The sequence below is a fragment of the Oceanimonas pelagia genome, assembly GCF_030849025.1.
Classification (GTDB): Bacteria; Pseudomonadota; Gammaproteobacteria; order Enterobacterales; family Aeromonadaceae; genus Oceanimonas; species Oceanimonas pelagia.
Genome location: NZ_CP118224.1, coordinates 798,377 through 913,719, shown reverse-complemented (window position 1 = coordinate 913,719; position 115,343 = coordinate 798,377). Strand labels below are relative to the sequence as shown.

Annotated in this window: 103 protein-coding genes, 2 tRNA genes, 1 other RNA gene and 1 pseudogene (2 of these 107 running past the window's edge); 58 read left to right on the top strand and 49 right to left on the bottom strand. The window is 58.2% G+C overall.

From position 1 onward, the window contains the following. The 4 genes from PU634_RS04260 to PU634_RS04245 form a co-directional block, all read right to left on the bottom strand. Positions 1 to 1,694, bottom strand: the 5' portion of a protein-coding gene (locus tag PU634_RS04260; RefSeq protein WP_306762821.1) for an LTA synthase family protein. 280 nt of this gene lie to the left of the window's left edge; only the first 1,694 of its 1,974 coding nucleotides appear in the window; it begins with the start codon at positions 1,692 to 1,694; the stop codon falls past the left edge of the window. Positions 1,695 to 1,773: 79 nt separating this feature from the next. Beyond that, the gene (locus PU634_RS04255; RefSeq protein WP_306762820.1) at positions 1,774 to 3,405 is read right to left on the bottom strand and encodes a phosphoethanolamine transferase; all 1,632 of its coding nucleotides are present in this window, start codon (positions 3,403 to 3,405) and stop codon (positions 1,774 to 1,776) included. Between the two features lie 94 nt (positions 3,406 to 3,499). Continuing rightward, on the bottom strand, positions 3,500 to 4,750 hold the full coding sequence (locus tag PU634_RS04250; protein ID WP_306762819.1) for a sensor histidine kinase: 1,251 nt from the start codon (positions 4,748 to 4,750) through the stop codon (positions 3,500 to 3,502). After that, a complete protein-coding gene (locus PU634_RS04245; protein ID WP_306762818.1) occupies positions 4,741 to 5,421 on the bottom strand; it encodes a response regulator transcription factor in 681 nt (226 codons plus the stop codon). Before PU634_RS04245 ends, PU634_RS04250 begins: the two co-directional genes overlap by 10 nt. A gap of 148 nt (positions 5,422 to 5,569) precedes the next feature. Between PU634_RS04245 and cysS the strand changes: the two genes are divergently transcribed. The 3 genes from cysS to PU634_RS04230 all read left to right on the top strand — a co-directional run bounded on the left by cysS (position 5,570) and on the right by PU634_RS04230 (position 7,969). Then, entirely contained in the window at positions 5,570 to 6,949 is a 1,380-nt protein-coding gene (gene cysS / locus PU634_RS04240) for a cysteine--tRNA ligase (protein WP_306762817.1), read from the top strand. A 110-nt stretch (positions 6,950 to 7,059) separates the two neighbouring features. Further along, positions 7,060 to 7,335: a hypothetical protein gene (locus PU634_RS04235; RefSeq protein WP_306762816.1), complete on the top strand. Its 276-nt coding sequence runs from the start codon at positions 7,060 to 7,062 to the stop codon at positions 7,333 to 7,335. A 235-nt stretch (positions 7,336 to 7,570) separates the two neighbouring features. Further along, a complete protein-coding gene (locus PU634_RS04230) occupies positions 7,571 to 7,969 on the top strand; it encodes a hypothetical protein (RefSeq protein WP_306762815.1) in 399 nt (132 codons plus the stop codon). A gap of 103 nt (positions 7,970 to 8,072) precedes the next feature. Here the strand turns inward: PU634_RS04230 and PU634_RS04225 are convergent, their stop codons facing one another. Both PU634_RS04225 and folD read right to left on the bottom strand, forming a co-directional pair. After that, entirely contained in the window at positions 8,073 to 8,897 is an 825-nt protein-coding gene (locus tag PU634_RS04225) for an ion transporter (protein WP_306762814.1), read from the bottom strand. A gap of 19 nt (positions 8,898 to 8,916) precedes the next feature. Further along, positions 8,917 to 9,774 carry a bifunctional methylenetetrahydrofolate dehydrogenase/methenyltetrahydrofolate cyclohydrolase FolD gene (gene folD / locus PU634_RS04220; RefSeq protein WP_306762813.1) on the bottom strand — a complete coding sequence of 286 codons (858 nt, stop codon included), beginning with the start codon at positions 9,772 to 9,774 and terminating at the stop codon, positions 8,917 to 8,919. Between the two features lie 149 nt (positions 9,775 to 9,923). Here folD and PU634_RS04215 point away from each other — a divergent pair. The 7 genes from PU634_RS04215 (at position 9,924) to PU634_RS04185 (ending at position 16,943) form a co-directional block, all read left to right on the top strand. Continuing rightward, positions 9,924 to 10,000: transfer RNA gene (locus PU634_RS04215), tRNA-Arg, on the top strand. A gap of 149 nt (positions 10,001 to 10,149) precedes the next feature. Further along, positions 10,150 to 11,370: a DUF6538 domain-containing protein gene (locus PU634_RS04210; protein ID WP_306762812.1), complete on the top strand. Its 1,221-nt coding sequence runs from the start codon at positions 10,150 to 10,152 to the stop codon at positions 11,368 to 11,370. Positions 11,371 to 11,513: 143 nt separating this feature from the next. Then, positions 11,514 to 12,137 (top strand): OB-fold protein, encoded by a 624-nt coding sequence (locus PU634_RS04205; RefSeq protein ID WP_306762811.1) that lies wholly within the window; start codon positions 11,514 to 11,516, stop codon positions 12,135 to 12,137. Between the two features lie 19 nt (positions 12,138 to 12,156). Then, positions 12,157 to 13,155, top strand: coding sequence for a restriction endonuclease (locus PU634_RS04200; RefSeq protein ID WP_306762810.1), 999 nt, complete (start codon positions 12,157 to 12,159; stop codon positions 13,153 to 13,155). A 200-nt stretch (positions 13,156 to 13,355) separates the two neighbouring features. Further along, positions 13,356 to 14,852: a hypothetical protein gene (locus tag PU634_RS04195; protein WP_306762809.1), complete on the top strand. Its 1,497-nt coding sequence runs from the start codon at positions 13,356 to 13,358 to the stop codon at positions 14,850 to 14,852. Between the two features lie 661 nt (positions 14,853 to 15,513). Further along, positions 15,514 to 16,287: a recombinase family protein gene (locus tag PU634_RS04190; protein ID WP_371319621.1), complete on the top strand. Its 774-nt coding sequence runs from the start codon at positions 15,514 to 15,516 to the stop codon at positions 16,285 to 16,287. Between the two features lie 580 nt (positions 16,288 to 16,867). Further along, positions 16,868 to 16,943 (top strand) — tRNA-His (locus PU634_RS04185). On the opposite strand, the gene PU634_RS04180 is transcribed toward PU634_RS04185, so the two are convergent. The 5 genes from PU634_RS04180 to pspA are packed head-to-tail and all read right to left on the bottom strand — an operon-like array spanning position 16,936 to position 20,636. Continuing rightward, positions 16,936 to 17,961 (bottom strand): YcjF family protein, encoded by a 1,026-nt coding sequence (locus tag PU634_RS04180; protein WP_306762808.1) that lies wholly within the window; start codon positions 17,959 to 17,961, stop codon positions 16,936 to 16,938. The genes PU634_RS04185 and PU634_RS04180 overlap by 8 nt on opposite strands. After that, on the bottom strand, positions 17,958 to 19,361 hold the full coding sequence (locus PU634_RS04175; RefSeq protein WP_306762807.1) for a YcjX family GTP-binding protein: 1,404 nt from the start codon (positions 19,359 to 19,361) through the stop codon (positions 17,958 to 17,960). The genes PU634_RS04180 and PU634_RS04175 overlap by 4 nt, the downstream gene beginning before the upstream one ends. Next, a complete protein-coding gene (gene pspC, locus PU634_RS04170; protein ID WP_306762806.1) occupies positions 19,358 to 19,753 on the bottom strand; it encodes an envelope stress response membrane protein PspC in 396 nt (131 codons plus the stop codon). The genes PU634_RS04175 and pspC overlap by 4 nt, the downstream gene beginning before the upstream one ends. Continuing rightward, complete coding sequence (pspB, locus tag PU634_RS04165) at positions 19,738 to 19,971, bottom strand: envelope stress response membrane protein PspB (RefSeq protein WP_306762805.1); 234 nt, start codon at positions 19,969 to 19,971, stop codon at positions 19,738 to 19,740. The genes pspC and pspB overlap by 16 nt, the downstream gene beginning before the upstream one ends. Continuing rightward, positions 19,968 to 20,636, bottom strand: coding sequence for a phage shock protein PspA (gene pspA / locus PU634_RS04160; RefSeq protein ID WP_306762804.1), 669 nt, complete (start codon positions 20,634 to 20,636; stop codon positions 19,968 to 19,970). Before pspA ends, pspB begins: the two co-directional genes overlap by 4 nt. Positions 20,637 to 20,821: 185 nt before the next feature. On the opposite strand from pspA, the gene pspF reads away from it, so the two are divergent. From pspF to PU634_RS04130, 6 genes are read left to right on the top strand one after another with little or no spacing between them, the layout of a single operon-like run. Next, positions 20,822 to 21,820 (top strand): phage shock protein operon transcriptional activator, encoded by a 999-nt coding sequence (gene pspF / locus PU634_RS04155; protein ID WP_306762803.1) that lies wholly within the window; start codon positions 20,822 to 20,824, stop codon positions 21,818 to 21,820. Positions 21,821 to 21,822: 2 nt separating this feature from the next. Then, complete coding sequence (locus PU634_RS04150) at positions 21,823 to 23,421, top strand: ABC transporter substrate-binding protein (RefSeq protein WP_306762802.1); 1,599 nt, start codon at positions 21,823 to 21,825, stop codon at positions 23,419 to 23,421. Between the two features lie 2 nt (positions 23,422 to 23,423). Then, positions 23,424 to 24,386 (top strand): ABC transporter permease, encoded by a 963-nt coding sequence (locus PU634_RS04145; protein ID WP_306762801.1) that lies wholly within the window; start codon positions 23,424 to 23,426, stop codon positions 24,384 to 24,386. Further along, entirely contained in the window at positions 24,370 to 25,263 is an 894-nt protein-coding gene (locus PU634_RS04140) for an ABC transporter permease subunit (RefSeq protein ID WP_306762800.1), read from the top strand. The genes PU634_RS04145 and PU634_RS04140 overlap by 17 nt, the downstream gene beginning before the upstream one ends. After that, positions 25,263 to 26,264, top strand: coding sequence for a peptide ABC transporter ATP-binding protein (locus PU634_RS04135; RefSeq protein WP_306762799.1), 1,002 nt, complete (start codon positions 25,263 to 25,265; stop codon positions 26,262 to 26,264). Before PU634_RS04140 ends, PU634_RS04135 begins: the two co-directional genes overlap by 1 nt. After that, positions 26,261 to 27,061, top strand: coding sequence for a peptide ABC transporter ATP-binding protein (locus tag PU634_RS04130; RefSeq protein ID WP_306762798.1), 801 nt, complete (start codon positions 26,261 to 26,263; stop codon positions 27,059 to 27,061). The genes PU634_RS04135 and PU634_RS04130 overlap by 4 nt, the downstream gene beginning before the upstream one ends. 147 nt (positions 27,062 to 27,208) lie before the next feature. On the opposite strand, the gene miaE is transcribed toward PU634_RS04130, so the two are convergent. Next, positions 27,209 to 27,979, bottom strand: a complete 771-nt coding sequence (gene miaE / locus PU634_RS04125) for a tRNA isopentenyl-2-thiomethyl-A-37 hydroxylase MiaE (protein WP_306762797.1) — start codon at positions 27,977 to 27,979, stop codon at positions 27,209 to 27,211. Positions 27,980 to 28,294: 315 nt separating this feature from the next. Between miaE and rbsD the strand changes: the two genes are divergently transcribed. From rbsD to PU634_RS04035, 18 genes are all read left to right on the top strand, one after another. Further along, complete coding sequence (gene rbsD, locus PU634_RS04120; RefSeq protein ID WP_306762796.1) at positions 28,295 to 28,714, top strand: D-ribose pyranase; 420 nt, start codon at positions 28,295 to 28,297, stop codon at positions 28,712 to 28,714. 8 nt (positions 28,715 to 28,722) lie between these two features. Further along, entirely contained in the window at positions 28,723 to 30,225 is a 1,503-nt protein-coding gene (gene rbsA, locus PU634_RS04115; RefSeq protein WP_306762795.1) for a ribose ABC transporter ATP-binding protein RbsA, read from the top strand. Continuing rightward, positions 30,222 to 31,187, top strand: coding sequence for a ribose ABC transporter permease (rbsC, locus tag PU634_RS04110; protein WP_306762794.1), 966 nt, complete (start codon positions 30,222 to 30,224; stop codon positions 31,185 to 31,187). Before rbsA ends, rbsC begins: the two co-directional genes overlap by 4 nt. 25 nt (positions 31,188 to 31,212) lie before the next feature. Then, positions 31,213 to 32,094: a ribose ABC transporter substrate-binding protein RbsB gene (gene rbsB, locus PU634_RS04105; protein ID WP_306762793.1), complete on the top strand. Its 882-nt coding sequence runs from the start codon at positions 31,213 to 31,215 to the stop codon at positions 32,092 to 32,094. Between the two features lie 131 nt (positions 32,095 to 32,225). Further along, positions 32,226 to 33,137 carry a ribokinase gene (gene rbsK / locus PU634_RS04100; RefSeq protein WP_306762792.1) on the top strand — a complete coding sequence of 304 codons (912 nt, stop codon included), beginning with the start codon at positions 32,226 to 32,228 and terminating at the stop codon, positions 33,135 to 33,137. Then, complete coding sequence (locus tag PU634_RS04095; RefSeq protein WP_306762791.1) at positions 33,137 to 34,141, top strand: substrate-binding domain-containing protein; 1,005 nt, start codon at positions 33,137 to 33,139, stop codon at positions 34,139 to 34,141. The genes rbsK and PU634_RS04095 overlap by 1 nt, the downstream gene beginning before the upstream one ends. A 48-nt stretch (positions 34,142 to 34,189) precedes the next feature. Beyond that, positions 34,190 to 35,065 (top strand): DMT family transporter, encoded by an 876-nt coding sequence (locus tag PU634_RS04090; protein ID WP_306762790.1) that lies wholly within the window; start codon positions 34,190 to 34,192, stop codon positions 35,063 to 35,065. A 16-nt stretch (positions 35,066 to 35,081) separates the two neighbouring features. After that, positions 35,082 to 35,996, top strand: coding sequence for a LysR family transcriptional regulator (locus PU634_RS04085; protein WP_306762789.1), 915 nt, complete (start codon positions 35,082 to 35,084; stop codon positions 35,994 to 35,996). Positions 35,997 to 36,110: 114 nt separating this feature from the next. Beyond that, a complete protein-coding gene (locus PU634_RS04080; protein ID WP_306762788.1) occupies positions 36,111 to 37,142 on the top strand; it encodes a TRAP transporter substrate-binding protein in 1,032 nt (343 codons plus the stop codon). Positions 37,143 to 37,221: 79 nt separating this feature from the next. Next, positions 37,222 to 37,671 (top strand): TRAP transporter small permease, encoded by a 450-nt coding sequence (locus PU634_RS04075; RefSeq protein ID WP_165661590.1) that lies wholly within the window; start codon positions 37,222 to 37,224, stop codon positions 37,669 to 37,671. Beyond that, positions 37,668 to 38,954, top strand: a complete 1,287-nt coding sequence (locus tag PU634_RS04070; RefSeq protein WP_306762787.1) for a TRAP transporter large permease — start codon at positions 37,668 to 37,670, stop codon at positions 38,952 to 38,954. The genes PU634_RS04075 and PU634_RS04070 overlap by 4 nt, the downstream gene beginning before the upstream one ends. Next, positions 38,951 to 39,700 (top strand): M15 family metallopeptidase, encoded by a 750-nt coding sequence (locus tag PU634_RS04065; protein ID WP_306762786.1) that lies wholly within the window; start codon positions 38,951 to 38,953, stop codon positions 39,698 to 39,700. The genes PU634_RS04070 and PU634_RS04065 overlap by 4 nt, the downstream gene beginning before the upstream one ends. Positions 39,701 to 39,788: 88 nt before the next feature. After that, a complete protein-coding gene (locus PU634_RS04060; protein WP_306762785.1) occupies positions 39,789 to 40,340 on the top strand; it encodes a septation protein A in 552 nt (183 codons plus the stop codon). Between the two features lie 11 nt (positions 40,341 to 40,351). Further along, positions 40,352 to 40,651: a YciI family protein gene (locus tag PU634_RS04055; protein ID WP_306762784.1), complete on the top strand. Its 300-nt coding sequence runs from the start codon at positions 40,352 to 40,354 to the stop codon at positions 40,649 to 40,651. 50 nt (positions 40,652 to 40,701) lie between these two features. Next, a complete protein-coding gene (locus PU634_RS04050; protein ID WP_306762783.1) occupies positions 40,702 to 41,589 on the top strand; it encodes a LysR family transcriptional regulator in 888 nt (295 codons plus the stop codon). A 189-nt stretch (positions 41,590 to 41,778) separates the two neighbouring features. After that, on the top strand, positions 41,779 to 43,200 hold the full coding sequence (nirK, locus tag PU634_RS04045; protein ID WP_306762782.1) for a copper-containing nitrite reductase: 1,422 nt from the start codon (positions 41,779 to 41,781) through the stop codon (positions 43,198 to 43,200). Then, complete coding sequence (locus PU634_RS04040) at positions 43,200 to 43,976, top strand: formylglycine-generating enzyme family protein (RefSeq protein ID WP_306762781.1); 777 nt, start codon at positions 43,200 to 43,202, stop codon at positions 43,974 to 43,976. Before nirK ends, PU634_RS04040 begins: the two co-directional genes overlap by 1 nt. After that, entirely contained in the window at positions 43,936 to 44,469 is a 534-nt protein-coding gene (locus PU634_RS04035) for an SCO family protein (protein ID WP_306762780.1), read from the top strand. Before PU634_RS04040 ends, PU634_RS04035 begins: the two co-directional genes overlap by 41 nt. Positions 44,470 to 44,521: 52 nt before the next feature. Here the strand turns inward: PU634_RS04035 and PU634_RS04030 are convergent, their stop codons facing one another. Together PU634_RS04030 and PU634_RS04025 are read right to left on the bottom strand one after the other, a co-directional pair. Then, the gene (locus PU634_RS04030; protein ID WP_306762779.1) at positions 44,522 to 45,145 is read right to left on the bottom strand and encodes a YceH family protein; all 624 of its coding nucleotides are present in this window, start codon (positions 45,143 to 45,145) and stop codon (positions 44,522 to 44,524) included. An 86-nt stretch (positions 45,146 to 45,231) separates the two neighbouring features. Continuing rightward, a complete protein-coding gene (locus PU634_RS04025) occupies positions 45,232 to 45,567 on the bottom strand; it encodes a YkgJ family cysteine cluster protein (RefSeq protein WP_306762778.1) in 336 nt (111 codons plus the stop codon). Between the two features lie 372 nt (positions 45,568 to 45,939). On the opposite strand from PU634_RS04025, the gene PU634_RS04020 reads away from it, so the two are divergent. Together PU634_RS04020 and PU634_RS04015 are read left to right on the top strand one after the other, a co-directional pair. Further along, on the top strand, positions 45,940 to 47,823 hold the full coding sequence (locus PU634_RS04020; RefSeq protein WP_306762777.1) for a methyl-accepting chemotaxis protein: 1,884 nt from the start codon (positions 45,940 to 45,942) through the stop codon (positions 47,821 to 47,823). An 83-nt stretch (positions 47,824 to 47,906) separates the two neighbouring features. After that, positions 47,907 to 48,458 (top strand): hydrolase, encoded by a 552-nt coding sequence (locus PU634_RS04015; protein ID WP_306762776.1) that lies wholly within the window; start codon positions 47,907 to 47,909, stop codon positions 48,456 to 48,458. A gap of 229 nt (positions 48,459 to 48,687) precedes the next feature. On the opposite strand, the gene PU634_RS04010 is transcribed toward PU634_RS04015, so the two are convergent. After that, positions 48,688 to 50,109, bottom strand: coding sequence for an alanine/glycine:cation symporter family protein (locus PU634_RS04010; protein WP_306762775.1), 1,422 nt, complete (start codon positions 50,107 to 50,109; stop codon positions 48,688 to 48,690). A 222-nt stretch (positions 50,110 to 50,331) separates the two neighbouring features. Here PU634_RS04010 and tal point away from each other — a divergent pair, with 222 nt between their 5' ends. After that, complete coding sequence (gene tal, locus PU634_RS04005; RefSeq protein ID WP_306762774.1) at positions 50,332 to 51,285, top strand: transaldolase; 954 nt, start codon at positions 50,332 to 50,334, stop codon at positions 51,283 to 51,285. A gap of 198 nt (positions 51,286 to 51,483) precedes the next feature. Then, positions 51,484 to 51,672, top strand: a complete 189-nt coding sequence (locus PU634_RS04000) for a DUF3545 family protein (protein ID WP_306762773.1) — start codon at positions 51,484 to 51,486, stop codon at positions 51,670 to 51,672. 42 nt (positions 51,673 to 51,714) lie between these two features. On the opposite strand, the gene ung is transcribed toward PU634_RS04000, so the two are convergent. Further along, a complete protein-coding gene (gene ung, locus PU634_RS03995; RefSeq protein WP_306762772.1) occupies positions 51,715 to 52,389 on the bottom strand; it encodes a uracil-DNA glycosylase in 675 nt (224 codons plus the stop codon). A 72-nt stretch (positions 52,390 to 52,461) separates the two neighbouring features. Then, positions 52,462 to 53,337, bottom strand: coding sequence for an acyl-CoA thioesterase II (tesB, locus tag PU634_RS03990; RefSeq protein WP_306762771.1), 876 nt, complete (start codon positions 53,335 to 53,337; stop codon positions 52,462 to 52,464). A gap of 211 nt (positions 53,338 to 53,548) precedes the next feature. Between tesB and serA the strand changes: the two genes are divergently transcribed. Next, complete coding sequence (serA, locus tag PU634_RS03985; protein ID WP_306762770.1) at positions 53,549 to 54,778, top strand: phosphoglycerate dehydrogenase; 1,230 nt, start codon at positions 53,549 to 53,551, stop codon at positions 54,776 to 54,778. A gap of 75 nt (positions 54,779 to 54,853) precedes the next feature. Here the strand turns inward: serA and PU634_RS03980 are convergent, their stop codons facing one another. The 21 genes from PU634_RS03980 to PU634_RS03880 form a co-directional block, all read right to left on the bottom strand. Then, entirely contained in the window at positions 54,854 to 55,558 is a 705-nt protein-coding gene (locus tag PU634_RS03980; RefSeq protein WP_306762769.1) for an SIMPL domain-containing protein, read from the bottom strand. A 104-nt stretch (positions 55,559 to 55,662) separates the two neighbouring features. After that, entirely contained in the window at positions 55,663 to 56,148 is a 486-nt protein-coding gene (locus PU634_RS03975; RefSeq protein WP_306762768.1) for a hypothetical protein, read from the bottom strand. Positions 56,149 to 56,165: 17 nt separating this feature from the next. Then, a complete protein-coding gene (locus PU634_RS03970) occupies positions 56,166 to 59,723 on the bottom strand; it encodes a retention module-containing protein (RefSeq protein ID WP_306762767.1) in 3,558 nt (1,185 codons plus the stop codon). Positions 59,724 to 60,037: 314 nt separating this feature from the next. Next, a complete protein-coding gene (locus PU634_RS03965) occupies positions 60,038 to 61,945 on the bottom strand; it encodes a bifunctional diguanylate cyclase/phosphodiesterase (RefSeq protein ID WP_306762766.1) in 1,908 nt (635 codons plus the stop codon). A gap of 97 nt (positions 61,946 to 62,042) precedes the next feature. Then, a complete protein-coding gene (locus tag PU634_RS03960) occupies positions 62,043 to 62,726 on the bottom strand; it encodes a transglutaminase-like cysteine peptidase (protein ID WP_306762765.1) in 684 nt (227 codons plus the stop codon). Next, a complete protein-coding gene (locus PU634_RS03955; RefSeq protein ID WP_306762764.1) occupies positions 62,723 to 63,322 on the bottom strand; it encodes an OmpA family protein in 600 nt (199 codons plus the stop codon). Before PU634_RS03955 ends, PU634_RS03960 begins: the two co-directional genes overlap by 4 nt. Before the next feature lie 19 nt (positions 63,323 to 63,341). Further along, on the bottom strand, positions 63,342 to 64,646 hold the full coding sequence (locus PU634_RS03950) for a TolC family outer membrane protein (RefSeq protein WP_306762763.1): 1,305 nt from the start codon (positions 64,644 to 64,646) through the stop codon (positions 63,342 to 63,344). Positions 64,647 to 64,668: 22 nt separating this feature from the next. Beyond that, positions 64,669 to 66,051 (bottom strand): HlyD family type I secretion periplasmic adaptor subunit, encoded by a 1,383-nt coding sequence (locus tag PU634_RS03945; RefSeq protein WP_306762762.1) that lies wholly within the window; start codon positions 66,049 to 66,051, stop codon positions 64,669 to 64,671. Further along, positions 66,044 to 68,185 carry a type I secretion system permease/ATPase gene (locus PU634_RS03940; protein WP_306762761.1) on the bottom strand — a complete coding sequence of 714 codons (2,142 nt, stop codon included), beginning with the start codon at positions 68,183 to 68,185 and terminating at the stop codon, positions 66,044 to 66,046. The genes PU634_RS03945 and PU634_RS03940 overlap by 8 nt, the downstream gene beginning before the upstream one ends. A 204-nt stretch (positions 68,186 to 68,389) precedes the next feature. Further along, positions 68,390 to 69,697, bottom strand: a complete 1,308-nt coding sequence (locus PU634_RS03935; protein ID WP_306762760.1) for an O-antigen ligase family protein — start codon at positions 69,695 to 69,697, stop codon at positions 68,390 to 68,392. A gap of 79 nt (positions 69,698 to 69,776) precedes the next feature. Beyond that, positions 69,777 to 71,417, bottom strand: a complete 1,641-nt coding sequence (gene pgi, locus PU634_RS03930; protein ID WP_306762759.1) for a glucose-6-phosphate isomerase — start codon at positions 71,415 to 71,417, stop codon at positions 69,777 to 69,779. Positions 71,418 to 71,528: 111 nt separating this feature from the next. Continuing rightward, entirely contained in the window at positions 71,529 to 72,554 is a 1,026-nt protein-coding gene (gene galE / locus PU634_RS03925; RefSeq protein ID WP_306762758.1) for a UDP-glucose 4-epimerase GalE, read from the bottom strand. Positions 72,555 to 72,755: 201 nt separating this feature from the next. Further along, complete coding sequence (locus PU634_RS03920; RefSeq protein ID WP_306762757.1) at positions 72,756 to 74,105, bottom strand: MBL fold metallo-hydrolase; 1,350 nt, start codon at positions 74,103 to 74,105, stop codon at positions 72,756 to 72,758. Between the two features lie 317 nt (positions 74,106 to 74,422). After that, positions 74,423 to 76,366: a polysaccharide biosynthesis protein gene (locus PU634_RS03915; protein ID WP_306762756.1), complete on the bottom strand. Its 1,944-nt coding sequence runs from the start codon at positions 76,364 to 76,366 to the stop codon at positions 74,423 to 74,425. Between the two features lie 27 nt (positions 76,367 to 76,393). Then, positions 76,394 to 76,945: a sugar transferase gene (locus PU634_RS03910; RefSeq protein ID WP_306762755.1), complete on the bottom strand. Its 552-nt coding sequence runs from the start codon at positions 76,943 to 76,945 to the stop codon at positions 76,394 to 76,396. Next, positions 76,929 to 77,879: a UDP-glucose 4-epimerase family protein gene (locus PU634_RS03905; protein ID WP_306762754.1), complete on the bottom strand. Its 951-nt coding sequence runs from the start codon at positions 77,877 to 77,879 to the stop codon at positions 76,929 to 76,931. The genes PU634_RS03910 and PU634_RS03905 overlap by 17 nt, the downstream gene beginning before the upstream one ends. 51 nt (positions 77,880 to 77,930) lie before the next feature. Continuing rightward, a complete protein-coding gene (locus PU634_RS03900) occupies positions 77,931 to 79,082 on the bottom strand; it encodes a glycosyltransferase family 4 protein (protein ID WP_306762753.1) in 1,152 nt (383 codons plus the stop codon). Positions 79,083 to 79,098: 16 nt separating this feature from the next. Next, a complete protein-coding gene (locus tag PU634_RS03895) occupies positions 79,099 to 80,196 on the bottom strand; it encodes a glycosyltransferase (protein ID WP_306762752.1) in 1,098 nt (365 codons plus the stop codon). Between the two features lie 10 nt (positions 80,197 to 80,206). After that, entirely contained in the window at positions 80,207 to 81,088 is an 882-nt protein-coding gene (locus tag PU634_RS03890; RefSeq protein WP_306762751.1) for a glycosyltransferase family 2 protein, read from the bottom strand. Continuing rightward, a complete protein-coding gene (locus PU634_RS03885; RefSeq protein ID WP_306762750.1) occupies positions 81,085 to 82,308 on the bottom strand; it encodes an oligosaccharide flippase family protein in 1,224 nt (407 codons plus the stop codon). Before PU634_RS03885 ends, PU634_RS03890 begins: the two co-directional genes overlap by 4 nt. Then, entirely contained in the window at positions 82,289 to 83,569 is a 1,281-nt protein-coding gene (locus tag PU634_RS03880; RefSeq protein WP_306762749.1) for an O-antigen ligase family protein, read from the bottom strand. Before PU634_RS03880 ends, PU634_RS03885 begins: the two co-directional genes overlap by 20 nt. Positions 83,570 to 83,825: 256 nt before the next feature. Here PU634_RS03880 and PU634_RS03875 point away from each other — a divergent pair. Continuing rightward, positions 83,826 to 83,978 (top strand): annotated as a pseudogene (locus PU634_RS03875) (IS110 family transposase); the annotation flags it as partial. A gap of 11 nt (positions 83,979 to 83,989) precedes the next feature. On the opposite strand, the gene PU634_RS03870 reads toward PU634_RS03875, so the two are convergent. Then, the gene (locus PU634_RS03870) at positions 83,990 to 85,126 is read right to left on the bottom strand and encodes an ISAs1 family transposase (protein WP_306763657.1); all 1,137 of its coding nucleotides are present in this window, start codon (positions 85,124 to 85,126) and stop codon (positions 83,990 to 83,992) included. Between the two features lie 550 nt (positions 85,127 to 85,676). On the opposite strand from PU634_RS03870, the gene rcsF reads away from it, so the two are divergent. The 3 genes from rcsF to recN all read left to right on the top strand — a co-directional run bounded on the left by rcsF (position 85,677) and on the right by recN (position 88,522). Then, complete coding sequence (gene rcsF, locus PU634_RS03865; RefSeq protein WP_306762748.1) at positions 85,677 to 86,045, top strand: Rcs stress response system protein RcsF; 369 nt, start codon at positions 85,677 to 85,679, stop codon at positions 86,043 to 86,045. After that, positions 86,042 to 86,746 carry a tRNA (N6-threonylcarbamoyladenosine(37)-N6)-methyltransferase TrmO gene (gene tsaA, locus PU634_RS03860; RefSeq protein WP_306762747.1) on the top strand — a complete coding sequence of 235 codons (705 nt, stop codon included), beginning with the start codon at positions 86,042 to 86,044 and terminating at the stop codon, positions 86,744 to 86,746. Before rcsF ends, tsaA begins: the two co-directional genes overlap by 4 nt. Positions 86,747 to 86,854: 108 nt before the next feature. Further along, positions 86,855 to 88,522, top strand: a complete 1,668-nt coding sequence (gene recN / locus PU634_RS03855; RefSeq protein ID WP_306762746.1) for a DNA repair protein RecN — start codon at positions 86,855 to 86,857, stop codon at positions 88,520 to 88,522. Between the two features lie 54 nt (positions 88,523 to 88,576). Here the strand turns inward: recN and udp are convergent, their stop codons facing one another. Beyond that, complete coding sequence (gene udp / locus PU634_RS03850) at positions 88,577 to 89,335, bottom strand: uridine phosphorylase (protein WP_306762745.1); 759 nt, start codon at positions 89,333 to 89,335, stop codon at positions 88,577 to 88,579. A gap of 162 nt (positions 89,336 to 89,497) precedes the next feature. Here udp and PU634_RS03845 point away from each other — a divergent pair, with 162 nt between their 5' ends. Beyond that, the gene (locus PU634_RS03845; RefSeq protein WP_306762744.1) at positions 89,498 to 89,836 is read left to right on the top strand and encodes an outer membrane protein assembly factor BamE; all 339 of its coding nucleotides are present in this window, start codon (positions 89,498 to 89,500) and stop codon (positions 89,834 to 89,836) included. A 43-nt stretch (positions 89,837 to 89,879) separates the two neighbouring features. Here PU634_RS03845 and PU634_RS03840 read toward each other — a convergent pair whose 3' ends face one another. Next, complete coding sequence (locus PU634_RS03840) at positions 89,880 to 90,257, bottom strand: RnfH family protein (protein WP_306762743.1); 378 nt, start codon at positions 90,255 to 90,257, stop codon at positions 89,880 to 89,882. Next, on the bottom strand, positions 90,202 to 90,651 hold the full coding sequence (locus PU634_RS03835; RefSeq protein ID WP_306762742.1) for an SRPBCC family protein: 450 nt from the start codon (positions 90,649 to 90,651) through the stop codon (positions 90,202 to 90,204). Before PU634_RS03835 ends, PU634_RS03840 begins: the two co-directional genes overlap by 56 nt. A gap of 137 nt (positions 90,652 to 90,788) precedes the next feature. On the opposite strand from PU634_RS03835, the gene smpB reads away from it, so the two are divergent. The 3 genes from smpB (at position 90,789) to PU634_RS03820 (ending at position 93,055) form a co-directional block, all read left to right on the top strand. Then, entirely contained in the window at positions 90,789 to 91,274 is a 486-nt protein-coding gene (gene smpB, locus PU634_RS03830) for an SsrA-binding protein SmpB (RefSeq protein WP_306762741.1), read from the top strand. A 50-nt stretch (positions 91,275 to 91,324) separates the two neighbouring features. Further along, positions 91,325 to 91,685: a transfer-messenger RNA gene (gene ssrA / locus PU634_RS03825) on the top strand. Between the two features lie 176 nt (positions 91,686 to 91,861). Continuing rightward, the gene (locus PU634_RS03820) at positions 91,862 to 93,055 is read left to right on the top strand and encodes an integrase domain-containing protein (protein ID WP_306762740.1); all 1,194 of its coding nucleotides are present in this window, start codon (positions 91,862 to 91,864) and stop codon (positions 93,053 to 93,055) included. Positions 93,056 to 93,214: 159 nt separating this feature from the next. Here PU634_RS03820 and PU634_RS03815 read toward each other — a convergent pair whose 3' ends face one another. Then, positions 93,215 to 94,129, bottom strand: a complete 915-nt coding sequence (locus PU634_RS03815) for a hypothetical protein (protein WP_306762739.1) — start codon at positions 94,127 to 94,129, stop codon at positions 93,215 to 93,217. Between the two features lie 625 nt (positions 94,130 to 94,754). Here PU634_RS03815 and PU634_RS03810 point away from each other — a divergent pair. The 7 genes from PU634_RS03810 to PU634_RS03780 all read left to right on the top strand — a co-directional run bounded on the left by PU634_RS03810 (position 94,755) and on the right by PU634_RS03780 (position 99,798). Further along, complete coding sequence (locus PU634_RS03810; protein WP_306762738.1) at positions 94,755 to 95,423, top strand: inovirus Gp2 family protein; 669 nt, start codon at positions 94,755 to 94,757, stop codon at positions 95,421 to 95,423. Positions 95,424 to 95,517: 94 nt separating this feature from the next. Continuing rightward, positions 95,518 to 95,721 (top strand): AlpA family transcriptional regulator, encoded by a 204-nt coding sequence (locus tag PU634_RS03805; RefSeq protein WP_306762737.1) that lies wholly within the window; start codon positions 95,518 to 95,520, stop codon positions 95,719 to 95,721. Positions 95,722 to 95,849: 128 nt separating this feature from the next. Beyond that, the gene (locus tag PU634_RS03800) at positions 95,850 to 96,803 is read left to right on the top strand and encodes a DUF932 domain-containing protein (protein ID WP_306762736.1); all 954 of its coding nucleotides are present in this window, start codon (positions 95,850 to 95,852) and stop codon (positions 96,801 to 96,803) included. A gap of 77 nt (positions 96,804 to 96,880) precedes the next feature. Further along, complete coding sequence (locus PU634_RS03795; protein ID WP_306762735.1) at positions 96,881 to 97,864, top strand: YqaJ viral recombinase family nuclease; 984 nt, start codon at positions 96,881 to 96,883, stop codon at positions 97,862 to 97,864. Beyond that, the gene (locus PU634_RS03790) at positions 97,861 to 98,763 is read left to right on the top strand and encodes a recombination directionality factor (RefSeq protein ID WP_306762734.1); all 903 of its coding nucleotides are present in this window, start codon (positions 97,861 to 97,863) and stop codon (positions 98,761 to 98,763) included. Before PU634_RS03795 ends, PU634_RS03790 begins: the two co-directional genes overlap by 4 nt. 178 nt (positions 98,764 to 98,941) lie before the next feature. Further along, positions 98,942 to 99,439 carry a RadC family protein gene (gene radC / locus PU634_RS03785; RefSeq protein ID WP_306762733.1) on the top strand — a complete coding sequence of 166 codons (498 nt, stop codon included), beginning with the start codon at positions 98,942 to 98,944 and terminating at the stop codon, positions 99,437 to 99,439. Between the two features lie 14 nt (positions 99,440 to 99,453). After that, positions 99,454 to 99,798, top strand: a complete 345-nt coding sequence (locus tag PU634_RS03780) for a YkvA family protein (protein WP_306762732.1) — start codon at positions 99,454 to 99,456, stop codon at positions 99,796 to 99,798. 607 nt (positions 99,799 to 100,405) lie between these two features. Here PU634_RS03780 and PU634_RS03775 read toward each other — a convergent pair. The 4 genes from PU634_RS03775 to PU634_RS03760 are packed head-to-tail and all read right to left on the bottom strand — an operon-like array spanning position 100,406 to position 109,026. Then, positions 100,406 to 103,504 (bottom strand): type I restriction endonuclease subunit R, encoded by a 3,099-nt coding sequence (locus PU634_RS03775; protein WP_306762731.1) that lies wholly within the window; start codon positions 103,502 to 103,504, stop codon positions 100,406 to 100,408. Continuing rightward, positions 103,491 to 104,897 (bottom strand): restriction endonuclease subunit S, encoded by a 1,407-nt coding sequence (locus PU634_RS03770; protein WP_306762730.1) that lies wholly within the window; start codon positions 104,895 to 104,897, stop codon positions 103,491 to 103,493. The genes PU634_RS03775 and PU634_RS03770 overlap by 14 nt, the downstream gene beginning before the upstream one ends. Further along, on the bottom strand, positions 104,894 to 107,284 hold the full coding sequence (locus PU634_RS03765) for a type I restriction-modification system subunit M (protein ID WP_306762729.1): 2,391 nt from the start codon (positions 107,282 to 107,284) through the stop codon (positions 104,894 to 104,896). The genes PU634_RS03770 and PU634_RS03765 overlap by 4 nt, the downstream gene beginning before the upstream one ends. An 11-nt stretch (positions 107,285 to 107,295) precedes the next feature. Continuing rightward, positions 107,296 to 109,026: a DUF262 domain-containing protein gene (locus PU634_RS03760; RefSeq protein WP_306762728.1), complete on the bottom strand. Its 1,731-nt coding sequence runs from the start codon at positions 109,024 to 109,026 to the stop codon at positions 107,296 to 107,298. Positions 109,027 to 109,873: 847 nt separating this feature from the next. Here PU634_RS03760 and PU634_RS03755 point away from each other — a divergent pair. Further along, on the top strand, positions 109,874 to 111,076 hold the full coding sequence (locus tag PU634_RS03755) for an ATP-binding protein (RefSeq protein WP_306762727.1): 1,203 nt from the start codon (positions 109,874 to 109,876) through the stop codon (positions 111,074 to 111,076). Here PU634_RS03755 and PU634_RS03750 read toward each other — a convergent pair. Then, positions 110,971 to 111,330 carry a hypothetical protein gene (locus PU634_RS03750; RefSeq protein ID WP_306762726.1) on the bottom strand — a complete coding sequence of 120 codons (360 nt, stop codon included), beginning with the start codon at positions 111,328 to 111,330 and terminating at the stop codon, positions 110,971 to 110,973. The two genes, PU634_RS03755 and PU634_RS03750, sit on opposite strands and share 106 nt — an antisense overlap. A 115-nt stretch (positions 111,331 to 111,445) precedes the next feature. Here PU634_RS03750 and PU634_RS03745 point away from each other — a divergent pair, with 115 nt between their 5' ends. From PU634_RS03745 to PU634_RS03735, 3 genes are read left to right on the top strand one after another with little or no spacing between them, the layout of a single operon-like run. After that, complete coding sequence (locus PU634_RS03745) at positions 111,446 to 112,543, top strand: AAA family ATPase (RefSeq protein WP_306762725.1); 1,098 nt, start codon at positions 111,446 to 111,448, stop codon at positions 112,541 to 112,543. 19 nt (positions 112,544 to 112,562) lie between these two features. Next, positions 112,563 to 113,840 (top strand): AAA family ATPase, encoded by a 1,278-nt coding sequence (locus PU634_RS03740; protein ID WP_306762724.1) that lies wholly within the window; start codon positions 112,563 to 112,565, stop codon positions 113,838 to 113,840. A 1-nt stretch (position 113,841) separates the two neighbouring features. After that, positions 113,842 to 114,441, top strand: coding sequence for an HNH endonuclease family protein (locus PU634_RS03735; protein WP_306762723.1), 600 nt, complete (start codon positions 113,842 to 113,844; stop codon positions 114,439 to 114,441). A 132-nt stretch (positions 114,442 to 114,573) separates the two neighbouring features. Here the strand turns inward: PU634_RS03735 and PU634_RS03730 are convergent, their stop codons facing one another. Next, a protein-coding gene (locus tag PU634_RS03730) for a nickel/cobalt efflux protein RcnA (RefSeq protein ID WP_306762722.1) crosses the window boundary here: on the bottom strand, positions 114,574 to 115,343 show its 3' portion. Its footprint extends 307 nt past the window's final position; only the last 770 of its 1,077 coding nucleotides appear in the window; its start codon lies beyond the right edge, outside the window; it ends in the stop codon at positions 114,574 to 114,576.

Sequence of the window (115,343 nt, the reverse complement as noted above, 5' to 3'; positions counted from 1 at the left end):
TCCTGCCCCAGCATGGGGTTGTCGCTGTCGATGCCGGCCAGCGACAACAGGGTGGGCGGCAGATCTATCTGGCTCACCAGCCGGTGGTCGCGCCGGGGCCTGATGCCCTCACCCAGCAGCAGGGCCGGCACCCGAAAGTGCGGCACCGGCACCAGCTCGGGACCATAAGTGCGCGAGTCGTGATCCGCCACCACCAGGAACAGGGTATCGTGCCAGTAGTCCGACTGCCGCGCCCGCTCAAAGAACCGGCCCAGAGCATAGTCGGCGTATTTGGCGGCGTTGTTGCGGGTGGCCTTGGGCTGCTCATAGAGCTCGATGCGATCGTCGGGAAACTCAAAGGGATCGTGGTTGCTGGAGCTGAACACCAGGCTGAAAAAGGGTTTGCCGTCGTCGTGCAGCCGCTCAAATTCCTGATGCGCCCGGGCAAACAGATCCTCGTCACTCACGCCCCAGGCGCCCTCAAAGGCCGGTGACTCGAAATCCCGCTGATCCACTATGTGCTCAAAGCCGTTGCCGAGGAAGAAGCTGGCCATGTTGTCGAAATGACTCTCACCGCCATAGATGAACCGGGTGTGGTAACCCCGCTCGTGCAGCAATTGCGCCAGGGTAAAAAAGCCGGCCTGGCTCTTGTCGAGCTTGACCACGGCCCGGGACGGCGTGGGGGTAAAACCGCTGATCACCGCTTCTATGCCGCGCACCGAGCGGGTGCCGGTGGCATAGAGCTGCTCAAACAGCCAGCCCTGTTGCGCCAGTTTGTCGAACTCCGGGGTCAGCGGCAGGCCGCCGAGCGAGCCTACAAACTGAGCGCCCAGACTTTCTTCCAGAATGATCACCAGGTTCCTGGGCTTGCCCCGGTAGCTGGCGGTGTTGTGGGTCAGGCTCGGCAGCGCGGCGGAGACATAATCCTGCGCCGGCCGCCCCTGAGCCTGATATAAGGTATCGAGCAACTCCTGTCGGTCCATGCGGCCATAAAGGGAGGCCGCGCTTTCCTCCTTGCCCAGCTGTTTGAGCGCAAAGCCCACCGAATAGGCGGAGTTCAGCACCAGAGCATTGACCAGCGGATCGGTAGAAAACGCCACCAGCGCCGGGTTCAGCCCGCGGTGTCCCAGGGTGGAGCGGCCGCCAAGCAGCCCCAGCGCCAGCACCAGCAGGGCCAGCACCGGCCGCCAGTACCAGGCGGGCAGGCTTAGGTGGCGGCACAGCCGGCCCGACCAGCGCCACAGCGCCCATGCCGCCGCCGGCACCAGCACGCCCGCCAGCACCAGCGCCGCCAGGTGGCCCTGCCACAGCATGCCGAACACCTCCTTCGGGTAGATGAGGTATTCAATAAACAGCCGGTTGGGGCGCAGATCATAGGTGTTGATAAAGGCCGGCGTGGCCAGCTCCAGCAACAGCAGCAGGCCGGTGCCTGCGGTCAGCCACACCCGCATCAGCCACTGCCAGGCGCGGCCGGGGCCATGTTTGCCGGCCAGCAGCAGGGTGAACACCGCCGGCACGCCAAACAGCCAGCACAGAGTGGACACATCCACCCGCAGCCCCTGCAGCAGCACCGGGCCCCAGCCCTCGGCGCCGGTCACTCTGCCCGCTTGCCACAGCGCCAGCCCCAGCCGGCTGGCGCCGAGCAGCCCCAGGTCGAGTACAAAAAAGCAGAAAAAGGGCCACAGCGGGCCCAGCCGTTGTTTGAATATGCTCATCGTTACCTTCAGAACGCCGATCCATTCGGCCCAGACTAATGCGCGGGAGGTCGAAAAAAGGTCAAAAACCGGTTTCACCTCAGCCAAGCCGGCAGGGGGCCAGCATGTCCAGTTCAGCCCGGTACACCCGGGTGCTTACCCCCATCAGCCCCAGCACAGAGTCAAACAGGTTGTCATGGGAGAAGCGGCCTTCCCGGGCCTGTTGTTGCAGGCACCGGCGGTTCAGCCCGATTTCCCGCTCAAACTCACCGGACAACCACAGCAGCAGCGGCACCCGTGTCTGCTGCTCCGGCGCCAGTGCATAGGGCATGCCGTGCAGGTAGAGACCGCTCTCGCCCAGGGACTCGCCGTGATCGGAGAGATACAGCAGGCCGGTGTTCCACTCATTGCTATGCTGTTTCAGCGCCGTCAGTACCCGGCTGATGATGTAGTCGCTGTAGTAAAGGGTGTTGTCATAGGTGTTCACCAGCTCCCGGGCGCTGCAGTTCTGAATGTCGCTGCGCCGGCAGTCGGGGGTAAAGTGGGCAAACTCCGCCGGATAACGCTGGTAGTAGGTGGGGCCGTGGCTGCCCACCATGTGCAGCACCAGCACCCTGTCCTGCGAGCCGGGCCGTTCCAGAGCCTGGTGCAGGGGCTCAAGCAGAACACCATCCTGGCAATAATCGCCGTCGCACAGGGGGCCGCCGTCTTCGGGACGAAACGTCCGGGTGGCCACCCGCTCGCATACCCCCTTGCAGCCACCGTCGTTGTCCAGCCAGGTGATGTCGAGCCCGGCGTGGCTGAGCACATCCAGCAGATTGTCCTGCCGTCCGGCCTGGCCGGCATCGTAGTCGTCATGGGACTGGCGCGAGAACATGCAGGGCACCGACACCGCGGTGGCGGTGCCGCAGGAGCTCACCGACTGAAACGACACCACCCCCTGCTCCCGCGTAAAGGCATTGGTGTCGCGGGGGTAACCGTTCAGCTCAAAGTTCATGCCCCTGGCGGTTTCCCCCACCATCAGCACCAGCAGGTTGGGTTTGCCGTTTCGATGAGGCCGCGCGACGCTTGCATCCTCTCCCAGCGGGCGCCAGGGCAGCGTTTCTGTCAGGTAGGTCTGATCAATATAACCACCGGCACTGGAGAGGTAATAGGTAGGAATGATCAGCTGTTTCAGGTAGTTGTGATTACGCCCCACCGAGGCGTAATCCTGGTAGTAACCGGCGGCGACGAGCCCGATGGCGGCCAGCGAGCCCAGCACCGACACCCCCTTCCACCGCAGATCCTTAAGCACACCGCCATGCTCAATACGCACCCGGGCCACCAGCAGCGCCGGCAGCAGGCCGGTCAGTCCGAACCACAGCACCGAGGCCACGTTCAGGTAGGAGCTGGCCTCGCCCCGGTGGGTCTGCATGATGTTGGCCATCATGTCCCGGTCAAACACCACGCCGTATTCAAACATGGCGTAACTGACCGCGGACGACAGCAACAGCAGCGTGATGAAAATGCCCTTTTCCAGGTATTTCACCGCCACCAGGGTAAACAGCAGGTTGAGCGCCGCCACAAAGAACACCGGAATGGACAGCACAAAACCGGCGCTGACGCCGTCCAGCCCTTCCAGTATGCCGGCCAGCCGGGTGGTGAGCGGCAGGTTGAGAACAAAAAAGAAATACAGCGCCAGCAGCAGTACCAGCCGGCGGGAAGAAATGCTTGAACGGGAAGAAGTATCCATTATCGGCCTCAACAACAGAACAGGCCGCGTTCACGGCCGGGGCCGGACGCGGCAAACTGCCATTGAGGTTAATCGGGGCTCAGTGAAAAAAAGGTCAAAACCCGATGCGCACCCGGGTTCCTTTTGGCCGGTTGGGCGCCAGACTCAGGCGCCAGCCCTGGTGTTCGCAAATGCGTTCGACAATGGCCAGCCCCAGGCCAAAGCCGGCGCCGCCGCTGATGCCCCGCTCCCGCACCCGCGCCAGCACTTCCGGATCAATGCCGGCGCCGCTGTCGATCACCGCCAGCCAGTCCGGCCCCAGGCACAGCTCCACCCGCCCCTCGGAGGTGTGCTCCAGGGCGTTGCGCAACAGGTTGTTGATCACCGCCGCGGTCAGGGTGGCGGGCAGCGCGGGTCCGTCGCCGGCGCCACCCTCGGCCTTCAGCTCCAGGGTCAGCCCCCGGGCATGCGCCCGGGCCTGCCAGGCCTCAATGCAGCTGGCCGCCAGCCGGCCCAGGGGCACGGGCGTGTCGTGGCGGGTCGCCGCCTCGGGGGAACGGGACAGTTGCAAAAACAGCTCCACCTGCTGCTGCATGTCGTGCAGCGCGCCTTCAATACGATTAAGCTGGCGGCGTTCCGCCGCCCTGCCGCTGCCGGTTTCCCGCAGCATGTCGAGGGCGCCGCGGATCACCATCATGGGCGTGCGCAGTTCGTGGCTGGCATTGGCGGAAAACTGCTGTTCCCGTTGCAGCAGGGTGTGTAATCGGGCCGCATAATCCTCAAAGGTGCGGGCCAGCACGCCGGTTTCATCGTCTGGGTAATGCCCCTGCAGGCGGGCACCGGGCTGCTGCCGTAACCGGGCCACGTCCCGGGCCAGACGGGACACCGGCTGCAGGATCTGCCGGCTGAGCCGGCGCGACAGCCAGAAGCCCAGAATCCATACTGCCAGCACCGCCAGGGCGGCGCCGCCAAACACCCGCAGTTCGTAACGCTCAAACTCGCTCTGATCCTGCACCAGCACATGCACCCAGCCGGGCTGGTAATGCACAAACAGGTTGTAGGCCCCGTCGTCCAGCAGCACCTCGTGGCCGCCCTCCGGGTAGTCCCGAAAGGCTTTGGGCAACAGCGTCTGCTCTGCGGCGGGCAGCTTGTAGTAGGTGGTGTCGGTCATGGACAACACCAGTGGTTGCCGCTCATCGGCATGGGCATGCACCTGATCGAGCAGGTCGCTGTGCAGGTGGTTGTAAAACAGACTGCGTTCAAACCAGAACACCAGCAGCACCATGGCCACCGCCGCCACCAGACTCAGGCTGACGATCAGCAGGTTGAGCACCCACTGCAGCCGGGCATTAATGCTCAGGCGCATGAGTCGGTGGCTGCCAGCCGGTATCCCTGGCCGTGCACCGTGTGCAGCAGCGGCCGGTCAAAGGGCTTGTCGATGGCGCTGCGCAGCAGGTAGATGTGCGACTTGAGACCGTCGCTGTCGGGGGGCTCGTCGGCCCACAGCTGGCTGGCCAAGGTCGCCCGGCTGACCACCCCGGGAGACTGTTTCATCAGCACTTCCAGCAATTTCAGGCATTTGGGGTTGAGGTTGATGTTGCGTCCCTGACGGCTGACCCGCAAGGTATCCAGATCCAGGGTCAGATCCGCCACCGTCAGCCGGCGCACCAGTTGCCGCTGGCTGCGCTTCAGTACCGCCTGAATGCGCGACCACAGCTCCGGCAGGGCAAAGGGCTTGACCAGGTAATCGTCGGCGCCCACCTCAAATCCGGCCAGCTTGTCGTGCAGGGTATCGCGGGCGGTGAGCATCAGCACCGGCATGGGGTTCAGCTCCCGGCGCAGCCGCCGGCACAGCTCCAGGCCGTCGAGCCCCGGCAGGCCCAGATCCAGCACCAGCAGGTCGAACTCTTGCCGGGCCAGCAGCGCCTCGGCGGCGGCGCCGTTGCCCAGGGCGTCGACGACACAACCCTTGAGGCCGAGGTAATCGACAATGTTCACCAGTATGTCGGGATTGTCTTCCACCACCAGTATGCGCATGCCCTGCTCTCCCTTGAGTCGCTCTGCCGTTGCGGGCCGTTATTAAATCATGTCTGGGCGCCGAATGTCGCCCGGGCTTGCACCGGGTGGCCATTAACGGTTCAATAAGCGCTGTTACCCTTAACCCTCACCACCAAGACACTCGAACATGCTGAAAATATACAATTCCCTGACCCGTCAAAAAGAAGAATTCAAACCCCTGGTGCCCGGCAAGGTCGGCATGTATGTGTGTGGTGTGACCATTTACGATCTCTGTCATATCGGCCACGGCCGCACCTTTGTGGCCTTTGACGTGGTCACCCGTTACCTGCGCTACGCCGGTTACGATCTGACCTTTGTGCGCAACATCACCGACATTGACGACAAGATCATCAAGCGCGCCGCCGAAAACGGCGAAGACTGGCAGGCGCTGACCGAGCGCCTGACCGGCGAAATGTACCGGGACTTCGACGCCCTCAACATTGCCCGTCCCGATATCGAGCCCAGGGCCACCGCCCATATTCCCGAAATCATCGCCATGGTCGAGACCCTGATCAAGGACGGTCACGCCTATGTGGCCGACAACGGCGACGTGCTGTTTGAAGTGAACAGCTTTGCCGACTACGGCAGGCTCTCGGGCCAGAACCTGGAGCAGCTGCAGGCCGGCGCCCGGGTGGAAGTGGAGCAGAGCAAGCGCAACCCCCTCGACTTTGTGCTGTGGAAGCAGTCCAAGCCCGGCGAGCCGAGCTGGGAGTCGCCCTGGGGGCCGGGCCGCCCGGGCTGGCACATCGAGTGCTCGGCCATGAACGGCAAGCACCTGGGCAAGCACTTCGACATTCACGGCGGCGGCTCGGACCTGCAGTTCCCCCACCACGAAAACGAAATCGCCCAGAGCTGCTGCGCCAACCACAGCCCCTATGTGAACACCTGGATGCACTCGGGCATGGTGATGGTGGATGAGGAGAAGATGTCCAAGTCGCTGGGCAACTTCTTTACCATTCGCGACGTACTCGGCCATTACGACGGTGAAACCATTCGCTACTTTTTGCTGTCGGGCCACTACCGCAGCCAGCTCAATTATTCGGACGAAAACCTGAAACAGGCGCGCACCGCCCTGGAGCGGCTGTACACCGCACTGCGGGATCTGCCCGAAGTCCCGGCCGCCGGCGGCGAGGAGTTCGTGGCCCGCTTTACCACCGCCATGGACGACGACTTCAACACGCCTGAGGCCTATTCGGTGCTGTTTGATCTGGCCCGGGAAATCAACCGTCAGAAAGGCAAGGACACCACCGTGGCCGCCGGCCTGGCCGGTCGCCTGCGGGAGCTGGCCGGGGTGCTGGGCCTGCTGGAGCAGGATCCGGAAGCCTTTTTGCGCGGCGACGCCGGTGCCGGTGACGAGGTGGCCGAAATCGAGCGCCTGATCCAGGCCCGCCTGGATGCCCGCAAGGCCAGAGACTGGGCCGCCGCCGACGCCGCCCGGGACCGGCTTACCGCCATGGGCATTGTGCTGGAAGACGGCCCCGAAGGCACCCGCTGGCGCCGCAAGTAACACCGGGGTTGAAAATCACATCAAGGGCACCCACATGGTGCCCTTGATGTTAATGCCCGCATGGTCTCAACAAGTGCCATGGCCGATGTTTGTCTGAACAGGAGCCTGACATGAAACAACACCTCCCCGCTTTGTTCGCCATACTTTCCGTCCTTTCGGCCCTCACCGGCTGTGAACCTCACGGTCCCGCCGCCAAAGTGGAAGATCACATTGATGAGGTAATGGAAACCGGCCTGCACGCCGGTGAGCCCACTGCCCTGCCCGCCCCCCGTCCCGAGCCCGAGGTAATGGCGCAACAGCAAAAGCGCCACCGGCAGGTGCTGGAGCAGGCTTCAAGGGCCGCGGAACAAAAACTGGACGAAATACTGCAAGACACCCGGCCCTGAACCGGCCACCCCGTCAGGGTTCGTCATACCAAGCCGGACTCGCGGCCCTTTCGGTGCGTCAGCCGCTTTCGCGACCTATGATTAGTCATTGATTTATAAAGCTTTAATTGTATAAATGCGGAATAGCATCATATTCTCATGGCTGTTGCTTCCGCCCCATTTGGGCTATTACTGTGTATGTCGTCACCAAAAAGCGGACTATCCCGCAACCCCGTCGATAAAACAGGGAGAACCTATGAACAAGTCACTGCTGAATATTCTGTTGTTTACTTCCATCACCGCCTTTGGCCTGGCGGCCTGCGACAACAAGGGGCCGGCGGAGCAGGCCGGCGAACAGATGGATAACGCCGTGGAGCAGGTGCAGGAACAGACCGAGCAAACCATGGACGAAGCGCAGGAAGCCCTGGGCATGGAAGAAGAAGGCACCATGGAACAACTGGGTGAGTCCATTGACGAAACCGTGAACGAGGCCGCGCAGGCTGCCGGTGAACAGGCCGATGCCGCCGGTGAGGCGTTGAACGAGGCCGCCCAGGCCGCCGGGGAAAAACTCGATGCCGCCACCGAGGCCATGGAAGAAGCCGCCGCCGAAGCCGAGCGCAAGGTCAACGAAGTGGTGGAAGAAAGCCAGCAATAAGCGCCGCAAGGCAAACGCAAAAAGGGGAGCCGCCGCTCCCCTTTTTATTGTCCGTCAGCTCAGGCTCTCCGCCGTCACGGAGAGGACGGACTTCGGCAGCGGCTCATGTCCTGTCATTGGGTGGCTCCAGCTCGGCGCCACAATGATTGCAGAATGTCGCATCCCGCTCATGGCCGCTGCGATCGCACTGAGGGCAATGGCGGCGGGAATACTCCCGGCGCATCTCCCGCCCGAGCTCGGCGGTAATAATGCCGGTGGGCACGGCGATAATGGCGTAGCCCATCAGCATGGTGACGGCGGCAATGCCCCGGCCCAGCCAGGTTTGCGGCGTAATGTCGCCAAAGCCCACCGTGGTGATGGTAACAATGGCCCAGTAGATGCCGGTGGGAATGCTGGTAAAGCCGTTTTCCGGCCCTTCCACCACATAGAGCAGCGAGCCGAACAGGGTCACCAGAATAAACAGGCTGCTGAAGAACACCAGTATCTTGCGCCGGCTCTGGTAGAGCGAACGCATCAGGGTGTTGGCCTCGTCCATGTAGCGGATCAGCTTGAGCACGCGGAACACTCTGAGCACCCGCAGCAGGCGTACCATCAGCAGAAAACTGGCGCCGGGCAGGAAGATGGCCAGGTAGGTGGGCAGTACCGCCAGCAGATCGATCATGCCGTAGAAGCTGCGCAGATAGGCGCTGCGGCTTTGCGCACACCAGATGCGCAAACCGAACTCCACCGTAAACAGCAGGGTAAAGCCCCACTCCAGGCCATACAACCAGGGGCCGTATTGGGCGCGAATGCTGCCGATGGAGTCCAGCAGCAACACCACCATCGACAACAGAATGGCGATGATCAGGGCAATGTCAAAGCGGCGGCCCGCCGGGGTTTCGGTGCCGAAAATGACGGTGTACAGGACGTCCTTGTCGAGCCACTTCATGCCACTCCCCCGTTACTGATTAGTTGTCGTGGTAACGCTCGCAGGCGATCAGGGTGTTTTCAATCAACGAGGCCACCGTCATCGGGCCCACGCCGCCGGGCACCGGGGTGATGTAACCGGCACGCTCGGCGGCCACGGCATATTCCACATCCCCCACCAGGCGACCGTCGTCCAGGCGGTTGATGCCCACGTCGATCACCACGGCGCCGGGCTTGATCCAGTCACCGGGAATGAAGTTGGGCTTGCCCACCGCCACCACCAGCAGATCGGCCCCTTCCACCTTGCCCCGCAAATCCTCGGTAAAGCGATGGCAGGTGGTGGTGGTGCAGCCGGCCAGCAGCAGCTCCAGGGTCATGGGCCGGCCCACGATGTTGGAAGCGCCCACCACTACGGCATTGAGACCATGGGTCTTGATGTGACTGCGCTCAATCAGGGTCATGATGCCCTTGGGAGTGCAGGGGCGCAGGGCCGGAATACGCTGGGCCAGGCGACCCACATTGTAGGGGTGAAAGCCGTCTACGTCCTTGTGGGGATGAATGCGCTCCACTACCAGGGTGGTGTCGATATGAGCCGGCAGCGGCAACTGCACCAGAATGCCGTCTATGGTCGGATCCTGATTCAGCTCGTCAATCAGATCCAGCAACTGCTGCTCCGTGGTGTGCTCGGGCAAGTCGTGGGACTTGGACACAAAGCCCACTTCCTCGCAGGCCCGGCGCTTGCTGCCCACATACACCTGAGAGGCCGGGTTGGCTCCCACCAGTATCACCGCCAGGCCGGGGGCCCGTTTGCCGGCGCTCTTGCGGGCGGCGACCCGCTCGGCCACCTGGTTGCGCACCGCCTGTGCAATCGCTTTTCCATCGATTATTTGAGCTGACATCTGCGTTGTTTCTCACCTTTATAAACCTGCGACAATTGTCGCATTTTTTCGCGCCTTTGATAAGAAACCCCGGGAGGATAAAGCCGTTGACCCTGTGGGCCCAAGCCGGTATTATGCCGCCCCGTTGCCGGCCAAGCCCGTGCAACAAAGCGCCCTTAGCTCAGCTGGATAGAGCATCCGCCTTCTAAGCGGATGGTCGCAGGTTCGAGTCCTGCAGGGCGCGCCATTTTGTGGTGACCGTAGCTCAGTTGGTAGAGTAGTAACAGCTTGAAAACGCTGTTATTTCCCGGATTGTGATTCCCCAACACCAAGAGCTGTGGTTACAAAAAAGGTTACAAGCCCTATGTAACTTGTGGTTGATTCGTGAGGTATACGATGCCACAAGCTACATTCAAAATCGGGGCTTTTACCGTCTCCGTATCCTACCTGCAACAACGCAGCACCACCGGCCTGTTCTACTACCGCCGGGCCGTCCCCGCTCCACTACGCCGCCACTACAACGGCAAGCGTGAACTGGTGTTCTCCCTCAAGACCAAAGACCTGAACCAGGCATCCCAACAAGCCCAAGCACTGGCCTTGCAGCACAACAAGGAATTTGAGCAGTTAAAGCATAACGTCACCCCCTCCCCCGTGCTTATCATTCAACCGGCAAGCCCTCCTCCTGCCGAGCTGGTTCCCACGCCAGCACCAGAGCAGCACACCATTACCCTGAACGACATCAAGCACCATGCCCTGAAGGCCCATCAAGGCAACAAAAAGAAAACGACCGAGATCACCCGCTGCTTTGGATACTTTGCAGATCTCCCCCCTATCCTTGCCCATATCAAAAAGCGTGACGTGCTGATAGTGGTTGAACGCCTCAAGACAGAGCAGCAGCTCAAAACCGCCACCATCAAAAAAGCCGTTGGGTTTATCAGCAGACAAGTCCGGTTAACCCTGCAACTGCACGATCTGAACATTAGCAACCCCTTTGCCGGCGTCCCCTTCGACAACATCAAGAAAGACGCTGAAAAACGTCACACCTTCGAGGCAGACGAGTTGCTGAAGGTACGGGAGACGATCAGAAGAAAGTCGGCACTGGTCACCGCCCAGATTGTGGGCCTGCTCTACGACACCGGTTGCAGAAACGCCGAGATAGGCGGCTTGCTGCTGGACGATATCAAACTGGACGCCCCCATTCCTCACCTTGTAATCAAACCCCATGATCAACGAGGCCTGAAGAACGACAACAGCGAACGGTTAATCCCCCTTACCGGCATCAGCCTGGAATTCGCCAGCATTGTAAAAGCAGCAGCACAACCAGAACAGAAACACGCCTTTCCCCGTTATATCAAGGACGGCAAGTTCAAGGGTGACGGCTGCTCTCAAGCGGTAAACAAGTTCCTGTCTGGCGTGGTTGAACAGGGCACCAGCCACAGCTTTCGCCACAGCCTGAATAGCCGGCTGATAGAGTCGGGAGCAACGGAAATGGAAATCGTCAGCCTGATGGGCTGGAGCCGTGAAGGCATGATCCACCACTACGGCAAAGGCAGAAGCCTGGAATACCTGCACCATGTGCTGGCGCGGATGCACCGGCACGAGCAGAAAAAGACGTGATTGTCGTATAGATTTCAGACTCATGTGGTTTCTTTTTTGTGCATAACCTGCTATCGATCAACATGGTGCCTTACCATATGCTTTCCATATGCAACACCAGAAGACATGGCAAGTTAAAAACTAAAAACACAAAGGGATAAAAAATGGCAATCATCAAATGCTCTGATTGTGGCAATGATATATCTACTTCCGCCGCAACCTGCCCGCACTGTGGCAGACCAAATGACAACCAGGACCCGCCCAAAAGGTCAGTTGGTGTTTTGTTGGGCTTAGGAATATTCCTTTTACCAATCATTTTCTCTTGGTTTACCTTACGAAAAGGGCACACCAAAAAAGCGAAAGTGACAGCCTTTACTTGGCTTGCCCTCACTATGGGAATTGGATTAGCAGAAGATGGTGTTGATTACTATATAGAAACCAGTTCACATCATGAAGATAACTCAAGCCAAGAGATAGCACTCAATGTAAGCATTGAGAAACTGTTATCAGACTACGAAAACAATGAAATAGGTGCTGATGCACGATATAAAGATAGAATAATAATGACAAGAGGCATCATCAGCAGCATAAAGAAAGATATCATGGGCACCTCATATGTCACGCTTGGCACAGGAGCTCAATTTCAGATCCCAGAGCTGCAAGCCATGTTCGACGACAGCACCAACAGTGAATTAAGCAGACTAAACAAAGGTAGCAACCTGACAGTTGCATGCCGTATTGACGGCCTGATGATGAATGTTATTGCTAGAGATTGTTCAATAATGTAATTTTTCAAACCTAACTAACATGAGCACTTTAGAAATGATCGGATCAATTTTAAGAAAAATAAAAGAAAGAAAAGAAGCAAACATTGCGGAAGCACAAGTAGAAGAGCTCTACGAAATGCTTACATTGATAAAAAAGTACAACGCTGAACTCGCATTCCCACTTCAGTTTTTTCACAAACACATGAATGACGTCAAAGAGTTTTTAAAAATAAAGAGCCGAGATGAGCTCTACGAATTCGTGAAAACTGAAAACATAATAAACGATCAAATATTCATTGGATCAAGAATATATAACGCAATCGCGTTCAAAGAGGTCATACAGCCTAAAATTGAAGAGCACCATAACGTATTAGCACAAAAACAAAACAGACTGATATACAAAGATGAATATGGTGATTATAAGTTTGACAAGTGGCAAAAGGAGTTAAATAAATACTTTAAAGAGAAAATAGATATTCCACTATTTTCTTTTTATGAGAAAACCAGTGAACTAAGAGAGTACTTATACTCTATCAATCGGCGTGACGACTTTGAATTTATTAGCCTTAGCTATCATTATCTTGTTCATGATTGTGAAGGCATGTCTGAATATTGCGACATGATAGACAACTATATTGATGCCGTAGCTACTTCAGAAGAGGCCAATAACGAAGTTCCAATGTCAGGACACGATTATGAGTTCCACCTTTCCACAAGAGTTAATGAGGAAACCTCATGGACTGCTGAAGTAACCAGAGGGTCAGGTGATCAAGGGGCAGATCTCATAATCACTTACCAGGATATAACAGCCATTGTTCAAGCCAAATACTACACTTCAAAGGTTGGCAACAAGGCAGTACAGGAAGCCTTATCAGCACAACAGTTTTACAATGCCGGCATGGCCTTTGTAGTTACCAACTCATTTTTTACGGACTCTGCCATTGAGTTAGCCGAGCAAACCGGTGTTTATCTTTTTCAAGAAGATGGCTTTATCGAAGCGTTGCAATCGTTTGATGATGTGGAGCTTGATGAAGATTGAAAATTCATTCAATGAAAACCACAAAAAAATATTGACTCAATAAGGAAACCGGGCAACAATGAAAACAGGGGTATAATTCCGTACCTCTCCACAATGCGCATAATCCTGTTCAGCATTAGAGGCAACCACCTTACGGTGGCGGCCCTCTTTTGCTTTTTTGCGTATGTGGCTTTCAACAACAAAGGAGAAAACATATAACTATGACTGAAATCAAAACCGTAACCGCTATTCCCGCTGGAGGCAAGACCCATGAAGTAATTGAGCTTGTCAACAATAGCCAAGATAAGTTCATAATTGTAAACATAGGACAAAAGCTGGCAGATCAGACTTTCAACAAAATTACACGATCTAAAGCCATTGCTGTATCTAACACTACAGGTAACAGTCGTGTTGGTGCTCAGATTGAGCAAAACCTAAGAAATAAAGTTAGCGTTATTGTCTGTTGCCATCAAGGGTTTATGAAGATTGATCCTACCCTCTTGCACGGGTACACGGTCATCATTGATGAAGTGCCGAGCACAATTAACTTGGGTTCTATCCCCGTGAAGGATACAACCGACATTCTCAATATTTTGGGGAACTGCTGCAACATAGACGGCTGCAAGTACACTCTTCATCCTGACCACGGGAATGACGGTATTGAAGCAATCAAAGCACAAGGTACACGGTCAGAGAAGATGGAAAGCATGTTAACGGCTTTAGAGCTGGGTAGCACTGTAACACGGATGGGTGACAATGAGTTCCGTTGGTCTGTGGTGTTCAATTGGGTGGAGCATCTGCAACATGCAGACAGTATTTACATGCTGGCGGCTCAGGTGGAAGGGCTGGCGACTACAGAGCTAATGAAGGCTCAGGGAGCAGTATTCGTACCAAGCAATGATATAAAACCAAAATACAGTGCTTACAACAACCCTAAACGAACCAAGGTAATTCCCCTACTCACTGGCATCAACTACAGCAGAAACAGATGTGTAGATGGTAATCGAGTGCTGACATTAGACGTTAATGGTAACTACAAGCCCGATGGGTTCACAGTCTATCAACAGATGCGGATTAATGCCGGAGCAGCCCTGAAGCACTACGGAAAGGACAGATTTATCTATACCGTTAACAGTAATCAAGAAAATGAAAAGTGGGATTACGGACAAGCTAACTTTGTACCCTATAACCCACACGGAAGGAATGACCTTGTAAGCTATGAAGCTGTGATTTGTATATATCAGGCTAACCTGGATAACTTACAGAAAGCTGAATGCAATGAGATAGCTGATAAGCATGGAATAAACCTGCAATTATTAGAGCATGGAATGATAAACCAGATATACCACGAGCCAATCTTCCAGGCTGCCACTCGGGGAATAATCCGTAATCATGAAGATTCAGACACCACTTATGTTGTTATCGTGCCGGACGAGCGGGCAGCAAACTACCTGCTTAATGGTCACTTTAAAGGCGCTGAGCTGGTGAAGGATTTTGCTATTGACGGGAATAAGGTGAAGCTGCAACAAGAACAATATGAGCGTCAGCAGCACCTGCAGTCCGGGGAGTTCAAGCTGACTGCCAAATGGCTTGGTATCCCTCCAGAACATCACAATGCCTTTAAATCCTGGAAGAGCAAGAACAACATTGACTCACTTGAGCAGTGTATTAACTGGATGAACAAAAGGAACATCCCAACCAGCCACCTGCAAGCCTGACACCGGCGGCTATGCGCCACTGTTCTTTTATAGAGGGGCTTTAGCCCTACCAACACAACAATAGAAACCATTGCACCAACGAATGATAATGAGGAAGGTGATATGTGTTTCGTTAATTGTTGTTAGGGAGCGGACAACAGCAATGAACGTAGTGAGTTGCTTTGTTTCGCTCTCTTACTCCATATTATTCATACAGCACTCTATCAAGGTTAGCTACAACGTCTGTTTGTTGTAGGTAGTCTGATAGTAGTGATGTTAGAGGGTAGTATTACGAACTGTGTTTTAGTGAGTAATGCTTAGCCTCTATATGAACCATTGAAAAAATGACACTAAATATGTAATAGCTTTATACATAAAAAGTGTCACAACTACACTACGCACAGCCGAAAGTGTCAACAACATAATAAACAAGGTTTAAATATATCAATAATAAACCATATAAATCAATGAGCTACATTAAAAAAACAAACAATACTGACATGCTAATGGAGGGAAATACAGTGATAGTAAAGGATTGAAGGATATGAAAATTTATATACAACACGTTTTGCTTAACAAAGCGCCCTCTTGATATCAATATTTTTTAATATATAAAAATTACTATTAATCAATTCAGTTCGTGTGTGGTATCCCCTCTGCCTCAGGCTTCCCGTGCCTGGCTATGACTATCGCCTGCTGGCGCTGGTTTACATTGGGTATACACAAATCAGACTACACAACACCTCTTGTTTATTGGTTCACTAATACATCTTTACAAACCCAAAGCAGACCACTATTATTAAACCAATTAAAACAGACTATGGTGATTCAGATGAACCGTGTGTATGCCTACCTGAGAGCGTCAACCAATGAGCAGGATGCCAGCCGTGCCAAAGAGCAGTTGATTGATTTCGTACAAGCTCAAAGATTAACCGTGTCAGCATGGTTTATAGAGAATGAATCTGGTGCCAGTCTGAAACGCCCTGAGCTGTTCCGATTGCTGGATGTTGCCCAAGCAGGTGATGTGCTGCTGGTGGAACAGGTAGACCGCCTGAGCCGGTTGAACGCCAATGACTGGAAGGCGTTAAGATCCACGATTGAGAGTAAAGGAATCCGTGTAGTTGCTCTGGACTTACCGACAAGCCACCAGCTTATCAAGTCAGGAGATGAGTTCACCAGCCGAATGCTGGAAGCCCTGAACGGCATGATGTTGGATATGTTGACTGCCATTGCCCGTAAGGACTATGAAGACAGACGCAGAAGACAGGCACAAGGTATTGCCAAAAAGAAGGCTGAAGGTGGATACAAAGGTCGCCCCGTTGATATGGTGCTTCATGGCAAGGTCAAAGAATTACTGTCAGACGGGAAAAGCTACAACAAGGTTATTGCGTTATTGGGTTGCTCAAGAGCCACTGTCGCCAAAGTAGCCAAACAGATGAAGGAGACAGAAGCATGAAATCTGTTTATTTAATGTTGTTGCTATGTGGGGTACTGGCTGCCCCATCAGCCTATGCCACTACGATGTTGTTACGGGGTGAGTATGTGGTCGAGCAGGTGAAGTATTGTGTTTACTCCATGAGCAGCGCCAGCAAACAGCATGTAATCACCATCAAACACTATGAAAGCTGTAAAAAAGTCATAAGCTTATAGGCCTCTAAACGGCTCTCCCTGCCATTCTAAAGCATACCCCTGCCCTACCCATTACCTTGTGGTTAGAATGCCTGTTTCATTGATCTTTGGCAGTATGGAGCGCTCTAAAAGAACCTATTAATCAAAACCTTAAGATATTTCTATGTTATACAAGGGACACTCAGTAACAAAAGTCCGTCCGCCTGACAGGTCTCCCGCCACAGCGTTGATCTTTTAGCCAACAAGCACCACCCAAGATCGTAAGTATCAAAAGTGCTTGCAGAAGGTTACATAGCTGCTTAAAATACGCCCCCGTATCAGCCACACCATTTATCCAAGTGACTGATATTTCTGATGTTTTAACATCAGCCACAGGTTACCCCTTTTGCAGGGCGCGCCATTTAGTGGTGACCGTAGCTCAGTTGGTAGAGTCCCGGATTGTGATTCCGGTTGTCGCGGGTTCGAGCCCCGTCGGTCACCCCACTCCCTGCTCCCGATCTCCCGGTTCCCTGTTTTTACTCAGCAGTTTCACCACTCTGTCAATCAGCGCGCGCCGTATGCCGCCCAGCTGCTTTTTCTCGTCGCCCTGCCAGGGCACCGGCCGGCACAGATCCATGGTCTGCAGGCCGAGACGCGCGGTGAGCAGGCCGGCGCCCACGCCCTGCCCGGCCCGGGCCGACAGCCGCCCGGCCAGCTCCAGCCCCAGCAAGTCCATGCCGGCGTCGATGGCCGCTTCCGACCCCCCCACATAAAGCATGTGGTGCAGCACGCTTTTCAGCAGCCGCAGCCGGCTGAGCGCCCCCAGGCGAATGCCGTAACATTGGCTGATGTCCTCGATCATTTTCAGGTTGCGCCACAGCACCAGCAGCATGTCCACCGCCGCCAGGGGGCTGGCCGCCACCATCACCGCCGCCTCGCCGGACCATTTCAGCACCCTGGCCCGGGCCTGGCGGTCCTGCACGGCCAGCACCTGCCGGCTGTAAAGAGCGAGCACCTCACCATCCTGCTCGTCACCGGTCAGGCCGGCCCGCCAGTGGGCAAAGGCATCGCTGTGCTCCAGCCCGCTCTGGCACGCCAGCCGTTCACAAAACCCCCGCGCCCGGCCATGACCGGCCTCGGCCAGTAACTGCTCGGCCCGGGCCCGCTGGGCACAGACCCGCTCCAGCCGGCGCAGTTGCCTGGCTTCACGCCACAGACTGCTGCCGGCGGCCAGCGCCAGCAACGCCAGCGCCAGGCTCCAGGCCGCCCCCAGCCACTGGCTGTGCTGCCAGGTCTGCCACAACGACAGGCCGGAATGCACCAGCAGCAACCCCAGCATCAGACCGAGCGCCGCTCTCCACAGCCGGTGCCGGCGCCGGGGGCGCAGCGCCGCCATCGGCCCGGTGGCCTTGGCCTCGGCCTGCAGAAAGTCGTTATCGTCAAGGGCCTGCCCGGGGCGCAGGGGCTCATCCTCTGGCGCGTGCAGGGGCCGGTCGAGAATCACTTTGGTTTTCAGGGTCACGCGAGTTTGTCTCCCAGTAAAAAGGCCAACGCCCGATCCAGGCGCAGGTGGGGCAGCGGCTGCTCCGGCTGCCAGCGGGGAGGCGCAAAGTCGGTAAAATCAAAGCCCTGGCGCTGCCAGAAGTCCGCTTCGGGCAACTGCTCCGGCACCTCCCCCGGATACAGGGTCACCGGCTCGCCGTTCTCCAGGCGCCGGCCCTGCAGGGCGGGGATGGCTTCGCCCTGGTGGCTGACCTCACCGCTGGTGGTGGCCTTGATGGCCGCCAGCGCCAGGGTCTCGATGTCGATGCCCGACAGCCGGGCATGACGATGGCCGCCCCGCACCAGGGTAGACAGCAGCCGGGTCAGCCGGCCGTGCTGATCCGGGGTGAGGTGATCGGCCTTGGTGGCGGCGAACAGCAGCTTGTCGATGCGGGGGGCAAACAGCCGCCGCCACCAGCCGGTTTTGCCGTAATCAAAGCTTTGCACAATGGCGTTTACCGCCCGGCCCAGATCCGCAAAGCTGTCGGGGCCGCGATTGAGCGCGCTGAGGCAGTCCACCAGCACGATCTGGCGATCAAAGCCGGCGAAGTGATCCCGGTAAAAGCCCGCCACCAGGTGCTTTTTGTAGTGCTCAAAGCGGGTTTCCATCATGCCGTAATGATGCCGCTCGTTGAGCCCCGCCGGCACCGGGCCCCACAGCCAGGGCACAAACTGCAGCATGGGCGCACCCTGGTATTCGCCGGGCAGCACAAAGCGCCCCGGCTGCACCAGGTAGGCGCCGCATTCCCGCTTGATGTCGTGCAGCCACCGGGTGTAGGCCGCCGCCAGGGGCGCCAGCACGGCGTCGTCGGCGGCGCTGTCGGGGGCAATGGCCTCACCGGCCTGCAACCAGGGTTGCGCCAGGCCGGCCAATGCCGGCGTTTGCAACAGCTCGCGCTGCTGGGCACTCCAGTCGGCGTAACTCATCGACAGCAGCGGCAGGTCGAGCAGCCATTCACCTGGGTAGTCCACCAGCTCCAGATAGAGGGTGGCGGTGTCCTGCAACCGGCGCTTGAGCCGGTTTTTGGGGCAATAGCGAATGGCGAGGGTAATTTCACTGATGCCCCTCGTGGGCTCGGGCCAGACCGGCGGGCTGGCGGCCAGCTGGCGCAGGGCCGCCTCGTAACCAAAGGCGGGCACGTGATGATGGCGGCCGGGCACCCGCTGGCTGCCCAGCAGCCGGCCTTCCGCCGCCGGCGGCCAGTGCGGCAGCCGGGCATCGAGCCCGGCATGCTCCAGCTGGTTCACCAGACTGGTAATAAAGGCGGTCTTGCCGCTGCGGCTGAGTCCCGTGACCGCCAGCCGCAGCCGGCGATCCAACCCCCGCTGCACCCAGGACTCCGCCTTGTTGCGCCACTGCCGAAGAGCCGTTTTGTTCATTTATCCTCGCGCAGATCGTTGAATTGGCGGCGCAGGCGAAATTCGCCGGAGGTGATCAGCCGCTCCATGGCGGCGACCCGGGTGTTGAGCCGGGCCAGCCGGGTTTCCAGCCGTTCCAGTGCTTCCCGGGGAGCCAGCCCCGAGCGCCAGCCGGCGGCCTTGACATGCTCCTGAACAGCGGGCTCCTGTTGCTCCCTCGGCAGGTCGTCCAGCAGCAGCCAGGCGGCGATATAGAGTACCAGGGTCAGAAAACTGGCGAACAGCAGCCCGGTAATGGCCAGCACCCGCACCAGCCAGGGCTCCACCTCCAGCCGGCGGGCAATGCCGGCGCACACGCCGCCCAGCTTGCCGTTGCGCTTGTCGCGATACAGGTTGATCAGTGTCGACGCCATTCCGGTACCTCCTGATCCAGCAGCCGCTCCAGGGTTTCCACCCGCTCGGCGAGCTGTTCGGACTGTTGCAGGGCCTGCTCCAGACGGGTGCGGGCGCTGTCGTCCAGGCCCTCATCCAGCCGGCGCTTGCTGCGATAGTGCAGCACCAGCCAGATGGGCACCACCAGAAACAGAAAGATGTTTAACGGGGCCACCAGGGCCCAGGCCAGTTCGGTCATTGCTGCTCCTTGTTATCGTGCATTTTCGCCTTGAGCCGTTCCAGCTCCTTGCTGATGGCGTCGTCCACCTCCAGCTCGGCAAACTCCTGCTCCAGCCCCTTGCTCTGGCTGTAGAGATCGGCCCGGGCCTCCAGTTCGTCGATTTTACGCTCCATACGGTCGAACTTGTCGATGGCCGACTGGTTCTCGCTGCGGCGCACCCGCTCCTGCACCTGAATGCGGCTCTGAGCGCTTTGCTGGCGCAACTGCATGGCCTGCTGGCGGGCGCGGGCATCGGCCAGCTTGGCTTCCAGCTTGGCGATGGCGTCGGAAAGCTTGTTCATGCTCTCTTCCACCAGGGTGCATTCCTGCTCCAGGGCGGCGAGCAGTTCGCTCTGCTTTTTCTTTTCCAGCAGCGCGGCCCGGGCCAGGTCTTCCCGCTGTTTGGTCAGCGCCAGCTCGGCCTTGCCCTGCCATTCTTCCACCCGCTCCCGGTGGCGTTCAATCTGGCGCAGCAAATCCTTTTTCTCGGCGAGAAAGCGGGCCAGGTTGGAGCGCTCGCGCACCAGCTCGTCTTCCATCTCCTGAATGATCAGCCGGACCATTTTTTCCGGATCCTCGGCCTTGTCGAGCAGGGCGTTGAGGTTGGCATTGATGATGTCGGCCATTCTGGAAAAGATGCTCATAAGAACTCTCCTTGATAACACCACGGGCGGTGTGCCCGCGTCTTTGGCCATGATCAATACAAGGTTCGTGCCAGCCTTAATATCGCCGCCAGGCCGGGAATGGCCACCAGAGCGCTTCGGCGAAACTGGCCCACACTGGTAAAAAACACTACTATTTGGCGAAATTAACCAGAGTGTAGCCTTTTATGGACAACGAGCTTATTGGCCAGTCCAACGCCCTGCTCGGGGTGCTGGACGAAGTGTCCCGGCTGGCGCCCCTCAACCGGCCGGTGCTGGTGGTGGGCGAGCGCGGCACCGGCAAGGAGCTGGTGGCGCACCGGCTGCATTACCTGTCGGCCCGCTGGCAACAGCCCTTTGTCTCCATCAACTGCGCCACCCTGGCGGAAAGCCTGCTGGAAAGCGAGCTGTTCGGCCACGAAGCCGGCGCCTTTACCGGCGCGCAAAAACGCCATGCAGGGCGTTTTGAGCGGGCCGACGGCGGCACCCTGTTTCTCGACGAGCTGGCCACCACCAGCCCGCGGGTGCAGGAAAAGCTGCTCAGAGTCATTGAATATGGCGAATTTGAACGGGTGGGCGGCAGCCAGCCGGTGCGGGTGGACGTGCGCCTGCTGTGCGCCACCAACCAGGACCTGCCCGCCCTGGTCAAAAAAGGCGAGTTCCGCGCCGATCTGCTTGATAGACTGGCCTTTGATGTGGTTACATTGCCGCCCCTGCGCGCCCGTGAGCAGGATGTGCTGCAACTGGCCGAGCACTTTGCGGTGAAATGGTGCGCCGAGCTGGGCCGGCCGCTGTTTGCCGGCTTTGCGCCCGAGGCGCGCCGGCAGCTGCTCAGCCATGACTGGCCGGGCAACGTACGCGAGCTGAAAAGCGCGGTGGAGCGCAGCCTGTGCCGCCAGCGCGCGCCCGATCAGCCCCTTGAAGGCCTGTGCCTGGATCCCTTTGCCTCGCCCTGGCAACCCGCCCACCGGGAACAAGGCGGTGCCGAAGTAAACTGGCCGCTGGATCTGAAAACCCATCTGGCGTCACAGGAGCGGACGCTGGTGCAGACGGCCCTGGTGCGGGCCCGTTATAATCAGCGCCAGGCGGCCGGGCTGCTGGGGTTGAGTTATCACCAGCTGCGCGGCCTGCTGCGTAAACATGCCGTGGCAACGTCGGTAACGACAACCGCGGAACACAAGGACTGAACATGCGTTTCTGGCTATGCTGGCTCACCGCCCTGCTGCTGGCGGGATGTGACGGCAGTGACCGACAACTGGCAAAAGAAAGCCTGCTTTACTGCGCGGAAGGCGCCCCTCTGACCTTCAACCCGCAGCTGGCCGCCTCCACCCAGACTCTGGACGCCACCGCCCACCAGCTTTACGACCGCCTGCTGGACATCAACCCCGTCACCCTGCAGCCGGAGCCGGCGCTGGCACTGAGCTGGCACCGCAGCGACGACGGCCTGCGCTACCGCTTTACCCTGCGCCCCGGCGTGCAGTTTCATCATACCGCCGGCTTTACCCCCAGCCGGCCGTTCAATGCCGACGACGTGGTGTTCAGCTTTCAGCGGCTTATCGACGGCAACCACCCCTATCACGCCGTCAGCGGCGGCCATTATCCTTTCTTCGACAGCATTGGCCTGAGCGGGCTGATCCGCGAGGTCAGGGCACTGGGGCCGCGGGAAGTGGAATTTGTGCTGAGCCGCCCCGATGCCTCCTTTATTACCAACCTGGCCACCGACTACGCCGTGATCCTGTCGGCGGAATACGGCGCGCAGCTGCTGGCGGCGGGCACTCCCGCGCTGCTGGATCAGCAGCCCGTGGGCACCGGCCCCTTTTTGCTGGCCCAGTACCGCATTGACGACTTTATTCGCTATCACCGCCACCCCGGCTACTGGCGGGGCGAGGTGGCGCTGGCCCAGCTGGTGTTCGACATCACCCCCAAGTCGTCGAAGCGGCTGGCCAAGCTGCTCACCGGCGAGTGCGATGTGATGGCCCACCCCGGCGCCAGCCAGATGGCGGTGATCAAGTCTCACCCCGAGCTGGTGCTGGATCAGGCCACCGGCATGAATGTATCGGTGTTGGCGCTCAACACGCAAAAGCCGCCCTTTGACGATGTGCGGGTGCGCAAGGCGCTGGCACTGGCGCTGTCTCGCGACGACATTCTGCAGGCGGTATATTTCGGCATCGGCTCTGCCGCCGAGTCGGTGCTGCCGCCGGTGTCCTGGGGCTACCACCCCAACCTGCTGATGCCCCTGCCCGATGCCGCGCGGGCCCGCTGGCTGCTGGCCCAGGCGGAGCTGGCAGACGGCTTTGACATGACCCTGCTGCTGCCGGCGGGGGCGCGCAGCTTTAACCCCGACAGCCTCAAAACCGGCCAGCTGATCCAGCGCCGGCTGGGCGAGCTCGGCATTCGAGTGAGATTGCAGAGCCTGGAAGAGCAGATCCTGCGCCGGGAGCTGATGGCCGGCGAGCAGGATGCGGTGCTCACCGGCTGGTCCGCCGACAACCCGGATCCCGACAACATATTGCACAACCTGCTCAGCTGCCAGGCCATTGCCACCGGCACCAACGCCAGCCGCTGGTGCCACCCGCTGTTTGAGCGGCAACTGGCGGCGGCCCTCACCGCCCCCAACCTGAGCGAGCGCATCGGCTATTACCATCGGGCCCAGGAAATCATGCAACTGGACATGCCGCTCATTCCCCTTAACCATACCCTCAAGCAACAGGCCCACCGGCGCACGGTGCACGGCCTGCAACTGCGGCCCTACGGCGGCGTGGCCCTGCGCCAGGCCTGGAAGGAGTAGCCATGCTGATTTACCTGCTGCGACGCTTCAACCTGCTGGTGAGCACCCTGCTGCTGCTCACCCTGATCGCCTACGGCCTGGAGTTTCGCCTGCTGCAACAGGGCGAAGGCGACTTCTGGCACGGTTACTGGCTGTTTCTGCAGGATCTGCTGGCGGGCGATTTCGGTGTGTCCAGCGCCACCGGGCTGCCGGTGCTGGGGGCGCTGGGGCAGTATTTCCCGGCCACCCTGGAGCTGTGCCTGGCGGCCTTTGTGATCTCCCTGGTGGTGGGCGTGCCGGTGGGCACCCTGGCGGCGGTGCGCCAGGGACGCTGGCAGGACACCCTGATCCTCACCGGCACCCTGGTGGGCTATTCGGTGCCGGTGTTCTGGCTCGGGCTGTTGCTGGTGATGCTGTTCTCCCTGCACCTGGGCTGGCTGCCGGTGTCGGGCCAGCTCAGCCTGCTCTATGACATCACCCCGGTCACCGGCATCATGACCATCGACACCCTGCTGACCGATCATCCCCACAAGTGGGAGTCGTTTGTCGATGCCCTGCGCCACCTGGTGCTGCCGGCGCTGGTGCTGGCCATCGTGCCCACCACGGAAGTGATCCGGCAAATTCGCAGTGCCCTGCTGGACGTACTCAAGCAGAATTACATTCGCGCGGCCCTGACCAAGGGCTTCAGCGACACCCACGTGGTGCTGCGCCACGGCCTGCGCAATGCCTTTCCCATGGCCATTCCCACCCTGGGGCTGCAGTTCGGCACCGTGCTGACCTCGGCCATGATGACCGAAATCGTGTTCGACTGGCCAGGTCTGGGACGCTGGCTGGTGACCAGCATTTCGCTGCAGGACTATGCCGCCATCAAGGGCGGCACCCTGGCCATCGCCACCTTTACCATCGTCGCCAGCGTGGGCATGGACATTCTCTCGACCCTGATCTACCCCATCAGAAGGAAGGCCATTTATGCCAGCCAGGGCTAACATCTATCCCGAGTTACAGGTGCGTTCGCCCCGGGAGCGGGCCTGGCAGCTGTTTCGCAAGAACACCCTGGCCATGGTGGGGCTGTGGGGCCTGGGCATGCTGTGCCTCCTTACCCTGCTGGGCCCCTGGCTGGCCCCCTACGCCCCCTATGAACAGTTCAGCGAGGCCCTGCTGCTGCCGCCGTCCTGGGCCGATGAGGGCAATGTGGACTTTTTTCTCGGCACCGATGATCTGGGCCGGGACATGCTCTCCAGGCTGATTAACGGCGCCCGGCTCACCTTTGGCAACGCCGTGCTGGTGGTGATGGTGGCGCTGCTGACGGGCAGCGCCATCGGAATTCTCGGCGGCATGAGCCGGGGTCTCAAGGCCAGCGTGCTCAATCACCTGCTCGACACTTTGCTGTCGATTCCCTCGCTGCTGCTGGCCATCATCTTTGTGGCCATTCTCGGCCCGGGGCTGTTCAACACCCTGATCGCCATTACCCTGGCGCTCATTCCCCAGTACATTCGCGCCACCTACAACTCGGTGTCGGAAGAAATGCAGAAGGAATACATCACCGCCATTCGCCTGGACGGCGGCAATGCCTGGCGCATTCTGCGCTTTGGCATTGTGCCCAATCTGAGCGACACCCTGGTGAGCCAGACCACCCGGGCGCTGTCGGCGGCCATGCTCGACATCACCGCCGTGGGCTTTCTCGGCCTGGGCGCCCAGCCACCCAAGCCGGAATGGGGCGCCATGCTGTCGGACGCCATGGATCTGGTGTTTCTGGCCCCCTGGACCGTGACCCTGCCAGGGCTGGCCATTCTGTTCAGCGTGCTGGTGGTGAACATGGTGGGTGAAGGCCTGCGCCAGGCCATTAACGAGGTAATGGACTGATGCCACTGCTGGATATTCGCAATCTCACCATTGAAATCGACACCCCCCAGGGCATGGTCAAGGCGGTGGACAAGTTCAGCCTGACCCTGGCCGAGGGGGAAATCCGCGGCCTGGTGGGCGAGTCGGGCTCGGGCAAGAGCCTGGTGGCCCAGACCATAGTGGGCATTGCCCGGGACACCTGGCGGGTGACCGCCGATCGCATGTATCTGGACAACGTGGACCTGCAGAGCCTGTCGCCCAAAGAGCGGCGGCTGCTGATGGGCCGGGACATGGCGATGATCTTTCAGGAGCCCGCCACCAGCCTGGATCCGTCGGAAAAAATCGGCGCCCAGCTGGTGGAGGCCATTCCGTCCCGCAGTTTTCAGGGCAAATGGTGGCAACGCTGGCACTGGCGGCGCAATCAGGCCATTGGCCTGCTGCACCGGGTGGGCATACGGGATCACAAAATGGTGATGAACGCCTACCCGTTTCAGCTTTCCGACGGCGAATGCCAGAAGGTGATGATCGCCATGGCCATTGCCAACCAGCCCAAGCTGCTGGTGGCCGACGAGCCCACCAACGCCATGGAAGCCACCAACCAGGCACAGATATTCCGCCTGCTGGAGCGGGTCAACAAGCTGTCGGGCACCACCATTTTGCTGATCGGCAACGACATCACCAGCTTTGCCCACCTAACCCACAACATTACCGTCATGTATTGCGGCCAGGCGGTGGAGTCGGGCACCCGGGATCAGCTGCTGACCCGGCCTCATCATCCCTACACCGCCGCCCTGCTGCAGATGATGCCGGATCTCGACGGCAGCCTGCCCCACAAGTCCCGGCTGAATACCTTGCCGGGCGTGATCCCGCCGCTGCAGAGCCTGCCCATCGGCTGCCGGCTGGGGCCGCGCTGCCCGCGGGCCCAGCGCCAGTGCGTGGTGGCGCCGCCGCTGGCCAAATACAAGGGGCAGAGCTATTACTGTCACTTTCCCCTCAACATGCCGGAGGGCAAAAAGAAATGACCCGCCCGCCCCTGCTCAAGGTGGACAACCTCAGCAAGGTGTTCGTCAATCATTCCGGGCTGTTTCGCAAAACCGTGAAAACCGCCTTTTATCCGCTGTCGTTCACCCTGGAGCGGGGCCAGACCCTGGCGCTGATGGGCGACGCCGGCTCGGGCAAAAGCAGCCTGGCCAAGGTGCTGGCCGGCGTGCTGCCCCCCACCCAGGGCAGCATTTTTATCGACGGGGAAAAAATCGAGGCCGGCGACTACAAAAAGCGCTGCCAGCTTATTCGCATGATTTTTCAGGATCCCAACACCGCCTTCAACCCGCGCAGCCGCATTGGCCAGATCCTGGACGCGCCCCTGCTGCTGAACACGGAGCTCGATGCCGAGCAGCGCGAAGCCCTGGTGCTGGACACCCTGCGCATGGTTGGACTGCTGCCGGATCACTACCACTTCTATCCGCAGATGATCTCCACCGGGCAGAAACAGCGGGTGGCCCTGGCCCGGGCACTGATCCTCTCACCCAGCATCATCGTCGCCGACGAGGCCATTTCCAACCTGGACATTTCGGTACGCTCCCAGGTCATCAACCTGCTGCTGAGCCTGCAGGAAAACCTGGGGCTGTCTTACGTGCTGGTGGCCAACGATCTGGGGGTGGTGCGTCACATCAGCGACCAGGTCATTCTGATGCACGAAGGTCATGTGGTGGAAGCGGGCCCCACCCACAAGGTGCTGAGCAATCCGCAAAGCGAGCAGGCGGTACGCCTGCTGCAAAGCTACAACAATGAATTCCGCTGGCAACCGCCGAAGAACTGAGGGGCCCGCCCCAACCCCCGTCATTTCCGCGAAGTGAAAATCCAGGGCAGACGACATTAAACCTGCTGTATTAATGCCGAAATAAACAAACGGTGGTGTGGGTTAAATGGCCCTCCGTCCCCGTCTTCACGGGAATGGTGATATGGCTCAGGCCGGCACACCGCTGTGAAAGCGGAACAGGCCGTCGGGCGCCTGGATCAGCGCCGCTTCCCGTTCACCGAAAAATGCCACCCGGTCATCGATACTTGCCCCGGCATAGTCCCGCGCCAGCGTCAGGTAGTCCTGATAGTGACGGGCTTCCGAGCGCAGCAGCGACACATAGAACCGGCTCAGCTCCTCATCCAGAAAGGGCGCCAGCCGGGCAAAGCGCTCGCAGGAGCGGGCCTCGATATAGGCGCCGATAATCAGCCTGTCCACCATGGCCGCCGGCTCATGGGTGCGCACATGGGCCAGCAGCCCCCTGGCATAGCGGGACGCCGACAGGGGGTCGTAGGCCACATTACGGGCCTGCATGATCTCCAGCACCTGCTCGAAATGATGCAGCTCTTCCTGAATGAGCCGCACCATTTTCACCAGCAAATCGTTCTTGGCCAGCTCGTCAAACACCCGGCGGTTGTCCCCCAGCAGGGTCTGCTTGCCCAGCACTTCGCCCTTTTCCGGCAAGGCGTCGAGGGACTTGTAAAAGTCGAGGCTGGGCAGCAGCTTGCGCTTGTCTCTGGGCAGGCAGTAACGGCGCACCAGGCTGTGGGCGCTCATCGCCGCCTTCATTTCGCAGTTGGCGTGATCCACCAGCAGCACCGCCAGCCGCTCGGGCTTGCGTGCCTCGGCTATCCAGGCGTCCGGCGTGGCGCAGTGCAGAAAGTCGTGAATGGGAGCAAGCAGGGTGTCGAATTCGGTGGTTAACGGGCTGGCGGTCACAATATTACCTGTTTAAAGCAAAAAACGGCGGCCCGCAGTGTACCAATTCACCCCGCCCGAGGCAGCCAGGAACCGGTATTTTTCCCGCCCGCTTCGCCGCTGCCCAAAACGGGACACAAACGAATATTGTGCTGCCCAACCGGTGAAAAGACAAAACACGATCTGGATCACAGTTTTAAGTCCAAAGCATATATTCAACTAACATTGCCGGCGTTTTTACCTAAAATCCCGCCATCGAATCGTTTGCGTAACCGTTTCGCCGTTATTTTTCGGTCAACCAGGAGAAATCTCTTCTCCCACAGTCAAGGCGCCACCGTGAAAAAAACCACTCTGCTGAACAGCCACCTCTCCGCCCTCGTGGCCAGCCTCGGCCATACCGACGAAATCACCCTGGGGGATGCCGGCCTGCCGGTGCCCGCCGGGGTGGAGCGTATCGATCTGGCGGTCAGTCCCGGTCTGCCGGACCTTGAAGGCACCCTTGGCGCCCTGCTCTGCGAGCTGCAGCTGGAAGCCGTGGTGCTGGCGGAAGAAATCAAGACGGCCAGTCCGGATCTGCACCGGCGTCTGCTGGCACAAATCGCCAACGCCGCCCATGATCAGGGTCGCGACATTGCCGTCGGCTATGTCAGCCATGCCGAGTTCAAGCGGCGCAGCGGCCACAGCCGGGCCGTGATCCGCACCGGTGAATGCACGCCCTACGCCAACCTTCTTCTGTGCGCCGGCGTGCCCTTCTGAGGAAAACCATGAACCCGATATTGTCTCTTTCCGGCATCGACAAGGCCTTTCCCGGCGTCAAGGCGCTGGATCAGGCCGGCCTCAATGTTTACGCGGGCCAGGTGATGGCCCTGATGGGCGAAAACGGCGCCGGCAAGTCCACCCTGATGAAGGTGCTCACCGGCATTTATCAGGCCGACGCCGGCACCATTCGCTACCGGGGTGAGGAACGCCGCTTTAAAGGCCCGCGCGAGTCGCAACAGGCCGGCATCGGCATTATTCACCAGGAGCTGAACCTGCTGCCGGAGCTGACCATTGCCGAGAACATTTTTCTCGGCCGTGAGCCGGTGAATGCCTTTGGCAAAATCGACTGGCGCAAGCTCTACGCCGACGCCCAGGGGCTGCTGGACCGGCTGCAGATCAAGCACTCGCCCAACACCCGGGTGGGCAACCTCAGCATTGGTGCCCAGCAGATGGTCGAGATCGCCAAGGCGCTGTCGTTCAACGCCGACGTGATCATCATGGACGAGCCCACCGACGCCCTCACCGACACCGAAACCCGGGCCCTGTTCCGGGTGATTGAAGAGCTGCGCCAGGCCGGCTGCGGCATCGTCTATATCTCCCACCGGCTGGCGGAAATTTTTGAAATCTGCGATCGCATTACCGTGCTGCGCGACGGCAGGTGGATTGGCGAGGAAGCGGTGGCCGACATCGACGAGGACCGGCTGATCGAAATGATGGTGGGTCGCCGCCTCGACGAGCAGTACCCTCGCCTGGCGGTGGACGCCGGCAAGGAAGTGCTGCGGGTAGAGGCCCTTTCCGGTGCCGGGGTGAAGGACGTCAGCTTCACCCTCAAGGAAGGTGAAATTCTCGGTTTTTCCGGACTGATGGGCGCCGGCCGCACCGAGCTGGCGCGCATTCTGTGCGGCGCCGAGCGCCGCCACGCCGGCACCGTCATCCTGGCGGGCCAGCCCTACCAGGCCAGCACCCCGCACCAGGGGCTGGAGGCCGGCATTGCCTATATTTCCGAAGACCGCAAGGGCGATGGCCTGGTGCTGGGACTGTCGGTGCAGGCCAACATGAGCCTGTCGGCGCTGGCGGACTTCTGCAAGGGGCCCCAGCTCGATCATGGTGCCGAACGCCGTGCGGTGGACGAGTTTATTCGCCTGTTCAATATCAAGACCCCGGGCCGGGAGCAGCTGATTGGCAACCTCTCCGGTGGCAACCAGCAAAAGGTGGCCATCGCCAAAGGGCTGATGACCAAACCCAGGGTGCTGATCCTGGACGAACCCACCCGGGGCGTGGATGTGGGCGCCAAAAAGGAAATCTACCAGCTGATCAACCGCTTCAAGCAACAGGGCATGGCCATTTTGCTGCTGTCGTCCGACATGCCGGAAGTGCTGGGCATCAGCGATCGCATTATGGTGATGCACGAAGGTCGCATTGCCGGTGAATTCAAGGCCGCCGAGGCCACTCAGGAACAACTGCTGGCCGCCGCCGTGAGCCAGACACAACAAGAGGAAATGGCATGAACACCGCTCTCAATTCCGGCCGTCGCTGGTTCAGCAAGGAATGGCTGATCGCCCAGAAGTCGCTGATCGCCCTGATCCTGCTGATTGGGGTGGTCTCCCTGCTCAGCCCCAACTTCTTTACCGTGGACAACCTGCTTAACATTCTGCGCCAGACCTCGGTCAACGCCATCATCGCCGTGGGCATGACCCTGGTGATCCTCACCGCCGGCATCGATCTCAGCGTGGGCTCGGTGCTGGCCCTGTGCGGTGCCTTTGCCGCCAGCATGGTGTCGATGGAGCTGTCCATGTTCATCACCCTGCCGGCGGTGCTGCTGGCGGGCTTTGCACTCGGCGGCGTGAGCGGGGTGATCGTGGCCAAGGGCCGGGTACAGGCCTTTATTGCCACCCTGGTAACCATGACCCTGCTGCGCGGCGTAACCATGGTCTATACCGACGGCCGGCCCATTTCCACCGGCTTTACCGATACCGCCGACCTGTTCGCCTGGTTCGGCACCGGTTACGTGTTCGGCATTCCGGTGCCGGTGTGGCTGATGGGCCTGACCTTCCTCGGCGCCTGGTACCTGCTCAACCACACCCGCTTTGGCCGCTATATCTATGCGGTGGGCGGCAACGAGGCCGCGGCCCGGCTGTCGGGCATCAACGTGGCCCGGGTGAAGATGGGCGTGTATGCCATCTGCGGCATGCTGTCGGCGCTGGCGGCCATTATCGTCACCAGCCGGCTGTCGTCGGCCCAGCCCACCGCCGGCACCAGCTACGAGCTGGACGCCATCGCCGCGGTGGTGCTGGGTGGCACCAGTCTGGCCGGCGGCCGGGGCGCCATTATGGGCACCCTGATCGGCGCCCTGATCATCGGCTTTCTCAACAACGCCCTCAACCTGCTCGACGTGTCTTCCTACTACCAGATGATCGCCAAGGCCTCGGTGATCCTGCTGGCGGTGCTGGTCGACAACAAAAACAAGTAACTCACACAAGGAAAGGAAACGCATCATGAAAAAACTGACCTCCCTGCTGTCCGCCGCGCTGGTAAGCGCCACCCTGACCGCCGGCGCCTATGCCCAGGACACCCTGGCACTGGTGATTTCCACCCTCAACAACCCCTTCTTCGTGACCATGAAGGAAGGCGCCGAGCAAAAGGCCGCCGAGCTGGGTTACAAGCTGATCGTGCTCGACTCCCAGAACGACCCCGCCAAGGAGCTGGCCAATGTGGAAGACCTGAGTGTGCGCGGCGCCAGGGTGCTGCTGATCAACCCCACCGACTCCGACGCCGTGGCCAACGCCATTCGCTTGGCCAACCGTGCCGGCCTGCCGGTGCTGACCCTGGACCGCGCCGCCAGCCGGGGCGAGGTGGTGTCCCATATCGCCTCCGACAACGTGGCCGGCGGCAAAATGGCGGGCGACTTTATCGCCGAGCGAGTGGGCGCAAGCGCCCGCGTGATCCAGCTGGAAGGCATTGCCGGCACCAGCGCCGCCCGCGAGCGCGGCGAGGGTTTTGCCCAGGCGGTAAGCGAGCACGGCTTTACCCTGCTGGCCAGCCAGCCCGCCGACTTTGACCGCACCAAGGGCCTGAACGTGATGGAAAACCTGCTCACCGGCAACCCGGAGGTGCAGGCGGTGTTCGCCCAGAACGACGAAATGGCCCTGGGCGCCATGCGCGCGCTGCAGGCCGCCAACAAGAAAGACGTGCTGATCGTGGGGTTTGACGGCACCGAAAACGGCATCAAGGCGGTGGAAGGCGGCCGCCTCGCCGCCACCATCGCCCAGCAGCCCGGTGAAATCGGCGCCATCGCGGTGGAAACCGCCGACCGGGTACTGAAGGGCGAAACCGTGGCCAGCCATATTCCGGTGCCGCTGCAGGTGATCGGCAAGTAACTTTCTCTTGTCACTTCCGCGCAGGCGGGAGTCCACGAGGACGACACTGATTCAAATCCGGTGCCGTCGGCTCTGGATCCCCGCCTTCGCGGTGAATGACGTATCAGCCAAGGCATTTTAGAGCAAACAGCATGACCTTAACCGTAACCGGCAGCATCAATATCGATCACGTGATCCACCTGCCCCAGTTTCCCCGCCCCGGCGAAACCCTCACCGGCAGCGACTACCGCATCGTACCCGGCGGCAAGGGCGCCAACCAGGCGGTGGCCGCCGCCCGCGCCGGCGCCGACACCCGGCTGGTGGCCTGTGTGGGCGACGATGCCATGGCCAAAGACCTGCTGGCGGGTTTTGCCGCCGATGGCATTAACACCGGCGCCATCGACACCGTCCCCGGGGTCAACACCGGGGTGGCGCTGATCCAGGTGAACGACGCCGGCGAAAACACCATCGCCCTGGCCGCCGGCGCCAACGCCGCCCTGACGCCGGCGCGGCTGGAAAACCATGCCAGCGCCCTGTTTTGCGATCGCTTGTTGCTGCAACTGGAAATACCGCTGGAAACCAACCTGGCCGCCGCCAAAACCGCCAAGGCCCAGGGCGCACAAGTGGTGCTCAACCCCGCCCCCGCCCAACCGCTGCCCGCCGAGCTGCTGGCGCTGGTGGATCTGATCACCCCCAACGAGACCGAAGCCGAACGCCTCACCGGGGTGGCGGTGCAGGACGAGGCCGGCGCCGCCGCCGCCGCCCAGGCGCTGCACCGGCAAGGCATTGACACCGTGATCATCACGCTTGGGGCCCGCGGCGTGTGGCTGAGCGAACAGGGCCGGGGCCGGCGCATTCCCGGTTTTGCGGTCAAGGCGGTGGACACCACGGCGGCGGGCGACACCTTTAATGGCGCCCTGCTGGCCGCGCTGCAACAGGGCCTGGCACTGGAGCCGGCGGTGCGCTTTGCTCAGGCGGCGGCGGCCATTTCCGTGACCCGCCCCGGCGCCCAGACCTCGGTGCCCTACCGGGACGAAATCGAGGCGTTGCTGGAGCAAGGTTAATGGCCACCATCAAGGACGTGGCCAGGCTGGCCCGGGTATCCACCTCCACCGTCAGCCATGTGCTCAACAAGACAAGGTTCGTCAGCCCGGAAATCACCGGGCGGGTACAGCAGGCCATTGACACCCTGAACTACACCCCTTCGGCGCTGGCCCGCGGCCTCAAGGTCAACCAGACCCGCACCCTCGGCATGCTGGTCAGCTCCAGCAGCAACCCGTTTTTTGCCGAAGTGGTGCAGGGGGTGGAGCAGCGCTGCTATGAGCTGGGCTACAGCCTGGTGCTGTGCAACACCCAGGGCGACCGGGAACGGCTGGGGGCCAGCCTCGACATGCTGCAGCAAAAGCGGGTGGACGGCGTGATCGTCATGTGCACCCAGGCCAAGCTCAACGACGGCGCCTTTCACCGCCACGCCAGCCTGCCTCTGGTGCTGGCCGACTGGGGCCCGGTGGATCTCGATGCCGATCTGATCAAGGACTCGGGCCAGCAGGGGGGCCGGCTGGCCACCGGGCACCTGCTCGGGCTCGGTCATCGCCGCATCGGCTGCATTACCGGCCCCGCCGGCCAGCGCGCCAGCGAAGAGCGGCTGGCCGGCTTCCGGGCGGCCATGGCCGCCGCCGGGCTGACGGTACGGCAGGAATGGATAGTGGACGGTGGCTTTGAGCTGGCCGGCGGCAAGGCCGCCATGGAGCGTCTGCTGGCCCTGCCCGGGCGGCCCACGGCGGTGTTTGCCTGCAACGACATGATGGCCGCCGGTGCCCTGCGGGCCCTGGCCGACGCCGGCCTCGCGGTGCCCGGCGATATCTCGGTGGTGGGCTATGACAACATCGAGCTGGCCCGCTATCTGGTGCCGGCCCTCACCAGCATAGAGCAGCCCAAAGCGAAACTGGGCGCGCTGGCGGTAGACACCCTGCTGGCCCGCATACAGGATCCGGCGTCGCCCCGGCGCCTGCTGCCGCTGGAACCCTCACTGGTGATACGGGAAAGCAGCGCGGCACTGGCCATTTAGCGCCACTCCGGTTAGCCTCGGGGTTTGCTCATTTGAATCGCGCTTGTCATGGACCATCATCAAAAAGGACTGTTGCTGACCGCCCTGGGCGTGTTGATTATCTCTCCCGATGTGCTGCTGCTCCGGCTTATCAGTGTGCCGCCGGATCAACTGGTGCTGTGGCGCGCCCTGCTCAACATGCTGGGCTTCTGGCTGATCGTGGCGGCCCGCCATCGTGCGGCCTGGCCTGCCGCCTTTCGCGTGTGCGGCCTGGCCGGGGTGGGCTGTGCCCTGCTGTTTACCGTGGGCACCTTTGGCTTTGTGCTCGGCAACCACTTCACCAGGGCCGGCAACGTGCTGGTGATCCTGGCCTCCACGCCACTGATCGCCGCCCTGCTGAGCCGCCTTTTTCTGCATGAACGGCTGCCCCTGCGCACCTGGCTGGCCATTGGCGTGTGCCTGTGCGGCATCGGCCTCATCGTGCTCGACGACGCCGGCGAAGGCTCCCTGCTCGGCAACCTGCTGGCGCTGATGTCGGCGGTCGGCCTGGCCGGTAACCTGACCCTGGCGCGCAGCAAACCCGGCATCGACATGAGCCCCATGCTGGCCCTGAGCGGCCTGTTCACCGCCGCCCTCACCCTGGCCTGGAGCGGCCACATCATGCTGCCCGGCCCGGTGGATCTGGGCTGGCTGGTACTGCTGTGCCTGGTGCTGATCCCGGCGGGCTTTACCCTTATTCAGCGCGGCCCGCTCTACCTGCCCTCGGCAGAAGTGAGCCTGCTGATGCTGCTGGAAACCGTGCTTGGCACCCTGCTGGTATGGCTGTTTTTAAGCGAGCGTCCCAGCAACCAGGGACTGCTGGGCGGCGCCATCGTGCTGCTGGCGATGATCACCAAAAGCGTGCTGGACCGGCGGCCGTTCGCCGCCGCTCCTGTGCGGGCCTGACAGAGGGGCTGGGTATATGTGGAAACTCAATCCGCGGGCTCTGCGCTACCTCAATGAAGTGTCCCGCCAGGGCTCGCTGCGCAAGGCCGCGGCCAGGCTGAATGTGGATGTCTCGGCCATCAGCCGGCAACTGCATCAGCTGGAAGAAGAGATCGGCCTGCCGGTGGGCTATCGCAACGGCCAGGGCTTTGTGCCGACCGAGGTGGGCGAGGAGCTGATCTCCCTCTATCGTCAGCAAAAGGCAAGCGAAGAGGCCACCCTGTCCCGTATCGAGGCGCTGCAGGATCTGCGCCGCGGTCAGGTAACCCTGGCGGTGGGCGAAGGCTTTATCGCCGATCTGATCTCGGCGCCGCTGCAGAACTTTATGCAGCGCTACCCGGACATTGCCATTTCCGTGGAAATGGCCGGCGCCAACGAGGCTGCTCGCCTGGTCAAGGAGGACGAGGTCGATCTGGCGCTGGTGTATGCGCCCCAGCCGGACCCGGAACTGCATTGCCACGTCACCCGCAACCGGCCGCTCGACTTGATCACACCGCCGGGGCACCCGCTCGCCCGCAAGGCCCGCCCCGATATTCACGATGTGCTGAACTACCCGCTGGCGCTGATCGATCAGCAGTTCGGCATGGGCCAGCTGCCCCGGCTGGTTGAACAGCTCGAGCACATTCGCTTCCACCCCCAGTTGCAGACCAACTCGGTGTCGGTGCTCAAGAATTTTGTGCTGTCCGGCATGGGGCTGACCTTTATGCCCAGGCTGACCGTGCACGAGGAAGTCATGGCGGGAAAAATCATCTGTCTGCCCGCGCCCCATCCGATCCTGGCCAGGGCCGAGGCGCAGATCGTCAGCCACAAGGGTCGCGAGCTGACCGTGGCCGGCGAGCGCCTGCTGCGCCACCTCAGTGAAGGCATGCTGTTTTTCAGTCAGAGCCGGTAACAGCCACCGCTGGTGTTGCATAAAGATCAACGCTTTCCCTATTGAAAAGTCAACAGCTCAACACCTAATCTGATTTCGTACCCCGACCCGTTATCACGATATGGAGATCATTCAATGAACACGTCATTTGCCCTTTCTCCCCTGCGCAAGGCCCTGATTACCCTGCTGGGCGCCGGCAGCCTGATGGCGGCCGGCCTGGCCCAGGCCGCCACCACCATCGATCTGTCCTATAACGGTGCGCCGGATGCAGAGAAAAACGCGGTTCACCTGTTTGCCAGCAACCTGAAACGACTGGTGGAAGAAAAAACCGGTGGCGAGCTGGAGCTGACCCTCTACCCCAACAGCATGCTGGGCGAGGAAGTGCAGCGCATGGAGCAGGTGATGGCCGCCCCCGGCCTGAACATTGCGTCGTTTGCCGGTATTTCGCCCCTGTTCCCGGAAATTTATGCCAGCTCCATTCCCTTCCTGTTCCGCGACTTCGATCACGCCCGCCGCTTCTTTGATGAAGGGGAATACTGGAAGGCCGCCCAGCAGGAATTTACCGAGCGCACCGGTACCCACCTGCTGGCGGTGGTGGAAGAGGGCGGTTTCCTGGCCTTTACCAACAACAAGCGCCCGATCAAGTCGCCGGAAGACTTCAAGGGACTGCGCTTTCGCGCCATGGACAAGAGCCAGGTAGCTCTGTATGAAGCCTTTGGTGCCTCGGGCACGCCCATTCCCTGGACCGAAGTCTACATGGCGCTGAAAACCGGGGTGGCCGACGGCCAGATGAACCCGCCCATGTACATCATTCTGGGCAGCCTGCAGGAGGTACAAAAACACCTGACCCTGGCCAACATTCAGTATTCCGACCAGTTCCTGGTGGCCAACGGCGAACTGCTTGAGTCGCTGACCGACGAGCAGCGTCAGGCGCTGAAAGACGCCGTGGCCGAAGCCAACCGGCTCAACCGCGAGTCGGTGGAAGCCAAGGTGGAAGAGCGCGTTCAGTTCCTGGCCGACAAGGGCATGCAAGTGTACCGCCCCACCGCCGAGGAGCTGGCGCAGTTCCAGGAAAAGGCCAAGCCTTCCTACATCAACTGGCTCAAAGAGCAGAACATCGAGCAGAAGTGGGTGGATCTTGCCCTGGAAGACGCCGGCAAGCTCTGAGTTTTTTCTGAATCATCCTACCTTTCTGGCGGCCTGACGGCCGCCCCTTTGCGCCATGAGACAACGACTGATAACCCTGATGAGCCGGCTGGTTGAGGCGGTGGTCGGTACCCTGATCCTGACCAACCTGCTGGTGCTGCTGTACGGCGTGGCCGCCCGTTACCTGTTGGGCCGTTCGCCCATCTGGATGGACGAACTGTCACGTTTTCTGATCATTGCCTGTGCCCTGCTGATGGCCGGCGTGGTGCTGATACGCAACGAACACATGCGCATTGGCCTGCTCGAGCAACGGCTGCCATTGCCCCTGGCCCGACTCCTCAAGCTGTACCAGTGGTTGCTGATCCTGGTTATCAGCGCCGGATTCTGCTGGTACTCCTGGCATTATGCCTTTTCGGTCAGCCGCTTCACCACCATGGGGCTCGGCATCAGCCGCACCTGGCCGGTGCTCAGCCTGCCGCTGGGCTTTGGCCTGCTGTTTGTCTTCAACCTGTTGCGCGGCCCCTTTGGCTGCAAGGAAGCCCGCTCATGACCCTGGCCATGTTTGCCTCCTTTATCGTGCATGTTCTGCTGGGCCTGCCGCTGTTTATTGCCCTGCTGTTCACCGCCGTGGTCGGTTTCATGTTTATCGATCCGTCCATGCTGGGGCGCATGGTGCCGCAGCAGTTTTTTGGCGGCATCAACGTCTTCTCGCTGATGGCCATTCCGCTGTTTATTCTGGCCGGCAACCTGATGAACAGTGCCGGCCTGACGCAACAGCTGATGGCCCTTGCCCGGGTCCTGGTGGGCCACCTGCGGGGCGGGCTGGGTTATGTCAATGTGGTGTCGAGCGTATTCTTTGCCGGCGTCAACGGCTCGGCGGTGGCCGACACCTCGGCGCTGGGCTCCCTGCTGGTGCCGGCGATGAAAAAAGAAGGCTATTCGGCCTCCTACGCCGCCGGCCTGACCGCGGGCAGCTCGCTGATCGGCCCCATTATTCCGCCCAGCATTTTCATGATCCTCTATGCCTCGCTCACCAATACCTCGGTGGGAGATCTGTTCCTGGCCGGCGTCATTCCCGGATTGCTGCTGGGCCTGGTGTTCATGGTGATGAACTGGTTTTACGCCCGCAAGGCACGGCTGCCGGTGTCGGGCCAGCGCCCGACCATGGGGCTGTTTTTGCAGGCTCTGTGGGGCGCCCTGCCGGCACTGCTGGCGCCCTTTATCATCGTCGGTGGCATCGTGTTCGGGGTGGTCACGCCCACGGAGTCGGGGGCCCTCACCGTGGCCTATGTGGCCCTGATCGGCCTGTTCACCAGGCAGCTGAGCTGGCACCGGCTGTGGAGCGCCCTGGTGGAAACCGCCCGCCTGACCAGCGCCGTGTTTCTGATCATGGCCGCCTCGGCGGTGGTCAGCTGGCTGCTGTCTTACGCCCAGGTACCCAAGGCCTTCGTCACCCTGTTTGATCCCATTCTCGAACAGCCGGTACTGGTGCTGTTGCTGCTCAGCCTGATCACCTTTGCCACCGGCATGTTCATGGAAGAGGTGTCCGCCCTGATGCTGCTGACCCCCATCTTCATGCCCGTAGCCATGGCGGCGGGTGTGGATCCGGTGCACCTCGGCATCATCATCACCCTGAACATCACCATTGCCCTGATAACCCCGCCCATGGGCGCCTGCGTCTTTGTGGCCGCCGCCGTCAGCCGGCTGGAAATTACCGAGCTGTTCAAGACCATCTGGCCCTTTGTTGCCATCGCCTTGCTGGTGCTGGTGGTGCTGATCCTGTTTCCCGGGCTGGTACTGTGGCTGCCCGGACTGTTCGGAGGACAGGCATGAACGCCCCTATTCCCCTGCTGCATGATCCCGACTGGAGCCGCGTGTCGGCACTGCCCATTCGGGAAAACCATGAGGAGCTGGTGCCCGCCAGCCTGGCTCCGGCAAACCTGGCGTGCTACCCGGCCTACTACAAGCTGGGCATTCCCAACGCGGTGCCCGAGTGCCACATGCGCCGGGGAGTGTATCAACGCCTGCTGGCGGCGGCCCGCAGCCTGCCAAAAGGCCTGACCCTGCTGGTGATGGACAGCTGGCGCCCCTACTCGGTTCAGCAATATCTGTACGACACCCTGTATAACGCCATTGAAAACCACTGGCCCGACAAGCCCGCCGCCGAGCTGGAACAGCTGACCCGGGAATTTGTGTCGCTGCCCAGCACCGATCCCCGGGCCCCCAGTCCCCATCTGACCGGGGGCTCGGTGGACGTGACGCTGATCGATGAGCACGGCCTGATGCTGGACATGGGCACCCAGTTCGACGAAGCCACACCCTGGTCACACACCGCCGCCTTTGAGCAGCTGGCCACGCCCACGCCCCATGAGCAGCAGGTGATTGCCAATCGCCGGCTGCTCTACCGGGCCATGACCAACGCCGGTTTTACCAACCTGCCCAGCGAGTGGTGGCATTACGACTTCGGCAACCAGCTGTGGGCCTGGTACAGCGGCCAGCCCCGGGCCTGTTACGGCCCCACCCACCCCGAAAGTCTGGAATGCCGCTGGCGGCGGGAAATCGATCGCCGGCATCAGTAGGCCGGCAGGCCCGGCCAGCGAGGGCGGCTTTGCCAGCCGTCCTGCTAATGAGTAAACTGGCAGTACCTACGCTGTTCGGATTCCGACAATGAAGCAATTTGCCGAGTTTATTCCGCTGATCATTTTTTTCGTGGTCTACAAAACCGTGGACATCTACGCCGCCACCGGCGCGCTGATGGCCGCCACCTGTGTGCAGATGCTGGTGCAGTGGCTGCGCCACAGAAAACTGGAAAAAATGCACCTGATCACTCTGGTGCTGGTGCTGGGCTTTGGCGGCATGACCATGTTTTTTCATGACGATGCCTTTATCAAATGGAAGGTGACCGCGGTCAACGGCCTGTTTGCCCTGGGCCTGCTGGTAAGCCGCTACGGCTTTGGCAAAAACCTCATTCAGCAGATGCTGGGCAAGGAGCTGACCCTGCCGGCCGCGGTATGGGACAGAGCCAACCTGGCCTGGGCCGGCTTCTTTGCCTTTTGCGGCGCACTCAACGTCTATGTGGCATTCAACCTGCCCCAGGAATGGTGGGTCAACTTCAAGGTGTTCGGCCTGCTCGGCCTGACCCTGCTGTTTACCCTGGCGACCGTGCTCTACCTCTATCGCCGGCAACCGCTACAATCCCAACAAAACAATCAACGTTAAGGACAATTTTCATGTGGTACGTGATTTTCAGCCAGGACAACCCCAACAGCCTGCCCCTGCGCAAGGAAGCCCGCCCGGCCCACCTGGCCCGGCTGCAGGCCCTGGCCGATGAAGGCCGCCTGCTGGTGGCCGGCCCCAACCCGGCCATTGACGCCGAAGATCCCGCCGATGCCGGCTTTACCGGCAGTACCGTGATTGCCGAATTCGACTCGCTCGAGGCCGCTCAAGCCTGGGCCGACGCCGATCCTTACGTGGCCGCCGGCGTCTATGCCAGCGTCATCGTCAAGCCCTTCAAGAAAGTCCTGCCCTGAGCCCGAACGGCTGCCCGTTTCCGCACCGGAAGAAAGGCGGCCGGATCTGCATGACGCCGTCCAAACCCTCTCCCCTTGGCCAGGTCAGTGATTTTGAGCTCAGGCTGCTGCGCGTGTTTCGCACCGTGGTGGCCTGCGGTGGCTTTTCCGCCGCCGAGGTGGCGCTGGGCATCAGCCGGGCGGCCATCAGCATGCAGATGGCGGATCTGGAAAAACGGCTGGGGGTCAAGCTGTGCCAGCGGGGCCGGGCCGGGTTTGCCCTGACCGACGAAGGCAAGCGCGTGCTGGAAGCCGGCGACCGGCTGTTTGGCGCCGTGGAGCACTTTCGCGCCGAAATCAGCGAACTGCACCGGCATCTGCAGGGCACCCTGGTGATCGGCATTACCGACAACCTGGTCAGCCACCCGGGCATGAAAATCACTCATGGCCTGGCCGCCCTCAAGGCGCGCGGGCCCCAGGTGCAGATTGATCTGCGCATGCAGCCTTCCGACGACATTGAAATCGGTGTGCTCGACGGCCGCCTTAATGTGGGTGTGGTCCCGAAGGTAAGGGAGCTGCCTGGACTCGATTACCGGCCGCTGTATGAAGAAAGCACCCGCCTCTATTGTGCCGACAACCACCCGCTGTTTGCCGATCCTGCCGGCAACGTCTTTGAACACGAGCTGGTGCAGCCCCGCTTTGCCCGTCCCGCCGAGGCCGCCGCCCTGTATGATCGCCATATTGCCGGCGCCCAGGCCAATGATCGGGAAGGCATACTGTTTCTGGTGCTCACCGGCTGTTATCTCGGCTACCTGCCCGATCACTACGCCGCCCCCTGGGTGAAGGCCGGCCGGCTGCGCGCCCTGCAACCCGGGTTTACCACCCATTTTTGTGCCATTACCGCCCGCAGCCAGCGGCCCAACCTGGTGCTGGAAACCTTTCTGGAAACGCTCGTATAAAAAGGGGTCGGAGTCAATTACGGGTCGGAGTCATTTTTCGGCGTTAGCTGCAAAATGACTCCGACCCCTTTTAAGACCCCTTTTTAGTTTTCACTTTATTGATCCAGATCAGTCCTGTTTGGCTACATAACGATCAAACTTGCATTTGAGATACACATAAATAGTAGCACTCAGTGCAGGGAGTATCCTATGAAGCCTCGCAAGCTTGTTGCCGCCATCAGTCTCGCCCTCGCCTTCTCCGCTCAGGCCAGCCAGCTGCCTGTAGAAGAAGCCATGCTCACTTCGCCGCCGGTAGTACCGCCGCCCATCACCCGGGATCATGCCGCCAAAGTGGTGGTAAAAATGGAAACCGTGGAAAAAGTCATGGAAATCGCCGACGGGGTGGAATACATGTTCTGGACCTTTGGCGGCTCGGTGCCCGGCCAGTTTTTACGGGTGCGGGAAGGGGACGAAGTCGAGTTCCATCTCTCCAACCACCCCAGCTCCAAAATGCCCCACAACATCGATCTGCACGCGGTTACCGGTCCCGGCGGTGGCGCCGCATCCTCCTTTACTGCCCCCGGTCACACCTCGGTGTTTAATTTCAAGGCGCTCAACCCCGGCCTGTATGTGTATCACTGCGCCACCGCCCCGGTGGGCATGCACGTGGCCAACGGCATGTATGGCCTGATCCTGGTGGAGCCCAAAGAAGGCCTGCCCCCGGTAGACAGGGAGTATTACGTGATGCAGGGCGACTTCTACACCAAGGGCGAATACGGCGAGCAGGGACTGCAGTCCTTTGACATGGACAAGGCCATTCGCGAGCAGCCCGACTATGTGGTGTTCAACGGCGCCGTGGGTGCGCTCAACGGCGACAAGGCGCTTACCGCCAATGTGGGCGAAACCGTGCGCCTGTATGTGGGTAACGGCGGGCCCAATCTGGTGTCGTCGTTTCACGTGATTGGCGAGATCTTCGACAAGGTCAACGTGGAAGGTGGCACCGCCATCAATGAAAACGTGCAAACCACCCTGGTGCCCGCCGGCGGCGCCGCCATGGCCGAGTTCAAGCTCGACGTGCCCGGTAATTTCATCATGGTGGATCACTCCATTTTCCGTGCCTTTAACAAGGGCGCGCTGGGCATGATGCAGGTGGAAGGCCCCGAAGACAAAATCGTTTATTCCGGCAAGGTGGCCGAAAACGTCTATCTGCCTGAAGGCTCGGCGGTACAGGTCATGCCCAACGGACATCCCAAAGTGGTGGCCAAAACCAAAGAAGAACGCCTGCTGTACGGCAAGCGGGCCTATGAGGCCAACTGTCAGGCCTGTCACCAGAACGAGGGCCAGGGCATTCCCGGCGCCTTTCCTCCGCTGGCGGCTTCAGACTTTCTTAATGCCGATCACACCCGCGCCACCGACGTGGTGCTGCACGGCCTGAAAGGCCCCATCAAGGTCAATGGTCAGGCCTACGACAGCATCATGCCGGCCATGCGCCTGTCGGACGAAGACACCGCCAACGTGCTGACCTATGTGCTTAACAGCTGGGGTAACGACGGCGGCGACGTCACCCCCGAACAGGTGGCCGAGCGCCGGGAAAAAGGCAAGACCATCATCATGGAAGGGAGTGCCCACTGATGAGCCTGGCGCTGCTGCTGAGCCTGACACTGGCGACCGACATGGCCTCGCTTCCCGCCGGGGAAGTCAGGCCCCTGTATCTGACCAAGGACAGTCCGCTCACGCCGGTGGCGCCCTTTATGCTCGACAAGACCCCGGTCACCAACCGGCAATTCGCGGCCTTTGTGGCCGCTCATCCACAATGGCAGCCGGGCCGTCCTCCTGCCCTACTGACCGAGCCGGCCTATCTGCAACACTGGCCCGGTTTAACGCCGGCTGAGGAGCAGTACCATCAGCCGGTTACCTTTGTGTCCTGGTTTGCCGCCGATGCCTATTGCCGTGCTCAGGGCAAGCGGCTGCCCACGGTGGCGGAATGGGAATACGCCGCCCAGGCCTCACAAACCGCTGCCCTTGGTGCCAGCGAGCCCGGCTTTACCCGGCGCATTCTCGACTGGTATGCCCGGCCCGCCACCGCACACCTGCATAACGTGGGCCGAAGCCCGGCCAATTACTGGGGAGTGCAGGATCTGCACGGCCTGGTGTGGGAATGGACCCGGGACTTTAACTCGGCCCTGGTCACCGGGGAATCCCGGGGCGACAGCAGCCTGGATCAAGGGCTGTTCTGCGGCTCGGCGGCGGCCGGCAGTGCCGATCCGTCCGACTACGCCGCCTTTATGCGTTACGGCTTTCGCTCCAGCCTGAAAGCCACCTACGCCCTGGGCAACCTGGGCTTTCGCTGCGCCAAGGAGATCAATAATGAAACACCTCACCTGGTGGCTGATGCTGTTCAGCCTTAATGCCCTCGGGCTGCCCGACGATTCGCTCTACCTGCTGAACGATACCTGGCAGAACCGCCATGAACGCGAGGTGAAGATGGACACCCTGGCGGGAAAAAAACGGCTGCTGGCCTTTATATACACCGACTGTGCCACCGCCTGCCCGGTGATCGTATCGGATCTCAAACGTATTCAGCAGGCGCTGACGCCGGCCCAGCAGCAGCAACTCGGCTTTGTGCTGATATCGCTCACTCCGGGAGTAGATACCCCCAAAGTGATGGCACACTTCGCCGGCAAGCACCGGCTTGACGCTCACTGGACCCTGCTCAGCGGCAACGACGATCAGGTGCGCACCCTGGCCATGGCGGTCGGCATCAAATACGCCGCGCTGGCCGGCGGCGAGATCGCTCACGCCAATACCGTCACCGCCCTGGACGAACAGGGCCGCCTTCTGTTTCAGCAAAGCGGCCTGCCCGGCGGGCCCGAGGCGATGATAGAAAAAATGGGACTTTGACAAGGCGAGGGACTCGTTCCCACGCTTCGGCGTGGGAACGAGTGAGCAGGCTTCAGGCTTCCCCTTCCAGCTCGCGAATACGGGCCTTGAGCCGGGCCACTTCCGCTTCCAGCTCGACAATGCGGGCCTGGGCATCCTCACCCAATGCGGCCGGGGCCGCCGGCTCGCTCACCGGCGCGTCACCAAACAGGTGGGCGTAACGCGACTCCCGCTTGCCGGGCTGACGCTCCAGCTTCACCACAAAGGGGCCCTTTTCCATCAGGCTGTGCAGGCAGGCCTCCACCTCGCTCACCTCCCCAAACGGATGCAGCCGGGCGCAGCGGCTGCGCAGCTCGCCCGGGGTCTGCGGGCCCCGCAGCAACAACTCACAGACAATGGCCAGCTCACCGGGGCTGAACTGCAGCTCGCCAAACTCGGTGTTGCAAAAACGGTGCTGATACTTGGCGGCCCGGGCATTAAAGCCGGCCACGTTGTTCACCAGCCGCCGGGCCCCGAGCGTGTTGAGCACAGACTGCACGTCATTCTCATTCAGGCTCAGCACCGGATCCCGGTTGCTTTTCTGGTTGCAGGCATTCACCAGTGAATTGAGGGTGAGCGGATACACATCGGGGGTGGACACCTGTTTTTCAATCAGGCAGCCAATCACCCGTTGTTCGAGGGCAGACAGTTTTTCCATAACCAGGCTCCTTGTGTTCTGCCTAAAGACTACCGAACCCCCCTCAAAACACCAGCCTTTTCCGCCGCTTATGTTTCACCGAGGCATCAGGCGGCGATGGGCGGCTCCTCCAGCGGCGGCAGCCCGTGAGCCGCCCGGGCCCGGTTGCAGGCACCGCCGGGATCATGGGCTTCAAAGTCCCGGCACGGGCTGGGCCGGTTTTCATAAATGGAGCAGGATACACAGGTCCCCACTTCCCCTTCCAGCGCCACGCAGCGGGGCGAAGGCTGGTTGGTACCGGCCATGGCCAGCCGGGTATAAGACACCGGCTCGGTCAGGGCCTCGGGCACGGCGAAGTCGCTGTGCACTTCGCCCCAGTAAAACGACACACGAAAAAACGCGCAGCAGGCGCCGCAACTCAAACAGGGATTGCCACCACTCATCAACGCCTTACCTCCAGGCAAAACCAAAACAGTGACGAAAACAGATTGTGAAAAGCTGGGAAAAGTCCGAAACGGAATACTGCGGAAAAGAAACTGGCGAACAGGGCGAGTGCCCGACGCGACGTGCCGGTGATAACTCCTTTGCTGACTCGGAAAGGCGATATAAATAAATCGAAAACCCGGCTCGGGCAAGAAAAACACGGCGTGAAAACGCGCAAAAAGCAGCCAGTCACGCCACCGCAGCCAGGCCCATGTTAAAAAAATGTGCACTGGCGCAAACAATGAAACGCAATGGTTGTGTTCCTGCAGGCGGCGCCGTTCAATACGCCTTTGGTCGTAGCCTCAACCCAAGCAATAACAGGGAATCGTTGTATGAAACTCACTCACAAGGTGGGCCTGACCGCCGCCGCCGTGCTGCTGGTAACCGTGGGCCTGCTCTCCTGGCTGCAGCTCACCCAGGTTCGGGAAAGCCTGCGCGATCAGACCGCCGCCGCCATTCATGAAACCAGTGCCACCCTCGCCCGCCAGATAGAAAACTGGCTGAACGGCAAGCTCAGGCTGATCGACATGGCCGCCCAGCAGATCGACGCCGACTTCAGTCGCGAGCAAGTGCAGCAGACCTTTAACCTGCCACTGCTGCGGGACGAATTCATTTTGATCTTCGGTGGTCTGGAAAGCGAGCAGGGCCGCGCCATCAGCAATACGCCCAGCTGGAACCCGGCCGGCTGGGACGCCCGCCAGCGCCCCTGGTATGCGGTGGCCCGGCAGGCCGAACAGGCTTCGCTGACCGAGCCCTACGCCGATGCCAGCACCGGCGACATCCTTATCTCCGCGGTCGCCACAATCACCGACAATGGCCGCTTTCTCGGTGCCTTTGGCGGGGATCTCAGCCTGGAAACCGTGGCCAGTGCCATTAATGTGATCGACTTCAACGGCGCCGGCCACGCCTTCCTGGTGGCGCGCAACGGCAACATCATTTCCCACCCCGACAGCGCCCTCAACGGCCGCCGCCTGAGCGAGCTGTTCGACGGCTCCGCCCCGGCCATCAGCACCGAACTGGCCACCCACACCCTGAACGGCCGGCCCCACTGGGTGGCGTTCACGCCGCTCAAGGGGCTGCAGGGCGCCGACTGGTACATCGGCGTGGCTCTGGACGAAGGCATCGTCATGGCCCGGGCCGACCGCCTGCAATGGCAGGCGATGATCATTGCCGCGCTCGGGGTGGCCATCAGTCTGGCGATTCTGATCGTGCTGATGAGCAGCCAGCTCAGGCCCCTCGGCGGTCTGCACCGCTCCCTGGCCGACATCAACAGCGGCGAGGGCGATCTCACCCGGCGCCTGCCGGTCACCAGGAAAGACGAGTTTGCCCTGGTGGCCGGCGAGTTCAACGGCTTTCTCGCCCACCTGCAACAGCTGATCGGCAAGGTCATGCACAGCGCCCAGTCGCTGAAGTCGCGCATCAGCGAGACCTCGGCGCAGTCGGAGCAGGCCGAGCAGCAGTTGCAGCGGCAGTTGCAGGAGCTGGACCAGCTGGCCACCGCCATGCACGAAATGGCCGCCACCGCCAACGACGTGGCCCGTCATGCCCAGCATGCCGCCGAGGCCGCCCATGCCGCCAACCAGGAAACCGAGCAGGGCGCCGCCGTGGTGTCCCGCTCCACCCAGGCCATTGAACGGCTGGCCGCCGACATGGACGACACCATGGCCTCGGTGCACGAGCTGGCCCAGGTCAGCCGCAACATCGAGTCGATACTGTCGGTGATCACCGGCATTGCCGAGCAGACCAACCTGCTGGCGCTCAATGCCGCCATCGAGGCGGCCCGGGCCGGCGAGTCGGGTCGCGGCTTTGCCGTGGTGGCCGACGAGGTACGTTCGCTGGCCTCGCGCACCCAGCAGTCCACCCGGGAGATCGGCGACATGATCGAAAAACTGCAGCAGGGCGTGCAGCAGGCCGAGCACAAGATGCAGCAGAGCCAGGAGCTGGCCGCCCGCACCACGGCCGATGCCGCCGAGGCCAATGAGGTGCTGGTGCGCATTCGCGAGGCCATTGCCCAGATCAACGACATGAACCTGCAAATTGCCACCGCCGCCGAAGAGCAAAGCGCCACCAGCGAGGAGATCAACCAGAACACCACCAACATTCGGGACATCAGCCAGGGCGTGGCCAATGGCGCCCTGGAGCAGCTGCACAAATGCCATGCCATGCTGGAGCAGATGCAGCATCAGGATGAGCTGCTGGCCAGGTTCAGGGTGTGACGGCCGGCCCGGTGCTCCGGCCGGGCTGCTTATTGGCGCCGAACAGGGCATACTGAAAGCCGTTGTTTATCAAGGAGACACACATGCTGATACAACCCGAAAAAGCCGCGCTGCTGGTGATCGACATTCAGGAAAAGCTGGTGCCCGCCATCGATCAGGGCGAACGCCTGGTGGCGCGCGCCGGCTGGCTGATCGGCGCCTGCCAGCTGCTGGGCACTCCCACCCTGTTCACCGAGCAGTATCCCCGTGGCCTGGGCCATACCCTGCCGGCTCTCACCGCCCTGGTGGAGCGCCCCGACGTGGCCAGAAAGGTGCACTTTTCCGCCGTGGCCGGCGGTTGCCTGCCCAAGCACTGGCAGGACCGCGGCCAGATTATTGTGTGCGGCATGGAAACCCACGTGTGCGTGCTGCAAACCGTGCTGGAGTTATTGCAGTCGGGCAAGGAGGTGTTCGTGGTGGCCGACGCGGTGGGCAGCCGCACCGAGGAAAACCGCCGGCTGGGGCTGGAGCGCATGCGCGCCGCCGGGGCACACATCGTCAGCCGGGAAATGGTGGTGTTTGAGCTGATGCAGCAGGCCGGCACCGACACCTTCAAGACCATCAGCAAACAGTTTCTGGTAGGGGAACAGCCGTAACATAAGACGTTGGACGTAAGACGTAAGACAAAAACAATAATTGGAGCGCGGGCGGCCCGCCCTGGTCATTCCGGCCCTTGAGCCGGAATCCGGGTGGCAGACAACTGTGCATCCCGCCAGAGTACTGGGCTCCATGCGATGGACTCCGGGTCAAGCCCGGAGTGACTGTGTTCAAGGCCCCGCTTCAGCGGGGCTCCAATCCCTATTCCCTGGTCCCTAATCCCTGCATTTACTTCTTGTCCCAGATCCCCTCTTCCAGCTGATTGTGCAGTTCGGGATACTTGCTCACGTCAAAGGTCGGCAACCGGCCCAGCTTGCGCTGGTCGTTGTAGTCCTTCGCCAGCTTCACCACCACGCCCGACAGCAGCAGAATGGCCACCAGGTTAATGAGCGCCATCATGCCCATGGAAGTGTCGGCCATGGCCCAGATGGTGGGCAGTTCCCCCACAGAGCCGAACATCACCATGCCCAGCACAAACAGGCGGAACACCAGCAGGCCGGCGGGGTGGTTGTGCTCCAGGAACACCAGGTTGTTTTCGGCATAGGCGTAATTGGCCACGATGCTGGTAAAGGCAAAGAACAGAATGGCGATGGCAATAAAGATATTGCCCCAGTCACCCACTTCGTGTGCCAGTGCCTTCTGGGTCAGCTCAATGCCGGTAATGCCGGAGCCGGGTTCAAACTGGCCGGAGAGCAGAATAATGGACGCGGTGCAGGTGCAGATGACGATGGTATCGGCAAACACCCCCAGCATCTGCACATAACCCTGAGACGCCGGGTGGGGCGGATAGGGCGTGGCCGAGGCGGCGGCGTTGGGAGCCGAGCCCATGCCCGCCTCGTTCGAGAACAGGCCCCGCTTCACACCGTTGATCAGCGCCTGGGAAATGGCATAGCCCATGGCACCGCCGCCGGCCTGCTCCAGGCCAAAGGCCGATTTCACGATCAGCGCCAGCACCGCGGGCAGCTCGGTGAGGTTCATGGCCACCACCACCAGGGCGATCAGCAGGTAGGCCAGCGCCATAAAGGGCACCACCAGCTCGGCAAAGCGGGCAATGGTACGCAGGCCGCCAAAAATGATCAGCCCCGCCAGCACCACCAGCACCAGGCCGGTGGCCCACTCGGGCACGCTGAACGCCACCTGCATGGCGGCGCTGATGGAGTTGGCCTGCACCGCATTGAACACCAGGCCAAAGGCAATGATCAGAAACACTGCAAACAGCACGCCCATCCAGCGCATGCCCAGGCCCCGTTCCATGTAATAGGCCGGGCCGCCCCGGTAGTTGCCGTCGTCGTCCTTCACCTTGTAAAGCTGGGCCAGGGCGCTTTCGGCAAAGGCCGTGGCCATACCGATCAGGGCGATCAGCCACATCCAGAAAATGGCGCCGGGGCCGCCCAGGTACAGCGCCACCGCCACACCGGCCAGGTTGCCGGTGCCCACCCGGGCCGCCAGGCTGGTGCAGAGTGCCTGAAACGACGATATGCCCGCCGCGTCGGACTGGCGGCTGTGTTTCAGCACCGAGAACATGTGGCCGAAATGGCGAAACTGAATCAGCCCCAGCCGCACGGTAAAGAAAATGCCAACCCCCAGCAGCAGGTAGATCAGCACGGATCCCCACAGCAGGTTGTTGATAAAGGAGATAAAGGAGTCCATGGGCACCTCTGTGTTACATCAAATTTCATGGCCATCATGGGAATGAGGTCCACGCGAAGCGGCGCAATGTACCACAGCCGTGGGCTCGCGCCACGTGAGCCGGATCACAACAGGCCGTATCTTCCCCGTCCTGCACAACCGCACCGGGCGGCCAAGGCAAATGACTTTCAATGCCGTTAAAATTAGAATATAGCGCTAAACAACACCCTGAAGGACCCGTTCATGGCCAACACTCTCGCTCAACTGCGCAAGTTTACCACCGTCGTGGCCGACACCGGCGACATCGACGCCATTCGCAAGTATCAGCCCGAAGATGCCACCACCAACCCGTCTCTTATTCTGAAGGCAGCGCAGATCCCCGAATACCGCCCGCTGCTCGAAGACGCCGTGGCCTGGGCCAGGGCCCGGAGCCAGAACACCGAGCAACAGCTGATCGACGCTTCAGACAAGCTGGCGGTGAACATCGGCTGTGAAATTCTCAAGCTCATTCCCGGCCGCATCTCCACCGAGGTGGACGCCCGGCTGTCGTTCGACACCGAGGCCAGCATCGCCAAGGCCCGCCGGCTGATCGCCCTCTATGCCGAGGCCGGCATCGGCAAGGAGCGTATTCTGATCAAGCTGGCCTCCACCTGGGAAGGCATTCGCGCCGCCGAAGTGCTGGAGCAGGAAGGCATCAACTGCAACCTGACCCTGCTGTTCAGCTTTGCCCAGGCCCGCGCCTGTGCCGAAGCCGGCGCCTATCTCATTTCACCTTTTGTGGGCCGCATTCTCGACTGGTACAAAACCAACACCGACAAGAAAGACTATGCCCCGGCGGAAGATCCGGGCGTGCTGTCGGTCACCCGTATCTACGACTACTACAAGGCCCACGGCTACAAAACCGTGGTCATGGGCGCAAGTTTCCGCAACACCGGCGAAATTCTCGAACTGGCCGGCTGCGACCGCCTGACCATTGGTCCCGGCCTGCTGGAAGAGCTGAGCCAGAGCGAGGGCGAAGTGGTGCAGAAACTGCGGGACCAGGGCGCCACTCAGGCCCGCCCAGCCCCCATGACCGAAGCCGAATTCCGCTGGGAGCAAAACCAGGACGCCATGGCCACCGAAAAACTGGCCGAGGGCATTCGCAACTTTGCCGTCGACCAGGGCAAGCTGGAAGACATGCTCAAGGCGATGATCTAAATAACAGGGATTGGGGACTCGGGATCAGGGAATCGCGAGTCCCCTCTCCTTGCTGGGGCAAGCCGCACGCGCTCCATCTCCCCCTATTCCCCATTTTGCGTCTCAAGATAACAATTCTGCAATAATAACATTCTATTTTATAACCTGCTGTGATATATGAATTGCGACTGCAACTGATAGCCAACAGGAGGGAGCCCCATGGAGAGGTCACGCTTCGATCAGGAATTTGTGGTTGAGAAGTCCCCGCGCGCACCGCGTGAGCCCGCCCAGAAACGCAAATGGCGGGAAATAGAAGCCCTTAAGGACAAAAGGCGTTTGCAGGAAGAACTTCAGCAACTCGACTGTACCTTTGAGCTCGATCAATTGGCCGAGGAGCTGGAGCTGTAAGAGCACGTAATATAATTCAGGCGCCGTTAACGGCGCCTTTTTTCATACTTCCAGCGGCAACTGCCAGTTAATGGGGGAAGCGCCCTGAGCCATCAGCAACTGATTGGCCTGAGAAAAATGCCGGCAACCAAAAAAGCCGCGGTGAGCCGACAAGGGGCTGGGGTGAGGCGCGCTCAGCACATGGTGGCGCTGACGATCAATATGACTGCCTTTTTTCTGGGCGTGACTGCCCCACAATAAAAACACCACGCCTTCGCAGTGATCGTTGACCGCCTGAATGACCTTATCGGTAAAGGTTTCCCAGCCCAGCCTGGCGTGGGAATGGGCCTTGCCCTTTTCCACCGTCAGCACGGTATTGAGCATCAGCACGCCCTGCCGGGCCCAGGACTCCAGAAAACCGTGGTTGGGGATCTCAAAGCCGGGAATATCGTTTTCCAGCTCTTTATACATATTCCGCAGCGACGGCGGCACCCGAACCCCGGGGCGCACGGAAAAACACAGGCCGTGGGCCTGACCGGGGCCGTGATAGGGATCCTGGCCCAGCATCACCACTTTTACCTGGGCCAGCTCGGTCAGCTTAAGGGCATTGAACACGTCTGCTTCCGGCGGATAGATGTCCTTGCCCGCCCGGCGGGCCGCGGTGACCGCCTGCATGGTCTGCTGAAAATAGGGTTGTTGTTTTTCCGGTCCGAGGACCTCACTCCAGGTTGTACTCATGACTGCTGTCCGGTGATGGATGATTGACTAAACGTTCCGTTGCCGGGCCACGCCCCGGCGTGCTGGCACGGGCTACTCCCGGGCAAGGGCGCCGCGCGGGCGAATAAGGCCTTCCTGCATCACGGATGCCACCAGCCGGCCATCGCGACTGTACAGCCGGCCCTGCACCAGGCCACGACCGGCAATGGCGCGGGGGCTGTCCATGACGTACAGCACCCAGTCGTCAAACCTGAAGTCGTCATGAAACCACATGGAGTGATCGATGGTGGCCACCTGCAATTCCCGCTCCCAAAAGGAGTGGCCGTGGGGCATCAGCGCCGTGGGCAGAAAATTGAAGTCGGAGGCATAGGCCAGCAGGTATTTGTGAATGCGCAGATCATCGGGCAGCGCGCCATTGGCCTTCAGCCAGACACAGCGGTGGGGCTCGGCCTTTTCCGGCTTCATGGGGTCCACATAATTGACCTGACGCATGTCGATGGGATTATCCGCTAGCAGCTTTTTGCGCAGCCTGGCCGGCACCCTGTCGGCCAGCGCCGCCAGCCGCTCGCTTTCCGGCACCAGGCCTTCGGGGCCCGCCACCTCCGGCATCAGGGCCTGATGTTCAAAACCGGCCACCGGCTGCTGAAACGACGCCGTCATGTAAAAAATGGGCTTGCCGTATTGCAGCGCCTGCACCCGGCGGGTAGAGGTGGTTTTGCCGTCGCGAATGTTTTCCACGTCGTAGATGATGGGCTTGTTCACATCGCCGGGGCGCAGAAAATAGGAATGAAAGGAATGCACCGGTCGCTCCGGTGTCAGGGTGTATTTGGCCGCCGCCAGCGCCTGGCCCATGACCTGGCCGCCAAACACGGCGCCAAACCCCAGATCCATGCTCTGCCCCCGGTAGAGGCCATCGTCCAGCGGCTCCAGCGCCAGCAGGGTCAACAAATCGTCCAGTGCTCGACTCATGAAGGGTACCCGGTTGAAATGACTGAGCCTACGTTAACATGAAAAGGCCGTGGCTGAGCACTCCCCCGCTCAGCCTGATGATTGTGCGGGCCACGATTAAAAAAAAATTTATAACTTAAAAAAACGTGACTTTAACAGCAAAAATTCCCTAAAGTCGATGTTTTTGATACTTTATGGAAAACCCAAAGCAGTTGTCATAAAGGACCCGGTAATGGCCAACTATTCCCTTGAAAAAGAAAAAATCAAAATTTTATTGTTGGAAGGCGTACACCCAGGCACGGTTGAGTCTTTCAAAGCCGCTGGCTACAGCAATATCGATTATCTGAAAACCTCCCTGGCCGACGACGAGCTGAAAGAGCGTATCAAGGACGTTCACTTCGTGGGCATTCGCTCCCGCACCCAGCTCACCGAGTCCGTACTCGACGCCGCCGAAAAACTGGTGGCCATTGGCTGTTTCTGCATCGGCACCAATCAGGTGGATCTGGCCGCCGCCGAGATCCGCGGCATTCCGGTTTTCAACGCCCCCTTCTCCAACACCCGCAGCGTGGCCGAGCTGGTGCTGGGTGAGCTGCTGCTGCTGCTGCGCGGCATTCCCGAGCGCAACGCCAAGGCCCACCGCGGCGAGTGGCAGAAAACCGCCACCCATTCCTTTGAAGCCCGCGGCAAGAAGCTGGGCATCATCGGCTACGGTCACATCGGTACCCAGCTCGGCATTATTGCCGAGGGCATCGGCATGCAGGTGTATTACTACGACATTGAAAACAAGCTGTCCCTGGGCAATGCCATTCAGGTGGGCAGCCTGCAAGAGCTGCTCAACATGGCCGATGTGGTGTCTCTGCACGTGCCGGAAACCCCCCAGACCAAAAACATGTTTGGCACCGAAGAGCTGGCCATGATGAAGCCGGGCGCCATTCTGATCAACGCCTCCCGCGGCACCGTGGTCGACATCGACGCCCTGGCGGCGGCCTTGGCCAGCAAGCACCTGGCCGGCGCAGCCATCGACGTGTTCCCGGTTGAACCCAAGTCCAACGACGAAGAGTTTGTGTCTCCCCTGCGCGGCTTCGACAACGTGATCCTCACACCGCACATTGGCGGCTCCACCCAGGAAGCGCAGGAAAACATCGGTTACGAAGTGGCGGGCAAGCTTATCAAGTATTCCGACAACGGCTCCACCCTGTCGGCGGTGAACTTCCCCGAGGTGTCACTGCCCGGCCATGCCGGCACCAGCCGCTTGCTGCACATTCACCACAACAAGCCCGGTATTCTCAGCCAGATCGCCCAGGCCTTTGCCGGTGACGACATCAACATCGCGGCCCAGTATCTGCAAACCTCGCCCAAAATCGGTTACGTGGTGATCGACGTGGAAACCGCCCAGAGTGAGCAGGCCCTGGAAAAGCTCAAGGCCATCAGCGGCACCATTCGGGCTCGAATTCTTCACTGACGGCCCGGCGGGCAAACATGACCAAAAAGGGGCGAAAGCCCCTTTTTTCATGAAGAATGTCCGCTACAGAGGGGGTTATTTCAGGGTGTAGACCACCTGTACCCGGTCGGTGAATTCAATCTCGTTCTGCTGGTAGCTCTCCTGAGCGGCATCGGCGGCCATCATCTTGACGGCGCCCATCGGGCGCGGATGCACCGGCGGCTGGCCGGCATATTCAATGGCGTAGATCTCGCCCAGAGACTGTTCAAAACCGGTGGCCAGCTCACCCGCCAGTTTGCGGGCATGGGCCATGGCGGCCTGACGGGCCTGTTGCTGATAGCCCTCGGCCTCGCGCACTCCGTAACCAATGCGCTGCACATTCTGCACTCCCTGCGCCAGTGCGGTGTCAATCACCTGACTCAGGTTGTCGAGCTGATACAGCCGAATGGTCACGGTACGCTCGGCCTGATAACCGGTGAGCTCGCGCTTGCCATTGTTTGAATAATCATAATCCGGCCGGGTGACCAGGTTGCCGCTGTCGATATCCGCCTTTTTAATGCCGAGGGCACTGAGGCCGCTGAACAGGGCGGCCACGCGGGTATCCACCTCCTCCTTGGCCTGGCGGCTGTCCTTTTTCACCGCGGTCACCGCCAGCTCCAGGGTGGCCATGTCGGGAGCCACGCTGATGCTCGCCTCCCCCTGGGTTACCAGATGCGGCGCATCGGGCACGGCAATGGCAAAGACCGCCGAGCTGAACAGCAGGGGCAGGCCGAACAAAACGAACCGGGGCTTGTTACGCATGGAAATCCTCTTTTTAACGTATGCGGGCTTCTCGAATAAAAGAAAGCGCCCTGCGGGCGCTGATGCAGGCGGTCAGCCTGCGCCAATGGACTGCTCCCGCTCCTTTATTCAGGAGGACTATACACCGAGAGCCAATTGATCACATCGTCGATCAGCTCACTGTCGAGGCCGCCTGTGTCGGGAAGCGTCGCACCGGGCAGGCCTGCGGGCAGTTCGCTGCTCAGCAGAATGTCATCCAGGCTCAGGGGCAGCGGATCGTCGCCGACCAGGCCCGGGGCCGGCACCAGCGCCGCCTCGGGCAACAGCATGGCCTGCACCGTCAGCGGAGAAAGGGCGGTCAGGGCCGCGCCCTTGTCATCCACCAGGATCACCTCGCCCGGCTCGCTTTCGCCCGCCAGGGTCCACTCCTGGCGTTCAAAGTCGATGGAAAAGGTGGCGGTGGTTTCGCCTTCCCGATCAACCAGCTCTATCCGCTCCAGGGATGAGCCCGCCAGGGACCAGGGCAGACTGATGCCGTCGTCCACCAGAATGTCCTGTCCGTTCCAGTGGTAGCCAATGCCCTGCAGCATTACCGTGATCACCCTGGCCATGGCTCATTCCCCCTGCGTCAGGCCTTGTCAATCTGCAATGTCTGATCATCCACCATGGCCTGGATCAGGGCCTCGCTGCTGGCGGCTCCGTACAAGTCCATCAGGTTGGTGTCTTCAAAACGGATCTGCTGGCTGTCGCCGCCATCGCCGGCGGGGGTAACGTTCAGCAGGGTATCGCTGCCGGATTGCGTAAACTCCAGATAGGCGGAGAGATTGCCGCCCTCTTCCCCGGTGAGCAGCTCCCTGAGATCAACCACATCCACGCCTTTTTCATAGTCGGTGATGATGTTGACGGAGCCGGCATCGGCCTGGGTAAAGCGAAAGGTATCCATGCCCGCACCACCGGTGAGCGTGTTGTTGCCCAGACCGCCGATCAGAATGTCATCGCCCTCGCCGCCAATCAGGATATCGTTGCCGTTGCTGCCCAGCAGCACTTCATCGGCCGCCGTGCCCGAGAGGGTAAAACCACTCGCCTCGGTGCCATCGGCCTCAATGGTGATGCTGAGGCTGGTCGACGCCAGGTCGCCGTCGCCGTCCTGAATATCGATATCGAACAGCAGGTTGCCGTCTTGCGGAAAGATCTCTTCGTAAATGGTCATGTCGAGCAGGCGGTAGTCACCACTGCCGGAGCCCAGGTGCAGCTCGTCAAAACCGGCGGCCCTGATCTCTTCGGCCGAGCCCTGGATATAGGTGATGCTTGAACCCACCACAGGATCCAGCAGGTTGAACACCACATCACTGCCCTCCTTGGTGCCGGCGGGCGGCGTCCAGGTGCCCGAAGCCACGACGATCCCCGCACTGAGCACCACCCAGGTCATGACGTCACCGGTGCTGAACTTGTTCAGGGTAAAGCCGACATTGGAGATGGCACCACTGAACGCCACCTTGAGCACGTCTCCCTTGTCCACCAGGTTATCGTCAATACCCATGCCGTTATTGGAGGAGTTAACCCCCCCCTTGCCGGGGCTGGGCTGCAACTCGGTAAAGGTGGCCGTAATGCCATTGACGGGAAGCTCCAGGCTGAGCACCGGCTTGCCGGCGGTCAACCCGGTCAGATCCTTGGTGGTGGCCAGCACCGGCTCCGGATTGACCAGCTCAAAGTCGTAACGACCGTCCGGGTACACCGTCAGCGTGAAATACACCTCCCCGTTTTTATCCCCTACGGTGGCGGTAATGATCTGGCTGCCACCGGGGCCGGAGACGGTGGTGTAATACAAGCCGTCCGGCGCCACGCCCGACAGCGCGAGTGACCCGTCATCGGCGCCATAGCCGAGATCCACTCTTCCGCTCAGGGTCGCGGCCACATTGGCCATAATGCCATGCTGCACTCCGTTGATGACGGCAATGTCGTCAATGATGTTGATGTCCAGCCAGGCGGTGTCGGTGGCGCCCTGAGTGTCGCTGATGAACACCCGGAACTGCTCGGTCAGGCTGTCGCGCCCGGCCTCATCGTGCAGCAGGCTGTTGTCCTTCAGGGTATAGCTGTAACTGAAGGTGCCGGTTGCCGCGTGATAGCCGGTGATCACCAGCAGACGCCCGCCATCATTCACAATCACCACCTGGCCGCCGGCATCTCCCTGGTAAACACCGTTTTCCAGCACCTTGACTCCGGCAATGGTCAGGGTGTCGACCTCGCCGTTGCCTTCATGGGAGAAGGTACCGGATTTGGTCAGCTCACCGGGCTGGGGATCGGTGCCCTGAGGCAGGTGCCGTTCATCCAGGGTCTGTTCACCGCCGTCCACGTCCAGGCCCTTGAGATGAATCTGGGTGCCGCCGTCATTCTGCAGGGTCACGCTCAGGGTGGCACTGCTGGGATCGCCATCGCTGTCTTCCATGGTGTAAACAAAGTGCTCGGTAATGTCCTGGCTGACATCGGCCGGGCCTGTGTAGGTAAAATCACCGTTTGAATACATTACCAGGGTGCCGTTGCTGCCGGTGGGAATGGACACCGATCCCCCTTCCGGCACGGCATAGGTCTGATCGCCATAGCTGACCGACACCACCCGGCCCGGACCATCGGCGCCAAAGTCATCATTGGCCAGCACATTGCCGGACACCTGGCTGGGCACCGTCTCCTGCAGGGCCGCATCCAGCTCTTTGGGGTCCTCAATAATCAGGGTGGTGTCCCCCTTGTTGCCGACCTTGTCGAGCTCGTCCTTGGCCTGCGGGCTGTCTTCGCCCACGCCCACGGCAATGACATCTATGCCATTGTCATCCACAAAGTCCTGCCAGCCTGCCGGCGGAAAGCCTTCATTGGGCTCACCGTCGGAAATGAAATAAACCTTGTGTTCATAGCCGGGCTTCTCGGCCAGTTGCTCGGTCAGCAGCTCCTGGGCTTCTTCCAGCGGATCCTCGTAGTTGGTTCTGCCATCGGCCTCCAGGGTGTTGATAAAGGCAATGGCTTCTTCCGGCGTCATGTCGCGCATGTCTTCTTCGTCGAAATAAGCCAGACTGGCAAAGGTAATGATGCTGATGGTGAGCTTGGAGGATACCTCGCCATAACTGTTGATGAGGTTGATCAGGGCCTGCTTGGCCAGCGCCAGGCGTTCGCCTTCCATGCTGCCGGAGGTATCGATGATCAGCACCAGATTGTAACAGGGCAGGCCGGCCTCATTCACGGATACCGAGTCCGACTCGGCAACGGGGCCATCGTCGTGTACATGCACGGTCAGGCCGGCGGTGGCCTGATCGCCATCATCGTCGGTTACCCGCACCTCGAAATCATCGGCCAGGGTATCGTCGGCACCGGTTTCTCCCTTATCCGGATGGGCGGTGGCACCATTCAGATCGTAACGCCACAGGTAAACGCCATTTTCCACTGTCACCGTCAGGGTGCCATACTGCCCCTCAATCACACCGCCGCCGGTCACGTCTACCCACTCGCCGCCGGGCAGGCGTATCTCAACCCTGGCCAGCTCGTCGTTGCCGGTATTAATGTCGAAATAACCGGTGGCCGTTTCATTGTCGCTGCCGGGGTTGGTGCCATTAGGCAGGGCGCTTTCTTCTACAAATGCGTAGTCTGTGCCGCCGCCGTTACCGCCGCCATCACCGGGAGGGGTCGGAGGCGGATCTATCACCACCACAATCTCGGGAATGGAGTCTATGTCTGCGGCTTCGGGAATATCCCGCTCCGGCAGCGCCTCGAACACAGAGACAACGCCCTGATTGGCAAAGGTGGTATCAAAGCCGGCCTCGGCCAGCAGCGAATCGCCGGTACGGTCCACCACCACAAAGCCGGCGTTGCCGCTGCCACTGGCGGCGGCCGGCCCGGCCACCGGATTACCCGCGGCCGGCGCGGCAAACAGTTTGGTGGGATCCAGTCCGGCCAGAATGGCGGCCTGAATGGCTTCTGCCTCGGCGGCGGTCGCCTCGTCGGAAACCGGCGCTGCCGCCGCCGTGTTTTCCGGCGCCTCGCCGTAAACGATGCCGGAGTTTTCGTCGGTCAGCAGCAGTGCACCTTCCGGCAAAACCTGCCCTGCCCTGACCGGCGTAACCGTTCCATCTTTTTCAATAATAAAGGCTTGACCTTTCAGGCTGACAACCTGAACCGCATTGTCTATTCGTGTTGTGTCCATGTCTGCATCCCTGTTACCGCTTCGCTTACCTTAAGGCTAGGGGGGAATGCCTGATGGATCCTGCACAAAATATCGCCACCACCCGCATAAAACGGGAGAATACCTTTCGAAAAAATGGATGATTTTAAGGTCCAGCACCCAGCGGGATGGTGGTGGAGGTTAAAAGAGATGCAAGCTTTATAGGTGCAGATTTATTCACGGCTGTAAGCGGGTAAATCATGCTTTATGCAACACCGTTGCCCCGATAAACCGGGGACTGCCCATCACTCGAAACAGCTGGGCGCCGGGTGCTTGTACCCGGGCGCTCCATTAGGTCAGCAAAGACGGCCGGGCGGGCTGACATATCCCTGATAAGCATCCACGTGCAGGCTTTTCAGGCGCTCCACCTGCTCGCCGGTTTCCACCCGGGAGGCAATGGTCAAAGCCCCCATGCTGTGGGCGGCGCGGCACACGGCGGCCAGAAAGGCGTCGTTGTAATCGGGCTGCTGCACCTGGCTGGTGTAGCCCTGATCCAGCTTCACGTATTTCGGCCTGAGCTGGCCCAGGTGCACCAGCAGATCGAAATGGCGCCCGAAATGATCCACTCCCCACTCCACCTTGAGCCCCGCCAGCGGGGCGATCAGCCGTTCCCAGCCAACGGCAAAGGCGCTTTCCGGCAGCTCCAGCAACAGCCGGTCCCGTACCGACTCGTAACGCTCCAGGATCTGAAACAGCTTGCGCCAGAAACCGTCCTGATGGCAGCTCTGGCGCGTTAAATTCACCGCCAGTTTCAGCTCCGGCCGGCCTTCCAGCATGCGCAGGGCCCGGGCCACCACGTGCAGATCCAGCCGTTCTCCCAGGCCAAACTGCTCGGCCACCGGCAGAAAATTGTCGGCGCCATAGGCGATGCCTTCCCGGCGTATGCTGACAAACACCTCTTCATGGTAGCGTTCGCCCTGAAAGCCCATCACCGCCTGGGCGCTGAGCTCAAAGCCGTCGTGCTCCAGAGCCTCCTCCAGCAACTGCTTCCACTGCAGCCGGCCCAGCCGTTCGCGCTGCTGGTGGGCCTCCACCACCACACCGGTTTCATTCATGTGGGCCCGGTTAAGGGCATGGTCGGCCCGGGTCAGCAGGCGGCCGATTTCGTCGCCGGGCTGCACCAGGGCAATGCCCACCACCGAGATCTCCCGATCGTCTTCCGGATCCTTGACCAGCTCGGCAATCTGCCGGTTAATGGCCTCTCCCAGTTGCTTCAGGGTGGCCGGATCCGACTCGCTCACCAGCATGGCGTATTCGGTGGCCGAAATGCGCGCCAGCACATGCTCACCATGATCCCGGCACAGCTGGCGCAGGTTTTTGCCAATCACTCGAATCATCTGATCCCGCACCTCAAAGCCTTCGTCACGATACAGCCAGTCCAGCACCCGGGCCGACACCAGCACCACGGCGCCACCCCGTCCGTCGCCCAGCCAGCCCTGGCTCTGGGCCATCAGCCAGGCCCGGTTGCCCAACCCCGAGGTATCGTCCATAAAGGCCCGGTGGCGCAGCCGCTCGGCCTCGGCGGCCTGCTCCTGAAACTGGGCCTCAAGCTTGCCCGACATGCCGTTGATGGCCGACACCACCTGCCTGAGCTCACGGGTGGCCGGCAGCGGAATGGTCTTGCCAAAATGGTGCTGTTCAATTTCCCGCGCCTGCTCCTCTATGCTGTGCAGCGGCTTGAGCAAATGACGCAGGGCCAGCACCAGCAAGGCCCACACCAGCACAAAACTCACGGCAAACCAGGTGGCCAGCCGGCTCATGCCCCGCCACAGCTGGTAATAGGCATGGCCAGTGTGCCCTTCCACATACAACTGGCCCAGTTGCAGCCAGCCCGAAGTGAGCACCGCCTGGTGATGCCCTCCCTCAAACAGGTCGAGATCGGTAAACCAGGCCGGCACCCGCTGCGGGGGGGCGGTGTTTTCCCGGGTAATGGTTTTATTGCTGGCCAGCAGCCGCAGCTCCACCTTGCGGTAGTAGCCGCCGTCGAACAGGGCGTTGATCACCGACTCGGCACCCACGGCATCGTCGTTTTCCAGATAGGGGGTTAATGCCAGCCCCAGGGAGGTAACGGTATTAATGACCATGAATTCCTGCTGCTGGGCCAGATAACTGCGGGTGGAGCTGAACTGCACCGAATAGGCCGACACAAACAGCAGGGCAAACAGCAGCAGCATGGTAAGCAGAAGTTGCCGGTACAGAGTCATATTATGTAATTCCCTTTAACACGCCGCCGTCTCCTCATTCGTCACTCCCGCCTGCGCGGGCATGACGGCTGTTTCGTAACTCCCGCATCGTTATCATTCAGTCCAGGTTGATTGCCGGTCGCTGCAGCCGCGACTGTTCCAGCCGGCTGCGCAACTCGTTCCATAACGACAAACGCGAAGACGCTCCGGCCAGTTCACCCCTGCCTCTTTCCTTCATCAGCCACAAGTGCTGACCGTTGAAACTGTAAATGGGCGCCAGATCTCCCCGTCGCGTGGCCGGCAAAATGGCCGGCTTGAGGTTGTCCAGGATCAGCGGCACTGCCGCCGGCGTGGGGTAATAGGCCACCACCATATGAAACTGGTTCAGCTCCAGCGCCTTGACGTACACCAGCCGCAGCTTGTCGTCGGGCACCCCCAGTTCGCGCAGGGAAAAATACTTGGCCAGGCTGAAGTCTTCACAGTCGCCGCCACCGGCCCCCAGAAACTCCAGCGGCGTGGCCCAGTAATCCTCGCTGGCCCACAATTTAATGTCGTCAATAAAAACCAGCCGGTTAAAAAAGCGGTTGACCCGCTCAATGGCCTCCTGCTCGCCCCAGGCGGCCGCCTGGCCTTCCCGCACCAGCCGGCGCCATTCCAGCAATCGGTGGGCCGCCGAACGGCCATACACGGATTGCACCGCCACGCGCATGTTGCTGTCTTCCTCTTCCAGTGACCAGGCTGGCACGCCGAGCAACACGCCCAGCAGCGCCAGCCCGCAAAGCCGCTGACAAGTCGGCCTCATTGCTCAGAAGACGGCTCCATGCTGTATACATTCCAGCGCATTCTCACGCCCTCACGCATGTTGGTAAGCGCGCCCACCACCCGACGGTTGGCGGCAGCGGCCTGCTCGTCGTCTCCCATGATCAACGGCTTGCTCTCGCCATAACCGATGATCTCCAGCCGTTCACCGGGCACCCCCTGCTGCATCAGGGCATGGCGCACCGCCTGGGCCCGCCGTTTCGACAGCGCCAGGTTATATTCCGATGTGCCCACCTGGCTGGCATGCCCTTCCAGCAGCAGCTTCAGCTCGGGGTTTTCGGCCATAAAGCTGGCCATGCGGTTAATTTCGTCCTGATATTTCGGCGTAATGTTCGACTTGTCGTGAGCAAACAGTACCACTATGTCCTGCTGCAGCACCTGATTCTCACTGCCGCCACAACCGTCATTATCTACAGATGAGTTCAGAGCCGAGTCCAGGCAGTTATCCCGGGCGGTGATCACCCCGTCGCGGTCCATGTCGGTAAGATCATATTCGGGCGTGGTATCGCGCTCCGGCTCGGCGGTCAGGGTACAACCCGCCAGCGGCAGCACCAGAGCCAGCAAAATCCATGGTTTCATCGCAATTCTCCTTTTGTTATTACTGCCACTGCTCGGGCTGGGTAAAACGCAGGGCTTCCAGCAGGCGGCCCGAGGCGTTCATGATGCGGTACTCTGCCAGCAGTTGATCGTATTCGGCGTTAATGTAGGAACGCCGCGCCTCGAACAGCTCGTTTTCGGTGTTGAGCACGTCCAGCAGGGTGCGGTTGCCGAGGGAGAACTGCTTTTTGTAGGCATCGACCGTGTCGTAGCTCGACTCCACATGGCGCTGCAGAAAGTCCTTTTGCCGGCCCAGGGATTCATAAGCCGCCCAGGCCAGGCGCATGCCCTCTTCCACCTGACGGTGCGCGTTCATCTGAATGTCCTTGGCCTGCATTTCCAGCGCCGAGGTAGAGCGGCTGCGCGCCATATCGGCGCCGCCGTTGAACAGGTTGTAGCGCATGCGCACCATGGCGGTGAAGTCGTTGTTATGGCCGCGCACACCGTCGATGTCGTCGTTCCAGTTGCTGTCGAGTTCAATGTTCACCGTGGGGTAAAAACCGGACTTGGCGTCTCTGTGCTGCTGGTGCGCCGCGGCCACATCAAAGGATGCCGACATCAGGGTGGGGTGGTTTTCCTGGGCCATGGCCAGGGCGTCGTCCAGGGTGGGCGGCACATAGTTGGCGTCGGGCTGGGGCTGGCGCAGATCACCGGGCATCTGGTTGACCAGAGACATGAACTGGCTCTGGGCGTCCCGCAGGTTGTTTTCCGCCGCCGTCATGTTGGAATAGGCCCGCGCCACCCGGCCGTTGATCTGGTTGAGATCGGCGGTGGAGCCCACCCCGGAATTGGTGCGCCGCTGAATGTCGGACAGGATCTGCTCGTGGGTGGCCAGGTTACGGCGCGACAGCTCCACGATCTCGTCCTGGCGCAGCACATCGAGGTACACCTCGGCCACCCGCAGGGCGATGTTTTCCGCATCCGACAACAGCGCATAACGCTGGGCATCGGCTTCCGCCTGGGTGCGGTGCACATTGCTCGGGGTTTTAAAGCCGTCGAACAGCATCTGCCGCAGCGACAACCCGGCCTCCTTGCGGGTCAGGGTTTTGTCGGCCCTGGGATCACCGTCGCGCACGCCGGGGCTGTCGGTGTATTCATAACCAATGCCGGCATTGGCATCGAGCTTTGGCAAATAGCCGGCAAAGGCCTCGTCGTGATCATATTGCCGGGACTGATAAAGGTGAAAGGCTTCCTTGACCTTGGGGTGGGTCATCAGGGTCTGGGTTACCGCCTCTTCCAGTGTTTGCCCATGGACCGGCAGCACCATGGCGGCGCCCACCAGCACTGCAATCGCCGATTTTCTCATTGTTTTTCTCCCTTTCTTCGACTCAACGCTCACGCAAAGCGCCCTGCTTTGCTCTTAGAATGGGTTTGAGCAGGTAGTCCAGCACCGTTTTCTTGCCGGTGATGATGTCTACCCCCGCCTGCATACCCGGAATAATCCGAAGCGGTGCCTGCTCGCTGCCCAAAAAGCTCTCTTTGGTGCGGATGGTGGCCAGGAAAAAGGTGTTGCCGTCATCGTCCTGAATGGAATCGGCGCTGATTTTTTCCACCTCGCCCACCAGGCCTCCATAAATAGTGAAATCATAGGCGGTGAACTTGACCATGGCCTCCAGCCCCGGCCGCAGGAAGCCGATGTCGCGGGGCTCAATGCGCGCCTCCACCAACAGGGTGTCTTCCAGCGGCACGATTTCCACCAGGCTCACCCCCGGCTGCACCACTCCGCCCACCGTGTTCACGCTCAGGGTCTTGACCGTGCCCTTGACCGGCGACAGCACAGAAGTGCGCGTGACCCTGTCCTGCAGGCCCACCTCGCCGGCCTTCAGCCGGGCCAGCTGGCCGCGCCGTTCGTTCAGTTGCTGCTGCGCCTCGGAACGGAAGCCGAGGGCCACTTCCTTGCGCTTGAAGATGGTTTCCTTAAGGGTGGCCTCCAGCTTGGGCAACAGCAGCCGGGCCGACTCCAGCTCGCCCTGCAGTTCGTTGAGCTGACGCTCCAGGCGCAGAATTTCCACCTGCGGCACTATGCCTTCCCGGGCCAGAGGCCGGCTCATGTTGACCTCGCGGGCGGCCAGCCCCACCCCCCGGCCCAGGGTGCGCACCTTGGCCCTGGTTTCCACAATTTCCTGCTCGCGCTGCTGGATCTGGTTGCCGAAAATCGACAGCTGGTTTTTCACAAACTCGAGCCGCTCGTTATAAAGCGAACGCTGAATGGCGGGCTGCTGGGGGAACTGCTCTGTAAACTCGTGGGGAAACACCAGCTCCGCCGGTGTGACCTGCACCTGCTCGCGCCAGCCAGAATCCTCCGCCTCCCGCACCTGAATGGACGCCACCTGGGCTTCCAGCCGAAGCACATCGCCCTGCAGCGCGGCAATTTCCTGCTCGCGCTCGCGCAGATCCGACCTGAAACGGGTGTCGTCGATCAGCAACAGGGGTTGCCCCTGCTCCACCTGCTGGCCCTCACGCACATACAGCTCGCGCACTATGCCCCCTTCCAGGTTCGACACCACCTGCAACTGGCTGGAGGGGATCACGGTGCCGTTGCCGGAAGTTACCTCCTCCAGCTCGGCAAAGCGGGCCCACACAATGGCCGCCAGCACAAAGGCCAGCATGCACCACAGCAGCGCCCGGGCTCCCCTGGGCGTGTTGAGCAGCACGGCGGCGGCGGTGTCGCTGGTGTAGTCGAGCTGCTCCGGGGTGGGTTGCCTAGCCATGACTGACCTCCCGCATGGTGACCTGGCCCGCCTGCAACTGCGCCAGCACCCGCTCCTTGGGACCGTCGGCCATCACCCGGCCCTGCTCCAGCACAATGATGCGCTCGGCCACATCGAGCATGGAGGTACGATGCGTAACCAGCAGCAGGGTTCGGCCCGCCCCCAGCCTGTTCAGTTGCTGGCGCACATGCAGCTCGGAGCGGTTGTCCATGTTGGAGGTGGGTTCGTCCATGATCAGCATCACGGGCTCATTCAGCAGGGCCCGGGCGATGGCCACCGCCTGACGCTGGCCGCCCGACAACAGCCGGCCGCCCTCGCCCACCTGACGCTCCAGGCCGTCGGGATCCTGATGGGAAAACAGCGTCACCCCGGCACGTTCGGCGGCCCTGAGCACGGCCTCTTCGTCCGCCAGCGGGTTGGCGATCACAATATTGTCGCGAATGGAGCCGTAAAACAGGGTCACATCCTGAGGTACAAAACCCAGGTTGCGCCTCAGCACCGCCGGTTGCAGCTGGGCAATGTCGATGCCGTCTATGCGAATGGCGCCCTCGGTGGGTTTGTAGAGCCCGGCCACCAGCCGCTCCAGGGTGGTTTTGCCCGAGCCGATGCGGCCGATAATGGCCACCTTTTCGCCGGGCTTGATGTGCAGGCTGACCTCGGTCAGCACATTCTGCTCCGCCCCGGGATAACGAAAGCTCACCCGGTCGAACACTATGTCGCCCTCAAACTCGGGATGATGAATAAAGCGCCGGCCGTCTTCCTGCTCGTCGGGAGCGGCCATGACCTTTTCCAGAATGTCCATGGCCGAGCGGGCGTGGTTATAGCGGGTGGACAGCACCGACAGCTGCACCATGGGCGCAATGGCCCGGCTGCCGAGCATGACAGCGGCAATCAGCCCGCCCATGGACAGCTCGCCGGCAGCAATCAGGTACACCCCCAGCACAATCAGGCTGACCGTGGTGATCTGCTGGGTAACGTTGGCCAGGGTGGAAACACCGTTGGTGAGGCGGCGGGTTTTCATGCCCCAGCTGGCCATGTGGCTTACCGCCTGCTCCCAGCGGTGCTGAAAGGCCCCCTGGGCACCAAACAGCTTGATGGTTTCCAGCCCGGCGATGCCCTCCACCAGATTGGCGTTTTTCTGGGATGCAAGCCTGGAGCCCTCTTCAATGCTGTGGCGCAGCGGACGCTGCACCAGCAGGCTGACCGCCACCAGCAACAGCATGGCCATAAGCGGCGCCCACACCATGTGGCCGGCAAAGAGCCAGATGATGAACAAAAACAGCAGGGCAAAGGGAATGTCGACCAGCGCCGCCACCGTGGCCGAGGTGAGAAACTCGCGAATGGACTCAAATTCCTGCAAGTGCCGGGCAAAGGCGCCGGTGGACGGTGGCCGGGCCTCCATGCGCATGCCCATAACCTTGGCAAAAATGCGGGCGGAGAGCAGCACATCGGCCTTTTTGCCGGCCACGTCGATAAAGTGGCTGCGCAGCAGGCGCATGACAAAGTCGAACACGAACACCACGGCGGCGCCGGTGGCCAGCACCCAGAGCGAGTCGAACGCCAGGTTGGGCACGATTTTGTCGTACACATTCATGGTGAACAGCGGCGTAACCAGGGCGAACAGGTTGATCAGCAGGGAGCCAATCAATACGTCCCGGTAGATGGAGGAAGAGCGGCGCAATGTGCTCCAGAACCAGTGGCCGTGCTCATGATCCAGTACCTGTGGGGAGCGTTCGTCAAAGCGAAAACGGGGTTTGAGCAAGATCACCCGGCCGCTGTAGCTTTTGGCCAGCTGCTCGGTGGGCAGCCACTGCTCACCCTCGCCGGTGTGAGGCAGCATGACCCGGCAGCCACGCGCGTCGCTCACTTCCAGCAGCACGCAGGCGCCACCGTTTTTCAGCAGCAGAATGCAGGGCAGCAGCAGCTCGGAAATATTCTCAAGGGGGGAAACATCCTGGCGGGAGGAAAAGCCGGCGCGATGGGCGGCGCGGGAGAACAGGGCAACGGTCAGCCGGCCATCGGCCAGGGGCAGGCCATTGACCAGGGCCTCGCCCTGATGGGGCTGCCCGTAAAACCGGGTGAGAAACACCAGGCTTTGCAACAACGGACAAATGCGCGCGTTTGCATCCTGCATACCCATAACTGCTCCATGTGGAAGCGCCTGAATCTTATTCTAGTGAAGTTATGGAAATGCGGCTAAAAATCGAACGATTGGTGCGCCCAGGGCGCTGGGGATGGTAGCGGAGGGTTAACAGGAAGGGCTGGTGAATTGTCGGTGGGCTTTGCAGCCTGTGGGCTCCAACATCGTCATGTAACATTGGAGCCCAGATTCGATACGTTAAGCCCGTAACCCGGCTGCTTCTGGTCGTTTCAGCATGGCGTAAATGGCGACCACGGTCAGAGCGTAACACCCGGATATCACATTGCCCTGTAACGGTGCCTCACTGATGCCATACACCATAAAACCGGCAACAAAGGTCACCCCGGCGGCTGCCAGTGCTTTTTCCTTGCCACAGGTACTCATGGCCTTGCGCAGAAAAATTACCCCGGGCACCAGAAACAACATAAACAAAGCAGTAATACCCAACAGCCCTCTTCCGGCCAGCACTTCAAAATACTCACTGTGAGCATGCCCGCGCGACACTGTTAACACCTGGGGAATAACCACACCATCATCCACCAGTTGAGCGTTCAGTGCTTCACGTTGGTTGTAATTCAAGCCGTACAGCGGACTTTGCCTGAATGCCTCAATGGCCGCCTTCCACAGCTCCAGACGGAGTCCGCTGGACGTGTATGCCTTGCTGGCATCACCGCTCTCATAGTTGACCAGTTCGTTGATCAGCACATCAAAACGTTGCTGTACCTGAGGCACGACCATGTAGCTGGCGGCAGGCATGGAAATGGTGGCCACAGTCACCAGAATGAGCAGCTTTGCACCCAGCTCCTTTCTGTACAGAACAATCAGCAGCACAGCCAGCACAGGCACGGCAATATAGGCGCCACGGGTACCGGTGAGTACCATGGAAAACATGGCCAGAGCGAAGCCAACAAAAGCGAAAAACTTCCATCTTGCACGTTCAAAAAAAATCATGCCGGAAAACGACAGAAACGCCAATGAACAGGCAAGGTAGCCAAAATTAATGCTGTAAAGAAAGCCGTCAGCCCTGGGCATTCCTGCATAAAAATACTGATAAACTGCAAGGACAAAGGAGCTGATGCAGCCCACTACTGCTCCGCCAAACAGCCAACTCGCTTTGGGAGGGGTTTTAAGCAGCAGCCACAATATAGGTACGACCAGTAAGAAGCGCAACGAGAGATCGAGGTAACGCCCTCTAAATCCGTCGCTTACAAAAGGCGGCAGCACCGTTAAAAACATGAACACAAAAGAGAAAACAAGCAACTTGTCGGTATGATTCAGCTCGGGTTTATCCTTATCCCGAAACAAAAAAAACAGCGCCACCAGCAGCAGCATGACAAATGCAGCCACTGAGCCGCCCGGTGTTGACAGCAGTAACGCCAACGATAAAAACACCATCAATGAGATGAAGTTATTGTTATCAATCAGTTTTTTTATATTCATCAGTTCAGCTTCAGCCTTTTTATTAACAACACCACGTGCTCGCTCTTTATAACCATGGCCAAGCAACCAGACACTCCTCAAACCCACGACATCCTAACTTAAATGAATACAACAGGCAGCACTGGAGAACTGCCTGCATCCACAGTCAGCTCCAGTGTTTAATCTGCGCCAACAGGCCGTTGGTAGCGCTGTCGTGGCCATCGGTCACACCGTTTGCCAGATCGTCAATTAATTTTGCGGCCAGTTTCTTGCCCAGCTCCACGCCCCACTGATCAAAACTGTTAATGTTCCAGAGCACACCCTGCACAAAGGTTTTGTGTTCATACATGGCAATCAACGCGCCCAGGTTATAGGGGCTCAGCTCATCGCACAACATTACCGTGCAGGGGCGGTTGCCGGGCATTACCTTATACGGTGCCAGGCGAGCAATGGCCTCGGTACTGTACCCTTCGGCCGCCAGCTCGGCTTCTACCTGCTCGCGTGACTTGCCAAAGGCCATGGCCTGGGCCTGGGCCAGCATGTTCGCCAGCAGCTTGCGCTGGTGCTCGGGGTACGGGTAGGCAGAGCGGGCAAAGCCAATAAACTCCGCCGGCACCACCACACTGCCCTGGTGCAGCAACTGAAAAAACGCATGCTGGCCATTGGTGCCCACCTCACCCCACACCACCGGGCCGGTGGCATGGTCAAGCGGCTGGCCGGCGTTGTTTACGCCCTTGCCGTTCGACTCCATGTTCAGCTGCTGCAAAAAGGCAGGAAAACGCTTGAGCTGCTGGCTGTAGGGGAACACCCCCTCACTCTGCAGCCCCAGCACGTTGATGTTCCAGATGCTGAGCAGCGCCAGCTGCACCGGAATGTTGTGCTCAAAGGGGGTGTGGCGCAAGTGCTCATCCATGGCATGGGCGCCCGCCAGCAACTGCTGAAAACGCTCAAACCCCAGCGCCAGGGCAATGGGCAGGCCAATGGCGGACCACAGCGAAAAGCGGCCACCCACCCAGCTCCAGAAGCGGAACATGTTCGCTTCATCAATGCCAAAGGCCGTTACCGCTTCAGTGTTGGTGGACACCGCCACAAAGTGCCGGGCAATGTGTTGCTCGCTGCCACAGGCCGCCAGCAGCCAGGCCCGTGCGGCGCGGGCGTTGGTCATGGTTTCGTCGGTGGTAAAGGTTTTTGACGAGATCACAAACAGAGTGGTGGCCGGGTTCAGCCCCGCCAGCACACTACCCAGCTGGGCACCGTCCATGTTCGACACAAAATGTGCCCGCAGGCCCTGATCCTGATAAGGCACCAGCGCTTCCACCACCATGGCAGGGCCAAGGTCGGAGCCACCAATGCCAATGTTGACCACATCACGAATGGGCTGGCCAGAGAACCCTCGCCAGTCGCCGCTATGCACTTGCTGACAAAAGGCCTGAATGCGCGCAAGCTCGGCATGCACCTTGGGCACCACGTTCTCGCCCTTGTGCTCCAACACAGCGCCGGGCGGCATGCGCAACGCCGCGTGCAGCGCCGCCCGGCCCTCGGTGTGGTTGAAGCGGTTATCGGCAAACAGCGCTTCAATGGCAGTCTTAAGCCCCATGTCGTGCGCCAGCCGGCACAACAACGCCCGCACCTCGACCGACCAGTGCTGGCGCGACAGGTCCACCCGCAACTGCTCGCCAAACCCCAGGCTGAACTGCTCAAAGCGATTGGACTCTGCGGCAAACCGCTGCGCCAGACTGATGGCCTGCTCTTTTTGTTTTAACTGCTGCAGGGCCATAAAAGCCGGCTGCCGGACTAAAGACGTCATTCTATCCCACTGTTTTTTATTAAATTTTACTTTCACACTTGAGGTGTGAGGTGTGAAGAGTGAGGTGTGAGCAAACAATGACATCTGTTTTACCTCCTCACTCTTCACCCCTCACTCCTCACCTGTCCTGTATCCGCAAGGATTCTGCGACTGCCAGCGCCAGGCGTCGGTCATCATTTGCTCAAGGCCCCGCTCGGCTTGCCAGCCCAGCTCCCGCAAGGCCTTGGACGGATCCGACCAGCACTCGGCAATGTCGCCGGGGCGGCGGGGAGCAATGGCATAAGGCACACTCCGGCTGCTAGCCTGCTCAAAGGCCTTAACCATTTGCAGCACCGAATAACCCTGGCCGGTGCCCAGATTGTAAATGCTTACGCCATCCTGCTTTGCAATGCGCTCCAGTGCCTTGAGGTGGCCCAGGGCCAGGTCCACCACATGAATGTAATCACGCACGCCGGTGCCATCGGGCGTGGGGTAATCGTTACCAAACACCGCCAGCTGCTTAAGCCGGCCTACCGCCACCTGAGTGATATAGGGCAACAGGTTATTGGGAATGCCGTTCGGGTCTTCTCCAATCAGGCCAGACTCATGCGCCCCCACCGGATTGAAATAACGCAGCAGGGCAATGGCCCAGCGCGGGTCCGACCTGCTCACATCCTGCAACACTCGCTCCACCATCAGCTTGGAGGTGCCATACGGATTAGTAGTGCCGCCCACGGCAAAGTCTTCGGTAATGGGCATGTGCTGCGGCTCGCCATACACGGTAGCCGACGAGCTGAACACCAGCTTAAACACGCCGGCACGGCGCATGGCTTCCACCAGCACCAGGGTGCCGTTTACGTTGTTGTCGTAATACTCAAGCGGCTTTTGCACACTCTCGCCCACCGCCTTCAGCCCGGCAAAATGCACCACCGCATCAATGGTGTGCCCGGAAAACAACTGCTCCAGCAGGGCCGAGTCGCGAATATCCCCTTTCACAAAGGGCACCACCTTGCCGGTGATTTGCTCCACCCGCGTTAGCGATTCGGAACAAGAGTTGGACAGATTATCCAGCACCAGCACACTGTTGCCGGCGTTCAGCAGCTCCACCACAGTGTGAGAGCCAATATACCCGGCTCCGCCGGTTACCAGAATGGTCATTGTTTATCTCTTTTTATTAATGGAAATAAGCACTCACGAATTTTCCGGTGATGCGAAGATAAGTGCAGCGTTGCCGCTTCGCGGGAATGACGGCCAATGCGAGCAGCGCTAATACGGGCAAGCTGCCCTCATCCAGAGACAAGGCCCGCTCTCCACCAAGCAACTCAAAACAACTTGGCGCCGGGCGCTTGTAGCTGGGCGCTAACCACCAGGAACTACCACCTCTGTTTCCGGCAGCAACTCCTTCAACCGCGCCTGCAACGCCGCTTTGGCATTGGCCTCGCCGTGTATCAGGCGTATCTGCTCAGGCGGCGTGTTAATGCCGGTGGCAAAGTTTATCAAATCCTCCTTGCCGGCGTGGGCCGAATAGCCGCTCACCTGGTGCACTCGCACCCGAATGGTGAAACGTTCGCCATCCAGTTCCACCCAGCCTTCTTTCGGCCCGTATTCCAGAATGTCCCGCCCCGGGGTGCCTTCGGCCTGGTAACCCACAAACAACACATCGTTGCGCGGGTCATTCAGCAACGCTTTCAAGTAATTCACCACTCGGCCGCCGGCGCACATGCCCGAGCCCGCCAGCACCACGCAAGGCTTGTGGGAGCGGGCCAGGTAGCCCACTGCATTAAGATGATCGTTATGGGCATTCACCACCGTTAACTGCTCAAACGACAGCGGATGCCGCCCCTCGCTTACCCGCTCCCGGGCTTCCTCATTCCAGAACGGCTTGAGCTCACGGTAAAGCTGAGTGAAATTGGCCGCCAGGGGCGAATCTACTACTACCTCCAGCTCGTTCCAGGGCAGGCCCGGCGCCGCCTGCTCGCCACCGAACTCGGCAATCAGACTTTCCAGCTCATAAAGCAGGTCTTGGGTGCGCCCCAGGCTAAAGGCCGGGATCAGCAAGGTGCCTCCGTCTTCCAGCGCGTGCTCCACCGCCGCCTTCAGCCGCAGGCGGCGATCAATCCGGCTTTCATGGTTTTTATCACCGTAGGTGCTTTCCAGCACCAGCACATTGCAGCGCTCGGGTGGTGCCGGCGCCACCAGCAGCGGCGAATGAGGGGCGCCCAAATCGCCGCTAAACACCACCCGCTGGCCAGCCATCTCACACTCCACATAGGCCGAGCCCAGAATATGCCCGGCCCGCTGCAGCCGAATGGCAATGTTACTGCCCTCTACTTGCTGCCACTGGCCGTAAGGCAAAGGCCGCAGCTTTGACGCCAGCAGCTTGAGCACCCGGTGAATAAGCTGCTCATTGCGGGTGAAGCCGATTCTAAGCGCATCTTCCAGCATGGCCGGCAACAACAAGGCGGAAGGCTGCGAGCAATAGATGGGCCCGTCAAACCCCGCCGCCAGCAGGTAAGGCAGCCGGCCCACGTGGTCGATATGCACATGAGTAACCACCAGCGCCTTGATGTGCGCAATATCAAAGTCGATGGAAAGCTCGCGCTTGCCTTCAAGCCCCTGAAACAGACCGCAGTCAATTAAAATACCGGCATTGCCCGCCCGCAGTTCATGACACGAGCCGGTAACGCCGTTCACCACCCCATGATACAAAATCTCCAGTCACTTGGTCATGTTCTCTCCTTGTTGTTGTATTCCGTTGTAGGCACGGCTTCAGCCGCCGCTGAAAGCGGGCAAACCATGCTGCATGTGATACCGTTTCCCCGCTAAAGCGTGGCCTACAACATACACGGAAGACCATAGCCCGCAAAAAACAAAAATGCCCGTTGTCACATCAAACAACGGGCATTGGTGTCTACACAATATACAGGATTTAAGTGCCTGTCGGCGCTAATACGGGCCGACGGCCCGCACTCCAAAATTCCAGGACCGCTCAAAGCAACTGGGCGCCGGGCGCTTAACGCTGGGCGCTACAAAGCCAGCGCCACTACCTTGTTTTCATTCCCGGTTTCAGCGGTCTGGCTTTGCTGCCACACCAGGTCGCAAATACCATCCTGAGGGTTAAACGCCGTGGGGGCCTGCAGCAGCAGCTCACGAATACGGGGCTGGTTATATTGCTCACAAGCAGTGTTCAGCTCCTGCAACAAAGCGGCCATGTCCTGCCAGGGCAGATGCACCTCATGAGCGGTGCGAATACGCGGATGGGCGGTGGGCAGCTCATTGCCGCCGATCAGCAGCTCTTCATACAGCTTCTCCCCGGGGCGCAGACCGGTAACCTTGATTTCTATATCGCCGTCCGGGTGTTTGGCATCTTTTACCTCATAACCCATTAACCGCACCATTTTGCGGGCAAGGTCGATAATCTTGACCGGCTCGCCCATATCCAGCACAAACACATCGCCGCCCTTACCCATGGCGCCGGCTTGGATAACCAGCTGAGCTGCCTCGGGAATGGTCATAAAATAGCGGGTAATGTCTTCGTGAGTAAGGGTGATGGGCCCGCCAGCGCGGATCTGCCGCTTGAACAATGGCACCACAGAGCCAGAAGAGCCCAGCACATTGCCAAAACGCACCATACAAAAGCGGGTGTTGCTCTGGCGCAGCGCCAACCCCTGCAGCACCAGCTCGGCCAGGCGCTTGCTGGTGCCCATTACATTGGTGGGGCGCACTGCCTTATCGGTAGAGATAAGCACAAAGGTTTCCACCCCGCAGTTAATGGCCGCTTCCGCCGCCCGCCAGGTGCCGAACACATTGTTGCGTACCCCCTCCACCACGTTGTATTCCACCAGCGGCACATGCTTGCAGGCTGCAGCGTGATACACGGTGTGCACCCCAAAAGCCTGCATTACCGCTTCCAGCCGGTTTTGCCGTTGTACCGAGGCCATAATTGGCACAATACGCACCGGGCAGCCGGCCTTACGGCACATGCCACTCAGCTCCTGATCAATTTGGTACAGGGCATATTCCGACATTTCAAACAGCACCAGAGTCGTTGGCCCCTGCTGCACTATTTGCCGGCACAGCTCGGAGCCAATAGAGCCTCCGGCCCCGGTAACCATCACCACCTTGCCGTGAATGTTAGCGCCAATCAGCTCGGGAAAAGGCTCCACCGGATCCCGCCCGAGCAGGTCTTCCACATTCACTTCGTGCAGCTCACTCAGCTTGGCCTTGCCGCTGACCAAATCGGCCATACCGGGAATGGTAAGAATATCCACAGGCAGCTCTTCCAGGCTGTCTACAATTTCGCGCCGGCGCTGACGGCTGATGCTGGGCATGGCCAGCAGCAGCTTTTGTGCACCAAAGCGCTCCACCAGCCAAGGCAACTGATCAGGTGCATAAACCGTTAATCCTTGCAGCAGGGCCTTTTGTAGACCAACATTGTCATCCACAAAGGCCACAGCCCGATATTCATTTCCATGGCTGAGCGAGGTATTCAGCTGACGGCCCGAAGCGCCAGCACCGTAGATAATGACCGGAGTTTTTTGTCTTTTGGTACTTTGGTTATACAGTGCCCGCCCCATGGTACGAGCACCACCACACAGCAGCAACGCCAGCGATGCATAAATAATGGGCACAGAGCGGGGCAAAAAGGCGTGAAAGTAGTAAGCTGCCAGCACCATGGCTATGGCCGAGACCGCTACTCCTCCCAGCATCACCATGGTAGCGTGATGCCCCAGGTAACGGAGCACCGCCCGGTAAAGACCAAAGCGAACAAAACACAGCAGCGTAACCGGCACCATGGTTGCCAGCACCAGCCAGTGCCGGAACGAGCCCAGCAGGCTGGAGCTGTCCAGCCGCAGCAGATAAGCCGCCCAGAACGCCAGCGAAATAAACAGCGTATCCAGCAGCAGGCTGATAATGCGCTTTACCGAGCGAGGCTGTTGAAACAGCCAGTGAATGGCCTGATGGATCATGCAATATCCCGTTGGTGTATTGTTATTTCAGCTTTTTACCCGATCGCCACTGCCCTTGCCGGACACGGTAAGCAGTATGTAACGAAAATAATCCTTAACCGACAGCGACTGGAGCATTTTTTGATCCGTCTCGGCCAGTAGCTCGGGGGTGGACATGTCAATTTCATTCACCTGTGCCAGGCCGGTAATGCCGGGGCGCACATTATACACGCCACGAGCGGCACGGGCAGCCGTTAGCTCTTCCTGATTAAACAGGCCGGGTCGTGGCCCCACCAGGCTCATTTCGCCTTTCAGCACGTTCCACAATTGAGGCAGTTCATCCAGCTTGGTGCGGCGCAAAAAATGGCCAAAGGGCGTAATGGAAGAAGCACTTGCCAGGTGAGACGCCACGGAAGCGGTGTCCACCTTCATGGTGCGAAACTTCACCAAGGTAAAGGGCTTTTGGTGACGCCCCACCCGCACCTGGCGGAAAATGGGCGAGCCGGTATCAAAAAAGCCGATAACGGTAAGCAACAGCAGCACCGGAAAGCCGCACACCAGCCCCAGCAGTGAAAATACAATATCAAACAACCGAATCATCAAAACACCTTTTTAATCCTTGCTCCACCGACAGCGGCGGCACCCAGCCCAATAACTCACGAGCCTTGGAAATATCCACCTGCAGCGAACCCAGCAACCGCTGTGCCATGGCTTTTTTACCCAGCAGAGTGGCCCCAGACTGCAGCAAGCCCGACGGCACCGGAAGCAACCGGCACGGCTTGCCCGCAGCATTGGCCACCCCGCGCAACAGATCCGTGGTCGACAAGTCTTCTCCGTCGCCGGCCAGAAACACCTGATTGGCCGCCGCAGGATGATCAATGCAGGTGATAATAAGGTCAACCAGATTATCCAGCGCCACCAGCGAGCGCTGGTTATTAATGGCACCCAGTGGCAAAGGCAGGCCTTTTTCAACCAGCTTGACCATGCTGGCAAAATTGCCTTTAACGCCCGGCCCGTAAACCAGCGGCGGGCGAATAATCACCACCTCCATGCCGGTTTCGGCGGCCAGTTGCTGCAGACCCTGTTCGGCTTCATGTTTGGAAATGCCATAGGCATCTTCCGGTGCCGGTAGATCTTCTGCGGTAAAGGGCTGGCCCAATGGTGTTTGCTCACCATTCACCTTGATGGAGCTGATAAAAATGAAACGCTTCACCCCTGCCACCGTAGCCTGTCGGGCAAGGTTAAGCGTGCCCTCCACATTCACCTTGCGGTATTCCGTCAGCGGATTGGCCACTTCGTCTTTCATAATGTGAGCGCGGGCAGCGGCGTGGATAACGACTTGTTGATCCGCCAGGGCTGTAGTCCAGTTGGTGTTACTGTTGAAATCGCCAACTATAAAGTTATGAGAGTTAATAAAGCTTGTATTATTGCGCAGGGCTGCGCTCACATAATAGTCAGGAAGATTCATCAACTGCTGATGTAAAGCCTTGCCAACAAACCCGGTAGCACCAGTTAAGATAACGTTATCAACCATAATTTATTCCATTTTTTTTCATAATATCCACATCATGATTGTTGATAAAAATTACACACTGGAATTCCTGCGCAAGCCCATCAAATCCATCAACCTTACATTAACCTGATCAACATCAAATCTTTTTTGAGCCATAGCATGGCTGTTACTTCCCATGCGTACAATTTCGCTGTTATTTTCAATAAAATAAGTCATTTTTTCCGCGAGAGCCACTTCATCCCATGGCGGTACAAGGAAGCCATTAACTCCATCTTCTACTGTTTCGCGACAGCCGGGAACATCTGTAGTAATTACTGCACGACCAATAGCCATTGCTTCCTGTGTACTACGTGGAAATCCTTCACGATAAGATGGCAATACAAATACATGTGAATTGGTTATCCATTCATGAACATTGTCTACATACCCCGGATAGGTAATAACCCCTTCATCAATAACAGCTTGCAGCTGTGATGATGTGAGTGCAGCTGGATTCTCCGGATCGAGCCCTCCCAGAACAAAAAATTCGGCATTAGGATAACGCTGCTTTACCAGGCGCGCAGCAGCCAAATACTCAAAAATTCCTTTTTCACCAAGTAGACGGGCAATAAAAACAAACCTGACACCATCATCATCTACCGTAACAGGGTGCGCAGGGTATTCATTCAACTTCAGCCCTATAGGCCCCAGCACATGCAACTTGCTTTTTTGTATAATTGCCGTTTTACTCAGATCAGCAGGGTCATCCTGATTTAAAAAAAACACTTTTCTTGCAAACTGATAGCTTATGCTTGCCAGCCCTCCCTGTATCAGCTGCAATACTCGTTTTTTAAAAGTAAATCCTCTTTTAGTTGGAGTATGTATAAAACCCAAGCCTTCCAGCAAGGCATACCGATGGGGTACATTGGCTAACCTGGCAGCCAGAGTGGCATAAATAGATGGTTTAACAAAAAAACTGAACACATAGTCAATTTTCAGCTTTTTTAGTGTTTGAGAAAGTTTAACAATATCAGAGATATCTTTAAGAGGGTTCATGCCTGCTCGACTGAGGGAGTACTCAACAGGAATTGCACCTAATGACTCCACCCTTTTCCTTGACTCTTCATTATAGTTGGTGGCAAAGGCATAAACTGTATAACCGGCACCAACCAGTTCAATAATGAAGTCTTTTCTAAATATCAATATCCCTGGTGAAACATCTTGTGAAACAATGGCAAAATTCAAAACCACCTCCCAGTCATCATTTGCCACCGCCAACAGAAGTCAACTCTAGATAAATATTCTCCCAATCACTAACCACTGTATCCAGTGAAAAGTGATTAAGAATACGCTGACGCCCGGCTAAACCAAGTTGAAACCGTTCCTCTGTTGTCATTTTCATAATTTCAGTCATTGCAGCGGCTAACGCTTCATGATTTCGAACTGGAACCAAACGCCCGAAGTTGCCTCCACTTCCCACAATTTCACCGGGCCCCCCGCTGTCTGTCACCACAACAGGAAGGGATGTAGCCATGGCTTCGGCGACAACAAGCCCGTAACCTTCCCAGGCTGAAGACAACACAAACCCATCGACCTGGCGATAAAGTTCATCAACGTCATTTCTTACACCTAAAAAACTGACCCTCTCACCAAGTGACAACCGTTCAACCATCTCTTCCAACTCTCCCTGAAGAGGCCCCTTCCCGGCAATCAATAACTTCCCTGTTGACAGCAGGGAAAAAGCCTCAAGCAGTGTTGGATAATCTTTCTGTTCGGCTAAGCGCCCCACAGCTAGCCAAGTAAATACTTGTGATTTAGATTCAACATTAACTTCAACTTCACTTGGGGAAAAACGCTCTGTATCTATTCCATTAAAAATAGTTCGAGTATTTGAAATCGGAAATACCTTATCACTCAAAAAGCGACGCGTAGCTGACTCACTAACTGTCGTATTCAGATGACTTAAAGGATTGGTCAAACGATAGACCCAGTCTCTTAATTTTCCTCCTTCTGTAGTGTTATGAGCTGTAGTCACAAGTCTAATTTTAGGTGATAGTAAGCGTGACAAGCGTGCCATTATATTTGCATGCACCATATGGCCATGTAAAACATCTGGACATTCAGCGCTCAACAACTTCCCAAGCTTAAAAAGAGCACGCGGGAAGTCAAATGCACTTTTCATATTCAAGCTGATCACAGGAATATCCATGGCGGTCAGTTTGTCTACAAAAGCCAGAGGGGGTGTTAATGATATAATTCTAACCTTATGCCCTCTACATTTAAGTCGCTCCAGTAAGGAAACCACCTGAATTTCAGCGCCCCCATAGTCCAGACCGGTAATTAAAAAGTCAATACGCACAAATATGCTCCTAGCGCTGTCGATAGAGACGAAACAACGCCTTAACCAAGAAAAGAGGTGCCCACGTAATAACCCACAAAACTGCTCTTATAGCTCCGCAATTCGGCATTTCACTCAGGTGTTCTCTGGCTTCTTTACGTCGACCACTCAACAAGCCATAAGTGATCCTTCCCAAACAGACACGACGATACTCTTGTGGGAAATCTTTTTTAAGTATTTCACCAAACCTATTCAACGTAGCTTGTGCGAGTTGATAGTGATCTTCTGCCTTTCTTATTTGGGAAGAAACATTAGTCAACCTGCTTTCAGCATCCTCTAAAGTAAGGACAAGAACATCAGAAAAAGAAGGAATACCATTGTATTCCTTAGCCAATTCCCACCACAAAATATGCTCTCCACCTGCTCTATTATCTGGATAGCTAAGCCCTGTCCCTAAAAAATTGCTTCTATTAAATACTGGTGTAAAATCTCCCTTAATCTTTCCATTCAAGTAGTCGGATAATTTTACAACGCGAAAGCAACCTTCTAAACTACCATTTGAACGCGCAAATTGAATGACAGAACATGAACTATAATCCTGCCCTCTTAGTGCTCTTGATAATATTGAAAAAGCTCCCGGCTTAACTACATCATCATCATCCAGGATCATAACCCAAGGTGCTTTGGCAGCCCTGATCCCCCTCATTCTGGCTGGTCCTGGACCACCATTTTTTTCCATTCTGAGAACCTTGACTTTTTCATCTCTGAAAGATGGCAGAGGCTCACTGGATGCATCATCAACAACTATAACTTCAATTTCTATCTGCCCGGCATTATCCAGTACTGATTGGACAGCGCGAGTCAACAACAATGGTCTGTTAAAGGAGGTAATAACTATACTTAAATCACTCAAACCGACTTCCTGATAAACATGGTAATAAGAATTGAAGACATAAGCATCTCAGCAATAATAAATGCCCATGCCATGCCTGCACCACCGAATTGCGGCACCAGTAAAAATGCCAAACTTACGATAGTAAAAACGTTTAATATCATCCCCCGGCTTGTTATACGATCTTGACCCGCGGGTATATACCACAGAATAGCCAATGTCATACTGAGCACACGAAGAGGCACAACCCAGACCAAAATCTTTAATACAGGAACGGCTTCTTCATACCCTTTCCCAAAAATAAAAGAAACCAACAAAGGGGCCAGACTTACAGTGATAACGCAGAAGGTTAAAGTTAAAGCGGTCAAAGAAAGAATAATAAGAGAAACCTTTCGTTTTGCATCGCCCTGTGAATTATTTTGCATCAACACCAATCGTGGGAATATCAGGTTGAGTAAAGTTCCCGCCAAACCATTCGCCGCTCTAACCAACTTTTCTGCCGGTACAAAAGCTCCTACCATTCTGGGGCCACCCAGAGCTCCAAGCAAAGTTGACGCCAGGGAGCCCATGATATTCTGGCTTCCTTTATAGAGAAAAAGATTCCAACTGATTTTTATGGCCAAAAGTGCCCGGCCAAGTTCAAGCTTTCCAAACCCTGTTTCCCTTATCATCAACAATGTTGGAACAAGAGTATTCAAGGCCCCGACAGTGGCCTGTATCCATAACACTCGCTCCGAATGCTCCGGCTCAGACACAAATAAGATTACAGCTACAAGTCCAGCAACTCGGAGTACAATATCAAATATAGAAACCAGAACCAGCCGTTCAGATCCGATAAAGTACCACATAGGGCTAAAGCCAAAGGAAAAAATAAAAATCGAGATCCACACCCCCCAACTAACAGGAAAACTCGTCCCTCCCAATTGGAATATAAAAAGAGGAGCAACTGCTAACAAAACCAGTCCAAGCAGTAATAACTTGGACAAAAACAAGTCCGCAACCAGTTGCCCTAATTCAGACTTATCTTCCTTAAGCTGGGCCACGGCTCTGGCACCACTCAAACCAAACCCAAACTCAACAAAGACTGAAGCAGTTAAAGCTACACCCAGTGCATAAAGAACCAAGCCATACTCTTTCGGCCCCAAAGCACGGGCCAGCACAGGCAATTCAATCAAAGGAATTAACAACCCACCGACATGGGCCAGCAACAACCAGAAGGCACTAGTTACGATACGGGACACGAGTTATTACCACAGCAATTGACAACAAGACAACCATCCATTCCATCAACTCGTTACTAACAGGATGAAAAAGCCCTGAGAATAAATAAAGTAAAATCCCACTCGATGCAGGCAAAACATAACCAATCCTCTCATGAATGCTACCTGCACCATTAACAATGAATCTGACAACAACGATTAAAGGTATTACGAATATGGCCAAATACCCTGTTAAGCCTAACACCCCGGTATCAGCCAACAACTGAAGATAGGTCATATGAATGACTGTCGGCACTCCAGCATCCAAGGCAACAGTCTGACCAAAACCGGCGCCAAAAGGAAATTCAGCTATAGCACTCATCCATCCGATATATAACATCTCCATTCTTGTACTAGTATTCCCTGCAGCTACCCTGTCGATAGTGGACCCTGATAGTTCAGTAACATCAAGTAAGGCTGGCTGCCCACCTAAATTCACCCAGCTCAGTAGTGATGGCTGTAAAACCAGAAAAACAACCAAGAATGTGGATAATAGAGCAATATGTTTACCAGGCCGCAATCCAGGCCAATGACGGGAAAGACAAAACACCAAGAAAAACAAAATATAAGTTAAAGCCATCCACAGCATAGCTGTTCTGCTTCCATCAATTGATACCACCAACATAGAGGAGGCGACAAGAAGATAACAACGCCAATTTCTTTTATTAAGATAACTCCAAAGTGCCATAGGCCATATCAAGGCTGCAGTCTTCCATACGACACCAGGCCATGCTGCATACCAGCCAGCTCGTCCATCACCCAATATAACCAATAGCTCATGCTTTCTAGTTAGCATAAGAATCAACAATGGTAAAAATGAAACTACAAAGCCTGCATAAAGTGAAAACTCCAATTGCCTTTCAGTTGGCTGAATAAGAATACACCCCAACAACACAAGCATAATCACTAAATATTTAATGATTGTATAAACACCTTTTCCATCATGTAGCCAGCCTGCCAAGGCGATTCCAGAAACAAATATCAACCACCCCATAAAAATTAAAATAATGAAGGGGTTAGCCATCAAAAAAGCCACGCTCAGCCGCTTACAAAGCAAACTATAAATAAAAATAGGAGCCAACAAAATCAGCCATACCATAGGAGAACCTATATAGAGCTTTATATTGCCCAGTACAGAAACCCCAATAACAAACGCAAGGAGCAAAGCACCCTTACCCTTTTCAAGCCAATCAATACCGAATCGTTCTCTCACCCCGCCAATAATGTCTATTTTATTATTCATCCCCCCCCCTAAAAATAGGAAAAATGATTGGCAGCAACTAACCTGCAAGTCCAAAATAAACGTTTACCTAAAAGCTGATTTCTTTCTATTTTAATGACCTCTTGCGAAGCAGTGGTTGCCTAAATCAAGGAGCTATATGTCTTGCTCATGATCCGATTACATGGGCGCTGTTAATGGAAATGGTCGCCCCTCTCAAACCGGCATCCGATGTGCCAAAGTAGGATAATGACTCATCACTGTGATTGGAGAGACCGCCATGAAGGTTCAAACTATCGGTATTGATTTGGCAAAAGTAGTATTCCAATTCCACGGCGTGAATGAGCAAGGCAAGCGGTTGTTTAACAAGCAACTTAAACGTTCACAAATGGCGACGTTTTTTGCCGATCTGCCACCCTGTTTGATTGGCATGGCAGGGCAAGATTACGAAAGCCCCAGTCCTGACAGGACTTGCGATAGGTACTCGGTATTGCGACTTGCCCGCTTCTGTTTACGTTTGATACCAGCCTTAAAGCTGGTATCACTGTTCAGGGCATTGAACGCCATATGACGAATGGCTGCCATGTTTTCACCAGCCTGCTCACGGCGAATGCGACAATCATCTTCCCGCATGCCCACGTCCAGCCGCCAGTGCAGCTGTGATTCGATTGACCAGTGCGAGCGAGTAGCCTCCAGCATTTCCTTAGGCGACAGCTGCGCCGAGCTGATATAGTAACGCACCGTAATATCCAGCTCTTTCACGGGCTGGCTGCGCTCTTCCCGGATCGACCCCACAATTCCCAATGTTTTCAGTGCTGGCCACTCATATTCCAGATCACCCAAGATGGACAAGTCTTCCATCACCAGGCTCAGCCGGGTTTCCTTCCGACCATGGCCGACTTCCTGGATGCTATAGCCGTTGGCGTCTTCCTGCTGGAACATGTCCAACCGGAAGTAGTCGTTGAAAGCGGCTTCCAGGCTGGGCTGATTACCTTTCACAGCCAGCAGGTAGTCGGCCCCTTTGTCAAGCACCTTTTTGGCTATCGCTCGCTGACAGCCCATGGCATCGATGGTCACCAGACAACCACGAATGCTCAGTAGCTCCAGTAACTCAGGAATGACGGTGATCTCATTGGACTTCTCACTGGTTTTCACCTGCCCCAGCACCACCTGATTGGCGGCATTGAAGGCAGATACCATATGAATGGCCCCTTTACGCTTGCCCTTGTCATAGCTGCACCGCAGGGTTTTACCGTCAACGGCAATCACTTCGCCCTCAGTCACGTCGTAGCAAGCCTGCATCCAGGACGCAAAGCTCTTCTGCAGTTTTGTCGCAGACAGCATCCCCATCACCCGAGCAATGGTGTCATGAACCGGCACGCCGTTCTCGAAGTCACCGTGCTGGCGCAACCAATCAAGATGATCATGTCCGAAATCCTCGATGTCCTCCCAACCCTCGGCGCCGCCAATAACGGCCGCGATGGTCAGAAACAGGATATCGGCGAGTTTGAGCTCGATTTTCCACTGCTGACATGGGTCTCTGATGACGGAAAGGTGGTCCCAAAGGCTGAGTCCATTCATGGTGCTGCTCTGCTGTTGAAAAGACAGCATATGATCACAGCTGGGATAGATCGTCAAAGCGATCCTTGAAAATCAACATTTTTCTTCAAAAAACGTGCGTTCCGGTGTACAAACTGGCTGCTAGTGTTTTAATTTTCACCCCGCTGAAAGCCTTGCCACACAAGGTTTTTTCATGATCTTGCCCTACTGCTCCGGCTCTGATTTGATCAACAGCGCCCTGGAGACACGCTACCGCCCAAAGGGTTTTGCTTGGCCTTTCCCCCACGGCCCGGTACTTGCGCCTGTTTTATTGCATTTTGCAAATACTGAGACCTGCAAAGTCGCAGTATTCTAAGGGATTTAGAGCGGTGGTGAAACCTGTGGGAAGCATTGACTCTCAGCTCCGCTGAGCACAACGGAAGTGATCGCGTTCCGTACACCCCACAAACAAGTACGCCACGGCACCACGGTACTGTACAGAACAGATGTGCATGCTTTTGCAATTTCATTCGATCTTCTGCCCGGCCCGGTGCAGAATAATGGTAACTCACTCTGATATTAAGGATTTGTCATGCGTGTTCTCGGTATGGCCTTGGTGGCCCTGACTCTTTCCGGCTGCGCCAACATGGGGTTCAACAGCAATGTGTCGCCCGCCGGCATCAAGGATTATTACAAGGGTAATAACGTGGCGCTCTACGGTCGCGATGAGCTCAAGGGCGTGAACTATGTGACCCTGGGCACGGTGGAAGGTGAGGCCTGTCAGGTGGAGGCCAACGAGCCGCCGCCGAAGGATGCCGACGCCCGCGCCGACATTCGCCGCCGCGCCGCCGACCTGGGAGCCAACGGCATTCTGCTGGACCGCTGCATTCGCTTTGAAGACATGCCCGGCTGCCTTGAACAGGTACTGTGCAGTGGACAAGCGCTGAAGGTAAGTGAGTGAACACCATCAAGCTAGACCCCATCGGTATTATTCGCTCGCCCTACAAGGAAAAATTCGCGGTGCCACGCCAGCCCGGGCTGGTGAGCCGCGCCCGGGCACAGCTGGAGATGCTGCCGCCTTATAACGACCCCAGTGCCTTTCGCGGCCTGAGGGAGTTCAGCCATTTGTGGCTGGTGTTTGTGTTCCACCAGACCATGGAGCAGGGCTGGAAGCCCACGGTGCGGCCCCCCCGTCTGGGCGGCAACGAGCGGGTGGGCGTGTTTTCCACCCGCTCCACCTTTCGGCCCAACCCCATTGGCCTGTCGGTGGTGGAACTGCGCGACATGTGCAAAAGCGGCAGCAAGGTATGGCTGGAGCTGGGTGGGGTTGATTTGGTGGACGGCACGCCCATTGTCGACCTCAAGCCCTATTTGCCCTGGGCCGACGCCGTGCCCCATGCCCACGGTGGTTTTGCCCCTGCACCACCGGACCTGGGCATGGAGGTCATCTTCTCCGCCGAGGCAGAGCAAGCCTGTGCCCGCTCGGAAGTCCCTGAGCTGAAGGAATTCATTACCGAAGTGCTGGTGCAGGATCCGCGCCCGGCTTACAAGAAGACCGAGCAGAGCTGGCAGCAATATGGCGTGCGGCTGTATGACTATAACGTGCGCTATGAGGTGTTCGGGCAACTGACGCGAGTACTTTCGCTGGCTCGTGAGGAGTGAGATCTCCTCCAAGCTCTTGCGCCTCATCTTCCACCTCCACCTTGCACTGTATAAAACAACAGTATACTGTATTCCCATACAGCATAATTTTTGTTGCAGGGAATCATCATGTTGCTTCAGCTCACCATCAGCAATTTCGCCATCGTTTCCTTTCTTGAGCTGGACTTGCGCCAGGGCATGACCAGCATTACCGGCGAAACCGGCGCCGGCAAATCCATTGCCATCGACGCCCTGGCCCTGGCCCTGGGTGAGCGCGCCGACGCCGACTCGGTGCGCCCCGGTGCCGACAAAACCGACATCAGCGCCCGTTTTCGCATCGACAAGCTGCCCCGGGTCAAGGCCTGGCTGTGCGAGCAGGAGCTGGACGAGCAGGATGAATGCATACTGCGCCGCACCCTGAGCCGGGAAGGCCGCTCCCGGGGTTACATCAACGGCACCCCGGTGCCGCTGTCGCAACTCAAGGCGCTGGGCGCTCTGCTGGTCAATATTCATGGCCAGCACGCCCATCAGGAACTGCAAAAGCCCGATCACCAGCGCGCCCTGCTCGACGCCTATGCCGGCCACCACCAGCTGCTGGCCCAGACCAGCGCTGGCTATCAGCTCTGGCGCCAGCTCAGCAACGAACGCAGGCAGTTGCAGGCCGAACAGGAAAAATGGCAGGCCGAGCGCCAGTTGCTGGAATACCAGGTGGCAGAACTCGACGAGCTGGCCCTGGCCGAAGATGAATTTCCCGAGCTGGAAGCCGAACACAAACGGCTGTCCAACGGCGCCGAGCTGCTTAACAACTGCCAGCTGGCCCTCAACCTGCTGGGCGACAACGACGAAAGCAACGCCCTGCAACTGCTGCGCCAGGGGCTGAAAACCCTGAACGAGCTGGTGGTCATGGACTCACGCCTGGGCCCGGCGCTGGAAATGGTGGAAGGCAGCCTTATTCAGCTGGAAGAAGGTCACAGCGAGCTGGGCCGCTATCTGGATCGGCTGGAACTGGATCCGGAGCGCTTGCATGAGGTGGAAAGTCGCATGAGCAAGGTGATGGAGTTGTCGCGCAAGCACCATGTGCCCGCCGCCGACTTGTTCGATTTTCATCAGCAGCTCAGGGCCCGGCTGGCAGACATGGATCACAACAGCAACCGGCTGCAAGGGCTGGATGAGGAAGTGGAGCTGGCCCGTGAACACTTTGTACAGGCCGCCGAGCGCCTGAGCCAGAGTCGCCAGCGTTATGCCGCGGCTCTGAACAGGCAGATCACCCAAAGCCTGCACCAGCTCAGCATGGAAAAGGGCCGTTTTGAAATCCAGGTGAATGCCGATGCCGACGCCGGGTATTCGCCGCTGGGCATCGACCGGGTGGAATTTCTGGTAAGCACCAACCCCGGCCAGCCCCTGAGCCCCCTGGCCCGGGTGGCCTCAGGCGGCGAGCTTTCGCGCATCAGCTTGGCCATTCAGGTGATCACCGCCCAGAAGGTGGAAACGCCGACGCTGATCTTCGATGAGGTGGACGTGGGCGTGAGTGGCCCCACCGCTGCCGTGGTGGGCAAACTGCTGCGTAAACTGGGCGAGTCCACCCAGGTGCTGGTGATAACGCACCTGCCCCAGGTGGCGGGTAATGGCCATCAGCATTTCTTTGTGAGCAAGAGCAGCGATGCCGACCATACCGAAACCCGCATGCAGGAGCTGGATGAAGCAAACCGGTTGCAGGAACTGGCCCGGCTGCTGGGCGGCAACCGCATTACCGACAACACCCTGGCCAACGCCCGGGAGCTGCTGGTGTGTGAGTGAAACGGGGAAACGGAAGATGTGGAAACGGGAAGTCCCACATCTCATGTCCAGCGTCTACACCAGCCGGCGGGCAGCGCCAATAACAATGTCGATGGCCCTTTGCTCGGTGTCCTTCAGGCTGCTTTCATCGGGTATTTCCTGCTGGGTGCGGTTAACGACCACCCCCGCCACACAGCCGGCCCTTAAGCCCTGGCTGGCACACATGGTAAACAGGGTCGCCGACTCCATCTCGTAGTTGAGCACTCCCATCGCCTGCCATTCCTTCATGCTGCCCTGGAACCGGCGCAGCATGCGGGCCGAGTGGGTGTCGTAACGCTCCTGACCGGGGTAGAAGGTATCGGACGACGCGGTAATGCCCACATGAGGCGCCACGCCCAGTTCCCGGGCGGCATCCACCAGGGCACAGGTGCAGTCGAAGTCGGCCACCGCCGGAAATTCCGGGGGAGCAAAATGCCCGCTGGCGCCGTCCAGGCGCACCGCCGCCGTGGTTACGATGATGTCGCCCACCACCACCTGAGGCTGAATGGCCCCCGTAGTGCCCACCCGCAAAAAGGTGCGCACGCCCAGCTGGGCCAGCTCTTCCACCGCAATGGAGGTAGACGGACCACCAATGCCGGTGGAGCACACCACCACCGGCTTGCCGTCCAGCTCTCCCAGCCAGGAAGTGAACTCCCGCTTGCTGGCCAGGTGCCTGGGGTTGGCAAGATGGCGAGCAATGCGCTCTACCCGCTCGGGGTCGCCGGGCATTATCGCCACCCTGGCGCCCTGCAGCTCGTCATCGGTCACGCCAAGATGAAAAACGTGTTTGGTCATAACAAGTTCCCAACCGAGTACATTAACCCTGCATACTAAGCCAGCCGGCGCCAAATCGCCATGCTTTGACGCCGGAACCAAACGCCGTGTGGCCGGTCAGTCTTTTACATCGAAACCACCAGCCGTTATGATGCCGGCAGGACTCAAAGGACATAATCCCATATGCAACTCAAAAGCTTGATTTTCTCTCTTTTTCTGGCGTTGCCCCTGACCGGTTGTAACCTGGTTTATAAGGTGGATATTCCCCAGGGCAACTATCTGGAAGAAAAACAGGTGGCTCAGCTTCGCCAGGGCATGACCCGGGAGCAGGTGCGCTATCTGCTGGGCAACCCCATGAGCCTGGACGGCTTCAACCACGACCGCTGGGTCTATCTCTATTACTTCAAGCCGGGCCGGGGCGAGCTTGAACAAAAGCGCCTGGTACTGGACTTTACCAATGACAGCCTGACGACCCTGGGCGGCGACTTTGAGGTGCCCGAGGCCTTTTATCAGGGGCTTTGAGCCATTAGCCTGATGACAAAACGGAGCCTTTTGGCTCCGCTTTTTATTTGCGGGTTCGTTTCGGATCGGGCCGGCCACCGGTGACCTTGTCGGCCCGGCCTTCTTCCTTGGCCTGCTCGGCCCGACGCCGGCGGATTTCCTTGGGATCCGCCAGCAACGGACGGTAAATTTCGATACGGTCGCCGTCGTGCACCGTCTGATCGAGCCTGACCGGACGGCTGAAAATACCAACGGCGTTTTGCGCCAGATCGATCTCGGGAAACTGCCGCAATATGCCGGACTGCTCGATAATCTCCCGTACGCAGGCCTCGGGCGCCACCCGCAGGGCGAGTACCGTCTGTTTGGCCGGCAGCGCGTACACCACCTCAACCTGAATAAGATTCACTGCCGTACACCTCCCGGGCCCGTTCACTGAAGGCATGCACCATGGCATTGGTGAGTTCCTTGAAAATGCCGCCAAAGGCCAGCTCCACCAGTCGCGACTGAAACTCGAAATGCAGCTTCAGCTCAACCTTGCAGGCGTCTTCATCAAGAGGAATAAAGGTCCAGCCGCCGTTCAGGGACTTGAAGGGACCGTCCACCAGCTCCATGTTGATCTTGTGATCCCGCTCCAGACGATTGCGGGTGGTGAAGGTCTTGCGAATGCCCGCCTTGGCCACGTCCAGCGCTGCCGTAATGCTGTGCTCGCTTTTATCCAGTACGCGACTGGCCACACAACCCGGCAAAAACTGGGGGTAGTCGTCCACATTGTTGACCAGCTCATACATCTGCTTGGCACTGAACATCACCAGCGCGCTTCGGGTAATACTCGGCATAACCTCTCCTGGCATTCTGACCGGGCGATTTTAACACTTATGGGACCCAGGCTCACCCTTCGCAATTGCTCAAAAAGCCGCCGGTTGTCTGTTCACCAATTCCCAAGCATCAAAGGACGCCGTATACTGCGCGCACTATGGCAAAAAACAAAACCAAAAAGAAACCCGGCTCCAACACCATTGCCGTTAACCGCAAGGCCCGGCACGAATATTCCATTGAGGAAAAACTCGAAGCCGGTGTTGAGCTGCAAGGATGGGAAGTCAAGGCGCTGCGGGCCGGCAAGGCCAACATCGGCGAGGCCTACGTGTTCATGCGCAACGGTGAGGCCTTTCTGTTTGCCGCCACCATTACCCCACTCAACATGGCCTCTACCCATGTGGTCTGTGATCCCTTGCGCACCCGCAAACTGCTGCTGCACAAACGCCAGCTGGATCGCCTGACCGGCCTGATTGAACGTGAGGGCTACACCCTGGTGCCCCTGTCTCTGTACTGGTCCAAGTCCTGGGTCAAGGCCGAGATCGGCCTGGTGAAGGGCAAGAAGGCCCACGACAAGCGTCAGGATCTGAAGGAGCGCGACTGGCAACGGGAAAAGGCCCGCATGATGAAACACAAGGGCCGCTGAGCAAGGACTTGTGTTCCGGCGCAATTTGAAATAGGATTGAACCGTTACTTGGGGCTGATTCAGGATTCGACGAGATTCTCGAACTCCTAGGTGCATGCCGAGGTGCGATAGGCCTCGTTAAACAATCGCAAAAAAATAGTCGCAAACGACGAAAACTACGCACTCGCAGCTTAATAACCTGTAGAGAGCCCTTCTGCCCTAACTTGCCTGTGACTTAGGGAATCGGAAGGTCATCCTTCACAGGATCGCGTGGATGCCGTGCCTGACGGTTGAAGCGTTAAAACCAATTCAGGATAGTCTGTCTGTGGCGTGTCAGTCCGCAGCAGCTGGCGAATTCAATGACTGACTAAGCATGTAGTACCGACGACGTAGGTTTTTCGGACGCGGGTTCAACTCCCGCCAGCTCCACCAATCGATTGGACAATAGAGTCCAGAAAAGTCTAAAAGCCCTTGAATCATAACGGTTCAAGGGCTTTTTACTATCTGTTTGAGTCCAGCAACATCTACTACCAGCCCGCCCTTTTAGCTACACTCGTAGCTACACCGGAACACCAGTGTTCCAACTGATGTAGCTAAGAGAGCCCCGCATGGCAAGAGTTACCAAACCCCTGAGCCAAACCGAGATCAAAGCCGCCAAGCCCCAGGACAAGGAGTACACCCTACGCGACGGCGATGGCCTGTACCTCAGGATCAAGAAGAACGGCACCAAGCTGTGGCTGTTCGACTACTACCGCCCTATCACCAAGAAACGCACCAATATGGGCTTCGGTGCCTTCCCCGAAGTATCGCTGGCCGATGCGCGCCGAAGGCGTGAAGAAGCACGCAGCCTGCTTGCCCGAGGGATAGACCCCCAGGAGCACCTCAAGGAGCAGCACGCCAGTGCCCTGGCGGAAGCGGCAAACACCTTCTCGGCCGTTGCCGAACGCTGGATGGCACTCAAGAAGACCAAGGTCACCGCAGATCACGCCTTTGACATCTGGCGCTCGCTTGAGCGAGATGTACTTCCGCTCATCGGCGCCTTACCCATCACCGCAGTTAAAGCTCAGACGGTGATCGCGGCCCTGCAGCCGGTCCAAAGCCGTGGAAACCTGGAGACCCTGAAACGCTTGATTCAGCGTATCAACGAAATCATGACCTATGCGGTCAACTCCGGCCTTATCGATGCCAACCCGATTGCCGGCGTCCGCCAGGTTTTTCAGCAGCCAAAGAAAAAGCACATGCCGAGCATCAGTCCGGAACAACTGCCAGAACTGATGTCGGTGCTCACCACGGCGAGTATCAACCTGCAAACACGACGCCTGATAGAATGGAGCCTTCACACCATGGCCAGGCCCGGTGAAGCCGCCAGCGCTCGCTGGGCAGAGATAGACTATGATGCCAAGCTTTGGCGGATCCCTGGTGACAGGATGAAAGCCGGCCGCGAGCATATTGTGCCACTTACCCCCCAATCCCTTGCAATACTGGAATTCATGCAGCCGATCAGTGGCCATAGAGAATTTATTTTTCCTGGGGTCAAAGATCCCAAGGTGCCGATGAATAGCCAGACGGCTAATATGGCGCTAAAGAGAATGGGTTTTGGTGGCACCCTGGTTGCTCATGGCCTGAGATCGCTTGCCAGCACAACGCTGAACGAGGAAGGTTTTGATCCAGACTTGATTGAGGCCGCCCTGGCTCACATCGACAAGAACGAGGTCCGGCGAGCTTATAACCGGGCGACCTACCTTGATCGGCGTAGGAAGATGATGGAATGGTGGAGTGAGAAAATCACAATATCCAGTTAAGTACAAATAAGGCTATCGTATTACTTTTGCTGCGTACCAACATGCTTCGCCAGGCAGATTTCACGCTAAGCATGTTGAGTATTATGTGCTTCAGGCAGGGATCACACCAACCAAATCAATCGTTTGTTTTTAATAAAAACACCCAAACCCACCCGTGAGTCATATTCCTTTCCCCTTCAGCCTTTCGTATTCTTTTTTTATGAGCATTTCTATTGTTCTATGTATTGACAAATCATAGTGAAACACCAACTCATCTAGCTTTTTACCCACAACAGGATCTATGTATGTATTAATGCTTCTCTTAGCCGACTTCTTCCTCCTAAACTTCTTCTGCCCCCATGCATTTTTCATCTTCACAATTAACAAATCCTTTTCTGAAGGATGTGCGCTCCAATTATGAAAAAGACCATAAGAAAAAAGGTATCTCTCGCCACTACTTATTGGCAAGAGAGAGTTAAGATTAAACACGTCATTAAAATCAAACCTTGGAACAACCTCTGAACTTAAATAACTCCAAACCCAATCACATTGCTCTTCATCCTCTCTATCAACCCACTTAAAAGGATCTTTTCTATTTACAATAACAGACCACTCATCTTTAAGATCAGCCATCATTTTATTTTTATAGTTATAATCAACTGAAAACCTATCAAGGTACTCAATTAGCACTCTCACTCTATCTTCATGTGATGATGGTGTGGGAATATGAGTCAACCCAAGCTCATCAAAATAGAAAACCTTGTAACTCAGCACTCTTTTATTAGGCCCATTATTTCTATGGCTATCAATGACACCCTGCTGAACCATTTTAGAAAACGCACTTACAGGCATTCTACTTTCACTAGCAGGCAAGCAAGTAAGAATTTTTAACCAATACCAAATACATGCTTTATCATCGTTATTCAACCATGCAACATCACTTTCAGATACGCACTGTGATTTACATATGGAAAGCATCTTATCAATAAACTCACCTCTATCAAACTCATCTGAAAAATAACCAGATATAGTATTATTTATATCAAAGAGGTACCTATCAATATCACCGCCACGAAACGATATATCATCAACCATACTAAGTCTTGCGAGGTAGTCTCTACAGACTCTAAGTACTCTTATATCTCGATCAACCACTCGATCGCCGATAGGCTTCCTTACTGCCAAATCCCACCTCCAAACAACACATCAACAGAAACCAAAAAAGACACCTAGAGCTACACACATCTAGACATACGGACACCAATCATCTAGAAAATTACTAAGTAAAATAAAAGCAATTTAATGGTGTCTTTTATCACAAAAACAGACATTTTTACATTATTTTTTGGTTTGTTTTATGATGTCTAAAAAGACAAACAAAAGATTAAAATCAAACACTTAAACAACAAAACCAAGTAAGAACGAACCAAAACCTTTTCACTCTATTGAGCAAAGGTGGTTAACTCCAGAGCGCTCTTCCCTCAACATTGCTCGCTGAGGCTTGTGATTTCCCAGCCGCTCCCTTTTGTTAGCGGGGCCCTAGGCTTCAGTGATGTGTCGGTTTGTCTAATATAACCATCATCTCTCTGTAGCCTTAGAGATGCATGGCAGCCACTCCCCCACCCATAAGGTGGGGGAGTGGCGAATCCAAATATCATCAGAAATATATTATTACACCGAAGCCTACTCCTATGGACTACGACCATAGGAAGAGAGAGGAATGAACAGCAAGCCAAGCCAATCAGCAACCGCACCCTCAACAGTAATCAGTCATCGGGGAGAGCTGAACCAGAGCCACCTTTCTCGGATCAAGGAAACCCTAGAAAAAGCACTGACCGAACACCCGAGAACACTTGCCATAAGGGTGGATTTGAGGATGCCTTCAGTTTCAGCTTGTCACCTGGAGAGAGACAGCCCTGTATTTTTCACCAATAGCAAAGATGAGCTCATCTCCAGGTTTTTCGCCTCACTAAAAGCTCAGCTTAATCATGACCAGAGAAAGAGAATTAAGGCCGGCGTCAGGGTGCATAAGTGCACCTTGCGGTACATATGGGCAAGAGAAAGGAGTGAAAATCATAAGGAGCACTATCACGTCATGCTATTTCTCAACAAGGATACCTATCGCTTCATTGGGAGTTATAAAAATGAAAGCAACGTGCTGGTCAATATGGTTCGCAAAGCATGGAATAGTGCATTAGGTCTAGATACAGATGATAGAAACCACTTGGTTCACATCCCTCAGAACCCCTTCTACCAGATGAACAGAAACGATCTTATCAACCACCTCCAGGAATATCAGGAGGTTTACTATCGAGCCAGTTATCTAGCAAAGGTTGAGAGTAAAGACCGCAGTGATGGACGGCGATGCTTTGGCTGCTCACAAAAGTAGAGCGGTACCACCCTTAGCCACTCCGCTACCAGATACCTAACGTAAATTTGTACACAGCTGGCATATGTCATGACCAAAACAACCGGAGTTCGTCATGAGATTAATCAAACTTAAAGAAGTCATGGATTGCACTGGGCTGGCTCGCTCTACTATCTACAAGTTCATATCCGAGGATAGCTTCCCTAAACCTGTCCCCCTGGGTGAGCGTGCTGTGGCCTGGATAGAAGGTGAAATCCAGGAATGGATTCTCGAGCGTATCGCTCTGCGAGACGGCACCACCACCAAGCCAAACCAGTAGCAAGTCTATAGCCCTGCAAGCAGTCCATTCAAGTTTATTTCAAAAACATATCACCCTACTGATATTTGCAGGGCCTCACAGCCCAATCCCCTCGTCTGGGCCTCCCAGGCATCAATGGAGTATTCGTTATGTCTCACCTCATCGAATCCATGGCCTACGTGGGCCAAACGCCCTGGCATGGCCTGGGCAATCAGCTCAGCCGCCAGCAGCCGCTGTCGGTCTGGCTCAAGGAGGCTGGCATGGACTGGTCCATCAAGCAAAGCGATGTCATGTTCAACGCCGCCGATGACGGACTGTTCCTGCGCAGTCACGAAGGCGCTCAGGTGCTGTATCGCTCCGATACCCTGGCTCCGCTGTCGGTGGTGTCCAATCGCTACAAGGTGGTGCAGCCCAAGGAGGTACTGCATTTCTATAAAGATCTGGTGCATGCCGGTGGCTTTGAGCTGGAAACCGCCGGTGTGCTCAAGGGTGGTCGCAAGCTGTGGGCGCTGGCCAAAACCGGCCAGGCGGACAAGCTCAAGGGAAACGACCACATCAAGGGTTATCTGCTGCTGGCCACCAGTTGCGACGGCACCCTGTGTACCACGGCACAATTCACCTCGGTGCGAGTAGTGTGCAACAACACCCTGCAAGTGGCCGTTAACCAGAAAGCCGGAGCCATCAAGGTTCCTCATTCCACCGTGTTTGACCCCAAGCAGGTGAAAGAGGCTCTGGGGCTGGGCCTGTCGAGCTGGGATACCTTCATGCGCGACCTGAAGGCCATGAGCCAGCGTCCGATTTCGCCAGAAGAAGCGCACCGCTTCTTTGCAGAAGTGCTGGACGACCCATGTTTAAGTGAAACCGATTTGACCCCGTCAAAACCCATGCAGCAATTGCTGAGCCTGTACGACGGTGCCGGTATGGGCGCTGACCTGGCTTCCAGCAAGAACACCGCCTGGGGCCTGGTGAACGCCATGACCGAGTTTGTGGACCATCACCGCCGTGCCCGCAGTCAGGACAACCGGCTCGACTCCGCCTGGTTCGGACTCGGCGCTCAACTGAAACAAAAAGCCTACGGCCAGGCCATGGCCCTGCTTTCCTGAATTGATTACCCACACAACCCACATAGGCCCTGCTGGCAAGCGCCAGCAGGGCCTTTATGCGTTTAAGGAGACTCACCATGAAAACTCGTTACTCTCAAGCTCTGCGTCTGGCCGACACCAAGGCGCTCACTCACCAACAATGGCTGGAGGTGCGCCAGTCCGGTATTGGCTCATCCGATGCAGCCGTGGCCATTGGCCTCTCTCCCTACAAGAGCCCCTTGTCACTGTGGCTGGAGAAAACCGGTCGTCGTCCGGCACCAGATTTGAGCAACAACGAAGCGGTATTCTGGGGCACCACTCTGGAGCCGGTGCTGGCTTACGTTTATGCCCAACGTACCAAGCTCAAGGTGCGCCGGGTGAATGCGGTGCTGCAACACCCGGACCATCCCTTTATGCTCGCCAATCTGGATCGGGAAGTGCTGGGCCATCCCGATGGCGTGGGCACGCTGGAGATCAAGACCGCCGGCTATCACTCCGCGCCCCAGTGGGAGCAGGGCATTCCCCTCGCCTATCAGTGCCAGGTGCTGCATCAGTTGGCCGTCACCGGTCATGCCTGGGCCGATGTGGCAGTACTGATCGCCGGGCAGGATTTTCGTATTTACCGCATCAACCGGGACGACGACAAAATTGCCGATCTCATTCGGCGGGAAAGTGCCTTCTGGCAACACGTGATCAACGACACCCAACCAGAGCCGGACGGTTCGGAAGACGCCGGCCAGGCCCTGCAGGCGCTTTATCCCGAAGACAAGACACCGGTGCTGGATCTCACCGAGTCGGCAGAAATGAACACCCTGTTCAGTCACTTTCTCAGTGCCAAGGAGAAGAAGGAAGAAGCCGAAGCCCGTGAGGCCAGGCTCAAGCAGCAACTGCAGGCCGCCCTGGGCGATGCCGGCGGCGCGGTATTTCAGGAAGGAAAGATCAGCTGGAAACGCAGCCGTGATCGCGTGGTGCCCGATATGGAAAAGCTCAGTAACTCCCATCCGGAATGGCTGCAGCATTGCAGCAAAACCGTGCCCGGCTCTCGCCGCTTTACCGTGCAACTGCAAAGGAGCAAGTCATGATCAAAGGACTGGCCATCACGCCGCCCATCATCGGGCGGATCAGCATTGGCAAGCTGGTCAACAAGAACGACAAGTGGCTGCCGGAAAAGGACGACAGCTTTACCCTAACCACTCAGGTTCAAAACCGTAACGGCTGGATGCTGCATCCGCTGCACCAGCAATACGCTGAAACGGCGGCCAACGGCAAGATCCGGGCGATCCCGGTGCGGGTATTGTTCAACGACAGTGAGCTTAACCTGCGGGCCGAGTACAGCGCCTTTGATCGCAGTACCGGACGACCGCTGTGTGTGGGCAATGGCGAGAACGCCAAACGCGTTAATGAAGGAGGAATAGAAGAGGTGACTTGTCCGGGGCCGGAGTATTGCCGCTTTGCCCATGAACAGGGCTGCAAGCTTTATGGCCGCCTTAACCTGCAGGTGGAAGGACAAAACGATGAACTGGGCAGCTTTATCTTTCGCACCACAGGTTATAACTCGGTGCGAACCCTGGCGGCCCGGCTACGCTACTTTGAGGCGGTGACCGGTGGCCATACCCGGCACTTGGCGCTGCAACTCAAGCTCAGGGCCAAAAGCACCACCCAGTCTTACCGCACTCCTGTGTACTATGTAGACTTGACCCTGCGCGACGAAGATACTCTGGCGAAAGCGGTCAGCACGGCCTTGCAGGAAGCCGAGCACTACCGCCAGGCCGGTGTGGACATGGCCAGCCTGGAACACACCGCCAGGCAACTGCTGCACAACGGCCAGTTTGAAGACGGTGAAGACGAAGTCCCGCTGCTGCTGGACGAGTTCTACCCGGAGCAAACCGAACAGTCAGAGCCTGAAAACAAACCCGCCAACCTGGTCAAGGCCACTCGCCTGACCAACAAACTCGGCACTGTCGTTCCATCAACCAAGTAGAAACGAGACTCAGAATGAACAAACCCTGGATTGAATGGCTTGCCTGGGGGCTGTTAATCATCATTGCTGGCGTTTCAGTTTATCTGGAAGTGAAACGCTTCTAGCCCTCACGCCCTGGTTATAAATACCCCTTTTACGCGCCGCCACTGAGCGGCGTTTTTTATGCCTGGAGGATCCCATGAGCAATAACATCTTTATCGCCGGTGAGCAGTCCGGCACTTACCTGGCCCCCGGTCCGGTCACCGAGGCCGACATTCTGCACATGGCCCACAAGCTGGCCCGCCGCCGGCTGGCCAAGGGCCGGGTACTCGACGCCCCGAGTAAAACCTTTGAGGCGCTGCAAACCCTGCTGCAGGAATGCGAGCATGAAATCTTTGCAGTGGTACTGCTCGACAATCAGCACCGCATTCTGCGCTTTGAACAGCTGTTTCGCGGCACCATCGACGCCGCCAGCGTCTACCCCCGGGAGGTGGTCAAGCTGGCCCTGACCTGCAACGCAGCTGCCGCCATCTTTGTGCATAACCACCCCTCTGGCGATCCCGAGCCCAGCCGGGCGGACCTGGCCATTACCCAGCGCCTGCGCGATGCGCTTAACTTGGTAGATATCCGCACTCTGGATCATGTGGTTGTTGGCCTGGAAGGCTGCGTGTCTCTGGCAGAGCGCGGCCAGATTTAACCCAAGGAGTCCCCATGGAGTTCAACCCGAATGAGCTGGAGCCCCAGTTCAACGAGCAACGGTTCTGGCGCAAGCTCAGGGCCAACCTGCGCAGGGCGGGTAAGGAAGTGATCCGCCACTGCCTGTGCCTCCACTACGCAGCCCAGAAGCCGGAGACCCCGCTCTGGGCCAAGACGGTGGTGTATGGTGCCCTGGCCTACTTCCTTATCCCGCTGGATGCCATTCCGGATGCTGTGTTCGTGATTGGCTACAGCGATGACCTGGCGGTGCTGAGCGCCGCCCTGGTCACCATCTCGCTATACGTGGATGCTGAGGTAGAGCGACAAGCCGACCGCAAACTGCGTGAGTGGTTTGGGTAGATAAACTGAAAAAGCGACGGTGTGTCGCTTTTTTTTTGTGTGTGATGAGCAACTGAATTATTCCCCTATTACTAACGCCGCTCCCCACATTCTTGTTAAACAGTTTATGTACAGTTTGATGAAAAAAAGCAACTCTTACAGACAAACTTGGGTAAAGAATTTTTTAGTCGTGTTTCTCCCCAAGATTATCATGAGCATAAAAGATTCATTCAAGACCATGGTAAAAATCTGGTCTTTAGCACCTTCAATCTCGCAGGAAGCTCGCTCAGCCGATCTGTCTCAAACAATTCGAACTCACGAAAAAACGGGCTTCATTCCGAAGAGCCAAAAACTAGCCAGCAGCTGCCGGTGTATCGCAGCACGCTCATTGGGCTTTAGAAAGGTCATAAACCCCCGTCAGCAGCGGCACCAGCTATTGCACCCAGAGCAGTTACTGGCACACCCAGCCAGTAGTTGCGCCGAACCCATGTGTATTCGGCGTTGAAATGCGCCTTGCTCGAATACAGTGCATCTTCTTCCAGCCGCTCAGCCTCTACGAAGCGCAGAAATTTTGGCTTGATCCTCTGTAGATATTCCGGTCATCGCACTTTCCCTTACCAGTTCCTTCTCATGCCGACGCCCCAGTCTGTGGCGGTGTCTTCGACGGCACCGCGCCCCGGTGATAGGTCGCATCGAACACAGTGTCCGTCAGCCAACGCTTGAAATTGGGGTTGTCGCTGAACTGCTTGAACAGTTCGGTGTGATCGGACAGCAACTCCAGCACCACGCGGTTGAGCGCCTTGTCGTGCTCCAGTTTGGCGTTTTGCTTGTCGGAGTTAGCCTGCGCGTTCTGGTAAGCCTTGTCCTGCGCCACCCGCGCCGGGATTTCCTCTGCAATGACCTTGCGGATCTTGTCCTCGTCCTTCCACTCAATGTTGCCGAACAGGTCGTTGAAGGTTTTGATGATCGCGGAGAGCTTGTCGATTTCTGCTTCGCCCTTGCCGCCACCGCCGCCCGACGGCACTGGGTCTACCGTGGCATCGGCGTCGGCCATCCTCATCTTCAGCGCCGCTTTGGCCTCCACCCTGTAGCTGTCCATGTCGATGGTCTCCAGCACCCCCTTGGAGAAGTCATCCTCTTTCGGGGCGGGCAACTTGGGGGTGAGGAAGTTCAGGAAGATCGACAACTTCTCCCACGTCGGATGGCCGTAGCTCAGGATCGCGGCAAGAAAGCCGTAGCTGCGAAGGAAAGCCTTGGCTTTGCCCTTGAACTTGACCTGATCGTCCTCGCCGAGCTTTTCCGTGTACTCGGCCACGCAAGTGTCGAGGATAGGGTCGAGCTTGTCCCGGTCCGCGCCGCTCAAGTACAGCGCCACCAAGTCTTCTACCTGCTGCCAGCTATACACCTGCTGCCCGTCGAGTTCGGCCTTTAGATCGTGCAATTTGTTGGCGTCGGTTTCGCCTGTTTGGATAGTGGCTCGGTAGTAGTCCTGGAACGCCGCCTTCACAGCCTCGGCGTTGTCCGCGAAGTCGAGCACGAAAGTATCGTGCTTCTGCGGATGTGCCCGGTTCAAGCGCGATAGAGTCTGAACCGCGAGCACACCCGCCAGCGGCTTATCCACGTACATAGTGTGCAGCAAGGGCTCATCGAAGCCGGTGACGAACTTGTTGGCAACAATTAAAAATCGATAAGGATCCTGCTTGAATTTCGCCGGAATGTCCTTGCTAGGGAAGTCGTTCAAGTCAGCTTCGTTTTTCTTCTCGCCTGCGATTTCGAAGTCACCCGAATACGCCACTATGGCCTTGTACGAGCTCTTGATCTGCGTAAGGTAGTCCGACACCTCGCGCCAGTAGTCGATGGCCCGTGCTATGCCGTTGCACACGATCATGGCCCGCGCCTTGCCGCCGATCTTCTGCTTGCCCGCGACCTGTGCGATGAAGTGGTCGACCATGATCTCGGCCTTGCGGCGGATGGCCTTGTCATGCGATTCAACGTAGTGGCGGATTTTCTTCAGCGCCTTCACCTTGTCGAATTCCGGGTCGTCCGCCACCGTCTTGGCCACTTGGTAGAAGCTGTCGTAGGTGGTGTAATTTTCCACCACGTCGAGGATGAACTTCTCCTGGATGGCCTGCTTGGTGGTGTAGGTCAGCTCCTCGGGCGAGCGGAACTGAACCTTGTCGCCAACAAGAGTCTTCTCGCCGAATAACTCCAGCGTCTTGTTCTTGGGGGTAGCTGTGAACGCGAAGTAACTGGCGTTGAGCAGCAGCTTACGAGAGGCGATGCGCTTCTCGATTTCCGCGTTAACCGCATCCTGCGTACTGTCTTCCTCGAATTCCTCCTCGGCAACCTTGCCGGTCGTGCCTGTATCGGCGGCTTTGCCGCCGAGGGCTTCGTGCATCCGCGCCGTGGTCTTGCCGCCTTGGCTGGAATGCGCCTCGTCGATCAACAGCGCGAAGCGCTTGCCGGAGAGGTCGCCCAGCTCATCGAGGATGAAGGGGAACTTTTGCACCGTAGTGACGATGATCTTCTTGCCCTTTTGCAAGAAGCCTCGCAGCTCCTGAGCGTTGTCGGAGTGGCCGAAGATCGACGCCACGTGGTCGTAACCCTTGATGGTGCGAGCGATCTGTGTGTCCAGCGCACGCCGGTCGGTGATGACGATGATGGAGTCGAACTGCGCCGTCAGCGGGTCGTCCTTGCGACGCAACTCCACCAACTGGTGCGCCAGCCAGGCAATGGTGTTGCTCTTGCCGCTGCCTGCCGAATGTTGAATTAGATATCGGTTGCCCACTCCGTCGTTGTGGGCGCGGCGCAGCAGGGCCCGTGCCGTGCGCAATTGGTGGAAACGCGGGAAGATCTGCTTGCGCTTCTTGCGTTTCTTGCCGCTGGCGCCGGTTTCCTCCTCCTCCACCACCTGCGCGTAGCTCTCGATGATGTTGGCCAGCGATTCGCGGGTCAGCACCTGCTTCCACAGGTAGTCGGTCTTCAAGCCATCCGGGTTGGGCGGGTTGCCCGCGCCGCTGTTCCAGCCCTGGTTGAATGGCAGGAACCACGACGCCTTGCCCTTGAGCTCGGTGCAGAACGCGACCTCCGCGTCATCAACGGCAAAATGCGCCACACAACGGCCTAACTGGAATAGCAGCTCCAGCGGGCTGCGCGTGGTCTGGTACTGGACGATGGCGTCGGCCAGGGTCTGCTTGGTCAGCGAGTTCTTCAACTCAAAAGTCAGCACTGGCAGGCCGTTGATGAAGATCGCCAAGTCCAGTTCGTTGCCGGAGTCGTTGCTGTAGCGCACCTGCCGGGTGACACTGAAGATGTTCTTGCCGAAAGCGTCTGCGGCGGCGGTGTTGCCCGGTGTGGGAAGCAGCTTGTAGAGATCGACGTGAACCGGCCCGTGGCTCACGCCCTTGCGCAGCACGTCCACCACGCCGCGCTTGGTGATCTCGCCTTGCAGCCGGTGCAGGAACTGGGTGCGCTTAATGCCGTCCGCCGCCAGTTCCAGCGTCTCTACCACCTTGGGCTGGGTGACCTGCAAGAAGGCCAGCAACTGCGTCACATCCAGGGCCACGTCGCGGTTGTAGTCGGTAGGTTTGCCCTGCACGTAGCCGTTGTGGGTGGCGGCGAAGTCCGTGGGAGCCAGCTCATGGCTGTACTCGGGCTGCGGCACGCCGGTCAGGCCGCGCACCACGCGTGCCTCGAACCAGCGCTCGCTGGTGTCAGTCTTCGCCATCACCATCCTCCTCTTCGGTCACATCTTCCTGTTCATCGCCCAGCGCGGCCAGCGCCGCGTCGTCCACTACGTCGTCCGGGCCGGGCTGCCAGCCCCGCACGTCCACCTGACCGGTGACCACATCGGCAATCAGGCGGTCGCGGTATTCGCGGATCAACTTGATTTCTTCTTCCGTGCGGGCGATGGCGTCGTCTAGCGGCTTGCATTCGTCGGTGATCCAGCGGCAGATGGCCTGTTGTTCCTCGACGGGTGGTACCGTGAACGGAATCGTCACGAGCTTTTCGCGCGTCAGGTGCGCGATGCTGACGCGGTTCACGATGGCATTGAAGCGGCCACGTTTGCCATACACGAAGAACTGATGAAATAGGAACTCCGGAAGCATCGTCGGCTTGGCGGCAACCCGATGCACTGAGTTCTGGATGTAACACTCCAGCAGTTCATCGTTCCACATGCAGGTACGGCCAACTTCGCCACCTTCACTGACTAGCAAGTCCCCCTTGCGAACGCGGAGCTGCGCCATCTCAGCCTTAGCAATCCACATTTCCTTTACGTCGCACACATCGGGTTTAATCCATTGCACATTCGTCGAGCGCAGGTAGGGCTTGAAATCGCCGTCCCCCCCCTTGGCTTCGGTGGTCAGCATTTTTCCCAGGACCACATGGGCAACGTTCTTGAGTCGTTGAACTTTCCAATGCTCCGGCATCTCGCCCAGCCACTCGATGCCGGAAGGCCTCAGCGCCACCGATGCATCGAGGCCGCGCGTGACGGCGTGGTCGATAATGCGCAGCTTCTGTTCGGTGAGCAGCTTGATGAGATCGCGCTTGGTCTTGATGAAGCGGGCGATGTGCGCGTCCTGCGCCCGCAGGTAAGCAACGATTTGGTCTTGCTCGGGGCGCGGTGGCTGGATCAGCGAGATATCGAGGAACTGGTTCGGGTACAGGCGCAGGCGGGAGGATTGAATCCCGGTCGAGCGCCCGATGTATTCGGCCACGTAGGCACGAGTACGCAACAAGTAATCGAGATAGGCCGGGTTGAAGCTGTCGGCACTGTGCGGGCGGTACACGCCATAGGCGGGACTGACGATGCCCACGTGCCTACTCGCACCCAACGCAGCCATCCATGCCCACAGCGTGTTGATGACGATGTCGCCAGGTTGACACAGCTTGGAACCGACGTAGCTCGCCGCCTTGAACATCGTGACCTTCTTCTGGCTGCGCGGGGTAACGCCGGTGAGGTGAGATACTGACAGCAGCTCTTCCTGTCCGGTCTTCGAGCGCTCATCCACCTCGCGGAAGAAGGTCTTGGCGCGTTGCTCGTTCCAGTGTTCCGGCACAGCGGGCAACCAGCGCATCTTCGGTTGCCGGTAGCTCGGGTACGCGATCGCCACCGTCATTGCGCGCTCCCCACGATTTTGTGCAACAACCCCTCGCTCTGTTGCTCCAGCGCGAGGATGTCGGCGCGGATTTCGGCCAGTGTGCGCAGCGGCGCTGGCTTGTAGAAATAGCGGGTGAAGGAAATCTCGTAGCCGATCTGGGTCTTGTCTGTGGCGATCCAGGCGTCCGGCGCGTGTGGAAGCACTTCACGCTCGAAAAAGGCGTCGATACCGCCCGATTCTTTCAACGGCACCTGCTCGGTGTCGCGCAGCTCGCTGTCTGGCTCGTACTCGACAATGAAGCGATCCTTGCCCACGGTTTCCAAGTATGCTCCATCGAAGCTTGGTTCAAAGAAGTCGTTCGACTTGAGTTTGGTGCGTTTAGCGATGACCGGCGGCGCGGCTTCGTCGCGCCAGCTGACTGCCTTGTAGATGGCCTTCTTCTCCGGTGCGCTGAGCTTGTCTCCCTGCGCCTTGCACGCAGCATCGAAGCGTGTGCGAAACTCATTGTGGTCGTCGAAAACGGTGCTGCCCAGTGCCTTCTTCGCCCGTTGCGCTACCTCCATCAACCCCTTGTCACGCTGCCACGTCGATGCGTCGAGCAGCTTCTTGCGGCGCTTGGCGGGCACGGCCTTGCGCGCGGCGGGAGCCTCGCTGTCATCGCCGCTGTCGTTGTCTTCGTCTTCGTTCTCTTCCTCGCCTTTCAGCCATGCCTCGATGGCCGGTTTGCGCTTGGCGAACTCGGTATAAAGCGCCTCGTCATGGGTGGCGTAGATCTCGGCGCGCAGCGCCTCGTCACCAGACGCAAAGCGCAGGGGCTCGATGCGTTCGTCTGAAAGCTGACTTTTCAGGCGCAACGGGCGCTCGACGGTGATCTTCCAGTAGCCGAAGTCCTGGGTGTCGAACCATTTGCACTTTTCAGTTTCTGGGGCGGTTTCCTGTGCCTCATCGAGGTAGAGGTCGAGGATTCGCTGGATGTCTCCATCCGAGAGTTCGCAGTTCTTCTTGCCGAGATTGCGGCGCAGCGGCTGGAACCACTGCGATGCGTCAATCAGCTGAACCTTGCCTTTGCGGTGTGCGGCCTTCTGGTTGGCCAGCACCCAGATGTAGGTGGCGATACCGGTGTTGTAGAAGATGTTGAGCGGCAGGGCGATGATGGCTTCGAGCCAGTCGTTTTCCAGCACCCAGCGGCGGATGTTGCTCTCGCCCTGGCCTGCGTCGCCGGTGAACAGCGCCGAGCCGTTATGCACCAGCGCAATGCGGCTGCCCAACGGTGTGTTGTGTTTCATCTTTTGCAGCTTGTTCACCTGGAACATAAGCTGCCCGTCGCTGGAACGGGTAATGAGCTTGAACTCGGGGTTACCCGCGTGGCTGACGATGAAACGCGGATCATTGAATTCCTTCTTGCCGCCCATGCGCTCCAGATCGGTCTTCCAACTCTTGCCATAGGGCGGGTTGGAGATCATGAAATCAAATTCGCGGCTGCGGAACTGATCGGCGGACAGGGTCGATTTATCAGGTCCTCCGACGATGTTCTCAGCTTCTTCGCCTTCCCCCTTCAAGAGCAGGTCAGCCTTGCAGATGGCGTAGGTTTCGTCGCTGATTTCTTGCCCGAACAGGTGGATGGATACCTCTTTGCCATGCTGCTCGGCCAGCTCGTGTAGCGCTTCCTCGGCTACTGTGAGCATGCCGCCGGTGCCGCAGGAGCCGTCATAGAGCGAATAGGTGCTGGACTCAATGCGCTCGGCCACCGGCAGGAACAGCAGCTTGGCCATGAGCTGCACCACGTCGCGCGGGGTGAAGTGCTCGCCTGCCTCTTCGTTGTTGTCTTCGTTGAAACGGCGGATCAGCTCTTCGAACACCGTGCCCATACCGTGATTGTCCAGTGCGGGCAGCTTGATGCGACCGTCGGCATCCTTGACGGGCAGCGGCGCGAGGTTGACCTCTGGGTCGAGGAAGTCCTCGATCAGGTAGCCAAGAACGTGGGAATCCACCAGTTTCTGGATCTGGTTGCGGAAGTTGAACTTGGTGAGGATCTCCTGCACGTTGGGCGAGAAACCATCCAGATACGCAATGAAGTCATCACGCAGGCGCTGCCCCGCCGCGCTGGACTTCAGCTTTGCCAGCGTGAATTCGGAGACGTTGTAGAATGCCTGACCTGCCGCCATGCGCAACGCGCCATCCTGCTCGGCCACCTTGTGGGTGTCGAGGAACCTCTTGCGCTCCAGCACCGCTTCCTTGGTGGCTTCCAGTACGGCATCGAGCCGCCGCAGTACGGTGAAGGGCAAGATCACATCACGGTATTTGCCGCGCACGTAGACATCACGCAGGCGGTCGTCGGCAATGTTCCAGATGAAGTCGGAGATCCACTTGATCTGGCTTTGGTCTTGTTGTTGTTTCTTCTGCATCGATACTTATCTCAATTCGCCGCTGAGGCACTGGCATTGTCTGAGGTGACAGCGAGTTTCCAATGATTCTTGAGTTCACCCACAAGGCGTTGTTGGCGCTCAGCCAGAAGTGTGGGGGTCCACTCGTTTTCTGATCTGACTTCTTGCGTCAGCACGAAGGGCGACGCCTTTCCTTTGCCCCTGAAGTAAGCATCCTTCTTCTTGGCAAAGTCATAGTTGCTGGCAGACGAGTTCTTGTTCCTATCCAGCGGAACCAGGTTGGCAAGACGATGCGTCCAGCCATCTCGCTCGTCTTCATCCGGGAACCATTTGATCCAGTCCGAACCCTCGGGCGGTGTTTGCGGCAGGACGTGCTCCAGCGACACGGCGTTTTGCAACTGCACGCCAGGAGCGCGCACCAAGGATTCAAGGCGCAATACCAACGCCATGCGGGCTTTGGGCAGATTGCGGTAAATGTTACCGTCGAGCGCGGCCACGAACTCACGCTTCTGTTTGTCCGTGAGGGTCAGAGTATTCAACGCAGCCCGATCGCCGTCGAAGGCTCCGGGCTCTATTTCCTTGATGAGCGCAGCGTAGGTTTCGATGCGCTCGTTGATGCCCACCTTGGTAACCAGTAGGAAGTAGGTCAGGCGTTCCAGCGACTGGAAAAACTCTGCGAGCAGTTTGGGCTGCTGCCGAAAGCGCTTGAAATAGACCAGGGCCGGGGGCACCCAGTCCTTGAAATCCACACGATTGAGCCAAGACAGGTGTTCGTTGATGGTCTCGGCGTGCTCCGTGGCCTCGAAGTCGGCATTGCGCACGAAGTCCCACACCTCAGAGTAGGGTTTGATGACCTTGTCGATGAGATCGATGGGGGCCTTGTATTCGGTGACGTGTTCCTGGAATTCCTTGACCAGAATGTACTTCTGCTTTTTCTTGGCATAGATGCTGCGGATGTGGCCAAAAAGGTCACCGAAGGCGTCACGGCCCAGCTCGGTCTCGATGCGGCTCCACTCCTTGGCGTAGGCGCGGCTCTTGACGTCGCCTGCCGTGGTACGGATCAGGCCCAGCACCTGCGCCTTGATGATATCGATGGGAGCGAGGTCGAGTCCCCGGTTGTTGAGCACTGAGAAGATGCGGTATGCGGCTTCGAGGTCCGGCGTTGAGATGACAACCAGCGAGCAGTCGTTGGCGAGGAACTTCCACAGGGCGTTCAGATCGGCAGGTGACAGCGCCTTGGCCTTTTCGAGCAGCAGTGTGGCGTTCTCGCGGTAACGCAGACGACTGTCTTTCAACTTGTCGGTGCTGACGACCAGCTGCGCGATACCTCCCGGCTCCTGAATGTTGAAGCGAAAGAAGTCGGCATCTTCCTCGCGAGCTGTCAGGCGGTACTCGTTTTTCTCACCGAGGCTGACCTTGCCCTTTTTGTAGAGGAAATCAGTGATGTCGTCGGCAGCGTCTGGCATGGCCTCGCGCAGCACCGCGAACAGCATCGTCAGCGTGGACAAGCGCTGCTGGCCATCGACCACCGACGATTTGGGCTCCCGGTCGTTCTTGATTAGAACGATGCTGCCGAGGAAGTACTGGCTGGTCGCGCCGGAGACACGGGCATCCTGCATCGCCGAGATCAGATCGTCGAACAACTCCCCAGCCTGCTCGGTCGTCCAGGCGTAGGGGCGCTGGTAGTCTGGAATCTCGAACTGGTAGCTGCCCTCGAAAATCTCACGGATCAGTTTGTCGTGGGCCTCAAGTGTCTTCGCCATTGGTTTTCTTCTTTCCTATCGTTTCTTTGGGCTGCCCGGTGCTTGGTAGCCCGGAGCCAGCTTGGCTCTTCGCCGGTTTACCAAAAATGGGCTGTTAAAGTTCAGCTGGTCAATGGTGTATTCCGCATTGATTTTATTATGCGAACTTAACGCTGAAGACGGAACAACTCGTCCGCCAGACAAGTATTTGCACTAGTCCGCACAACCAGCTTCCAGGCAAGAGACAAACAAGCCATCATCATATTCATCAACCAGCCCAACCAAACGGTCTAGGTCTTTTTTTTTCGACATAAGGGGCTGCGGTAATTTTCCCATGTCAAAGGCGCCCACAAAGTGGCCAAGCAGCAATGGCTTTCAGTACTGCGGGTTTACCCTGACACTTACGCGCAGCGATCACGGTCAACTCGGGATGGAATGTGACCTCAAAGTCCTCAAATCGGCGATAGTTTTGCAGAGTCAGTTTGGATAACTTCACGCCTTCCCTCATCACACAGCCAGCAGTAAACCCCATAGTTTACCTTTTCCCGGCCGCCTGGGTCGATGTGATATGCTCCCAAAGATCAAAGGTGCTAACCACCAGGAGCCAAGATGACGGCACAATGCGCTGGCACACTGCATTATCAGGGCCGGCAGCTGGCCGTCACCGAACAACAAGCGGATCACGATTAAAGAACTCAAACTAACCAATATTGGCCCCGCTCCTGCCATGCCATGCCATGCCATGCCATGCCATGCCATGCCAGATCAGGCTTGCAAGTAGCCTATCCCAACCAAGGCCTAAGTTTGATTTTATTGCTACCTTATATAAACTTACTGAAATCAGATAAACCAATGTAAGGATGCAATAATGGATCCCATCACCAACCCCTATGCACCAGGCGCAGGTACCCAGCCGCCGGAGCTGGCCGGCCGTGAAGCATTGCGGGAAGCCGTGCGCATCGCCATTGCCCGCTTGAGGCTTGGACGTCCTGCCAAGAGCATGATTTTGGTAGGATTGCGCGGTGTGGGTAAAACCGTGTTGCTGGAACGGATGCGGCTGGATGCTGAGAAAGAAGGCATCCATACCCTGCGTATCGAAACACCGGAAAGCCGCTCTCTGCCCGCCTTGCTGGCTCCCCAACTGCGCCTGGCCCTGTTGCGGCTGAGCCGGGTGGAGTCGGCCAAGGAATATGCCCAGCAAGGGCTTAGGGCGTTGGCGGGCTTTGCCACCGCACTCAAGGTCAAGTTCGGTGATATTGAAGTAGGCCTGGATTTGGAGCCGGAACCGGGTCTGGCTGATAACGGGGATCTGGAAGGGGATTTAACTGCCCTGCTCGAGCAAGTGGGCGTGGCGGCCAGGGAAGCCAATACGGCCCTGGTGATGTGCATTGACGAGCTGCAGTATGTGCAGGAAGAAGAGCTATCGGCCTTGATCAGCGCCTTACACCGCTGTGCGCTGGACAGATTGCCGGTGTCGCTCATCGGAGCAGGCTTGCCTCAGCTAAGAGGTAAGGCAGGCAGTGCCAAGTCCTATGCGGAGCGCCTGTTCGACTATCCCGAGGTCGGTCCGCTGTCAGAGTCGGATGCTGCCACCGCCCTGGTAAAACCGGCGGAAGAAGAAGGGGTGAGCTACGAGCCGCAGGCGGTACAGGAAATCATACGTCACACCCGGGGCTACCCCTACTTTTTGCAGGAATGGGGCAAACATGCCTGGGATGTGGCAACCGAAAGCCCGATCACGCTGGCGGATGTGCAGCTTGCCGCCCGGGAAGCGATTGCCGCTCTGGATGAAAGCTTTTTCAGGGTTCGCTTCGATCGGCTTACCCCGGGAGAAAAACGCTATATTCGCGCCATGGCAGAGCTGGGGCCGGGACCGCATCGTTCCGGCGATATCGCATCACTACTGGGCAGAGAAGTGACCAGCCTGGCCCCCACTCGCAGCAACCTGATCAACAAGGGCATGATCTACAGCCCCAGCCATGGTGATACTGCCTTTACCGTGCCCCTGTTCGACGAGTTTATGAAACGATCCATGCCGCAGCAGGATTGGCGCCATACCGAGCAGGAGTGATTACCAGAACAGGTCCAGCCGCTCCCGCCTATTTCCTGCACAAAGGGATCGGCCACCGAGTACACCCCGTGGCCGGTGCGCATCACCAGGTTTTCCACCACCATCACATTGAGCACGGGCTGGATTTCCTCCACCTTGACCTCCCTCCCCAGCTGGTTGGCATAACCGGCGGCGGCATCGGCCGAAAAGGTGGTCTTGCCGGTACGGCGCATGCCGAACAAGAACAGTCCGGAGCGCAGCCCTTCGTCCAGCACACCAGGATTCAGTAATAAAAGTAGCTAAAATTGCCACTTATCCTAGCAACAGGGCCAAAGCATGAGCTGCGGAGATCAGGCATAATCCGACATACAACATTCACATGGCAGCCAAATGAGTACAATCAAGCATCTGTCGATCAGTGGTTTCAAGTCCATTCGCCATCTGGAGCGGCTACCGCTAGGCTCGCTTAATGTGTTGATTGGCGCCAACGGCGCAGGCAAAAGCAACTTTGTTGACTACTTCCGTATGTTACCCGAGCTGGTTAAGGGCAGGCTGCAACTATGGAGCAGCCTGCAGGGCGGTGCCGAGCGCATTCTGAGCTTCGGCAGCAAAGAAACCTCGGTACTCACCACCGCCATTCGCTTTGGTGCCAATGGCTACAACATTGTGCTAAAACCCACCCCGGATGGCGCCTTTACCTTTGCCCGGGAGCAACTCTATGTTGATGAGCCCGTTGATGGCATTACTCTGCCAGGGCTGGGTGAAGGGCATGTCGAGGCCAAGCTGCACAAGGCAAGGGAACAGGGGATCCTGCAGAAGATAGCCAGCGACTGCTTTAACGCCATCGCCAGCTGGCAGGTCTATCACTTTCACGATACCAGCGATACCGCTGGTGTTAAACGCAGCTGTGCTCTTAACGATAATGAGCACCTGCGCGAGGATGCCGCTAACCTGGCCGCTTTTCTCTACCGGCTGCAGCAGGAAGCGCCGGTGGTGTATTGCCGGATCTGCAAAATAGTGCGCCTGGCCATCCCGTTTTTTGATGACTTTGTGCTCAAACCCGAAACACTGGCCACCGAAGAGCAGCAAATACGCCTGCTCTGGAGGCAAAAAAACAGTGACTATGCGCTGTGGCCAAGTCAGCTGTCGGACGGCGCCATTCGCTTTATTTGCCTGGTAACCGCTCTGATGCAGCACAAGCCTCCCACCGCCATTATCATTGACGAACCGGAACTGGGATTGCACCCTACGGCCATGGTGATCCTGGCTGAACTTATCCACCAGGCCGCAACCCACACCCAGGTAATTGTGGCCACCCAATCGTCTTCGCTGCTCAATCATTTTTCCATCGCGGATTTGATCGTGGTGGAGCTGGAGCAAGGCGCCTCAGTGTTCAAGCGCCTGGATGCACAAGAATTAGAACCTTGGCTGGAAGATTACTCGATAGGCGAACTCTGGGAAAAAAATGTGTTGGGCGGAAGACCATAACGGAGCAACAAGTCTGATCATGATTAAAGAACTGAAACTGACCAATGTGGGTCCGGCTCCCGCCATGGCGCTTGAGTTTGGCAAGCGCCTGAATCTGATCACCGGGGACAACGGCCTGGGCAAAAGTTTTTTGCTGGATATAGCCTGGTGGTCGATGACCCGTAAATGGCCATCCGAGATCAACCCCAAGCTGACAGTAGGCAAAAAGGTGCAGCCTCGTCACAAGGGTGAGTCGGCCATCAGCTTCTCCTTCTCGGGCAAGGTGAAAGACGTCAGCTACGAAAGCAGCTATGAGCGCCGGGAAGAAGCCTGGACCGGCAGCGCCGGACGTCCGGCCAACCCTGGGCTGGTGCTTTATGCCATGACCGACGGCAGCTTTGCCGTATGGGATCCGGCCCGCAACTACTGGCAAACCCGCAATGGCGTGGATATACAAGAGCGCCGCCCTGCCTATGTGTTTGCGCCCGATGAAGTCTGGCAGGGGCTCAAGGCCGATGATGGCACCGTGCTCTGTAATGGCCTTATTCAGGACTGGGGCACTTGGCAAAAGGAAAAAGGCGAGGCGTTTAATCACCTGGTGCAGGTGCTGAAGGTATTGTCCCCTTCCGACAAGGAAGTGCTGCAGCCAGGCGATCTGACCCGCATCAGCCTGGATGAAGCTCGCGATATTCCCACCATTCGCATGCCCTATGGCCAGGATGTGCCGGTAGTGCATGCTTCCTCTGGTATTCGCCGAGTGATTGCCTTGGCCTACTTTCTGGTCTGGGCCTGGGAAGAACATCGCAAAGCCGCTGACCTGCTGCAGGAAGAGCCCACTCACCAGGTGGTGTTTCTGATCGACGAAGTGGAATCGCACCTTCACCCCAGCTGGCAACGCAGTATTATTCCCGCCCTGTTGTCGGTGATGGAAAAGCTGACCCGCCGTCCGGATGTGCAGTTAATCACCGCCACTCATTCGCCGTTGATCATGGCCTCGGTTGAGCCGGTGTTCGACCTCGTAAAAGACGCCTGGTTTGACCTGGACCTGGAGCAAGGCGAGGTAAAGCTGCGGCAGCGGCCGTTTGTTCGCCAGGGTGATGCCTCAAGCTGGCTGACCAGTGAGGCCTTCGATCTGGAAAGTGCCCGTTCAAGAGAAGCAGAAGCCGTGCTGGCTGAGGCTACCCAAGCGCTCAGCGATCCCGGCTTTAATGCCAATGAGGCAAAAAAACTGGATGCCCGGCTACGCCGGGTGCTGAGTGATACCGATCCTTTTTGGATGCGGTGGCGTTTTGTGGCCGAGAAAAAAGGGTGGCTCTAACATGCTGCATGTAACCCCTCAGCCCGAGCCCGCTGACTTCGATGCCGAAGTGCGGCAAAAAGGACTGGCCCATCTGAAGAAGGCCGGTATTGATATCAACCAGCCCCTGCCCGAAGGTACCCAGTTGCAGCCATACTGGCGCGCCTGTTTACCTGCCTTGTATGAAAGCTATCAGGGCATTTGCGCCTATCTGGCCATTCATTTTGAGCGTATTACCGGAGCTGGTAGCGTAGATCACTTTGTGGCCAAATCGGCACGGCCAGAGCAGGCTTACGAGTGGTCCAACTACCGCCTGGCCTGCTCGCGCATGAACAGCCGGAAAAACGATTATGACGATGTGCTGGACCCTTTTGTCATCGAAAACGGCCTGTTTCGTCTTGAACTGATTTCGGGCCATATTTACCCCAATCCAGAGCTGCAGTCCCCATTACTGGACGAGGTGGACACCTGCATTCAGCGGCTGAAACTTGATGACGAGGGTTGCAAGGAAGTTCGTGCCCGCCATTTTTCTGATTACATACAGGGCTTCTATACTGCTGAATTTCTGAAACAGCGCTCGCCTTTTGTGTGGTTTGAAGCACATCGCCAGGGGCTGCTGTAAAACGTAGCACGGGACATCGCTTAGCTTACGTCTCGAAACTTATAAACACTCCCTACCCCAAATGGGGTAAAGAGTGAACCGGTTATTCTGGTTAGAAAACAGCAATACACAGCTATTAGTGAAATTACATGTTTAACCCATCAGTGCCATATAACCGTGCGTGCCCATATACAGCCCCACAGCGCTGATCAGCAGGCTCGACAAGTAGGGCGCCTTGCGCGCGAGTTCATTCATGCCACTCCACTTGTTACTGGCCTTTTGCACGCCAACCGCCGCCACGATGCCCACCGCCACCAGGATCAGGGCTAACCCTATGCTGAATGACACCACCAGTGTTGCTCCCAGGGTCAGGGCTTTAAGCTGAATACAGATCAGCAACACGGTCACGGCGGCCGGGCAGGGAATGAGGCCGCCGGTCAGGCCAAACAGCAGGATTTGCCGGTTGCTCACTTCCCGGTTGGCGAAACGCCGCTGAATATCCAGCGCATGGGCCCGCTCGTGGGCATCCTGATATTCCTGCCCTCCTTCGCTGCCATGCGCATGGGGGTGAAAGTGCACATCGAAGTCATGGGAATGATCGTGGTGCCCTATGCTCAGGGTCAGCGCCAGGTGCTCAGCCTTCTCTACACACGAGGCCGACTCCAGGTAACCTTCTTTCTCAATGAAGTGATACACCTCGGGAGAGGAAGCCCCTGCGGGAGCCACACGCAGATGAACATGATCTGCGCTCAACGGTTTTCCGCTAAGGGTTTTCAACTGAAAGCGCTGATGTCCTTCTCCGTCAGCAATCGACAGAGCCACATGTCCGTGCCCCGTATCCACCACTTGCGTTTTCCAGTCCTGCGCATGGCGCTGGGCCCGCCGCCATCTTTGCTCATCGCGCCGGGTTCGCCAGAACATCC

Excerpts from the sequence above, each read along its gene's own strand:
- pspA (WP_306762804.1), bottom strand. The coding sequence starts at position 20,636 with ATGAGCATCTTTTCCAGAATGGCCGACATCATCAATGCCAACCTCAAC.
- PU634_RS04030 (WP_306762779.1), bottom strand. The coding sequence starts at position 45,145 with ATGGAAAAACTGTCTGCCCTCGAACAACGGGTGATTGGCTGCCTGATT.
- PU634_RS03760 (WP_306762728.1), bottom strand. The coding sequence starts at position 109,026 with ATGGCGAAGACACTTGAGGCCCACGACAAACTGATCCGTGAGATTTTC.
- pgi (WP_306762759.1), bottom strand. The coding sequence starts at position 71,417 with ATGACGTCTTTAGTCCGGCAGCCGGCTTTTATGGCCCTGCAGCAGTTA.
- PU634_RS03810 (WP_306762738.1), top strand. The coding sequence starts at position 94,755 with ATGAACAGCAAGCCAAGCCAATCAGCAACCGCACCCTCAACAGTAATC.
- PU634_RS04150 (WP_306762802.1), top strand. The coding sequence starts at position 21,823 with ATGCGTTTCTGGCTATGCTGGCTCACCGCCCTGCTGCTGGCGGGATGT.
- PU634_RS03980 (WP_306762769.1), bottom strand. The coding sequence starts at position 55,558 with ATGCGTAACAAGCCCCGGTTCGTTTTGTTCGGCCTGCCCCTGCTGTTC.
- PU634_RS03815 (WP_306762739.1), bottom strand. The coding sequence starts at position 94,129 with ATGGTTGATGATATATCGTTTCGTGGCGGTGATATTGATAGGTACCTC.
- PU634_RS04130 (WP_306762798.1), top strand. The coding sequence starts at position 26,261 with ATGACCCGCCCGCCCCTGCTCAAGGTGGACAACCTCAGCAAGGTGTTC.
- rbsA (WP_306762795.1), top strand. The coding sequence starts at position 28,723 with ATGAACCCGATATTGTCTCTTTCCGGCATCGACAAGGCCTTTCCCGGC.
- PU634_RS03975 (WP_306762768.1), bottom strand. The coding sequence starts at position 56,148 with ATGGCCAGGGTGATCACGGTAATGCTGCAGGGCATTGGCTACCACTGG.
- PU634_RS04060 (WP_306762785.1), top strand. The coding sequence starts at position 39,789 with ATGAAGCAATTTGCCGAGTTTATTCCGCTGATCATTTTTTTCGTGGTC.
- tesB (WP_306762771.1), bottom strand. The coding sequence starts at position 53,337 with ATGAGTCGAGCACTGGACGATTTGTTGACCCTGCTGGCGCTGGAGCCG.
- PU634_RS04135 (WP_306762799.1), top strand. The coding sequence starts at position 25,263 with ATGCCACTGCTGGATATTCGCAATCTCACCATTGAAATCGACACCCCC.
- PU634_RS04040 (WP_306762781.1), top strand. The coding sequence starts at position 43,200 with ATGAGCCTGGCGCTGCTGCTGAGCCTGACACTGGCGACCGACATGGCC.
- PU634_RS04020 (WP_306762777.1), top strand. The coding sequence starts at position 45,940 with ATGAAACTCACTCACAAGGTGGGCCTGACCGCCGCCGCCGTGCTGCTG.
- pspF (WP_306762803.1), top strand. The coding sequence starts at position 20,822 with ATGGACAACGAGCTTATTGGCCAGTCCAACGCCCTGCTCGGGGTGCTG.
- tal (WP_306762774.1), top strand. The coding sequence starts at position 50,332 with ATGGCCAACACTCTCGCTCAACTGCGCAAGTTTACCACCGTCGTGGCC.
- PU634_RS04175 (WP_306762807.1), bottom strand. The coding sequence starts at position 19,361 with ATGAACAAAACGGCTCTTCGGCAGTGGCGCAACAAGGCGGAGTCCTGG.
- folD (WP_306762813.1), bottom strand. The coding sequence starts at position 9,774 with ATGTCAGCTCAAATAATCGATGGAAAAGCGATTGCACAGGCGGTGCGC.
- PU634_RS03745 (WP_306762725.1), top strand. The coding sequence starts at position 111,446 with ATGAGTACAATCAAGCATCTGTCGATCAGTGGTTTCAAGTCCATTCGC.
- PU634_RS03970 (WP_306762767.1), bottom strand. The coding sequence starts at position 59,723 with ATGGACACAACACGAATAGACAATGCGGTTCAGGTTGTCAGCCTGAAA.
- cysS (WP_306762817.1), top strand. The coding sequence starts at position 5,570 with ATGCTGAAAATATACAATTCCCTGACCCGTCAAAAAGAAGAATTCAAA.
- PU634_RS03915 (WP_306762756.1), bottom strand. The coding sequence starts at position 76,366 with ATGATCCATCAGGCCATTCACTGGCTGTTTCAACAGCCTCGCTCGGTA.
- PU634_RS03845 (WP_306762744.1), top strand. The coding sequence starts at position 89,498 with ATGCAACTCAAAAGCTTGATTTTCTCTCTTTTTCTGGCGTTGCCCCTG.
- nirK (WP_306762782.1), top strand. The coding sequence starts at position 41,779 with ATGAAGCCTCGCAAGCTTGTTGCCGCCATCAGTCTCGCCCTCGCCTTC.
- PU634_RS04085 (WP_306762789.1), top strand. The coding sequence starts at position 35,082 with ATGTGGAAACTCAATCCGCGGGCTCTGCGCTACCTCAATGAAGTGTCC.
- PU634_RS03950 (WP_306762763.1), bottom strand. The coding sequence starts at position 64,646 with ATGAGAAAATCGGCGATTGCAGTGCTGGTGGGCGCCGCCATGGTGCTG.
- PU634_RS04065 (WP_306762786.1), top strand. The coding sequence starts at position 38,951 with ATGAACGCCCCTATTCCCCTGCTGCATGATCCCGACTGGAGCCGCGTG.
- PU634_RS03910 (WP_306762755.1), bottom strand. The coding sequence starts at position 76,945 with ATGATTCGGTTGTTTGATATTGTATTTTCACTGCTGGGGCTGGTGTGC.
- PU634_RS03790 (WP_306762734.1), top strand. The coding sequence starts at position 97,861 with ATGATCAAAGGACTGGCCATCACGCCGCCCATCATCGGGCGGATCAGC.
- udp (WP_306762745.1), bottom strand. The coding sequence starts at position 89,335 with ATGACCAAACACGTTTTTCATCTTGGCGTGACCGATGACGAGCTGCAG.
- PU634_RS03775 (WP_306762731.1), bottom strand. The coding sequence starts at position 103,504 with ATGGCGAAGACTGACACCAGCGAGCGCTGGTTCGAGGCACGCGTGGTG.
- PU634_RS04010 (WP_306762775.1), bottom strand. The coding sequence starts at position 50,109 with ATGGACTCCTTTATCTCCTTTATCAACAACCTGCTGTGGGGATCCGTG.
- serA (WP_306762770.1), top strand. The coding sequence starts at position 53,549 with ATGGCCAACTATTCCCTTGAAAAAGAAAAAATCAAAATTTTATTGTTG.
- PU634_RS03780 (WP_306762732.1), top strand. The coding sequence starts at position 99,454 with ATGGAGTTCAACCCGAATGAGCTGGAGCCCCAGTTCAACGAGCAACGG.
- PU634_RS04195 (WP_306762809.1), top strand. The coding sequence starts at position 13,356 with ATGACTGAAATCAAAACCGTAACCGCTATTCCCGCTGGAGGCAAGACC.
- PU634_RS03905 (WP_306762754.1), bottom strand. The coding sequence starts at position 77,879 with ATGGTTGATAACGTTATCTTAACTGGTGCTACCGGGTTTGTTGGCAAG.
- PU634_RS04000 (WP_306762773.1), top strand. The coding sequence starts at position 51,484 with ATGGAGAGGTCACGCTTCGATCAGGAATTTGTGGTTGAGAAGTCCCCG.
- PU634_RS03955 (WP_306762764.1), bottom strand. The coding sequence starts at position 63,322 with ATGAAACCATGGATTTTGCTGGCTCTGGTGCTGCCGCTGGCGGGTTGT.
- PU634_RS04025 (WP_306762778.1), bottom strand. The coding sequence starts at position 45,567 with ATGAGTGGTGGCAATCCCTGTTTGAGTTGCGGCGCCTGCTGCGCGTTT.
- PU634_RS04200 (WP_306762810.1), top strand. The coding sequence starts at position 12,157 with ATGAGCACTTTAGAAATGATCGGATCAATTTTAAGAAAAATAAAAGAA.
- PU634_RS03870 (WP_306763657.1), bottom strand. The coding sequence starts at position 85,126 with ATGAATGGACTCAGCCTTTGGGACCACCTTTCCGTCATCAGAGACCCA.
- PU634_RS03840 (WP_306762743.1), bottom strand. The coding sequence starts at position 90,257 with ATGCCTTCAGTGAACGGGCCCGGGAGGTGTACGGCAGTGAATCTTATT.
- PU634_RS04050 (WP_306762783.1), top strand. The coding sequence starts at position 40,702 with ATGACGCCGTCCAAACCCTCTCCCCTTGGCCAGGTCAGTGATTTTGAG.
- PU634_RS04230 (WP_306762815.1), top strand. The coding sequence starts at position 7,571 with ATGAACAAGTCACTGCTGAATATTCTGTTGTTTACTTCCATCACCGCC.
- pspC (WP_306762806.1), bottom strand. The coding sequence starts at position 19,753 with ATGGCGTCGACACTGATCAACCTGTATCGCGACAAGCGCAACGGCAAG.
- PU634_RS04070 (WP_306762787.1), top strand. The coding sequence starts at position 37,668 with ATGACCCTGGCCATGTTTGCCTCCTTTATCGTGCATGTTCTGCTGGGC.
- PU634_RS04245 (WP_306762818.1), bottom strand. The coding sequence starts at position 5,421 with ATGCGCATACTGGTGGTGGAAGACAATCCCGACATACTGGTGAACATT.
- PU634_RS03835 (WP_306762742.1), bottom strand. The coding sequence starts at position 90,651 with ATGCCGAGTATTACCCGAAGCGCGCTGGTGATGTTCAGTGCCAAGCAG.
- PU634_RS03800 (WP_306762736.1), top strand. The coding sequence starts at position 95,850 with ATGTCTCACCTCATCGAATCCATGGCCTACGTGGGCCAAACGCCCTGG.
- PU634_RS03805 (WP_306762737.1), top strand. The coding sequence starts at position 95,518 with ATGAGATTAATCAAACTTAAAGAAGTCATGGATTGCACTGGGCTGGCT.
- recN (WP_306762746.1), top strand. The coding sequence starts at position 86,855 with ATGTTGCTTCAGCTCACCATCAGCAATTTCGCCATCGTTTCCTTTCTT.
- PU634_RS04210 (WP_306762812.1), top strand. The coding sequence starts at position 10,150 with ATGCCACAAGCTACATTCAAAATCGGGGCTTTTACCGTCTCCGTATCC.
- PU634_RS03880 (WP_306762749.1), bottom strand. The coding sequence starts at position 83,569 with ATGAATAATAAAATAGACATTATTGGCGGGGTGAGAGAACGATTCGGT.
- PU634_RS04235 (WP_306762816.1), top strand. The coding sequence starts at position 7,060 with ATGAAACAACACCTCCCCGCTTTGTTCGCCATACTTTCCGTCCTTTCG.
- rcsF (WP_306762748.1), top strand. The coding sequence starts at position 85,677 with ATGCGTGTTCTCGGTATGGCCTTGGTGGCCCTGACTCTTTCCGGCTGC.
- ung (WP_306762772.1), bottom strand. The coding sequence starts at position 52,389 with ATGAGTACAACCTGGAGTGAGGTCCTCGGACCGGAAAAACAACAACCC.
- PU634_RS03945 (WP_306762762.1), bottom strand. The coding sequence starts at position 66,051 with ATGGCTAGGCAACCCACCCCGGAGCAGCTCGACTACACCAGCGACACC.
- PU634_RS03820 (WP_306762740.1), top strand. The coding sequence starts at position 91,862 with ATGGCAAGAGTTACCAAACCCCTGAGCCAAACCGAGATCAAAGCCGCC.
- galE (WP_306762758.1), bottom strand. The coding sequence starts at position 72,554 with ATGACCATTCTGGTAACCGGCGGAGCCGGGTATATTGGCTCTCACACT.
- pspB (WP_306762805.1), bottom strand. The coding sequence starts at position 19,971 with ATGACCGAACTGGCCTGGGCCCTGGTGGCCCCGTTAAACATCTTTCTG.
- radC (WP_306762733.1), top strand. The coding sequence starts at position 98,942 with ATGAGCAATAACATCTTTATCGCCGGTGAGCAGTCCGGCACTTACCTG.
- PU634_RS04035 (WP_306762780.1), top strand. The coding sequence starts at position 43,936 with ATGAAACACCTCACCTGGTGGCTGATGCTGTTCAGCCTTAATGCCCTC.
- PU634_RS04055 (WP_306762784.1), top strand. The coding sequence starts at position 40,352 with ATGTGGTACGTGATTTTCAGCCAGGACAACCCCAACAGCCTGCCCCTG.
- PU634_RS04140 (WP_306762800.1), top strand. The coding sequence starts at position 24,370 with ATGCCAGCCAGGGCTAACATCTATCCCGAGTTACAGGTGCGTTCGCCC.
- PU634_RS03740 (WP_306762724.1), top strand. The coding sequence starts at position 112,563 with ATGATTAAAGAACTGAAACTGACCAATGTGGGTCCGGCTCCCGCCATG.
- PU634_RS03735 (WP_306762723.1), top strand. The coding sequence starts at position 113,842 with ATGCTGCATGTAACCCCTCAGCCCGAGCCCGCTGACTTCGATGCCGAA.
- PU634_RS04205 (WP_306762811.1), top strand. The coding sequence starts at position 11,514 with ATGGCAATCATCAAATGCTCTGATTGTGGCAATGATATATCTACTTCC.
- rbsK (WP_306762792.1), top strand. The coding sequence starts at position 32,226 with ATGACCTTAACCGTAACCGGCAGCATCAATATCGATCACGTGATCCAC.
- PU634_RS04225 (WP_306762814.1), bottom strand. The coding sequence starts at position 8,897 with ATGAAGTGGCTCGACAAGGACGTCCTGTACACCGTCATTTTCGGCACC.
- rbsC (WP_306762794.1), top strand. The coding sequence starts at position 30,222 with ATGAACACCGCTCTCAATTCCGGCCGTCGCTGGTTCAGCAAGGAATGG.
- PU634_RS03965 (WP_306762766.1), bottom strand. The coding sequence starts at position 61,945 with ATGACTCTGTACCGGCAACTTCTGCTTACCATGCTGCTGCTGTTTGCC.
- smpB (WP_306762741.1), top strand. The coding sequence starts at position 90,789 with ATGGCAAAAAACAAAACCAAAAAGAAACCCGGCTCCAACACCATTGCC.
- PU634_RS04080 (WP_306762788.1), top strand. The coding sequence starts at position 36,111 with ATGAACACGTCATTTGCCCTTTCTCCCCTGCGCAAGGCCCTGATTACC.
- PU634_RS04190 (WP_371319621.1), top strand. The coding sequence starts at position 15,514 with ATGACTATCGCCTGCTGGCGCTGGTTTACATTGGGTATACACAAATCA.
- PU634_RS04255 (WP_306762820.1), bottom strand. The coding sequence starts at position 3,405 with ATGGATACTTCTTCCCGTTCAAGCATTTCTTCCCGCCGGCTGGTACTG.
- PU634_RS04090 (WP_306762790.1), top strand. The coding sequence starts at position 34,190 with ATGGACCATCATCAAAAAGGACTGTTGCTGACCGCCCTGGGCGTGTTG.
- rbsB (WP_306762793.1), top strand. The coding sequence starts at position 31,213 with ATGAAAAAACTGACCTCCCTGCTGTCCGCCGCGCTGGTAAGCGCCACC.
- PU634_RS04145 (WP_306762801.1), top strand. The coding sequence starts at position 23,424 with ATGCTGATTTACCTGCTGCGACGCTTCAACCTGCTGGTGAGCACCCTG.
- PU634_RS03940 (WP_306762761.1), bottom strand. The coding sequence starts at position 68,185 with ATGCAGGATGCAAACGCGCGCATTTGTCCGTTGTTGCAAAGCCTGGTG.
- PU634_RS04095 (WP_306762791.1), top strand. The coding sequence starts at position 33,137 with ATGGCCACCATCAAGGACGTGGCCAGGCTGGCCCGGGTATCCACCTCC.
- PU634_RS04075 (WP_165661590.1), top strand. The coding sequence starts at position 37,222 with ATGAGCCGGCTGGTTGAGGCGGTGGTCGGTACCCTGATCCTGACCAAC.
- PU634_RS03765 (WP_306762729.1), bottom strand. The coding sequence starts at position 107,284 with ATGCAGAAGAAACAACAACAAGACCAAAGCCAGATCAAGTGGATCTCC.
- PU634_RS04015 (WP_306762776.1), top strand. The coding sequence starts at position 47,907 with ATGCTGATACAACCCGAAAAAGCCGCGCTGCTGGTGATCGACATTCAG.
- PU634_RS03755 (WP_306762727.1), top strand. The coding sequence starts at position 109,874 with ATGGATCCCATCACCAACCCCTATGCACCAGGCGCAGGTACCCAGCCG.
- PU634_RS03770 (WP_306762730.1), bottom strand. The coding sequence starts at position 104,897 with ATGACGGTGGCGATCGCGTACCCGAGCTACCGGCAACCGAAGATGCGC.
- PU634_RS04250 (WP_306762819.1), bottom strand. The coding sequence starts at position 4,750 with ATGCGCCTGAGCATTAATGCCCGGCTGCAGTGGGTGCTCAACCTGCTG.
- PU634_RS03960 (WP_306762765.1), bottom strand. The coding sequence starts at position 62,726 with ATGAGGCCGACTTGTCAGCGGCTTTGCGGGCTGGCGCTGCTGGGCGTG.
- PU634_RS03795 (WP_306762735.1), top strand. The coding sequence starts at position 96,881 with ATGAAAACTCGTTACTCTCAAGCTCTGCGTCTGGCCGACACCAAGGCG.